The organism is Methylobacterium dankookense (assembly GCF_902141855.1).
In the GTDB taxonomy this organism is placed as follows: Bacteria; Pseudomonadota; Alphaproteobacteria; order Rhizobiales; family Beijerinckiaceae; genus Methylobacterium; species Methylobacterium dankookense.
This window is the reverse complement of the sequence record NZ_CABFVH010000006.1, coordinates 57,672-165,742: the sequence shown is the minus strand read 5'-3', so window position 1 is coordinate 165,742 and position 108,071 is coordinate 57,672. Positions and strand designations below refer to the sequence as shown.

General features: G+C 71.8%; 113 protein-coding genes and 1 riboswitch (2 of these 114 cut by a window edge). Of the genes, 60 read left to right on the top strand and 53 right to left on the bottom strand.

Annotation, left to right across the window (positions count from 1 at the left end; all coding sequences use genetic code 11):
- The 3 genes in view from MTDSW087_RS07715 to MTDSW087_RS07705 are tightly spaced (at most 7 nt apart) and all read right to left on the bottom strand, a layout consistent with a single transcriptional unit that may run on beyond the window.
- Positions 1-669, bottom strand: the start of a protein-coding gene (locus MTDSW087_RS07715) for a xanthine dehydrogenase family protein molybdopterin-binding subunit (protein ID WP_144762558.1). 1,587 nt of this gene lie to the left of the window's left edge; only the first 669 of its 2,256 coding nucleotides appear in the window; it begins with the start codon at positions 667-669; its stop codon lies beyond the left edge, outside the window.
- A gap of 7 nt (positions 670-676) precedes the next feature.
- The gene (locus MTDSW087_RS07710; protein ID WP_144762555.1) at positions 677-1,699 is read right to left on the bottom strand and encodes an FAD binding domain-containing protein; all 1,023 of its coding nucleotides are present in this window, start codon (positions 1,697-1,699) and stop codon (positions 677-679) included.
- On the bottom strand, positions 1,696-2,220 hold the full coding sequence (locus tag MTDSW087_RS07705; RefSeq protein WP_144762552.1) for a (2Fe-2S)-binding protein: 525 nt from the start codon (positions 2,218-2,220) through the stop codon (positions 1,696-1,698). Before MTDSW087_RS07705 ends, MTDSW087_RS07710 begins: the two co-directional genes overlap by 4 nt.
- A 213-nt stretch (positions 2,221-2,433) precedes the next feature.
- On the opposite strand from MTDSW087_RS07705, the gene MTDSW087_RS07700 reads away from it, so the two are divergent.
- Positions 2,434-3,828 (top strand): M20/M25/M40 family metallo-hydrolase, encoded by a 1,395-nt coding sequence (locus tag MTDSW087_RS07700; RefSeq protein ID WP_144762549.1) that lies wholly within the window; start codon positions 2,434-2,436, stop codon positions 3,826-3,828.
- Positions 3,829-3,834: 6 nt separating this feature from the next.
- Here the strand turns inward: MTDSW087_RS07700 and MTDSW087_RS07695 are convergent, their stop codons facing one another.
- Positions 3,835-4,512: a nucleotide-binding protein gene (locus MTDSW087_RS07695; RefSeq protein ID WP_238179513.1), complete on the bottom strand. Its 678-nt coding sequence runs from the start codon at positions 4,510-4,512 to the stop codon at positions 3,835-3,837.
- A gap of 267 nt (positions 4,513-4,779) precedes the next feature.
- Here MTDSW087_RS07695 and MTDSW087_RS07690 point away from each other — a divergent pair, with 267 nt between their 5' ends.
- Entirely contained in the window at positions 4,780-5,718 is a 939-nt protein-coding gene (locus MTDSW087_RS07690; protein WP_144762491.1) for an SMP-30/gluconolactonase/LRE family protein, read from the top strand.
- Positions 5,719-5,759: 41 nt separating this feature from the next.
- The gene (locus MTDSW087_RS07685) at positions 5,760-6,941 is read left to right on the top strand and encodes an SMP-30/gluconolactonase/LRE family protein (protein ID WP_144762488.1); all 1,182 of its coding nucleotides are present in this window, start codon (positions 5,760-5,762) and stop codon (positions 6,939-6,941) included.
- A 75-nt stretch (positions 6,942-7,016) separates the two neighbouring features.
- Here MTDSW087_RS07685 and tsf read toward each other — a convergent pair whose 3' ends face one another.
- Positions 7,017-7,943: a translation elongation factor Ts gene (gene tsf, locus MTDSW087_RS07680; RefSeq protein ID WP_144762485.1), complete on the bottom strand. Its 927-nt coding sequence runs from the start codon at positions 7,941-7,943 to the stop codon at positions 7,017-7,019.
- A gap of 125 nt (positions 7,944-8,068) precedes the next feature.
- Positions 8,069-9,130, bottom strand: coding sequence for a 30S ribosomal protein S2 (locus MTDSW087_RS07675; RefSeq protein WP_144762482.1), 1,062 nt, complete (start codon positions 9,128-9,130; stop codon positions 8,069-8,071).
- Positions 9,131-9,539: 409 nt separating this feature from the next.
- On the opposite strand from MTDSW087_RS07675, the gene MTDSW087_RS07670 reads away from it, so the two are divergent.
- On the top strand, positions 9,540-9,974 hold the full coding sequence (locus MTDSW087_RS07670) for a DUF1631 domain-containing protein (protein ID WP_144762479.1): 435 nt from the start codon (positions 9,540-9,542) through the stop codon (positions 9,972-9,974).
- A gap of 113 nt (positions 9,975-10,087) precedes the next feature.
- Here the strand turns inward: MTDSW087_RS07670 and MTDSW087_RS07665 are convergent, their stop codons facing one another.
- The 7 genes from MTDSW087_RS07665 to MTDSW087_RS07635 form a co-directional block, all read right to left on the bottom strand.
- Complete coding sequence (locus tag MTDSW087_RS07665) at positions 10,088-10,816, bottom strand: pseudouridine synthase (RefSeq protein WP_144762474.1); 729 nt, start codon at positions 10,814-10,816, stop codon at positions 10,088-10,090.
- Complete coding sequence (locus tag MTDSW087_RS07660) at positions 10,813-11,724, bottom strand: class I SAM-dependent methyltransferase (protein ID WP_144762471.1); 912 nt, start codon at positions 11,722-11,724, stop codon at positions 10,813-10,815. The genes MTDSW087_RS07665 and MTDSW087_RS07660 overlap by 4 nt, the downstream gene beginning before the upstream one ends.
- Before the next feature lie 56 nt (positions 11,725-11,780).
- Complete coding sequence (gene era, locus MTDSW087_RS07655) at positions 11,781-12,767, bottom strand: GTPase Era (protein WP_144762468.1); 987 nt, start codon at positions 12,765-12,767, stop codon at positions 11,781-11,783.
- Positions 12,760-13,521 (bottom strand): ribonuclease III, encoded by a 762-nt coding sequence (gene rnc / locus MTDSW087_RS07650; RefSeq protein WP_238179510.1) that lies wholly within the window; start codon positions 13,519-13,521, stop codon positions 12,760-12,762. The genes era and rnc overlap by 8 nt, the downstream gene beginning before the upstream one ends.
- A gap of 13 nt (positions 13,522-13,534) precedes the next feature.
- Entirely contained in the window at positions 13,535-14,335 is an 801-nt protein-coding gene (gene lepB, locus MTDSW087_RS07645; RefSeq protein WP_144762462.1) for a signal peptidase I, read from the bottom strand.
- 195 nt (positions 14,336-14,530) lie between these two features.
- Complete coding sequence (gene acpS, locus MTDSW087_RS07640; RefSeq protein ID WP_144762459.1) at positions 14,531-14,938, bottom strand: holo-ACP synthase; 408 nt, start codon at positions 14,936-14,938, stop codon at positions 14,531-14,533.
- Positions 14,935-15,684, bottom strand: coding sequence for a pyridoxine 5'-phosphate synthase (locus MTDSW087_RS07635; RefSeq protein ID WP_144762456.1), 750 nt, complete (start codon positions 15,682-15,684; stop codon positions 14,935-14,937). Before MTDSW087_RS07635 ends, acpS begins: the two co-directional genes overlap by 4 nt.
- A 105-nt stretch (positions 15,685-15,789) precedes the next feature.
- On the opposite strand from MTDSW087_RS07635, the gene MTDSW087_RS07630 reads away from it, so the two are divergent.
- From MTDSW087_RS07630 to MTDSW087_RS07620, 3 genes are all read left to right on the top strand, one after another.
- The gene (locus tag MTDSW087_RS07630) at positions 15,790-16,164 is read left to right on the top strand and encodes a PH domain-containing protein (RefSeq protein ID WP_144762454.1); all 375 of its coding nucleotides are present in this window, start codon (positions 15,790-15,792) and stop codon (positions 16,162-16,164) included.
- Positions 16,165-16,391: 227 nt separating this feature from the next.
- Positions 16,392-16,628, top strand: coding sequence for a hypothetical protein (locus MTDSW087_RS07625; RefSeq protein WP_144762451.1), 237 nt, complete (start codon positions 16,392-16,394; stop codon positions 16,626-16,628).
- 189 nt (positions 16,629-16,817) lie between these two features.
- A complete protein-coding gene (locus MTDSW087_RS07620) occupies positions 16,818-17,273 on the top strand; it encodes a hypothetical protein (protein WP_144762448.1) in 456 nt (151 codons plus the stop codon).
- Between the two features lie 12 nt (positions 17,274-17,285).
- Here MTDSW087_RS07620 and MTDSW087_RS07615 read toward each other — a convergent pair whose 3' ends face one another.
- The 3 genes from MTDSW087_RS07615 to MTDSW087_RS07605 all read right to left on the bottom strand — a co-directional run bounded on the left by MTDSW087_RS07615 (position 17,286) and on the right by MTDSW087_RS07605 (position 19,837).
- A complete protein-coding gene (locus MTDSW087_RS07615) occupies positions 17,286-17,840 on the bottom strand; it encodes an NAD(P)H-dependent oxidoreductase (protein WP_144762655.1) in 555 nt (184 codons plus the stop codon).
- A gap of 144 nt (positions 17,841-17,984) precedes the next feature.
- Positions 17,985-18,704 (bottom strand): class I SAM-dependent methyltransferase, encoded by a 720-nt coding sequence (locus tag MTDSW087_RS07610; RefSeq protein WP_144762445.1) that lies wholly within the window; start codon positions 18,702-18,704, stop codon positions 17,985-17,987.
- Positions 18,701-19,837 (bottom strand): glycosyltransferase, encoded by a 1,137-nt coding sequence (locus tag MTDSW087_RS07605; protein ID WP_144762442.1) that lies wholly within the window; start codon positions 19,835-19,837, stop codon positions 18,701-18,703. Before MTDSW087_RS07605 ends, MTDSW087_RS07610 begins: the two co-directional genes overlap by 4 nt.
- Positions 19,838-19,990: 153 nt before the next feature.
- Between MTDSW087_RS07605 and MTDSW087_RS07600 the strand changes: the two genes are divergently transcribed.
- Complete coding sequence (locus MTDSW087_RS07600) at positions 19,991-21,184, top strand: DNA topoisomerase IB (protein ID WP_144762439.1); 1,194 nt, start codon at positions 19,991-19,993, stop codon at positions 21,182-21,184.
- A 48-nt stretch (positions 21,185-21,232) separates the two neighbouring features.
- Here MTDSW087_RS07600 and MTDSW087_RS07595 read toward each other — a convergent pair whose 3' ends face one another.
- Positions 21,233-21,871, bottom strand: coding sequence for a LuxR C-terminal-related transcriptional regulator (locus MTDSW087_RS07595; RefSeq protein WP_144762436.1), 639 nt, complete (start codon positions 21,869-21,871; stop codon positions 21,233-21,235).
- Between the two features lie 370 nt (positions 21,872-22,241).
- Positions 22,242-23,138, bottom strand: coding sequence for a diguanylate cyclase domain-containing protein (locus tag MTDSW087_RS07590; protein WP_144762433.1), 897 nt, complete (start codon positions 23,136-23,138; stop codon positions 22,242-22,244).
- An 86-nt stretch (positions 23,139-23,224) separates the two neighbouring features.
- On the opposite strand from MTDSW087_RS07590, the gene MTDSW087_RS07585 reads away from it, so the two are divergent.
- A complete protein-coding gene (locus MTDSW087_RS07585) occupies positions 23,225-23,581 on the top strand; it encodes a hypothetical protein (RefSeq protein WP_186383771.1) in 357 nt (118 codons plus the stop codon).
- Between the two features lie 2 nt (positions 23,582-23,583).
- Here MTDSW087_RS07585 and MTDSW087_RS07580 read toward each other — a convergent pair whose 3' ends face one another.
- The 4 genes from MTDSW087_RS07580 to MTDSW087_RS07565 form a co-directional block, all read right to left on the bottom strand.
- Positions 23,584-24,138, bottom strand: a complete 555-nt coding sequence (locus MTDSW087_RS07580) for a glutathione peroxidase (RefSeq protein ID WP_144762430.1) — start codon at positions 24,136-24,138, stop codon at positions 23,584-23,586.
- A gap of 118 nt (positions 24,139-24,256) precedes the next feature.
- A complete protein-coding gene (gene der / locus MTDSW087_RS07575; protein ID WP_144762427.1) occupies positions 24,257-25,600 on the bottom strand; it encodes a ribosome biogenesis GTPase Der in 1,344 nt (447 codons plus the stop codon).
- Positions 25,601-25,713: 113 nt separating this feature from the next.
- Complete coding sequence (locus MTDSW087_RS07570; RefSeq protein WP_144762425.1) at positions 25,714-26,421, bottom strand: tetratricopeptide repeat protein; 708 nt, start codon at positions 26,419-26,421, stop codon at positions 25,714-25,716.
- Positions 26,422-26,570: 149 nt separating this feature from the next.
- A complete protein-coding gene (locus tag MTDSW087_RS07565; RefSeq protein ID WP_144762422.1) occupies positions 26,571-27,758 on the bottom strand; it encodes a complex I NDUFA9 subunit family protein in 1,188 nt (395 codons plus the stop codon).
- A 365-nt stretch (positions 27,759-28,123) separates the two neighbouring features.
- Here MTDSW087_RS07565 and rpsD point away from each other — a divergent pair, with 365 nt between their 5' ends.
- The 8 genes from rpsD (at position 28,124) to MTDSW087_RS07525 (ending at position 36,309) form a co-directional block, all read left to right on the top strand.
- A complete protein-coding gene (gene rpsD, locus MTDSW087_RS07560; protein WP_142584887.1) occupies positions 28,124-28,741 on the top strand; it encodes a 30S ribosomal protein S4 in 618 nt (205 codons plus the stop codon).
- A gap of 189 nt (positions 28,742-28,930) precedes the next feature.
- Entirely contained in the window at positions 28,931-29,395 is a 465-nt protein-coding gene (locus MTDSW087_RS07555; RefSeq protein ID WP_144762419.1) for a MerR family transcriptional regulator, read from the top strand.
- An 80-nt stretch (positions 29,396-29,475) separates the two neighbouring features.
- Complete coding sequence (locus tag MTDSW087_RS07550; RefSeq protein ID WP_144762416.1) at positions 29,476-29,895, top strand: hypothetical protein; 420 nt, start codon at positions 29,476-29,478, stop codon at positions 29,893-29,895.
- 104 nt (positions 29,896-29,999) lie between these two features.
- Entirely contained in the window at positions 30,000-30,473 is a 474-nt protein-coding gene (locus tag MTDSW087_RS07545) for an Ig-like domain-containing protein (RefSeq protein WP_144762413.1), read from the top strand.
- 293 nt (positions 30,474-30,766) lie between these two features.
- Positions 30,767-32,719, top strand: coding sequence for a PrkA family serine protein kinase (locus MTDSW087_RS07540; protein ID WP_144762410.1), 1,953 nt, complete (start codon positions 30,767-30,769; stop codon positions 32,717-32,719).
- 102 nt (positions 32,720-32,821) lie between these two features.
- Positions 32,822-34,117, top strand: a complete 1,296-nt coding sequence (locus MTDSW087_RS07535) for a YeaH/YhbH family protein (protein ID WP_144762407.1) — start codon at positions 32,822-32,824, stop codon at positions 34,115-34,117.
- Between the two features lie 137 nt (positions 34,118-34,254).
- Complete coding sequence (locus tag MTDSW087_RS07530; protein WP_144762404.1) at positions 34,255-35,826, top strand: SpoVR family protein; 1,572 nt, start codon at positions 34,255-34,257, stop codon at positions 35,824-35,826.
- Positions 35,827-35,880: 54 nt separating this feature from the next.
- Positions 35,881-36,309, top strand: coding sequence for a PaaI family thioesterase (locus tag MTDSW087_RS07525; protein ID WP_144762401.1), 429 nt, complete (start codon positions 35,881-35,883; stop codon positions 36,307-36,309).
- A 7-nt stretch (positions 36,310-36,316) separates the two neighbouring features.
- Here MTDSW087_RS07525 and MTDSW087_RS07520 read toward each other — a convergent pair whose 3' ends face one another.
- The 6 genes from MTDSW087_RS07520 to MTDSW087_RS07495 all read right to left on the bottom strand — a co-directional run bounded on the left by MTDSW087_RS07520 (position 36,317) and on the right by MTDSW087_RS07495 (position 41,777).
- Positions 36,317-36,952: a riboflavin synthase gene (locus MTDSW087_RS07520; protein WP_144762398.1), complete on the bottom strand. Its 636-nt coding sequence runs from the start codon at positions 36,950-36,952 to the stop codon at positions 36,317-36,319.
- Positions 36,953-38,044 carry a bifunctional diaminohydroxyphosphoribosylaminopyrimidine deaminase/5-amino-6-(5-phosphoribosylamino)uracil reductase RibD gene (gene ribD, locus MTDSW087_RS07515; RefSeq protein ID WP_144762649.1) on the bottom strand — a complete coding sequence of 364 codons (1,092 nt, stop codon included), beginning with the start codon at positions 38,042-38,044 and terminating at the stop codon, positions 36,953-36,955.
- A 14-nt stretch (positions 38,045-38,058) separates the two neighbouring features.
- Positions 38,059-38,589, bottom strand: a complete 531-nt coding sequence (gene nrdR / locus MTDSW087_RS07510) for a transcriptional regulator NrdR (protein WP_144762396.1) — start codon at positions 38,587-38,589, stop codon at positions 38,059-38,061.
- Between the two features lie 111 nt (positions 38,590-38,700).
- A complete protein-coding gene (glyA, locus tag MTDSW087_RS07505) occupies positions 38,701-40,005 on the bottom strand; it encodes a serine hydroxymethyltransferase (protein ID WP_144762392.1) in 1,305 nt (434 codons plus the stop codon).
- 167 nt (positions 40,006-40,172) lie between these two features.
- Entirely contained in the window at positions 40,173-40,484 is a 312-nt protein-coding gene (locus tag MTDSW087_RS07500; RefSeq protein ID WP_144762389.1) for a cupin domain-containing protein, read from the bottom strand.
- Between the two features lie 108 nt (positions 40,485-40,592).
- Entirely contained in the window at positions 40,593-41,777 is a 1,185-nt protein-coding gene (locus MTDSW087_RS07495; protein ID WP_144762386.1) for a hypothetical protein, read from the bottom strand.
- 220 nt (positions 41,778-41,997) lie between these two features.
- Here MTDSW087_RS07495 and MTDSW087_RS07490 point away from each other — a divergent pair, with 220 nt between their 5' ends.
- Positions 41,998-42,603: an NnrU family protein gene (locus MTDSW087_RS07490; protein ID WP_144762383.1), complete on the top strand. Its 606-nt coding sequence runs from the start codon at positions 41,998-42,000 to the stop codon at positions 42,601-42,603.
- 17 nt (positions 42,604-42,620) lie between these two features.
- On the opposite strand, the gene MTDSW087_RS07485 is transcribed toward MTDSW087_RS07490, so the two are convergent.
- Entirely contained in the window at positions 42,621-43,331 is a 711-nt protein-coding gene (locus MTDSW087_RS07485; RefSeq protein ID WP_144762380.1) for a sulfate transporter family protein, read from the bottom strand.
- A 149-nt stretch (positions 43,332-43,480) separates the two neighbouring features.
- Between MTDSW087_RS07485 and MTDSW087_RS07480 the strand changes: the two genes are divergently transcribed.
- The 3 genes from MTDSW087_RS07480 (at position 43,481) to MTDSW087_RS07470 (ending at position 46,491) form a co-directional block, all read left to right on the top strand.
- The gene (locus MTDSW087_RS07480) at positions 43,481-44,416 is read left to right on the top strand and encodes a Kelch repeat-containing protein (protein WP_144762377.1); all 936 of its coding nucleotides are present in this window, start codon (positions 43,481-43,483) and stop codon (positions 44,414-44,416) included.
- Positions 44,417-44,443: 27 nt separating this feature from the next.
- Positions 44,444-45,769 carry a flavin monoamine oxidase family protein gene (locus tag MTDSW087_RS07475; RefSeq protein ID WP_144762374.1) on the top strand — a complete coding sequence of 442 codons (1,326 nt, stop codon included), beginning with the start codon at positions 44,444-44,446 and terminating at the stop codon, positions 45,767-45,769.
- Between the two features lie 89 nt (positions 45,770-45,858).
- Positions 45,859-46,491, top strand: coding sequence for a Crp/Fnr family transcriptional regulator (locus MTDSW087_RS07470; RefSeq protein WP_144762371.1), 633 nt, complete (start codon positions 45,859-45,861; stop codon positions 46,489-46,491).
- Positions 46,492-46,547: 56 nt separating this feature from the next.
- Here the strand turns inward: MTDSW087_RS07470 and MTDSW087_RS07465 are convergent, their stop codons facing one another.
- Positions 46,548-47,051: a hypothetical protein gene (locus MTDSW087_RS07465; RefSeq protein ID WP_144762368.1), complete on the bottom strand. Its 504-nt coding sequence runs from the start codon at positions 47,049-47,051 to the stop codon at positions 46,548-46,550.
- A 172-nt stretch (positions 47,052-47,223) separates the two neighbouring features.
- Between MTDSW087_RS07465 and MTDSW087_RS07460 the strand changes: the two genes are divergently transcribed.
- Positions 47,224-47,892 (top strand): hypothetical protein, encoded by a 669-nt coding sequence (locus MTDSW087_RS07460; RefSeq protein WP_144762365.1) that lies wholly within the window; start codon positions 47,224-47,226, stop codon positions 47,890-47,892.
- 180 nt (positions 47,893-48,072) lie between these two features.
- Here the strand turns inward: MTDSW087_RS07460 and MTDSW087_RS07455 are convergent, their stop codons facing one another.
- Both MTDSW087_RS07455 and MTDSW087_RS07450 read right to left on the bottom strand, forming a co-directional pair.
- The gene (locus MTDSW087_RS07455; protein WP_144762362.1) at positions 48,073-49,482 is read right to left on the bottom strand and encodes a malonyl-CoA decarboxylase; all 1,410 of its coding nucleotides are present in this window, start codon (positions 49,480-49,482) and stop codon (positions 48,073-48,075) included.
- A gap of 125 nt (positions 49,483-49,607) precedes the next feature.
- Positions 49,608-49,811, bottom strand: a complete 204-nt coding sequence (locus tag MTDSW087_RS07450) for a hypothetical protein (protein WP_144762359.1) — start codon at positions 49,809-49,811, stop codon at positions 49,608-49,610.
- 265 nt (positions 49,812-50,076) lie between these two features.
- On the opposite strand from MTDSW087_RS07450, the gene MTDSW087_RS07445 reads away from it, so the two are divergent.
- Complete coding sequence (locus tag MTDSW087_RS07445) at positions 50,077-51,228, top strand: MFS transporter (protein WP_144762356.1); 1,152 nt, start codon at positions 50,077-50,079, stop codon at positions 51,226-51,228.
- On the opposite strand, the gene cobD is transcribed toward MTDSW087_RS07445, so the two are convergent.
- The gene (cobD, locus tag MTDSW087_RS07440) at positions 51,187-52,260 is read right to left on the bottom strand and encodes a threonine-phosphate decarboxylase CobD (protein ID WP_144762353.1); all 1,074 of its coding nucleotides are present in this window, start codon (positions 52,258-52,260) and stop codon (positions 51,187-51,189) included. The genes MTDSW087_RS07445 and cobD overlap by 42 nt on opposite strands.
- On the opposite strand from cobD, the gene cbiB reads away from it, so the two are divergent.
- Positions 52,237-53,253, top strand: coding sequence for an adenosylcobinamide-phosphate synthase CbiB (cbiB, locus tag MTDSW087_RS07435; protein ID WP_144762350.1), 1,017 nt, complete (start codon positions 52,237-52,239; stop codon positions 53,251-53,253). The genes cobD and cbiB overlap by 24 nt on opposite strands.
- Positions 53,254-53,257: 4 nt before the next feature.
- Here cbiB and MTDSW087_RS07430 read toward each other — a convergent pair whose 3' ends face one another.
- The 4 genes from MTDSW087_RS07430 to cobU form a co-directional block, all read right to left on the bottom strand.
- Positions 53,258-54,601 carry an MFS transporter gene (locus tag MTDSW087_RS07430; RefSeq protein WP_144762347.1) on the bottom strand — a complete coding sequence of 448 codons (1,344 nt, stop codon included), beginning with the start codon at positions 54,599-54,601 and terminating at the stop codon, positions 53,258-53,260.
- 68 nt (positions 54,602-54,669) lie between these two features.
- On the bottom strand, positions 54,670-56,127 hold the full coding sequence (locus MTDSW087_RS07425) for a cobyric acid synthase (protein WP_186383770.1): 1,458 nt from the start codon (positions 56,125-56,127) through the stop codon (positions 54,670-54,672).
- Between the two features lie 13 nt (positions 56,128-56,140).
- Complete coding sequence (gene cobO / locus MTDSW087_RS07420) at positions 56,141-56,755, bottom strand: cob(I)yrinic acid a,c-diamide adenosyltransferase (protein ID WP_144762344.1); 615 nt, start codon at positions 56,753-56,755, stop codon at positions 56,141-56,143.
- Positions 56,752-57,252 carry a bifunctional adenosylcobinamide kinase/adenosylcobinamide-phosphate guanylyltransferase gene (cobU, locus tag MTDSW087_RS07415; protein ID WP_144762341.1) on the bottom strand — a complete coding sequence of 167 codons (501 nt, stop codon included), beginning with the start codon at positions 57,250-57,252 and terminating at the stop codon, positions 56,752-56,754. The genes cobO and cobU overlap by 4 nt, the downstream gene beginning before the upstream one ends.
- Before the next feature lie 112 nt (positions 57,253-57,364).
- A riboswitch (cobalamin riboswitch) is annotated at positions 57,365-57,552 on the top strand.
- 37 nt (positions 57,553-57,589) lie between these two features.
- Between cobU and MTDSW087_RS07410 the strand changes: the two genes are divergently transcribed.
- From MTDSW087_RS07410 to cobJ, 9 genes are read left to right on the top strand one after another with little or no spacing between them, the layout of a single operon-like run.
- Positions 57,590-57,766: a CbtB domain-containing protein gene (locus tag MTDSW087_RS07410; protein WP_144762338.1), complete on the top strand. Its 177-nt coding sequence runs from the start codon at positions 57,590-57,592 to the stop codon at positions 57,764-57,766.
- Positions 57,767-57,787: 21 nt separating this feature from the next.
- On the top strand, positions 57,788-58,552 hold the full coding sequence (locus MTDSW087_RS07405) for a CbtA family protein (RefSeq protein ID WP_144762335.1): 765 nt from the start codon (positions 57,788-57,790) through the stop codon (positions 58,550-58,552).
- Positions 58,545-58,937, top strand: a complete 393-nt coding sequence (locus MTDSW087_RS07400) for a DUF1636 family protein (protein ID WP_144762332.1) — start codon at positions 58,545-58,547, stop codon at positions 58,935-58,937. Before MTDSW087_RS07405 ends, MTDSW087_RS07400 begins: the two co-directional genes overlap by 8 nt.
- A 12-nt stretch (positions 58,938-58,949) precedes the next feature.
- Complete coding sequence (gene cobW, locus MTDSW087_RS07395; RefSeq protein ID WP_144762329.1) at positions 58,950-59,984, top strand: cobalamin biosynthesis protein CobW; 1,035 nt, start codon at positions 58,950-58,952, stop codon at positions 59,982-59,984.
- A gap of 32 nt (positions 59,985-60,016) precedes the next feature.
- Positions 60,017-63,547, top strand: coding sequence for a cobaltochelatase subunit CobN (gene cobN / locus MTDSW087_RS07390; protein ID WP_144762327.1), 3,531 nt, complete (start codon positions 60,017-60,019; stop codon positions 63,545-63,547).
- The gene (gene cobG, locus MTDSW087_RS07385; protein ID WP_144762324.1) at positions 63,544-65,004 is read left to right on the top strand and encodes a precorrin-3B synthase; all 1,461 of its coding nucleotides are present in this window, start codon (positions 63,544-63,546) and stop codon (positions 65,002-65,004) included. The genes cobN and cobG overlap by 4 nt, the downstream gene beginning before the upstream one ends.
- Positions 65,001-65,633: a precorrin-8X methylmutase gene (locus MTDSW087_RS07380; protein WP_144762321.1), complete on the top strand. Its 633-nt coding sequence runs from the start codon at positions 65,001-65,003 to the stop codon at positions 65,631-65,633. The genes cobG and MTDSW087_RS07380 overlap by 4 nt, the downstream gene beginning before the upstream one ends.
- Positions 65,633-66,415: a precorrin-2 C(20)-methyltransferase gene (locus MTDSW087_RS07375; RefSeq protein WP_144762318.1), complete on the top strand. Its 783-nt coding sequence runs from the start codon at positions 65,633-65,635 to the stop codon at positions 66,413-66,415. The genes MTDSW087_RS07380 and MTDSW087_RS07375 overlap by 1 nt, the downstream gene beginning before the upstream one ends.
- Positions 66,412-67,173: a precorrin-3B C(17)-methyltransferase gene (cobJ, locus tag MTDSW087_RS07370; RefSeq protein WP_144762315.1), complete on the top strand. Its 762-nt coding sequence runs from the start codon at positions 66,412-66,414 to the stop codon at positions 67,171-67,173. Before MTDSW087_RS07375 ends, cobJ begins: the two co-directional genes overlap by 4 nt.
- 257 nt (positions 67,174-67,430) lie before the next feature.
- On the opposite strand, the gene MTDSW087_RS07360 is transcribed toward cobJ, so the two are convergent.
- Positions 67,431-68,174 carry a cobalt-precorrin-6A reductase gene (locus MTDSW087_RS07360; protein WP_144762309.1) on the bottom strand — a complete coding sequence of 248 codons (744 nt, stop codon included), beginning with the start codon at positions 68,172-68,174 and terminating at the stop codon, positions 67,431-67,433.
- Here MTDSW087_RS07360 and cbiE point away from each other — a divergent pair.
- The 4 genes from cbiE to MTDSW087_RS07340 are packed head-to-tail and all read left to right on the top strand — an operon-like array spanning position 68,173 to position 71,916.
- Positions 68,173-69,411 carry a precorrin-6y C5,15-methyltransferase (decarboxylating) subunit CbiE gene (cbiE, locus tag MTDSW087_RS07355; protein ID WP_144762306.1) on the top strand — a complete coding sequence of 413 codons (1,239 nt, stop codon included), beginning with the start codon at positions 68,173-68,175 and terminating at the stop codon, positions 69,409-69,411. The two genes, MTDSW087_RS07360 and cbiE, sit on opposite strands and share 2 nt — an antisense overlap.
- Positions 69,390-69,818: a cobalamin biosynthesis protein gene (locus tag MTDSW087_RS07350; RefSeq protein WP_144762303.1), complete on the top strand. Its 429-nt coding sequence runs from the start codon at positions 69,390-69,392 to the stop codon at positions 69,816-69,818. Before cbiE ends, MTDSW087_RS07350 begins: the two co-directional genes overlap by 22 nt.
- Positions 69,815-70,597: a precorrin-4 C(11)-methyltransferase gene (gene cobM, locus MTDSW087_RS07345; RefSeq protein WP_144762300.1), complete on the top strand. Its 783-nt coding sequence runs from the start codon at positions 69,815-69,817 to the stop codon at positions 70,595-70,597. The genes MTDSW087_RS07350 and cobM overlap by 4 nt, the downstream gene beginning before the upstream one ends.
- Positions 70,594-71,916: a cobyrinic acid a,c-diamide synthase CobB gene (locus MTDSW087_RS07340; protein WP_144762297.1), complete on the top strand. Its 1,323-nt coding sequence runs from the start codon at positions 70,594-70,596 to the stop codon at positions 71,914-71,916. The genes cobM and MTDSW087_RS07340 overlap by 4 nt, the downstream gene beginning before the upstream one ends.
- Positions 71,917-71,919: 3 nt before the next feature.
- Here the strand turns inward: MTDSW087_RS07340 and MTDSW087_RS07335 are convergent, their stop codons facing one another.
- A complete protein-coding gene (locus tag MTDSW087_RS07335; protein WP_144762293.1) occupies positions 71,920-72,336 on the bottom strand; it encodes a helix-turn-helix domain-containing protein in 417 nt (138 codons plus the stop codon).
- A 394-nt stretch (positions 72,337-72,730) separates the two neighbouring features.
- Between MTDSW087_RS07335 and hmuQ the strand changes: the two genes are divergently transcribed.
- Positions 72,731-73,057: a heme-degrading protein HmuQ gene (gene hmuQ, locus MTDSW087_RS07330; RefSeq protein ID WP_144762290.1), complete on the top strand. Its 327-nt coding sequence runs from the start codon at positions 72,731-72,733 to the stop codon at positions 73,055-73,057.
- A gap of 311 nt (positions 73,058-73,368) precedes the next feature.
- Positions 73,369-74,868 (top strand): undecaprenyl-phosphate glucose phosphotransferase, encoded by a 1,500-nt coding sequence (locus tag MTDSW087_RS07325; RefSeq protein ID WP_144762287.1) that lies wholly within the window; start codon positions 73,369-73,371, stop codon positions 74,866-74,868.
- 112 nt (positions 74,869-74,980) lie between these two features.
- Here the strand turns inward: MTDSW087_RS07325 and MTDSW087_RS07320 are convergent, their stop codons facing one another.
- Positions 74,981-75,535: a Fur family transcriptional regulator gene (locus MTDSW087_RS07320; RefSeq protein WP_144762284.1), complete on the bottom strand. Its 555-nt coding sequence runs from the start codon at positions 75,533-75,535 to the stop codon at positions 74,981-74,983.
- 182 nt (positions 75,536-75,717) lie between these two features.
- On the opposite strand from MTDSW087_RS07320, the gene MTDSW087_RS31200 reads away from it, so the two are divergent.
- The 4 genes from MTDSW087_RS31200 to MTDSW087_RS07305 all read left to right on the top strand — a co-directional run bounded on the left by MTDSW087_RS31200 (position 75,718) and on the right by MTDSW087_RS07305 (position 78,932).
- The gene (locus MTDSW087_RS31200; RefSeq protein ID WP_280525256.1) at positions 75,718-75,849 is read left to right on the top strand and encodes a hypothetical protein; all 132 of its coding nucleotides are present in this window, start codon (positions 75,718-75,720) and stop codon (positions 75,847-75,849) included.
- Entirely contained in the window at positions 75,846-76,745 is a 900-nt protein-coding gene (locus MTDSW087_RS07315; RefSeq protein WP_238178939.1) for a metal ABC transporter ATP-binding protein, read from the top strand. Before MTDSW087_RS31200 ends, MTDSW087_RS07315 begins: the two co-directional genes overlap by 4 nt.
- A 44-nt stretch (positions 76,746-76,789) precedes the next feature.
- Positions 76,790-77,614, top strand: a complete 825-nt coding sequence (locus MTDSW087_RS07310) for a metal ABC transporter permease (RefSeq protein ID WP_144762643.1) — start codon at positions 76,790-76,792, stop codon at positions 77,612-77,614.
- A 127-nt stretch (positions 77,615-77,741) separates the two neighbouring features.
- Positions 77,742-78,932: an App1 family protein phosphatidate phosphatase gene (locus MTDSW087_RS07305; protein ID WP_144762279.1), complete on the top strand. Its 1,191-nt coding sequence runs from the start codon at positions 77,742-77,744 to the stop codon at positions 78,930-78,932.
- Between the two features lie 7 nt (positions 78,933-78,939).
- Here MTDSW087_RS07305 and MTDSW087_RS07300 read toward each other — a convergent pair whose 3' ends face one another.
- Positions 78,940-80,205, bottom strand: a complete 1,266-nt coding sequence (locus MTDSW087_RS07300) for an SfnB family sulfur acquisition oxidoreductase (RefSeq protein WP_144762276.1) — start codon at positions 80,203-80,205, stop codon at positions 78,940-78,942.
- Positions 80,206-80,308: 103 nt separating this feature from the next.
- Positions 80,309-81,415: a dimethylsulfone monooxygenase SfnG gene (gene sfnG, locus MTDSW087_RS07295; protein WP_144762273.1), complete on the bottom strand. Its 1,107-nt coding sequence runs from the start codon at positions 81,413-81,415 to the stop codon at positions 80,309-80,311.
- A 507-nt stretch (positions 81,416-81,922) separates the two neighbouring features.
- Here sfnG and msuE point away from each other — a divergent pair.
- From msuE to ssuD, 6 genes are read left to right on the top strand one after another with little or no spacing between them, the layout of a single operon-like run.
- A complete protein-coding gene (msuE, locus tag MTDSW087_RS07290; protein ID WP_144762270.1) occupies positions 81,923-82,513 on the top strand; it encodes an FMN reductase in 591 nt (196 codons plus the stop codon).
- Positions 82,510-83,484 carry an aliphatic sulfonate ABC transporter substrate-binding protein gene (locus MTDSW087_RS07285; protein ID WP_186383768.1) on the top strand — a complete coding sequence of 325 codons (975 nt, stop codon included), beginning with the start codon at positions 82,510-82,512 and terminating at the stop codon, positions 83,482-83,484. The genes msuE and MTDSW087_RS07285 overlap by 4 nt, the downstream gene beginning before the upstream one ends.
- Positions 83,485-83,490: 6 nt before the next feature.
- Complete coding sequence (locus MTDSW087_RS07280) at positions 83,491-84,492, top strand: sulfonate ABC transporter substrate-binding protein (RefSeq protein WP_144762267.1); 1,002 nt, start codon at positions 83,491-83,493, stop codon at positions 84,490-84,492.
- Positions 84,493-84,522: 30 nt separating this feature from the next.
- Complete coding sequence (gene ssuC / locus MTDSW087_RS07275) at positions 84,523-85,281, top strand: aliphatic sulfonate ABC transporter permease SsuC (RefSeq protein ID WP_238178937.1); 759 nt, start codon at positions 84,523-84,525, stop codon at positions 85,279-85,281.
- Between the two features lie 2 nt (positions 85,282-85,283).
- Entirely contained in the window at positions 85,284-86,153 is an 870-nt protein-coding gene (locus tag MTDSW087_RS07270; RefSeq protein WP_144762262.1) for an ATP-binding cassette domain-containing protein, read from the top strand.
- A 16-nt stretch (positions 86,154-86,169) separates the two neighbouring features.
- The gene (gene ssuD / locus MTDSW087_RS07265; protein WP_144762259.1) at positions 86,170-87,348 is read left to right on the top strand and encodes an FMNH2-dependent alkanesulfonate monooxygenase; all 1,179 of its coding nucleotides are present in this window, start codon (positions 86,170-86,172) and stop codon (positions 87,346-87,348) included.
- 124 nt (positions 87,349-87,472) lie between these two features.
- Here ssuD and MTDSW087_RS07260 read toward each other — a convergent pair whose 3' ends face one another.
- From MTDSW087_RS07260 to MTDSW087_RS07250, 4 genes are all read right to left on the bottom strand, one after another.
- Positions 87,473-87,991: a hypothetical protein gene (locus MTDSW087_RS07260; RefSeq protein ID WP_144762257.1), complete on the bottom strand. Its 519-nt coding sequence runs from the start codon at positions 87,989-87,991 to the stop codon at positions 87,473-87,475.
- Positions 87,992-88,022: 31 nt separating this feature from the next.
- On the bottom strand, positions 88,023-89,054 hold the full coding sequence (locus MTDSW087_RS07255; RefSeq protein ID WP_144762254.1) for a glycoside hydrolase family 19 protein: 1,032 nt from the start codon (positions 89,052-89,054) through the stop codon (positions 88,023-88,025).
- Positions 89,055-89,430: 376 nt separating this feature from the next.
- Positions 89,431-89,607 (bottom strand): hypothetical protein, encoded by a 177-nt coding sequence (locus MTDSW087_RS30040; protein ID WP_186383767.1) that lies wholly within the window; start codon positions 89,605-89,607, stop codon positions 89,431-89,433.
- A 216-nt stretch (positions 89,608-89,823) separates the two neighbouring features.
- Complete coding sequence (locus MTDSW087_RS07250; RefSeq protein ID WP_144762251.1) at positions 89,824-90,588, bottom strand: alpha/beta fold hydrolase; 765 nt, start codon at positions 90,586-90,588, stop codon at positions 89,824-89,826.
- A gap of 142 nt (positions 90,589-90,730) precedes the next feature.
- On the opposite strand from MTDSW087_RS07250, the gene MTDSW087_RS07245 reads away from it, so the two are divergent.
- Positions 90,731-91,558 carry an FkbM family methyltransferase gene (locus MTDSW087_RS07245; protein ID WP_144762248.1) on the top strand — a complete coding sequence of 276 codons (828 nt, stop codon included), beginning with the start codon at positions 90,731-90,733 and terminating at the stop codon, positions 91,556-91,558.
- Positions 91,559-91,565: 7 nt separating this feature from the next.
- Here the strand turns inward: MTDSW087_RS07245 and sfsA are convergent, their stop codons facing one another.
- Positions 91,566-92,282, bottom strand: coding sequence for a DNA/RNA nuclease SfsA (gene sfsA, locus MTDSW087_RS07240; protein ID WP_144762245.1), 717 nt, complete (start codon positions 92,280-92,282; stop codon positions 91,566-91,568).
- Positions 92,283-92,378: 96 nt separating this feature from the next.
- On the opposite strand from sfsA, the gene MTDSW087_RS07235 reads away from it, so the two are divergent.
- From MTDSW087_RS07235 to MTDSW087_RS07225, 3 genes are all read left to right on the top strand, one after another.
- Complete coding sequence (locus tag MTDSW087_RS07235) at positions 92,379-93,122, top strand: competence/damage-inducible protein A (RefSeq protein WP_144762242.1); 744 nt, start codon at positions 92,379-92,381, stop codon at positions 93,120-93,122.
- 9 nt (positions 93,123-93,131) lie between these two features.
- Positions 93,132-93,983 (top strand): formate/nitrite transporter family protein, encoded by an 852-nt coding sequence (locus MTDSW087_RS07230; protein ID WP_144762239.1) that lies wholly within the window; start codon positions 93,132-93,134, stop codon positions 93,981-93,983.
- A 1,103-nt stretch (positions 93,984-95,086) separates the two neighbouring features.
- A complete protein-coding gene (locus MTDSW087_RS07225; RefSeq protein ID WP_144762236.1) occupies positions 95,087-95,431 on the top strand; it encodes a hypothetical protein in 345 nt (114 codons plus the stop codon).
- Between the two features lie 281 nt (positions 95,432-95,712).
- Here the strand turns inward: MTDSW087_RS07225 and MTDSW087_RS30035 are convergent, their stop codons facing one another.
- On the bottom strand, positions 95,713-95,880 hold the full coding sequence (locus MTDSW087_RS30035; protein ID WP_186383766.1) for a hypothetical protein: 168 nt from the start codon (positions 95,878-95,880) through the stop codon (positions 95,713-95,715).
- A gap of 287 nt (positions 95,881-96,167) precedes the next feature.
- Here MTDSW087_RS30035 and MTDSW087_RS07220 point away from each other — a divergent pair, with 287 nt between their 5' ends.
- Together MTDSW087_RS07220 and MTDSW087_RS07215 are read left to right on the top strand one after the other, a co-directional pair.
- Positions 96,168-96,650, top strand: coding sequence for a hypothetical protein (locus MTDSW087_RS07220; protein WP_186383765.1), 483 nt, complete (start codon positions 96,168-96,170; stop codon positions 96,648-96,650).
- Complete coding sequence (locus MTDSW087_RS07215; RefSeq protein WP_144762230.1) at positions 96,643-96,972, top strand: hypothetical protein; 330 nt, start codon at positions 96,643-96,645, stop codon at positions 96,970-96,972. Before MTDSW087_RS07220 ends, MTDSW087_RS07215 begins: the two co-directional genes overlap by 8 nt.
- Here the strand turns inward: MTDSW087_RS07215 and MTDSW087_RS07210 are convergent.
- Positions 96,909-97,298, bottom strand: coding sequence for a class I SAM-dependent methyltransferase (locus MTDSW087_RS07210; RefSeq protein ID WP_342353833.1), 390 nt, complete (start codon positions 97,296-97,298; stop codon positions 96,909-96,911). The two genes, MTDSW087_RS07215 and MTDSW087_RS07210, sit on opposite strands and share 64 nt — an antisense overlap.
- Before the next feature lie 214 nt (positions 97,299-97,512).
- Here MTDSW087_RS07210 and MTDSW087_RS07205 point away from each other — a divergent pair, with 214 nt between their 5' ends.
- The 3 genes from MTDSW087_RS07205 to MTDSW087_RS07195 all read left to right on the top strand — a co-directional run bounded on the left by MTDSW087_RS07205 (position 97,513) and on the right by MTDSW087_RS07195 (position 100,630).
- On the top strand, positions 97,513-98,271 hold the full coding sequence (locus tag MTDSW087_RS07205; protein WP_144762224.1) for a hypothetical protein: 759 nt from the start codon (positions 97,513-97,515) through the stop codon (positions 98,269-98,271).
- A gap of 732 nt (positions 98,272-99,003) precedes the next feature.
- Positions 99,004-99,492: a hypothetical protein gene (locus tag MTDSW087_RS07200; RefSeq protein ID WP_144762221.1), complete on the top strand. Its 489-nt coding sequence runs from the start codon at positions 99,004-99,006 to the stop codon at positions 99,490-99,492.
- 43 nt (positions 99,493-99,535) lie between these two features.
- On the top strand, positions 99,536-100,630 hold the full coding sequence (locus tag MTDSW087_RS07195; protein ID WP_144762218.1) for a glycosyltransferase: 1,095 nt from the start codon (positions 99,536-99,538) through the stop codon (positions 100,628-100,630).
- Here the strand turns inward: MTDSW087_RS07195 and MTDSW087_RS07190 are convergent.
- Positions 100,513-100,911, bottom strand: a complete 399-nt coding sequence (locus tag MTDSW087_RS07190; protein ID WP_144762215.1) for a hypothetical protein — start codon at positions 100,909-100,911, stop codon at positions 100,513-100,515. The genes MTDSW087_RS07195 and MTDSW087_RS07190 overlap by 118 nt on opposite strands.
- Positions 100,912-101,007: 96 nt before the next feature.
- Positions 101,008-104,040: a glycosyltransferase gene (locus MTDSW087_RS07185; protein WP_144762213.1), complete on the bottom strand. Its 3,033-nt coding sequence runs from the start codon at positions 104,038-104,040 to the stop codon at positions 101,008-101,010.
- Positions 104,041-104,401: 361 nt separating this feature from the next.
- On the opposite strand from MTDSW087_RS07185, the gene MTDSW087_RS07180 reads away from it, so the two are divergent.
- Positions 104,402-105,160: a hypothetical protein gene (locus tag MTDSW087_RS07180; RefSeq protein ID WP_144762210.1), complete on the top strand. Its 759-nt coding sequence runs from the start codon at positions 104,402-104,404 to the stop codon at positions 105,158-105,160.
- Positions 105,161-105,221: 61 nt separating this feature from the next.
- Here MTDSW087_RS07180 and MTDSW087_RS07175 read toward each other — a convergent pair whose 3' ends face one another.
- Positions 105,222-105,713: a phospholipase A2 family protein gene (locus tag MTDSW087_RS07175; RefSeq protein WP_144762207.1), complete on the bottom strand. Its 492-nt coding sequence runs from the start codon at positions 105,711-105,713 to the stop codon at positions 105,222-105,224.
- 295 nt (positions 105,714-106,008) lie between these two features.
- On the opposite strand from MTDSW087_RS07175, the gene MTDSW087_RS07170 reads away from it, so the two are divergent.
- Complete coding sequence (locus MTDSW087_RS07170; RefSeq protein WP_144762205.1) at positions 106,009-106,863, top strand: hypothetical protein; 855 nt, start codon at positions 106,009-106,011, stop codon at positions 106,861-106,863.
- 138 nt (positions 106,864-107,001) lie between these two features.
- On the opposite strand, the gene MTDSW087_RS07165 is transcribed toward MTDSW087_RS07170, so the two are convergent.
- Positions 107,002-108,071: the 3' portion of a caspase family protein gene (locus MTDSW087_RS07165; RefSeq protein ID WP_186383764.1), read on the bottom strand. 934 nt of this gene lie beyond the right edge of the window; 1,070 of the gene's 2,004 nt are visible here — the last part of the coding sequence; the start codon falls outside the window, past its right edge; the stop codon is at positions 107,002-107,004.

Below are 108,071 nucleotides of genomic sequence, written 5' to 3'. Positions count from 1 at the left end.
GACGCCCTGGATCTTGTCGTAGACCGTGTAGCTGCCGTCCTCCTCCACGACGACGGTGGAGGCGTGCGGCTCCATCGGGTTGTGGTGCTCGACGGCGAGCGTGTATTCGTGCCGGAGCTTGACCGCGGAGGTGTCGAACACCGCCTCCGCGTCGCCCCAGGGCTTCGGCGGCGGCTTGATGCCGTTGCGCTTCTTCGGCGGGTCGTAGGCGCTGCCGGCGGCCGCGGCGAGGTCGGTCTCGGGCGTCTCCGCCTCGTACTCCACCCGCACCAGGGTCGCGGCGTAGCGGGCCGTCTCGAAATCCTCGGCCACCACCAGGGCGACCGGCTGGCCGCTATAGTGGATCTTGTCGTCGTAGAGCGCGCGGAAGGGCGAGCCGGGCGGCGCCACCGCGTCCTGGTAATTGTAGTCGAGCCAGGCGGTGCGCGGCCGGTTCGCATGGGTCAGCACCTTGGCGACGCCGGGCACGGCCTCCGCCGCGGCGCTGTCGATGGCGGCGATCCGGCCCCGGGCGATGGCGCTCGAGACCACGCTGCCGTGGAGCAGGCCGGGCGCGGTGAACTCGCCCGCATATTTCGCGAGGCCCGTCACCTTGGCCGGGCCGTCCACGCGGCTGCGCGGGGTGCCGACGAAACGGTCGCGCCCCGTGGAGGAGAAGGTCTGGGTCATCGGGCCCTCACTGGATGCGCTTGTCGGAGATGGACTGGGGCGTGCCCGCGGCGGCCTGCTCCAGGCCGCGCACGATGGCGCGCCGCGCCAGCTCCACCTTGAAGGCGTTGCCCTGGGGCCCGCCCTGGGTCTTCGCCTCGGCCACGATGAGGTCCGCCGCCGCCTGGAAGCTCTCGCGATTCGCCGGCTTGCCTTGGAGAAGCGCCTCGGCCTTCCGGTTGCGCCAGGGCTTGTGCGCGACGCCGCCGAGCGCGAGGCGGGCGGTCTTCACCTGATCGCCGTCGAGCTCCAGGCCCGCGGCCACCGAGACCAGGGCGAAGGCGTAGGAGAGCCGGTCGCGCAGCTTCAGGTAGGTGTAGTGGCTCCCGAAATCGCGCGCGGGCAGGTCCACCGCCACCACGATCTCCCCGGGCTTCAGGTTCGTGTCCTGCTCCGGCGTGTTGCCCGGCAGGCGGTGGAAATCGGCGATGGGGATGCTGCGCTCGCCCTTCGGCCCGCTCACCTGCACCACGGCCTCCAGCGCGGCCAGCGCCACGCACATGTCGGAGGGGTGGGTGGCGATGCAGTGCGCGCTGGTGCCGAAGATCGCGTGGATGCGGGCGATGCCGCCGATCGCCGAGCAGCCGGAGCCGGGCTCGCGTTTGTTGCAGGGCGTGGCCGTGTCGTAGAAGTAGTAGCAGCGCGTGCGCTGCAGGAGGTTGCCGCCGGTCGAGGCGGCGTTGCGGAGCTGCGCCGAGGCCCCGGCCAGGATCGCGTTCGCCAGAAGCGGGTAGCGGCTCTGCACCCGCGCGTCGTAGGCGACCGCGGCATTGGTCGCGAGAGCCCCGAGCCGGAGCCCGCCGTCACGCTCCTCGATCCGGTCGAGCGGCAGCCGGGTGATGTCGACGAGGCGCCCCGGGCGCTCCACGTCGTACTTCATCAGGTCGATCAGGTTGGTGCCGCCCGCGATGAAGCGCGATCCTTCCGCGCCGGCGAAGGCCTGGACCGCCTCGGCGACGGTGCCGGCTCGCACGTATTCGAAGCGGTTCATCGGCCGCCTCCCTGGCTCATCACGTCCTCGATCGCGTCGACGATGTTGGTGTAGGCGCCGCAGCGGCAGATGTTGCCGCTCATCGCCTCGCGGATCTCGTCGCGGGACCTGGCGTGACCCTCGTTGATCAGGCCGACCGAGGAGCAGAGCTGGCCCGGCGTGCAATAGCCGCACTGGAAGGCGTCGTGCTCGATGAAGGCCTCCTGGATCGGGTGCAGGCTGTTGCTGCCCGTGCCCGCGAGGCCGGCCAGCCCCTCGACGGTGGTGATCTCGGCCCCGTCCTTCATCACCGCGAGGGTCAGGCAGGAATTCACGCGGGTGCCGTTCACCAGCACCGTGCAGGCGCCGCACTGGCCGTGGTCGCAGCCCTTCTTGGTCCCGGTGAGGTCGAGATGCTCGCGCAGGAGGTCGAGCAGCGTGGTCCAGGGCGCGACCTGCAGGTCGCGCCGATGGCCGTTGATCGTCAGGCTGATGCCGATCCGGGTGTCCGCCGCGACGGGCGAACCGCTTTCGATGAGCATGGGACCTTCCCAGAAATGCGGTCGGGCCGCGACGCGGCCCGCGAGAATGGGGCGCCATCCCGCGGCTAGCGCGGCGCACCCGGTCTCACCTCACAACCGTTCCAAGGTGCCGCCGTTCCCGGATCGGGCTCGGCCCCCGATCCGGGGTCGTTCCGTTCGGCCGGCGCATGGGCTAACCCTGTCAGCAGACCCCGCTCTCCGGAGACCTGTGCGATGGCCGCGCTCGACGCGATCCTGAACGACATCGACCGAGACCTCGACGGCGCCCTGGAGCGCCTGTTCGCGTTCCTCAGGATCGAATCGATCTCGACCGACCCGGCCTATGCCGGCGCCTGCCGCGAGGCCGCCGGCTGGCTCGCCAGGGACCTCACGGCGCTCGGCTTCGAGACCGGCATCCACGAGACGAGCCTCTACCCGGTGGTGCTGGCGCACAGGCCGAAGCCCGGCACGCCGCACGTGCTGTTCTACGGCCATTACGACGTGCAGCCGGTGGACCCGCTGGACTTGTGGGAGACGAAGCCCTTCGAGCCGCGCATCGCGGAGGGGCCGGACGGGCAGAAGCGCATCGTCGGGCGCGGCGCCTCCGACGACAAGGGCCAGGTGATGACCTTCGTCGAGGCCTGCCGCGCCCACATCGCCATGAGCGGGGAGCTGCCCTGCGGCGTCACCATCCTGGTCGAGGGCGCCGAAGAGAACGGCTCGCAAGGGCTCCCCGAATGGGTCGCCGAGAACAAGGACAAGCTCGGCTGCGACGTGGTCCTCGTCTGCGACACCTCGATGTGGGACGCCAGGACGCCTGCCATCACCACCTCGCTGCGCGGCCTGTGCTATTTCGAGGTCAAGGTCACCTGCGCCGACCGCGATCTGCATTCGGGCTTCTTCGGCGGCGCGGCGCGCAACCCGATCCACGTCCTGTCCAAGATCGTCGCCGACCTGCACGACGCGGACGGGCGCGTGACGATCCCGGGCTTCTACGACGGCGTGCACGAGCGCCCGCCGGAGGTTCTGGAACAGTGGCGCGGCCTCGGCCTCACCCCGGAGAAGTTCCTCGGGCCGATCGGCCTCAAGGAGCCGGCCGGCGAACGCGGGCGCATGCCGATCGAGCTGATCCAGTCGCGGCCCGCCTGCGACGTCAACGGCATCATCGGCGGCTATACCGGCGAGGGCACCAAGACGGTGATCGCGAGCACGGCCTCGGCCAAGGTCTCGTTCCGCCTCGTGGACGATCAGGACCCGCAGGCGCTGGCCCGCTCCTTCGAGGCCTTCGTGCGGGCGCGCGTGCCCGCCGACTGCTCCGTCGAGGTGATCACCTACAAGGGCTCGCGCGCGGTGAGCCTGCCCTTCGACATGCCGGAGCTGGCGCTCGCCAAGCGGGCGCTCGCCGAGGAATGGGGCGCGGAGGCCGTGACGGTGGGCGCGGGCGGCTCGATCCCGATCGTCGGCGACTTCAAGCGCATCCTCGACCGCAACACGCTGCTGATCGGCTTCGGCCTCGACGACGACCGCATCCACTCGCCGAACGAGAAGTACGACCTGCGCAGCTTCCACAAGGGCACGCGCTCCTGGGCGCGGATCCTCGCCGCCTTCGGCGAGGCCGGCCGGGGCTGAAAGCCCTCAGCCCCGGCCGATCCGCCGCGCCACCCAGGCCCAGAGCGCCCGCACCTCCTCCGCCGCGGGTGCGCCCGGGGCCTGCTCGGTGACGCCGAAGCCGAGGGCCAGGGCGTCCTGGTGGTCGACGCGCTGGACCAGGGCCGGCTCGGCGAGCACGCCCAGCGCACGCAATTGCTGGGCGTAGAGGCCGGTGCGCGGCGAGGGCGCGGGCGGGCACTGGTTCAGCACCAGGGCGACGCGCTCGCGCAGGCCCTGGCGGACCATGGCGTGGATGGTCGGCTGCGCCGCCATCAGGTCGAGCCGCGAGGGCCGGATCGGGATCAGCACGAGGTCGGCGAGCTTGAGCGCGAGGCCGAGGCCGGCCGCCGCCGTGCCCGCCGTGTCGAGGATCGCGAGGGTGCGCCCCTGCGCGGCGTGCTGCTCCAGGATCTCGGCCAGCTGCGCCGTCTCCCAGGGCTGGATCCGGTCGACCAGGGGATCGGGGCCGCCCCGCAGCGCGGCCCAGCCCGCGAGCGAGCCCTGCGGATCGAGATCGAGGGCGCAGACCTGCTCGCCGGCCTCGGCCGCCGCTACGGCCAGGGAGGCGGCGAGCGTGGTCTTGCCGGTGCCGCCCTTCTGGACCGCCAGCGCGACGATCCGCATGCGGCCGGGCGGCCGGCCGGGATGCGAGCCCGTCGCCATGACGGCGCTCAGGCCGCGGGCCGCAGGGGCGGCCCGGCTTCGGAGAATCGGGGAACCATCGGCGCCGTCGCTGGGAATTGCGTCTCGCATCCGGGCGCAGGAACCCGGACGGCCGCTGCTTAAGCCACGCCGGTCCAGGCCGCTACGGGGGCCGGACGAGATTCCGCGGCCCGCGTGAGCCCGCACCCCCCGCGCGGGATCGCGGCCCGCCCCCACGCGTTGGCCCGGCGAGCCCTCCCCCTGTGCCGTCCCTCTGCCAGGAGCCGCATGCCAGAGCCGAACCGACGCGCCGTCCTCGGAGCCGCGCTCGCCCTCGCCGCCGCCCCGCCCGCCTTCGCCGCGACGGTCCGCGCGGACGATCCCCGCCTCGAGGCGATCATCGATCCGCAGGCGCGGCTCACCACCCTCTACGCGGACGGGCGCTGGTGCGAGGGGCCGTGCTGGGCGCCCGCGCTCGGCGGCCTGATCTTCAGCGACGTGAAGGCGAACCGCATCCTCGTGCTCGGGGAGGACGGCGTCCGGACCTTCCGCGCGCCCTCGGACAACGCCAACGGCAACACCCTCGACGCGCAGGGGCGCCTCGTCACCTGCGAGCACCGCACCCGGCGCGTGGTGCGGCGGGAGGCCGACGGCGCCCTGACGGTGCTGGCCGACGGTTTCGCGGGCAAGCGGCTGAATTCCCCGAACGACGCGGTCGCCGGGCCGGACGGGGCGATCTGGTTCACCGATCCGGTCTTCGGCATCACCGAGCCGGAGGAGGGCATCCAGGCCGTGCCCGAGCAGGCGGCGCGCCGCGTCTACCGCATCCCCGAGCCCGGCCGCGTCGAGGCGATGACGGACGCCCTCGACCAGCCGAACGGGCTCGCCTTCTCGCCGGACGGGCGCATCCTCTATGTCAGCGAGGCCGGCGCCTCCCTGAACCCCGAGGGCGGCCGGGCGATCCACGCCTTCCCCGTGGAGGAGGGGCGGCTCGGCCGGCCGCGCCTCTTCGCCGAGATCGAGGACGGCGTGCCGGACGGGCTCAAGGTCGATGCCGGAGGCCGCGTCTTCGCCGCCTGCATCGACGGCGTGCGGATCTACGCCCCGGACGGCACCCGGCTCGGGCGCATCGCCACGCCGAATGTGGCGGGCAACCTGGCCCTCGCGCCGGGGCGCCTCTTCATCGCCGCCTCCCACGCGATCCACGCGATTCCCCTGCGCGCCTGATGGGCCGTGCTGAATCCGAGCGAGCCGAATCCGAGCGAGCCATGACCGACCGACGCACTCTCCTGACCGGCGCACTCCTTCTGGCAGGCAGCCCCACCCTCGCCGCCTCTGAGGCGGGTTCGGGGGCGAGTTCGGGGGCGAGCGAGAGCCGACCGGTGGGCGGCCTCGAACTGGCGCTTGCCGCCGCCGCCCCCTCGACGCCGACGGGGCTCGCCATCTCCCGCAGCGGCCGCGTCTTCGTGATGATGCCCCGCTTCACCGCCGACGTGCCGATCACGGTCGGCGAGGTGATGCCGGACGGCTCCGTGAAGCCCTATCCGGACGCGCAGGCGAACCGGCCGGATCCGGGCCGGCCCCAGGCCAGCCTGTTCCACGTGCCGAACGGCGTGTTCGACCGCGACGACACCCTCTGGCTCCTCGATGCCGGCCTGCCCGAGGGCAAGGGCGCGCCGGTGCCGGGCGGGGCGAAGCTGGTCCAGATCGATCTCGGGCAGAACCGCGTCCTGCGGGTGGTGCCGCTCGATTCCGGCATCACCCCGACCTCCTCGCTGAACGACCTGCGCGTCGGCAGCCGCGACGGCCGACCGGTCGCCTACATCACCGACCAGGGCCAGGGCGAGGAGGGCGCGATCCTCGCCGTCGACCTGCGGAGCGGCCTGGTGATGCGCCGCCTCGACGGCCATGCCAGCACCAAGTCGCAGAAGGGCATCGTCAAGTTCGTCGAGGACCGCCCGGTGATGCAGACCAAGGGCGACGGGCCGCCCCAACACCCGAAGGGCGGCGCCAACGGTATCGCGCTGAGCCCGGACGGCGCGCGGCTCTACTACGCGCCGCTGATGGGCCGGCGGCTCTACGCGGTGGAGACGGCCGGCCTCCTCGATCCGAAAGCGAGCGACGCGGAGGTGGCCGCCACCGTGCGGGACCTCGGCGAGAAGGGCATGACCGGCGGCCTCACCACCGATTCGCAGGACCGGATCTATCTCAGCCTGCAGGAGCACAACGCGGTCGGCCGGCGCGATCCGGACGGGCGCATCAGCGTGGTCGCCGCCGACCCGCGCCTGGTCTGGGCCGACACCTTCTGGATCACGCCCGACCGCTGGCTCTACATCTCGGCGGCGCAGGTGAACCGGCGGCCGGAATTCAACGGCGGCCGGGACCTGCAGCAGCCGCCCTACGCGATCCTGCGGATGCGCATCGACGCGGACCCGGTGGACGGGCGCTGAGGCCAGAGACGAGAAAAGCCCCGGCCTTGCGGCCGGGGCTCATCTTTCACGTCGCGTGACCTGTCCGAAGACGGATCAGGCGCGGCCGGCCTGCTGGGCGACCTCGGTCGCGAAGTCCGGGCCCTCTTCCTTCTCGATGCCCTCGCCGAGGGCGTAGCGCACGAAGGCCGTGAGGGTGACCGGCGCGCCGACCTTGCCGGCGGCCTCCTTCAGCACCTGGGTGACGGTCTTCGAGCCGTCATGCACGAAGGGCTGATCCAGGAGGGTGACCTCCTTGTAGTAGCTCTTCAGGCCGCTCTCGATGATCTTGGCGAGCACGTGGTCCGGCTTGCCGGCGTTCTTCTCGCGCAGGATGTTCGACTCGCGCTCGACCGTGGCGGCATCGACGCCCGAGGCATCCAGCGCCACCGGGTTCGTCGCGGCCACGTGCATGGCGATCTGGCGGCCGAGCGCCGAGAGCGCGTCCACGTCGCCCTCGGACTCGAGCGCGATGAGCACGCCGATCTTGCCGAGGCCGTCCGAGATCTGGTTGTGCACGTAGGAGGCGATCACGCCCTTGCCCACTTCGAGCTTGGCGACGCGGCGCAGGGTCATGTTCTCGCCGATGGTGGCGATGAGGCTCTGCAGCTTGTCGCCGACCGTCTCGGTGGCGCCCGGGAAGTGCGCGGCCTGCAGGCCCTCGAGGGTGCCGTCGGTGTTGAGGGCGATCTTGGCCGCCTCGCGCGCGAAGGCCTGGAAGGCGTCGTTGCGGGCGACGAAGTCGGTCTCGGAGTTCACCTCGACGATCGCGGCGTGACGGCCGGCGGACTCGACGGCGACCAGGCCCTCGGCGGCGACGCGGCCGGCCTTCTTGGCGGCCTTGGCGAGGCCCTTCTTGCGCAGCCAGTCGACGGCGGCCTCGAGGTCGCCCTGGGTCTCGTTCAGCGCGCCCTTGCAATCCATCATGCCCGCGCCGGTCTTCTCGCGGAGCTCCTTCACCATCGCGGCGGTGATGTTGGCCATGGCCGGTCCTTTCAGAGGGGTCTCAGATAAGAGGGGCCCGACGCTCTGCGGGAGCGCCGGGCCCGGCGTGTTTCTTCAGACTGTGCGGCGACGACGCGGCGACATCGCCGCGGCTCGCGTGCCGATCAGGCGGCGGCGGCGGCCTCGACGAAGCCGCGGGCCTGGTCGACCCAGCCGTCGCGGGCGATGCGGCCGTTGAGCTTCAGGTCGGCATCGACCTTGGCGACGTCGTCGGCGGTCATCGCGGCGATCTGCCAGTAATGGTAGATGCCGGCGTCGTTGAGCTTCTGCACGATCTGCGGGCCGGCGCCGTTGAGCTTGGTCAGGTCGTCCGGCGCGCCGCGCGGGGCGGCGAGCAGCTCGAAATGCTCGGTCGACTCGGCGAGCATGGCGACGTCCGCCGGGTCGAGGGCGTCGGAGGAGACGGCCAGGTCGTCGTTGGCCGGCAGTTCCTCGGCCATCGGCTCCTCGGAGGCGCCGAGGTCGACGCCCGACGAGCCCTGGGCGCGGGAGATGCCGTCGATCGCGGCGCGGGCGACGAGGTCGCAGTACAGCGCGATGGCGCGGCCGGCGTCGTCGTTGGCGGGCACGATGTGGGCGATGCCGTCAGGGTTGCAGTTGGTGTCGACGATGGCGGCGACCGGGATGCCGAGGCGGTTCGCCTCCTTGATCGCCAGCTGCTCCTTGTTGGTGTCGATCACGAACAGGAGGTCGGGCACGCCGCCCATGTCCTTGATGCCGCCGAGCGCCTTCTCGAGCTTGTCCTTCTCGCGGGACAGCATCAGGCGCTCCTTCTTGGTCAGGCCCTGGGCGCCGGTCTCCAGCGTCTCCGTGACCTTGCGCAGGCGGGAGATCGAGCCCGAGATGGTCTTCCAGTTGGTCAGCATGCCGCCGAGCCAGCGGGAGTTGACGTAGTACTGGGCCGAGCGCTTGGCCGCCTCGGCGATGGCGTCCGCCGCCTGGCGCTTGGTGCCGACGAACAGCACGCGGCCGCCGCGGGCCACCGTGTCGCTCACCGCCTGCAGGGCGTGGTGCATCGCCGGCACGGTCTGGGCCAGGTCGATGATGTGGATGTTGTTGCGGGTACCGAAGATGTAGGGCTGCATCTTCGGGTTCCAGCGGTGCGACTGGTGACCGAAATGGGCGCCAGCCTCGAGGAGCTGACGCATGCTGAAATCGACGGCCATGATTCGTATCTCTCCGGTTGTACCGCCGCGGAGGAAGCGACCGGCCCGTTCGGCCAGCCACCGGAAACGCCTCATTCAGTCATGAGGCCAGCCCCGCGTGTGGAATGGGCGGCGCCATAGCAGAGCGGGCCGTCCGACGCAACCGGCCGCACCCGGCCTCCCGGACGTGCGGCGCAGACAAAGCCATTGCCGGCGCGCGTCTCGCCCCTGCGCGATCAGGTTGCGCATCAGAATAATTCAGGATTCGTTCGCAGCAGCGATTTTCATCCACCCACAAAGCAGAAATTTTGTTACCGGAAATCAGTTTCAATTGCCGGCTGTTATTAATATTTGTGATCGCGCGGCCGGCTCCTACCTGCGATCTCCTTTGCCTGCCGGAAGCCCTTGCTGAAGCCGAGGAGGGAGCGCCATGGTTGCAGCCCGGAAGAACGACTGGTCGCGCGATCCGGTCGTCCGCACGGTCGAGACGACCGACTGGATCGTTCCCGAGGGCGGCGGGAACCCGGCTCTGGCGGGCCTGCATCCCTGGCTCGCCTTCCTGCTGGAGCCCTGGCTCGACGCGATCCTGCGCGCCGGGACGGGCTCGACCGACTGGCTGCGCGAGGCCTCGGCGGCGATGAGCGACTGCCTGCTCGACTGGGTCGATCCGCACCCGGCGATCGCGCGGGCGCTTGAATCGGCCCGCGCGGCCTCGGACCTCCTCGCCGCCTCGATCGACCGCGCGCCCTGGGCCGATATCGAGACGCAGCGGCGCCTCGCCACCGAAGCCATGTCGGATCTGATCGACGCGCTCCGGCGCGCCGAGGCGAGCGCGGCGAAATCGGTCCTCGGCCTGAGCTGGTAGAGGCTTCATGCCAAATCCGACCAATCCCTTCGGGATGGCGGATCTGGACTTCGCTCGGGCGCCGCGCGGGCTCGCCGAGCCGATCGCCGCTTGGGTATCAAGCGGCGATCGGATCAGCCCGCGAACAGCACCGCGATCGCAGCCGCATCCAGGATGCGGTAGCCGCCGGGCTCGAGGTCGGCCGGCAGGTCGAGGCCGCCGACCCGGTCGCGGTGGAGCGCCGCGACGTGGTTGCCCATGCCTGCGAACATGCGCCGGACCTGATGGTAGCGCCCTTCCGTGAGCGTCACGGCGCAATGCGTCGCGTCGTGCCCCTCGAAGGCGACCGGCAGGAGCGGACGGTCCTCGCCCTCCAGCATCAGCGTCCCGGAGGCCAGGATGTCGCCCTCATCGCCCTTGAGCGGCCGGTCGAGGGTGACCTGATAGCGCTTGGCGACGTTCGCCTTGGGGGCGATGATCCGGTGCAGCAGCGCGCCGTCGTCGGTGACGAGGAGAAGGCCGGAGGTCTCCTTGTCGAGGCGGCCGACCGTCGAGAGCGGCGGGTCGCGGCGGCGCCCGCGCCCGGGGGACAGGCTATAGACGAGCGGGCCAGCCTCCTTGTGCGAGCAGGTGACGCCGAGCGGCTTGTGCAGCATCAGGCAGAGGCCCGGCAGCGGATCGAGGGCCTCGCCGTCCACGCTCAGCCGTCCGGGCAGGTCGGGCGCGAGCGGGATGCGCGCGCCGGCATCATCGATCTCGTCCCCGTCGAGGCGGATCGCGCCGGCGCGGGCCAGCGCCTGGATCTCGCGGCGCGAGCCGTAGCCGAGATTGGCGAGCAGCTTGTCGAGGCGCGTCGCCTTCATCGCCGCGCCTCGTAGACCTTGTAGCCGCCCTCAGCCGCCCGCGGCGTCACCGCCGAGAACAGCTCGGCGAGCACGCGCTCATAGGGCAGGTGAGCGTTCGCCGTGAGCCAGAGCGTGCCGCCCGGGCGCAGGGCGTCCGCGGCGCGGGCCACGAAGCCCTGGCCGAGCGCCCGGTCCTCGGCGCCGCCGTCGTGGAAGGGCGGGTTCATCACCACGAAGTCGAGCCGGGCGAGGTCCGTCTGCGGCGCGCGGAGATCGGCCCAGACGATGCTGGCGCGGGCATCGGCGACGTTGCGCCGGGCCATCTCCACGGCGCGCCGGTCGATGTCGATCAGGGTGAGGCCGGTCACCGAAGGCGAGGCCAGCACGGCGCGGGCCAGGATGCCGAGGCCGCAGCCGAGATCGGCGCCGCGCCCGGCGAGGCGCGGCAGCACCGAGAGCAGCAGCGCGCTGCCCGGATCGAGCCGGTCCCAGGCGAAGATACCGGGCTGCGTGCACAGGGCGAGGTTGTCGACGTGGCGCGGGGCGCCCTCGGCGAGCGCCGCGGCGATTCCGGCGAGGCCCTCCGGCCGGGTCGCGGTGCAGATGCGGTGGTGGCGCCGCGCCTCGTCGGCCGGCGCGCAGCCGAAGCCGGCGAGTTCCTTGGCGAGGCGGCTGCCGCCGCGGTCCTTCGGCGCCAGCGCGACGAGGCGGCCGCCCGGGCGCAGGGCCTGGAGGGCGAGGGCGAGCGCGTAGCGCCGCTCGAGCGTGCCGGGCGGCGCGAGCAGGATCGCCGCGTCGAGGCTCTCCGGCACCGCGTCCTCCAGGCGCGCGGAGCCCGGGATCAGGGGCGAGACCTGGACGGCGGCGGCCGGCACGTCGGCGAGTTCGGCCGGGGGCAGGCCGTAGAGGATGGCGTTGGCGGGCATGGGAAGCGGAGGAGGGGCGGGAGGATGGAGATAGGGCGCATCCCGCGCCCCGACCGTCAGCCTCTGGGGAATTCCAGCCCCATCTCGCGGTAGCGGGCGGGGTCGTCGGCCCAGTTCTCGCGCACCTTCACGTGCAGGAAGAGGTGGACCTTGGCGTCGGCCGCCTCCGCGATACCGATGCGGGCGGCCTGGCCGATGGCCTTGATGGTCTGGCCGCCCTTGCCGAGCACGATGGAGCGCTGGCTCTCGCGCTCCACGAAGATGGTCTGCTCGATGCGCACCGAGCCGTCCGGCCGGACCTGCCACTGGTCGGTCTCGACGGTGGAGCGGTAGGGCAGCTCCTCGTGCAGGCGGTCGTAGATCTTCTCGCGGGTGATCTCGGCGGCGAGCATCCGGAGCGGCGCGTCCGAGACCTGATCCTCGGGATAGAGCCAGGGCCCCTCCGGCATCAGGGCGGCGAGCTGTCGGCGCAGGGTGTCGACCCCGTCCCCGTTCAGCGCCGAGACCATGAAGGTCTGGTCGAAGGGCAGCAGCCCGTTGAGGCGGGCGGCGAGCTCCAGCAGGCGCTCGCGCAGGATCAGGTCGATCTTGTTGAGGATCAGGATGCGCGGCCGGCGCACGTCCTTGAGGCGGGCGATCACCGCCTCGACCTCCTCGTCCACGCCTTTGCGCGCATCGACCAGCAGGCAGACCGCATCGGCATCGGCCGCGCCGCTCCAGGCGGAATGGACCATCGCCCGGTCCAGGCGGCGCTTGGGCGCGAAGATGCCGGGGGTGTCCACCAGCACGATCTGCGCCTTGCCCTCGATGACGATGCCGCGGATCAGCGCCCGCGTGGTCTGCACCTTGCGCGAGACGATGGAGACCTTGGTGCCGACGAGGTTGTTGAGCAGCGTCGACTTGCCGGCATTCGGCGCGCCGATCAGCGCGACGAAGCCGGCGCGCGCGCCCTCGGGCGTGCCTGGCAGCGTCGAGGGTGTCGTCGCGGGCGCGGCCGGGACGGCGCTCTCCTCGGGGGTGTGGTCGTCGTGCTCGTCAATCATCTGTCGTCCCGTCGGGGGCGGCGCCCTCCGCGATGCCCTCGCGCTCCATCAGGGCGCGGGCGGCCTCCTGCTCGGCGACCCGTTTCGAGGGGCCGATGCCGATGCCCGGCTCCAGCCCCTGCACCTGCACGGCGATGCTGTAGCGCGGGGCGTGGTCGGGCCCCGAACGGTCGAGCACCGTGTAGGCCGGCAGCGACAGGCTGCGCGCCATCGCCCATTCCTGCAAGGCGGATTTCGCGTCGCGCCCGCGCGGGGCGTCGGTGATCTCGGCCGGGCGGAAGGCCGCCTCGACGACCTCGCGCGCCTTGGCGAAGCCCGCATCGATATAGACCGCGCCGAGGATCGCCTCGCAGACATCGGCCAGGATGGTCTGGTTGCGCCGCGCGCCGCCGCTGACCTCGCCGGTGCCGAGGACGAGGTGGGGGCCGACCTCCCAGGTCCGCGCGACGGCGGCGCAGGTCTCGCGCCGCACCAGCCCCGCGAGGCGGCGGGAGAGCTCGCCCTCGTCGCCCCCGGGCAGGGATTCGTAGAGGATGTCGGCCACCGCGAGCCCAAGCACCCGGTCGCCGAGGAATTCGAGGCGCTGGTAGCTGCCGGCGCGCCCGCCCGCCTTGCTGACATGGGTGAGCGCCCGCTCCAGGAGCGAGCGGTCGGCGAAGCTGTGCCCGATCCGGGCCTCGAGCAGGCCCAGGGGCGGCTTGGTGCGGCGGCCGCGCCGCGCGGCGGCGGCCGGGGGACCCGCGGCGTCGCTCACGGCGTCAGGCCCCTCAATGGATCGTGCTGAACAGGCGGCCCCAGCGCACCTTGGCCGGCCAGCTCCAGACCTGCCAGGCGGGCGTGCCCTCGTCGATCGAGAAGAAGATCATCTCGGCCCGGCCGACGAAGTTCTCGAAGGGCACGTAGCCGACATTGGCGAGGTCGCGCGAATCGGTGGAGTTGTCGCGGTTGTCGCCCATCATGAAGAAGTGCCCGGCCGGCACGGTGTAGAGCTCGGTCTTGTCCCAGAAACCGTTGTCGCCGTCGCGCTCGATCACCCGGTGCACGACACCGTTGGGCAGCGTCTCGTTGTACTGGGGCACCTTGGTGGCCTGGCCGTAGGGGTCGATGGTCTCGTAATCGGCGATGCGCTCGCGCTTGACCGGCTTGCCGTTGATGTTGAGCACGCCGTCGATCATCTGGATCTTGTCGCCGGGCAGGCCGATCACGCGCTTGATGTAGTCCGTCGCGTTGTCCTTCGGCAGCTTGAACACCGCGATGTCGCCGCGCTTCGGCTCGGCCGCCCAGATCCGGCCTTCGGCCTTGCCGGGAATGTATTCACTCAGCGGGAGCGAGAACTTGGAGTAGCCGTAGGAATATTTCGACACGAACAGGTAGTCGCCGATCAGCAGCGTCGGCACCAGCGAGCCCGAGGGGATGTTGAACGGCTGGAACAGCAGCGTGCGCACCACGAGGGCGATGAGGAGCGCCTGGATGCCGACCTTCAGCGTCTCGCGGGTGCTCGCCCAGGCGCCGCCCTCGGCGCTCTTGATCTCGTGCTTGCCGTCCTGGTTCACGCGCGCCTGTTCCATAAGCTCGATCCCGTCGCCGCATCCCTGCCCGGCAAGGACCGGTCAAGGGGCCCGACACGCCGGCTCAGCGCCCGTGGAATGCCGGCCTGAAAGACAGGCTTGGCATCAGGAATGCGCCGCAATCGTGTCCGCTGGAAGCGGGGGTCTAGACCAAGCGCCGCCTCCCCGCAACGCGGCTCTCCCCTCAAGCTCCCGTCACGATGTGCCGGAGGGCACCGCCTCGATGATCACGAAGGCTTGCGCGAGCGGCGGATCGTCGGTCAGCGAGACGTGGATGCGCGCCGCGTGCCCCGCCGGGATCAGGGTCTGCAGATGCGCGAGCGCCCCGCCGGTCAGCCGCAGGGTCGGCTTGCCGCCGGGGAGGTTCACCACCTCCATGTCGCGCCAGAACACGCCCCGGCTCATGCCGGTGCCGAGCGCCTTGGCGCAGGCCTCCTTGGCGGCGAAGCGCCGGGCGTAGGAGGGGGCGCGGGCGGCGCGCCGGTCGGATTTCAGGCGCTCGCCCTCGGTGAAGACCCGCTGCGTGAAGCGCTCGCCGAAGCGCGCCAGGGACTTCTCGATGCGGCGGATGTCGCAGAGGTCGGAGCCGATGCCGACGATCATGGCGCCCGCGCCCGGTCCATCGCGGCGCGCATGTCGCGCACCGCCTGGGGCAGGCCCACGAAGATCGCCTCCGCGATCAGGGCGTGGCCGATATTGAGCTCGCGGATCTCGGGCAAAGCCGCCACCGGGCCGACGCTGTCGAGCGTCAGGCCGTGGCCGGCATGGATCTCCAGGCCGAGTCCCGCCCCATGCCGGGCGGCGCGGGTGATGCGGGCGAGTTCGTGGGCGATGCGGGCCTCGTCGCCCGCCACCACCGCCTCGCAATAGCTGCCGGTATGCAGCTCCACCACCGGGGCGTTCAGGGCGGAGGCGGCCTCCATCACCTCCGGCTCCGGCTCCACGAAGAGCGAGACGCGGATGCCGGCCTCGGCGAGGCGGGCGATGCGGGGGGCGAGGTGCCCGCGCCCGCCGACGATGTCGAGCCCGCCCTCCGTGGTGCGCTCCTCGCGCTTCTCGGGGACCAAGCAGGCGGCGTGGGGGCGCAGCGCCACCGCGAGGCCGACCATCTCGTCGGTGGCCGCCATCTCGAAGTTGAGGGGCACGGAGAGCCGCTCCTTGAGCGCCCGCATGTCGGCGTCGCGGATGTGGCGCCGGTCCTCGCGCAGATGCGCGGTGATGCCGTCGGCGCCCGCCTCCGCCGCGACGAGCGCAGCGCGCACCGGGTCCGGATAGGCCTCGCCGCGGGCGTTCCGCACGGTGGCGACGTGGTCGATATTGACGCCGAGGCGCAGCTTCGGGGCGGTCATGGTCGGTCCGGCGGGCCCTGGGTCGAAGGATCGTCCCTCACCTGACGATTGCGGCGGCCTGCCGCAAGTCCCACATCCCCTCAAGCTTTCCGCTGGAGGTCTATGATGGGGTTCCTCGACGGCCTGCTCGGCCACGGCAGCGATCTCGGCCCCCGCGAGGTGGACGAGCAGATGGCCGGCCTCCTCGTGGAGGGCGAGGCGGTGCGCGTCGCCTTCAAGGTGATCCGCGATCTCTTCGTCTTCACCGACCGCCGCCTGATCCTGGTGGACCGCCAGGGACTGACCGGCCGCAAGGTCTCCTACCTCACCGTGCCCTACCGGGCGATCACGAGCTTCGCGGTGGAGACGGCGGGCACCTTCGACCTCGATTCGGAGCTGAAGATCTGGGTCTCGGGCCGGCCCGACCCGATCGAGCGCACGCTCGGCCGCGGGGCCAACGTGCTCGGCATCCAGCAGGCGATCGCGGCCTCGCTGAAGTAGGGCTGGAGACCTCGCCGGGCCGTGTGGCCGGGCCGTGTGCGCCCGCGCACGCGCGGCCCCGAGCGGCTGGGGACAGCCGAGCGATTTCTGTGGCGCAAGTGTGGCGATTCGGTGCAACCGAACGGCCGAGCCGTGCATTGATGGGGCGAGCACGACACTGCCGCGGGCCGGCGCCCCACGCCCCTGCCGGACCCTACGCCGCCTCCCCCCGAACGGGCCAGATCGCCATGCTGAAGATCCTCGCCGCGACTGCGCTCGCCGCGCCCCTCCTTGCCGCCGGCCTCGGCGCCGCCTCCGCCGCGCCGGCCTCCGACCGCGGCGTGGCCAAGGTGGCCGAGGCGACCTCGAACGTGCGGCCCGTGGCGGCCGAGCCCGAGGAGGAGGCCAATTGCAGCCGCGCGCGCAAGCGCCTCTGGATCGAGGGCGAGGGCTGGGTCGTCCGCCGCATCACCACCTGCCGCTGAGGTCGTTTCGCGACCCGCGAGGAGCCCCGGCCCGTCCGGGGCTTTTTCATGTGCACGGGTCCGCGTGACCGTCCGGCGGCGGGCCGCTTACGCAGTCTGCGCGGCTGGCGGGGCGGCCTCGCGCGGAACGACATCGTGGCCGGGCCGGTTCCCGGCGAGATCCTTTTGAAGAATCCGGAGGAAGGACCGATGTTCGCGCAGATCCTGCGGCCCGCCCTGGCCGTCCTCGCGCTCGGCGCCGGCCTCGGCCAGGCGGCGGCCGGCGAGTACGGCCGCGTCCAGTCCTACGGCACGGTCTACGCGCCGAGCTACGCCTATGGCTCCGGCGGCTACGGCTTCGCCGACGAGGCGGTGCGCGGGGCCTATATCGGCGCGCCGCTCACCCGCTTCCCGCGCCCGAGCGAGATCGTCCCGCCCGCCTGGAGCTACGGCACCTACGGCATCCCCACGGTGGCGGGCATCACCCGCGCGCCGGTCGGCCAGCCGACGCTGACCGTGATCGACACGCCGAGCCCGCCGCCGCGGCGCCGGGGCGGGGCGCGCATCCTGTCCCGCGGCGAGAGCGGCCGCTGGGCCCGGATGGACATGCCGGCGATGGAATCGACCGGCGCCCGCATCATCGCGGTGCGCGTGCCACGCCGCTGAGGCGGAGGCCCGTCACCTGAGGCCGACGCCCTCTCCTGCCTGGCCGATCCCGACGAGGTCGGACAGCTCCGCCGCCGCCGCGCGCACCCGGGCGGCCACGCCCGCATCGGCGATGACGAGGCCGTCCATCTCGGCGCTGCAGGCATAGACCGCCGTCGGCGCCACATGGGCGGCGAAGAAGCCGAAGAGCGGGCGCAGCGCGTGCTCCACCACCAGCGCATGGCGCAGACCCCCGCCGGTGGCGGTGAGCGCGACGGGCTTGGCGAGCATCGCCTCCGGCTGCACGAAGTCGAAGACGTGCTTGAACAGGCCGGCATAGGAGCCCTGGTAGACCGGCGTGCCGACGATCAGCCCGTCCGCGCCCTCGATCGCCTCGATGAGGGCGCGCGCGGCGGGCGGCAGGTCCTCGCGGGCGGCGACGCAGAGATCCGGCCCGGCATCGAGCAGGTCGTAGACCGACAGCTCCACCCGGCGCAGGCGGCCGAGCTCCTCCGCCACCGCCTCCACCAGGGCGCGGGTGCGCGAGGGCCGGCCGGCGCTGGCCGAGAAGGCGACGATACGGGGCAGGGACACCTGGTTCGATCTCCGGTCTGGTCCGGTGTGGGGTTCCAGCCCCGGCCCCGCAAGGCTTGGCCCACCCGAAGTCCGGGTGTCGAGAGGGCTCATACGACATCCGGGTGATCCCTTCGGAATGGCGGTTGTCGCCTTCGCTCAAGCGCCGCGCGGGCTGGCTGAGACCGCGCGCGGGTCCGGGGCGGGCACCTCGGGATCGCGGAAGCGCCAGACGTGGCTCGCCTTGATCTCGGCATCCTCCAGGGAGCGGGTCACCGGCACGCGGTAGCTCGCGACCTGCGTCAGACGGTCCCGGGGCAGGTAGGTGCGGCCCGGATCGCCGACGAGGACCGTGGTGCCCCGCGCCTGCAGGCGGCCGAGCCAGTCCCCGACCCGGGCGCCGAGGTCGCGCTCGTAGAAGATGTCGGCGGCGAGCACGAGGTCGGCCGCGACGTCCCGGCCGATCAGGTCCTCCTGCGCCGGGCGGATGCGGTCGGCGACGCCGTTGGCGGCGGCGTTGAGGCGGATCGCGGGGATCGCGAAGGGGTCGAGGTCGCTCGCCACCACGTCGACCGCGCCGGCCTTGGCGGCGGCGATGGCGGCGAGCCCCGAGCCGGAGGCGAAGTCGAGCACCCGCGCCCCCGCGCAGAGGCCCGGATTGTCGAGGAGGTAGCGGGCGAGCGCCTGCCCCCCGGCCCAGGCGAAGGCCCAGAAGGGCGGCGGCAGGCCGATCGCCTCCAGCTCCTCCTCGGTGCGCTGCCACAGCTCGGTCGCCTCGTCGGCGACGTGCAGGACGATCTCGGGCGCGTGCGGCACCGGCAGCAGCCGGGTATTGGTGCGGATGAACGCCTCCGCGGTCTCGGGCGTGATCCGGATCATGCCGGCATGAGTTCGCGGTAGAGGTTGCACACCGCCTCGGCCACCGCCGCCTCGGTGAAGCCCCCCGCGAGGATCCGCGCGCGGGCGCCCTCCCCCAGGCCGGCGACGAGGGCGGGATCGGCGGCGAGCCGGGCCAGCGCCCGGGCGAGCGCCTCCGCATCGTCGGGGGGCACGACCAGCCCCTCGACGCCGTCGCGCACCAGGGTCCGGCAGCCCGGCACGTCGGTGGTGAGGAGGGCCCGGCCACAGGCCGCCCCTTCGAGCAGCGTGCGCGGCAGCCCCTCGCCGCCACGCGAGGGCAGGCAGGCGACGTGGTGCGCGCCGTAGACCTGGGCCACGTCCCGCGTCGGCCCGTGCCAGGCGACGCCGTCGCGGGACCAGCCGCGCAGGGTCTCCTCGGGGATCGCCCGGCGGTTCGAGGGGTCGGGCGCGCCGTAGAGCGAGAGCTCCACCGGCACGCCGCGGGCGCGGGCGAGGCGCACGGCCTCCACCGCCACGTCGACGCCCTTCGACCAGAGCATGCGCGCGACGAGGGCGACGCGGAGCGGCGGCAGCGGCGGCAGGGGCGCGGGCCGGAACGCCTCCGGGTCGACGCCCGCGCCGCCGACGATCGTCACCGCGGTGTCGGCGGGGTCGAGCCCGAGCGCCCGGGCATCATCCGGGTTCTCCAGGAGGAAGCGCGTCCGGCGCGAGGCCAGCGCCCCACGGATCAGGTGGCGCAGGGCCGTGCGCGCCATGCGGCCGGCCGCGTCCTGGCGGGCGCCGATCAGGCCGAGGCCGGTCAGCGCGTAGACCCGGGCCGGCACGCCCGCCATCGTGGCCGCGGTGCCGCCGACGAGGATGCCGCGCAGCGCGATGCAGTGGACGATGTCGGCCTTGAGCGCCTTCAGGATCGCCGCGAGCTGGCCCGCCGCGTAGCCCGCCGCCATCGGGTTGAGGCTGGAGCGCTCGGCCTCCAGCGGCACCACGCGCGCGCCCGTCGCCTCGATCGCGGCGCGGTGGTCGCGCACCCGGGTGACCACCGTGACCGACAGCCCCATCGCCACCGCCGCGCGGGCGAAGGGCAGGAAATGCGAGGCGAAGAACCAGTCCTCGGTCACCACGTAGACGAGGCGGGCCATCGGTTCGGCCATCTGTGCGGGCAGCGGGGCGTCCATGCGGCGGCTGTAGCACGGGCGGCTCCGCCACGCGCGGGCCCTGCGGCGGATCGGACCGCCCGGAACGCGGATGCGCGCCCCGCGGTTGTCCGCCGGTGACGCGGAGAGCGGACGAGGAGAGTGCGTGCCATGCCCGAGCCGGCCGAGACCAGCGTCGTCGATCCGCGCGAGGCCGCGGCCGAGGCCGGGCTCGTCTACATGGATGACGGCCGCCCCGGCCTGACCCGCCGGAAGAGCGGCAAGGGTTTCCGCTACCTCGACGCGAAGGGCGAGCCGGTGCGCGACGCGGGCACGCTCGCGCGCATCCGCAAGCTCGCGATCCCGCCCGCCTATACCGATGTCTGGATCTGCCCGAGGAAGAACGGCCACATCCAGGCCACCGGCCGCGACGCCAAGGGGCGCAAGCAGTACCGCTACCACCCCGATTTCCGCGAGGCGCGGGAATCGACCAAGTTCAGCCGGATCATGGCCTTCGCCGACGCGCTGCCCGGCATCCGCGCGCGGGTCGATGCCGACATGGCGCTGCGCGGCCTGAAGCGGGAGAAGGTGCTCGCCACCGTGGTGCACCTTCTGGAGACCACGCTGATCCGCGTCGGCAACGACGACTACGCCCGCACCAACAAGAGCTACGGCCTCACCACCCTGCGCGACCCGCACGTCACGGTCGAGGGCGCGGCGATGACGTTCCGCTTCAAGGGCAAGAGCGGCAAGACCTGGGACATCTCGCTGAAGGACCGGCGCGTCGCGCGGATCGTGAAGGCCTGCCAGGACCTGCCGGGCCAGGAGCTGTTCCAGTATCTCGACGAGGCCGGCGAGCGGCGCGACGTGACCTCGTCGGACGTGAACGCGTATCTGCGCGAGATCGCGGGCGAGGATTTCACGGCCAAGGATTTCCGCACCTGGGCCGGCACGGTGCTCGCCGCCCTGGCGCTGCAGGAATTCGAGGCCTTCGACAGCCAGGCCAAGGCCAAGACCAACGTGCGTGCCGCGATCGAGGGCGTGGCGGCCCGGCTCGGCAACACGCCGACCATCTGCCGCAAGTGCTACATCCACCCGCAGGTGCTCGACTGCTACCTCGAGGGCAGCCTGCTCCTGCAGATCAAGGAGGCGGTGGACGACGAGCTGCGCGGGCTCGCGACGCTCCGGCCCGAGGAGGCGGCGGTGCTGACCCTGCTGCGAAAGCGGCTGGAGGGGGGACAGGATGCGGTGACGGCGAAGCCCACCCGCCGGACGGCGAAGAAGGCGGCTGAGGCGAAGGGCCGGAGATCCGGGAAGCCCGCCGCGCGCCGGCCCGCGCAGGCGGCGCTGCACGCCGCGCCCTGAGGGTGCCCCCGGCGGTCCCGCCGGAGCGGGACCGGTGCCGATCGCCCGTCAGTGGCGCGAGCTGCGGCCGCGCTCGCCCTCCACCACCGGCGCGAGGCCGAGCTGGCGGGCCAGGGTGACGAGATCCTTGAGCCGGCCGGTCTGGGTCTTGCGGCGCAGGTTGAGCCGGTGCGTCTCCACCGTGCGGACGCTCAGGGCGAGGCGGCGGGCCACCTCCTTGTTGCTGAAGCCGGCGCTGAGGAAGCGCAGCACCTCGGCCTCGCGCGGGGTCAGGCCGAGGGCCTCGCCGGATTCGGGCTGCACCTCCGTCTCCGCCACGAGGCAGGCAGCGCCCTCCGCCAGCGCCAGCACCGCGGTGCAGATCTCGCGCGGGGCGGCGGAGCGCGCCATCACCGCGTCTGCGCCGGCCGTGAGCAGCGCCTTGAGATCCTGGCTCGTCAGCGCCTGGAAGGCCGCAAGGATGCGCAAGGCCGGCAGGCGGTCGCGCAGGGAGACGATGCGGGCGAGGCCGTCGCCGAGGCGGCCCTCGTCGAGGAAGACCACGGCGACCGCGGGCCCCGTCCAGCCCGCCGCAAGATCGGCCTCCGTCACCGTCTGGAGCGCCGGCAGGTGCTCCAGGGTCGCGCGGAAGGTCGGGCACAGGTCCTGTGGCTCATCCAGGATCAGAACGCCAACCGCATCACTCATGACCCCGCACCCTCTATTCCCGGTTTGAAACGTCTTCACCGGCTGCGGGTATGAGGTTCCAAAGTTCGTTCCAGTCCCGATCGGGCTCGATTAAGGTTTATGCAGGCTCCGCGCCAAGGCGGACCCGGAATGAACGGCTCGGACCTGTGCCAGTACGGCACGAAGTGATTCAGTTTGTTTCTTCATCCCTGTGCCGATCTTGGCCCGGACCATGCAAGTGCCGGCACGGGATTTCGCCGGGACCATCCCTGCGGGCAGTCCCGGGGGCATGACGATAGGTGCGAACGCGCATCCCCTCCCCCGCAGGTGGGGAGAGGGGATGCGCGTCGGATCGGACAGGTGTTTCGAAGGGCGCGGCCGAGCGCCGCCCTCAGCCCGCGCGGGCGAGGATCAGGTCGGTGGCGGCCGAGACCACGCGGTCGCGGCCGCCGGACTTGGCCTCGTAGAGCGCGATGTCGGCGCGCTTCATCAGCGCCTCGACCGAGTCGCCCTCGACCCAGGTGCTGACGCCGAAGCTGCAGGTGAGGGTGACGGGCCCGCGGGCGCCGCGGATGCGCAGGTCGCGCACGCGCAGGCACAGGCGGCGCGCCACCGCCTCGGCCGCCTCCAGCCCCGTCTCGGGCAGGACCACCGCGAATTCCTCGCCGCCGAGGCGGCCGGCCTTGCCCTCCGTGGCGATCAGCTTCGCCACCGCCTGGATGGCGAGGTCGCCGACATCGTGGCCGTGCTCGTCGTTGATCCGCTTGAAGTGGTCGATATCGGCCAGCACCATCGAGAGGCGGCCGTGGTTGCCGGCCCGGTCGGCGCTGGTGCTCGCCTGCGCGAAGAAGGCGCGGCGGTTGAAGATGCCGCTCAGGGGATCCGTCTCGGCGAGCCGGATCAGGTTCTCCTGCAGCGTGGTCAGGCGCTCGGCGGCGCGCAGGCGGGCGTGCAACTCCTCGGCGCCCGGCGGCTTGTCGATGAAGTCGTCGGCGCCGCTATCCAGCGCCTCGGCGAGGTTCCGCTCGTTGCGGGCCGAGGACATGGTGATGACGTAGAGGGGCCGGCGCTCCTCGGCCAGCAGGCGGGCCGACCAGCACAGTTCCAGGCCGCTCAGGGGGCGCACCTGGAGGCTGGTGATCAGCACCCGCACCTCGGGCTGGTTGGAGAGGAAGGCCAGGGCCTCGGCGGAATCTGTGAAGCTGTGAACCACGTGCCCGCGCGGTTCGAGGAGCCCGGAGACGATCTTGAGGACGACCCGGCTGGAATCGACGATGACGATGTGCATGAAGCTTCTCGGGCCGCGGCGGACTCGGACGCGCACTATCGGACCCCAGTGCTTAACACTCCCTCTCGGGCATTCTCCGCTCGCGGATGCGTGACCGCACGCAGGACGGGCCGCCGGTGACGCCGGATGGGCGCTACATCGTGGTGCGCGGGCGGCTCTGGCGCCGGGCCGACCCGAATCTCGGTGCGGCGCAGCGGGAGGCGGCGGTCTCGGCGCTGATGACGGCCCGCCGCGCCGTCGGGGCGGCCCTGAAGGCGGAGCGGGCCGGACGGCCGGATGCGGCCACGGCGCTCGCCGCGGCGCGGAAGGAGGTCCAGGCGGCCAAGGAGGCGCTCGGCGAGCGCGGGCCGGTCTGGTGGGACGACGGCGCGCCGGACGAGACCCGCCGCCTCGCCCGCAACACCCGCTACGCGGCGTGGTTCGCGGGCCTCGAAGAAGGCTAGCCTCAGGCCGGCCGGTCGAGCTCGGCCGCGATCGCCGCGATCATCCGCGGATCGGTCGGCTCCACCTGCGTGGCGAAGGCGGCGGCGAGGCTGCCGTCGCGCGCGACGAGGTATTTGTGGAAGTTCCAGCGCGGGGTCTCGCCCGGCTTCCGCTCCGCCGCCCAGGCGTAGAACGGGTGGGCATGGGGCATCTTCACGCGGGTCTTGGCGGTGAGCGGGAAGGTGACGCCGTGGTTCTTCCGCGCCGCCTCGGCGATGGCCGGGCCGTCGAGGGGCTCCTGGTTGCCGAAATCGGGCGAGGGCACGCCGATCACGGCGAGGCCCCGGTCCTGAAAGCGCGTCCACAAGGTCTGGAGCCCGGCGAGCTGACCGGCATAGCCGCAGGCGGTGGCGGTGTTGACGACGAGGATCGGCCGGCCCGCATAGGGCCCGAGCGGCAGCGGCCCGCCCTCGGGCGTCTCGAAGGCGAAGCTCGTGGCCCGCGTCTCCGCGGCACGGGCCGGCAGGCTGAGCGCTGCGGCGATCACGGCGAGGGCCTCGCGGCGATGCAGGGTCATGGCGTCGCTCCCGGAACTTCGGGCCTCGCGGCCCCGAAGGATCAGTCTAGCGCGGGCGCGCCGCCCGTCCACGCAGGCTTACGGATCCGATGTCCGGCCGGAGCGTCGGGACGCCGTATCAGCCCTTGTCGAACGGGTTCTGCGAGGTGCGCAAGGACAGCCGGATCGGCGTGCCGGGCAGGTCGAAGGCCTCGCGCAGGCCGTTGACGAGGTAGCGGGTATAGGATTTCGGCAGGGCGTTGAGCTGGTTGCCGAACAGCGCGAAATGCGGCGGCCGGCTCTTCACCTGCGTGGCGTAGCGGATCTTGATGCGCCGGCCCGAGACGGCGGGCGGCGGGTTGCGGCTGGTGGCCTCGGAGAGCCAGTCGTTGATGCGCGAGGTCGAGACGCGCCGGTCCCAGACCTCGGCCGCCTGGACCACCGCCTGCATCAGCCGGTCGACGCCGTCGCCGGCGAGCCCTGAGAGCGGCACCACCGAGACGCCGCGCACCTGGGGCAGCAGGCGGGTGCAGTCCTCGCGCAGGGTCTTGAGCAGGCCCGGCTGGTCGGCGACGAGGTCCCACTTGTTGAGGCCGATGACGAGCGCCCGGCCCTCGCTCTCCACGAGGTCGACGATGGTCAGGTCCTGCTTCTCGAAGGGGATCGTGGCGTCGAGGAGCACCACCACCACCTCGGCGAAGCGCACGGCGCGCAAGCCGTCCGAGACCGCGAGCTTCTCCAGCTTGTCGTCGATGCGGGCCCGGCGGCGCATGCCGGCGGTGTCGTGCAGCTTGATCCGGCGGCCGCGCCACGCCCAGTCGAGGGAGATCGAGTCGCGCGTGATGCCGGCCTCGGGGCCGACGAGCAGCCGCTCTTCGCCCAACATGCGGTTGATAAGCGTCGACTTCCCGGCATTCGGCCGCCCGACGATCGCCACCCGCAACGGCCGCCCCTCGGGGCCGTCCTCGTCCTCGGCGTCGGGATCCGGCTCGGGCAGGGTGGTCTTCAGCGCCTCGTGCAGCTCGCCCAGGCCCTCCCCGTGCTCGGCGGAGAACGGGATCGGATCGCCGAGGCCGAGGGAGAAGGCCTCGTAGGCGCCGGCGATGGCGCCGCCCTCCGCCTTGTTGGCGATGAGGATGACGGGCACCCCTGAGCGCCGCACCAGCTCGGCGAAGGGCTGGTCGGCCGGCAGCACGCCGGCGCGGGCGTCGATCACGAACAGCACGACGTCGGCCGCGAGGATCGCGGCCTCGGTCTGCATGCGCATGCGGCCGGTCAGCGTGTCGTCGTCGGCCTCCTCCAGCCCCGCCGTGTCGATGACGCGGAAGGAGAGCCCGCCGAACTGCACGTCGCCCTCGCGCCGGTCGCGCGTGACGCCGGGCCGGTCGTCGACGAGGGCGAGCTTGCGCCCGACCAAGCGGTTGAACAGGGTCGACTTGCCGACGTTCGGCCGGCCGACGATGGCGACGGTCGGCAGATCCATGATGTCTCTCAGAATGCGTGTGCGGTCCGCGCGCAGGCCTGCCCGCCCCGGCCGGGCGCGGCGCGCCCGGAACCGGTTCCTTACACCAAGTCGCGCAGGGACCTCGAAAAAATCTAGCGGGTGATCGGCGGCGGGGCGGCGGGCTCGGCCTTGGCCTCGGTCACCGTGACGGGGCCGCCCGCGACGATGGCCGCGTAGACCTCGATGCGCTGGCGCAGGCCCTGGGGCGTGTCCGGATCGGCGCTGATCTGGTCGAACCAGCGGCCGGCCTCGTCGTACTGGCCGCGCTTCAGCGCCGCGAGGCCGAGCATCTCGCGGGCGGTGTGGCGGAACGGCGTGCCGGCGGCGAGGCTCTGCAGGCTCGCCAGCGCCGGGGCCGGATTGGCCGCGTCGAGGCGCAGCAGCGCGGCGCGCAGGCGGGCGAGGTCGCGCAGGCCGTCCCCGGCATTGGCGTCGCCCGCCAGCGCGTCGAACTCCGCCGCGCCCTTGGCGGCATCGGTCTTGGCGGCTTCCGCGGCCGAGCGGAAGCGGGCGAGCAGCCGGTAGCCGGCCGGCCCCTGCGCCTCCAGGCCGTCGAAGATCTTGTCGGCCTCCGCGACCTTGCCGTCGCGGGCGAGGCGGTTGGCCGTGTCGAACTGCTCGGAGGCCGTCTCCGCGGCGGCGCGCTGGGCGTTCTGCCAGTAGCGCCAGCCGCCGACGCCGGCGACGAGCAGGACAGCGAGCGCGATGATCACGCCGCCGTAGCGGCGCCAGATCTGCGCGACCTGATCCCGGCGATAGTCCTCGTTGACCTCGCGGAAGAACTCGTTGTTCTCAGCCATGCGTCCCCGGCCCGCCGTCCCCGGCGGGCCACCTCGCGTCTCTCGATTGCGCCGCGCCTAGCACAGGCTCCGGGGATTTGCGACCGTCGGGATTCCAGGGCTTTGCCCTGGACCCACGAAAGGGATCACCCCTTTCGAAACCCGAAACCTTAGCGGCGCGAACCCCAGCGGGTGCCCATGCGGCCGGGAGGGCCGCCGGGATCGGCGGCGAGCGCCGGGCCCGAGGCCCGCTGCGGCCGGTGCTGCGAGCCCGGATCGAGCGGCTCGGCCGTCAGCAGGTCGGGCACCTCCTCCAGGGCCTCGGAGCCGCGGCCCGTCGCGAACTGGCCGGCCTTGCGGTAGACCCAGAGATAGCCCGGCACCACGGCCTCGGCCGCGGTCGGATGGATGCCGAGCGCCTCGATGGTGCGCCCCTCCGCCTTGGCGGCCTCGGAGACCACGTTGTCCTGCTGGAGCAGGGTCACCTGGTCGCGGGTGAGCTTCAGCTCGTTCGGCAGCAGGCCGAAGGTGAGCGCGTCGGCGATCTCCAGGACCCGGGCCTGGATCCGCGCCACCGGCAGCGGCAGGTCGACCACGGCGCGGCGGCGCTGCACCGTCTCCAGCATGTAGCGGACGTAGTGCTCCAGCGTGCCGACCTCGGGGCCGCCGAGCTCGTAGACCGTGCCGCCGGGCACCCGGCCCTCGACGGCGCGGGCGATCGCCTCGGCCACGTCGCCGACGAAGACCGGCTGGAAGCGCGACTGCCCGCCCGCCAGCGGCAGCACCGGCAGGGCGCGGGCGAGGCTGGCGAAGCGGTTGAAGAAGCTGTCGCCGGGCCCGAAGATCAGCGAGGGCCGGAACACGATCGCGTCCGGGCAGGCCTGGAACACCGCCGCCTCGCCCGCCGCCTTGGTGCGGGCATAGGCCGATTCGGAGTCCGGGTCGGCGCCGATCGCCGAGACCTGGATCATCGCCGCGCCGGTCTTCGCCGCCTCGCGGGCGATCAGGCCCGCACCCTCGGCCTGGAGGCGGGAGAAGCTCTGCGAGCCCGTCTCCTGCAGGATGCCGACGAGGTTGATCACCACGTCCGATTCCCTGACCGCGCGGGCCACCGACTCGGGGTAGCGCAAGTTCGCCTGCACGGCCACGATCTGGCCGACCTTGCCGAGCGGCTGCAGGAACAGGGCGAGGTCGGGCCGGCGCACGGCGACGCGGATGCGGTAGCCGCGCTTGGCGAGCGCGCGCACCACGTGGCGACCGAGGAAGCCCGAGCCGCCGAAGATCGTCACGAGCTGCGAGGTGGGCCGGATCAGGCCGAGGCCGGCCGTGGGGGAGCTGGACGTGCTGTCGCCGGTCATCGCCTTGCGTCTCTTCATCCTCGCGGCGCAGGCCGGCGCGTGCCGGCCCGGAGTTCGAGCGCTACTTATCCCAATTCTTGTTCGAGGGGAGCCGGTGTCGTGCACCAATCGTGACGGCGGCACATGAGCGTTCGGCATGGCCCTGGCTTGCCCCGGGCGGGGTGCCGCCGGCCGCGAGCGTTGACCGGCGCGGCCGCCTGCTCTAAGGACGCCCGGTCAACGGGGCTCCGATGCGGGGCCCCGTCGCATTTTCATACGCACCCGTGGGCGGCCTCAACCCCGCCCTGTCGTCCCTGAGGGCTTTTCAGCCCGGCGGGAAGAGGAGGGCGCGTTCCTCGCAGGTAGAACAGGACAGAGGACACGCGATGTCGAAGCGCGTTCAGGCGAAGCACAAGCTCGATCGCCGCATGGGCCAGAACATCTGGGGCCGCCCGAAGAGCCCCGTGAACCGCCGCGAGTACGGCCCCGGCCAGCACGGCCAGCGCCGCAAGGGCAAGATGAGCGACTTCGGCACGCAGCTGCGCGCCAAGCAGAAGCTCAAGGGCTACTACGGCAACATCACCGAGAAGCAGTTCCGCCGCTACTACGCCGAGGCGATCCGCCTGCGCGGCGATTCGGGCGAGAACCTGATCGGCCTGCTCGAGCGCCGCCTCGACGCGGTCGTGTACCGCTCGAAGTTCGTCGCGACCCCCTTCGCCGCCCGCCAGTTCATCAACCACGGCCACATCAAGGTGAACGGCCAGCGCGTGAACATCCCGAGCTACCTCGTGAAGCCCGGCGACGTGATCGAGGTGAAGGAGGCGGCCCGCCAGTTCGAGGTCGTGATCGTCGCGACCCAGCTCGCCGAGCGCGACGTGCCGGACTACATCGAGGTCGACCACCAGAAGATGACCGCCCGCGTCACCCGCGTGCCGGGCCTCTCCGAGGTGCCCTACCCGGTGCAGATGGAGCCGAACCTCGTCATCGAGTTCTACTCGCGCTGATCGATCCATCTGGATCGCCAAGGTTTCGAGGGCCCGCGCCACCCGCGCGGGCCCTTTTCGTTTGCGCGCCGCCATCGCGCAGGGTTCTGGCCGCCCGGCGTGCCGCGCAGCTTCGGTTCGGCCGCGCCCCGTCCTATGATCGCCCGGGCCGGTGATTCCGGCCCCGAGCCCTCGCACAGGATCGCCCCGATGCCGGCCCCCTCGCTCGCCGCAATCTCCGATTCCGCCGGGTCCGGGGCCAAGCAGGCGGGCGCCTTCCGGACGATCAGCGAAGTGGCCGAGGATCTCGACGTGCCCCAGCACGTCCTGCGTTTCTGGGAGACGCGCTTCGCGCAGGTGCGGCCGCTGAAGCGGGCGGGCGGGCGGCGCTACTACCGGCCGGAGGACGTCGACCTCATCGCCGGCATCCGCCACCTGCTCCACGTGCAGCGCTACACCATCAAGGGCGCCCAGCGGGTGCTGAAGGAGAACGGGGTGCGCTTCGTGCAGGCGGTCGGCCGCGGCGAGGCCGTGGCTGCCGCGCCGCCGCTGCAGGAGCGCGAGGCGGGCCAGGAGGTCGGGCCCGACGACAGGACGGTCCTGCGGGCGGCCCTGCGCGAGCTCCATGCCTGCCGGGACGCGCTCGCGGCCCTGCGCAGCCCGCCCGAGGCCTGACGGGCCCTCCGCAAGCCGTTGCCCGGACGGGGCGTTTCGGCGCGCCGAACCAGCCGGGCACCGCTCGCGTTTACGCCCGCATGCCCAAAGCCACCCGTTCGCTCACGCCGACCCAGGAACTGACGAGCCGCCTCATGCGGATCGTCCGCACCTGTCCGGCGGCGGCGGGCGAGGTGCTGGAACTGGTCTTCCTGGCAAGCCGGATCGAGGCCGCGACCCTGGCCGACCCGGAATACCGGGATGCCCGCCGGGTGATCAGCCGCCTGCGCAACCCCCTCTGGGAGATGGGCCCGGCCGACCGCGAGGCCCTGCTCCAGGCGGCCGAGACCATCCGCCGGGTCTGCCGCCTCAAGGAGGAGCAGATCCCGGTCACTCCCCTCGCCGATGCGGGCGAGCGCGCCCGGATCGAGGTCCGCCTCGCCGCCGCGCTCGCGGGCGAGTTGCCCCCCGAGCAGATCGCCCGGGTGGCCGGCGTGGTGGCGGCGGCGCTGCAGGAATAGGCGCGCCCTCCCCGCGCCGGTCCCCTCGACGGGTCGCGGCGGCCTCCCCACATGCCGGTCTCCGGCGCGAGGCAGCGCCGGCCATGACAGGGGAGAGCCGATCCATGACCTTCGCCAGCCCGATCGCCGCGCGCGTCGCCGCGGGCCTCGTGGCCGCCAGCCTCGCTGCGGCCCCTGCGCTCGCGCAGACGACGATCACGAAGAGCGAGACGGTCGCCGCCGGCAAGACCGTTCGGCTCGCCATCGCCCCGAACCTGAAGAAGGATTGCTCCACCGGCCCGATGCCGGAGTTCAAGGTCTCGGGCGCGCCGAAGAACGGCGCCCTGATCACCAAGACCGGCAAGCAGAAGACGCCCGCGAGCTACCGCTGCCCGAACAAGGATGCTGGCGTCCAGGCGCTGTTCTACCAGCCCAGGGCCGGCTTCACGGGGGCCGACGAGGTGACCTTCGAGATCAAGAACGCCGACGGGCAGGTGCAGACGCAGAACATCAAGATCACCGTCGAGGCTGCCTCGAAGGATGCCGGCAAGGATGCCGGGAAGAGCGGCGACGCGAAGAAGGAGGGGACGGACCTCTAGGGCGGTCCTGCCGCACTGCCGGCCATGCATCGTGCGGCGCAGCGCGGGCCGTTTGCAGCGCACAGGCCGCGAGGCGGGATGCGCAGGGAGGCCGCCCGGGAACGGGCGACCTCGGTAGAAATGTCCGGTGCGGGCCGGGCAGGCGCCTGTTGATTGTGCCTGCCGAAAGGCCGAGTGTTGCAACGACCACACGCGACAGACGCACGTTCGTCGCACTGCGACAAATGCGGGCCTGTCAGTTGCATCCGAGCCGGGACAGGATGAAGCTACGTGTGGTCTGAGAGGGTTATCGAATGCCGATGCATGCGACGAACGACCTTTTCCAGAGCTTCGCCAGAGGCTACGAGGCGCGCCGCGACACGGAGATGACGCTCTCCGAGTATCTGGAGGCCTGCCGCGACGAGCCGCTGATGTACGCTTCCGCGGCCGAGCGCATCCTGGAGGCCATCGGCAAGCCCGAGTTCATCGACACCGCCAAGGATTCGCGCCTCGGCCGGATCTTCATGAACCGGACGATCCGCACCTACCCCGCCTTCGCCGAGTTCTACGGCATGGAGGAGACGATCGAGCGGATCGTCTCGTTCTTCCGCCACGCGGCGCAGGGGCTGGAGGAGCGCAAGCAGATCCTCTACCTCCTCGGCCCCGTGGGCGGCGGCAAGTCCTCCCTCGCCGAGCGGCTGAAGGCCCTGATGGAGGTCCACCCCATCTACGTGCTCAAGGCCGGCAACGAGGTCTCGCCGGTCTTCGAGAGCCCGCTCGGCCTGTTCGACCCCGAGACCATGGGCGCCGAGATCCACAGCCGCTACGGCATCCCGCGCCGGCGCCTGACCGGCCTGATGAGCCCCTGGGCCCTCAAGCGCCTGGACGAGTTCAACGGCGACATCTCGCAGTTCAAGGTGATCAAGGTGCGGCCCTCGCGCCTGCGCCAGATCGCCATCGCCAAGACCGAGCCCGGCGACGAGAACAACCAGGACATCTCCTCGCTCGTCGGCAAGGTCGACATCCGCCGCCTTGAGACCCTCTCCCAGGCCGATCCGGACGCCTACTCTTATTCGGGCGGCCTGAACCGGGCGAACCAGGGCATTCTCGAATTCGTCGAGATGTTCAAGGCGCCGATCAAGATGCTGCACCCCCTGCTCACCGCGACGCAGGAGGGCAACTATGTCGGCACCGAGAATATCGGCGCGATCCCCTTCACGGGCGTGATCCTCGCCCACTCGAACGAGGCCGAGTGGCAGTCGTTCAAGACCAACAAGAACAACGAAGCCTTCATCGACCGCATCTACGTGATCAAGGTGCCCTACTGCCTCCGGGTCGCGGAGGAACAGCGCATCTACGACAAGCTGATCCTCGGCTCGGAGCTCTCGACCGCAGCCTGCGCGCCGGGGACCCTCGAGATGCTGGCTCGCTTCTCGGTGCTCTCGCGCCTGCGCGAACACGCCAACTCGAACCTCTTCTCGAAGATGCGGGTCTACGACGGCGAGTCCCTGCGCGAGGTCGATCCCCGCGCCCGCTCGATGCAGGAGTACAAGGACACGGCCGGCGTGGACGAGGGCATGGACGGGATCTCGACCCGCTTCGCCTTCAAAGTGCTGGCCGCGACCTTCAACCACGACACCACGGAGGTCTCCGCCGACCCCGTGCACCTGATGTACGTGCTGGAGCAGGCGCTGCGCCGCGAGCAGCTGCCGCCTGAAACCGAGAAGCGGTATCTGGAGTTCATCAAGACGGAGCTCGCGCCGCGCTACGCCGAGTTCATCGGCCACGAGATCCAGAAGGCCTACCTCGAATCGTACCACGATTACGGGCAAAACCTGTTCGACCGCTACATCGACTACGCCGACGCCTGGATCGAGGACCAGGACTTCAAGGATGCCGAGACCGGCCAGCTCCTCAACCGCGAGCTCCTCAACCAGGAGCTGACCAAGATCGAGAAGCCGGCCGGCATCGCCAACCCGAAGGACTTCCGCAACGAGGTCGTGAAGTTCGCCCTGCGCTCGCGGGCGCAGCACGGCGGGCGCAACCCGAACTGGACGAGCTACGAGAAGCTCCGCGAGGTCATCGAGCGGCGCATGTTCTCCCAGGTCGAGGAGCTGCTGCCGGTCATCTCCTTCGGCTCCAAGAAGGACGGCGAGACCGAGAAGAAGCACGGCGAGTTCGTGGATCGCATGGTCGACCGGGGCTACACCGAACGGCAGGTCCGCCGCCTGGTGGAGTGGTACATGCGGGTGAAGCAGGCAGGGTGAGGCGGCCCCGCCCGGGGCACACCCTCACGCCGCCACAGTTTCGAGCGGCCGGCCGGCGATGATGGCCGGCCTCATGAAGCGGGACGAGGGTTCAGGCACCGGATGCACATCGTCGACCGTCGGCTCAATCCCGGGGGCAAGAGCCTCCCCAACCGGCAGCGCTTCCTGCGGCGGGTCAAGGATGTGGCCCAGCGCGCGGTGCGCGAATCCGCCCGCGAGCGCGACATCAAGGACCTCGGCAAGGACGGCCGCGTCACCGTGCCGGCCGACGGCGTGCGCGAGCCCCGGTTCAGCCGCCAGCCCGGCACCGGCCTCCAGGACCACATCCTGCCCGGCAACAAGACCTACGTGGAGGGCGACACGATCGAGCGCCCGCCGGGCGGCGGCGGGGGCCGCGGCTCCGGCGAGGGGGGCGAGGGCGGCGAGAACAGCGAGGACGCCTTCCGCTTCGTGCTGACCCGCGAGGAGTTCCTCGAACTCTTCCTCGAGGACCTCGAACTGCCCGACCTCGCGAAGAGGCGCCTCGCCGTGGTGGAGACGGAAGGGCTGCGCCGGGCCGGCTACACGGTGACGGGCTCGCCCGCCAACCTCGCCCTCGGGCGCACGCTGCGCAATTCCATGTCCCGCCGCATCGCCCTGAAGCGGCCTAAGCCCGATGAGCTGGCGGCGCTGGAGGCCCGGATCGAGACGCTCCCCGAGGACGCGCCCGAGCGGCCGGACCTCCTGGCCTCGCTCGAATTGCTGCGCGAGCGCTCGAAGCGCATCCCCTATGTCGATCCGATCGACCTGCGCTTCCGCCGCTTCGAGCCCTATCCCCGCCCGATCGCCCAGGCCGTGATGTTCTGCCTGATGGACGTCTCGGGCTCGATGACCGAGCACATGAAGGACCTCGCCAAGAGGTTCTACATCCTGCTCCACATCTTCCTCACGCGCCGCTACCGCCACGTGGAGATCGTCTTCATCCGCCACACCGACCGGGCGACCGAGGTGGACGAGGAGACCTTCTTCGGCTCGCGCGAGACCGGCGGCACGCTGGTCTCCTCGGCGCTCGTCGAGATGAAGCGCATCATCTCCGAGCGCTACTCGCCCGACGACTGGAACATCTATGCGGCGCAGGCCTCGGATGGCGACAACGTCTCCTCGGATGGCCCGACCTCGACGGAATTGCTGCGCACCCACATCCTGCCGGCCTGCCAGCACTTCGCCTATCTCGAGGTCGGCGACGAGAACGGGCCGCGCGCCGGCTTCGTGGAGCACCGCACCACCCTGTGGCGCACCTACGAGGCCATCGCCAAGGCGGGCGGGCCGATCGCCATGCGCAAGGTGAACCACCGCCGCGAGATCTACCCCGTCTTCCGCGAGCTGTTCGGCCGCAAGGACGCGAAAGCGGAGGCGTGAGCCTGTCTCTCCTCCCCCTTGCGGGGAGGAGCCGGAAGTGGGGGTGGCACCGGACGAGGCTCATCGGTGCCTTCTGCACCACCCCCACCCTACCTCTCCCCGCAAGGGGGAGGGTGCTGCGTTGAGGAGGAGGTTTCGTGGTGACCAGCCTGAGCCGCCCGAGGATCCAGCCGGTCAAGGCCGGCGAACTCCTGTTCACGGGCAACGACTGGGACTTCGACACGATCCGGCGCATCCACGACGCCTGCGAGGCCATCGCCGGGCCCGAGCTCGGCCTGTCCTGGTACCCGAACCAGATCGAGATCATCACGGCCGAGCAGATGCTCGACGCCTACGCCTCGATCGGCATGCCGCTGTTCTACAAGCACTGGTCCTTCGGCAAGCACTTCGCCCAGCACGAGGCGAGCTACCGCCGCGGCCTGATGGGCCTCGCCTACGAGATCGTCATCAACTCGGACCCGTGCATCTCCTACGTGATGGAGGAGAACACGGCGACGATGCAGACGCTCGTGATCGCGCACGCTGCCTTCGGCCATAACCACTTCTTCAAGAACAACTATCTATTCAAGCAGTGGACCGACGCGGAGGGCATCCTCGACTATCTCGACTTCGCCAAGGGTTTCATCGCGCGCTGCGAGGAGCGCCATGGCCAGCAGGCGGTGGAGCAGGTGCTCGACGCCGCCCACGCTCTGATGAGCCAGGGCGTGCACCGCTACCCCCGCAAGAAGCGGCCCGACCTCGCCTCCGAGCAGCGGCGCGAGCGCGAGCGGATCGAGCACGGCGAGCAGATCTATAACGACCTCTGGCGCACCCTGCCGAACAAGCCCGGCGCGGCGCGCACGGACGCGGCGGCCGACCGGCGCCGGGCGTTGCTCGAACTGCCCCAGGAGAACATCCTCTACTTCCTGGAGAAGGTCGCCCCGCGCCTGCGGCCCTGGCAGCGCGAGATCCTGCGCATCGTGCGGCTCGTGGCGCAGTACTTCTACCCGCAGCGCCAGACCAAGGTGATGAACGAGGGCTGCGCCACCTACGTCCACTACCGCATCATGAACGCGCTCTCCGAGAAGGGGCAGATCGGCGAGGCGGCCTATCTGGAGTTCCTGCAGTCGCACACCAACGTGATCCGGCAGCCGAACTACGACGACCGCTCCTATGGCGGCCACAACCCGTACGCGATCGGCTTCGCGATGATGCAGGACATCCAGCGCATCGTGAAGCAGCCGACGCAGGAGGACCGTGCGTGGTTCCCCGAGATCGCGGGCACGGGCGACGCCATGGCGGTGCTGCGCGACGTCTGGGAGAACTACCGCGACGAGAGCTTCATCGCGCAGTTCCTCTCGCCGAAGCTGATGCGGGACCTGCGCCTGTTCCACGTGGTGGACGATCCGGACGAGCCGGAGCTGCGCGTCGAGGCGATCCACGACGAGCGCGGCTACCGCAAGATGCGCCGCTCCTTCGCCCGCCAGTACGACGTGGCCTGGCTCGACCCGGATATCGAAGTGGTGGATGTCGACCTCGAAGGCGACCGCCGGCTGATCCTGCACCACAAGGCGCTCAACCGCATCACCCTGCAGAAGGAGGATGCGGGCCGCGTGCTGCAGCACCTCGCCGACCTCTGGGGCTACGACGCAGTGCTCAAGGAGATCGACCCGGCCACCGGCACGGTGCTCGCCGAGCACGTGGCGAGCGCGCGGCCAATCTTCTTCTGAGCGGATCGCCGATCCCGCCTTGTCCCCCGCCTAAGGCCGTGCTGCATGGGCTCCATGAGCAGCACGGCCCTGACCCTCGCGGAGACGCAGGATTTCCTCGACCGCGAGTTCCCGCAGATGCAGGCGGGGGGCCGCGCCTACCATCTGGAGGCGGTGGGCCCGCTCTCGGCGCGGATGCGGCTCGAGGCGCATGAGCGCTTCCTGAGGCCCGGCGCCACGGTCTCGGGCCCGGCCATGATGGCGCTCGCCGATTACGCGCTCTACGCGGCGATCCTCGCCAATATCGGCCCCGTGGCCCTCGCCGTGACCACGAGCCTGAATTTCAACTTCCTGCGGAAGCCCGCAACCGGCGATCTCCTGGCGGAATGCCGGCTGCTCAAGCTCGGCCGCCGGCTCGCGGTGGGCGAGGTGCTGATCACGGCCGCGGGCAGCGACGATCTCGTCTGCCACGCGACGGGGACCTACTCGATCCCGCCGCGCTGAAGATCCATCAGCCGGCCTGCGCCCGCGCCTCGGTGAGCCGCGCGGCGTAGCGGGCGATCAGGTCCACTTCGAGATTCAGGCGGTCGCCCTCGCGGCGCTCGCCCCAGGTGGTGACCTCCAGCGTGTGCGGGATCAGCAGCACCGAGAACAGGTCGCCCTCGACCGTGTTGACGGTGAGCGAGGTGCCGTCGAGGCAGACCGAGCCCTTGGCCGCGATGAAGGGCGACAGGTGGCTCGGCGCCCGCAGGGTGAAGCGCTCGCTCGCCCCCCAGGAGGATTCGGTATCGGTGATGGTCTCGCGCGAGACGATCTCGGCGAGCCCGTCCACATGGCCGGTGACGAGGTGTCCGCCGAGCTCGTCGCCGATCCTCAGCGAGCGTTCGAGATTGATCCGCGTGCCGGCCCGCCAGAGCCCGACCGTGGTGCGGGCCAGCGTCTCGGCCGCCGCATCCACCGCGAAGACGGCGCCGCCCTCGGCCGGCTCCGCCGAGACCGCGGTGAGGCAGGGGCCGGAACAGGCGATAGAGGCGCCGAGCGCGATGCCGGCCGGATCATAGCCGCAGCGGATGGTGAGGCGGCGCAGGGACTCGTCGCCCTCGACGGAGAGCACGGTTCCGATATCGCTGACGAGGCCGGTGAACATCTAAGGTACCCGCTCGTAGGTGACGGCCCGATCGGGCCCGAGGTCGCGCGCCGCGACCGGCTGCAAGTGACCGCCCTCGATCAGTTCGCCGAGATGCGGACCCATGGCCGGCAGGCCGCCCGCCGGGCCGAGCGCGTCGGGCCCGGTGATCAGGGTGCACAGGTCGATGAGATCGGCCCGTGCCAGGGCGTCCGCAAGGTGCGGCCCGCCCTCGCTGCAGACCCGCGTCAGGCCGCGCTCGGCCAGCGCCGCGAGCGCCGCAGCGAGGTCGACCTGCCCGCGCCCATCCTCGGCGACCCGCGTCACCTCGACGCCGAGACTCTCCAGCATGCGCTTGGCATGGGCCGGAGCGCCGCGGGTGGTGAGGACCAGGGTCGGGACGTCGTGCGCGGTCCGCACCAGCACGCTCGACGGCTGCAGGATGAGGCGGGAATCGAGCACCACCCGCTGCGGCGAGCGGCTCGCCAGCCCCGGCAGGCGCACGGTGAGCGAGGGGTCGTCAGCCCGCGCCGTGCCGATCCCGACGAGGATCGCGTCGGCATGGGCGCGCCAGAGATGCACGGCCCCGTCCGCGACCGCCCCGGTGATGCGCAGGCGCTCGGGGCCCGAGGCGGCGGCGAATCCGTCGCGGGTCCGGGCGAGCTTGAGATGGACCGCCGGGCGCCCCTTCGTGATGCGGGTGACGTGGCCGAGATGGTCGCGTCGCGCCTCCTCGGCGAGCAACCCGGTCTCGACCGCGATGCCGGCCGCGCGGAGCTGGGCATGGCCGCGGCCGGCGACCCGCGGATCCGGATCCTCGATCGCGCTGACGACGCGGGCGATGCCGGCGGCGACGATCGCGTCGGTGCAGGGCGGGGTGCGGCCGTGATGGGAGCAGGGCTCCAGCGTCACGTAGAGGGTGGCGCCGCGCGCCGCCGCGCCGGCCTCGGCGAGCGCCAGCGGCTCCCCGTGCGGGCGCCCGCCCGGCGCGGTGATGCCCTGGCCGACGATGCGCTCCGCGCCCGGCGGCCCGGCCACGACCACGGCGCCGACCGAGGGGTTCGGCCAGGTCCGGCCGAGATGGCGCAGGCCGAGCGCCAGGGCCAGGCGCATGAAGCGGGCGTCGCTCACGGCTGCGTCCGACGGGACGGGCGCCGTGCGGGCGGGTCGGAATCAGGCGCCTCGGCCGTCTCGGACTCCGTCTCGGCCACGGCGCCGAGTGTCCCGAGCAGGTCCTTGAAGTCCTGCGCCTCGCGGAAATTCTTGTAGACGGAGGCGAAGCGGACATAGGCCACGTCGTCGAGGCCCTTCAGCGCCTGCATCACCAATTCGCCGATCGCCTCGGAGCTGACCTCGGCCTCGCCGCTGCTCTCCAGCTGCCGCGTGATGCCGCTGACGAGGCGCTCGACCCGCTCCGGGTCGACCGCGCGCTTTCGAAGCGCCACGTCGATCGAGCGCTGGAGCTTGTCCCGATCGAAGGGCACGCGCTTGCCCGAGCGCTTCAGCACCGTGACCTCGCGCAGCTGTACCCGCTCGAAGGTGGTGAAGCGGCCGGCGCAGTCCGGGCAGACCCGGCGGCGGCGGATCGCCGCCCCGTCCTCGCTGGGCCGCGAATCCTTCACCTGGGTATCCGAGCCGCCGCAATAGGGGCACCGCATGGGCGGTCCTTCGTGCCGTGAAACGAGAGAGGCCGCGGATCCGTGGATCCGCGGCCTCGTGTCCTAGCCTCTCGGGCCGACCGCCGGAAGGGCGGCGGCCATGCCTGAGCCTCAGCCGTAGATCGGGAAGCGGTCGGTGAGCGCGTGGACGCGGCTCTTGACGCTGGCCTCGATCTCGCTGTCGCCGGCCTCGCCCTTCGCCGCGACGCCGTCCAGCACCTCGACGATGAAGCCGCCGATCTGCTTGAACTCGGCGACGCCGAAGCCGCGCGAGGTGCCGGCCGGGGTGCCGAGGCGGATGCCCGAGGTCACGGTCGGCTTCTGCGGGTCGAAGGGCACGCCGTTCTTGTTGCAGGTGATGTCGGCGCGCGACAGCGCGGCTTCCGCCGCCTTGCCGGTGAGGCCCTTCCGCTGCAGGTCGACCAGCATCAGGTGGTTGTCGGTGCCGCCCGAGGTGATGTCGTAGCCGCCCGAGATCAGGGTGTCGGCGAGCGCCTTGGCGTTCTCGATGACCTGGCGGGCGTAGATCTTGAACTCGGGCTTCAGCGCCTCGCCGAAGGCCACCGCCTTGCCGGCGATGACGTGCATCAGCGGGCCGCCCTGCAGGCCGGGGAAGATCGCCGAGTTGAACTTCTTGGCGAGCGCCTCGTCGTTCGTCAGGATCATGCCGCCGCGGGGGCCGCGCAGGGTCTTGTGCGTCGTGGTGGTCGCGACATGCGCGTGGGGGAACGGCGACGGGTGCACGCCGGCCGCCACGAGGCCCGCGAAATGGGCCATGTCCACGAAGAAGTAGGCGCCGACCGCATCGGCGATCTCACGGAACTTGGCGAAGTCCCAGTGGCGCGGATAGCCCGAGCCGCCGGCGATGATCACCTTGGGCTTGTGCTCGTGGGCGAGGCGCTCGACCTGCTCCATGTCGATGCGCTGGTCGTCGCGGCGCACGGTGTAGGAGACGGGCTTGAACCACTTGCCCGAGACGTTCGGGGGCGCGCCGTGGGTGAGGTGGCCGCCGGCGGCGAGGTCGAGGCCCATGAAGGTGTCGCCGGGCTGCATCAGGGCCATGAACACGCCCTGGTTGGCCTGGGAGCCGGAATTGGGCTGCACGTTGGCGAAGCCGCAATCGAACAGGCGCTTGGCGCGCTCGATGGCGAGGTTCTCGGCGATGTCCACGAACTGGCAGCCACCGTAGTAGCGGCGGCCCGGATAGCCCTCCGCGTACTTGTTGGTCAGCACCGAGCCCTGGGCCTCGAGCACCGCGCGCGAGACGATGTTCTCGGAGGCGATCAGCTCGATCTCATGCTGCTGCCGGCCGAGCTCCTGCTCGACGGCGCGGGCGATCTCGGGGTCCGCCTCCGACAGGGGCGCGGAGAAGAAGGTGCTCGAGAAGTGCTTGTCGGCGGCGGTACCGGCGCTCATGGGAATGCCTCTGTTCTTGAAAGTCCGGGCAGGTGACCCCGTCGTCCGTCGGCGTACACGGGCGGGCGTTCAAACGCGAGAGTACTACACGCCCCCCCGCAGGAGGCCAAGCACAGGCATTTTTCGGCTGCCGTCAAAAAAATTGACGGCCGGCTACCAAGAACGCGTCAGCCCGGGAGGTTGGTCTCGATCAGCACCGTCTCGGTCTCGAAGGTCGCGGCGTGCCAGGCGCCGGCCGGGAAGTGGAAGACGTGGCCGGCCGCGAAGGGCTGCCGGCCCTGCTCGGTCTCCAGCATGCCCGAACCCGAGACCACCTGCACGAACTGCTCGTGCGGGTGGCTGTGTCGCGCCGCCTCGGTGCCGGCGGGGATGGTGATGTGGACGAGGCTCGCACCGGCCCCGGCGATGCTGCGCCTGGCGACGCCGCTCGGCGCCACGGTCTCGTCGCGCTCGCTCCAGGCGATCAGGTGGTCGGTCATGGCGTCGCGCCTCGGATCGGGTTGTCCGAGCGGGAGAGATGCAGGCGGTCGCCCTACCGTCAACGGAGGCCGGCGACAGCCGTGCCGGTTTGCCGCGCGGTCCCCCCTTCAGGGCCAGACCGTGATCGCCACCGGGCGGCGCACGAGGTCGCGATCGGAGGTGACGGTGCAGCCCTCGGTCCGCAGCGTCGCGTAGGTGAGGAGCGCCCGCTCGCCGGCATCGTCGAAATTGCGGCCGGCCGCGCCGGGATCGAGGAGCGCGGGATAGGCGATGAGGCCGCCCGGCGCCGCGCAGGGGTCGTCGTAGAGCGTCGCCCCTTCCATGAGCAGGCGCGGCCTGTCCCAGGCGAAGAGGTCGCGCGAGGTCGTCCAGTAGAAGCCGGAGCGCGGGAAGTCGCCCGGCGCGCCGGTCCCGGCCTTGGCCATGAACACCGCGATGAAGACGCCGGTGCCGCGGTGGCGCACCACCGCCCCGACCGGGCCGGGGAAGGGGCCGACCGGGCGGCAGGTCGCGGGCTTGCCGCCCTTCAGGTAAGGGTCGGGGAAGGCGGCGGTGAAGCCGGCACCTGTCCAGGCGCGCCAGCTCGCCGGGTCGGCCGGCCGGTCGCTGCGGAACAGGCAGATCCCGGCCTCCTGATCGCTGCCCGGGCGCTGCCAGCCGGTGGTCGAGGCCAGGAAGTAGCGCCAGGGCCCTTCGCCGACGATGTTCGAGGGGTTGAAGAAGCCCCGGTGCCGGCCCTGGTCCACCTCCTGGGTGAAGGGCGGCCCCGCCACCACGCGGGGCGGGCTCGCGCGGGTGAAGCTGCGCCCACCATCCGCCGAGGCGGCGGCGGTGATCGTGTTGTACCAGCACTCCATGTAGACCGCCGAGCGGCAGCGGCCCGGATGCTCGTTGGCCTGGTACTCGTGGTGGACGAGGGCCGCGACGGCGCGCCCGTCCTCGGTCCAGGTGGCGGTGATCCAGGAGCGGTCGTCGTAGAGGGCGGGATCCGCCTTCTCGCCGGACTCGAGGACCACCGCGCAGTCGAGCTTCAGGTGCTCCAGGTCCGGCCCCCGCAGGGCGCGGTTGCGGTAGTGCATGCCGAACAGGGCGACCGCGCCCGAGGCGTCGCGGAAGGCGCGGGCCGGGGCGTCGGGCACGTCCGCGCCGTCGCAGGCGTCGCGGCCCGCCTTGAACACCAGGGTCGGCGGCCCGACCAGGGTGAGGCTCGAGAGCGGCGGCTCCTGCGCGGCCGCGGCCGGGAACGCGGCGCCCGCGAGGGCGAGGCCGAGGCGGACGGCGCGCAGACGCATCGGAAATCCTTCTTTGCCGTGGATCACGCGGGGAATCACGCGCCTGCGGCGAGCGGCTGCCTTCGATCTTTCGCGCTCCCTGACGCCGAACCGGCATCCACTTCGGCGGGGCGCGCTCTGGACACGCCCGACAGACTCTGTTCAGAACCGTTACAGGGAGCTTGAGCGGGCCCTGTCCGGCGCCGCCTCTCCACAGGCGCGCGCCCGGAGTCGGGTTTCCATGCTCATCATGATCCTCGGCCTCGTGCTGTTCCTCGGCACGCATTCCTTCTCCATGGCGCGCGAGCGGCGCGCGGCCGTGATCGGGCAGGTCGGCGAGGCGAAGTACAAGCTCGGCTACACGCTGGCCTCGGTGCTCGGCCTCGTGCTGATCGTGGTCGGCTACGGGCATTACCGGGCCACGGGCTACGTCCCGGTCTGGGATCCGCCGGTCTTCACGAAGCACCTCGCCCTCCTCCTCGTGCTCCTCGCCTTCATCGTGATGGCCTCGGCCTACCTGCCGGGCCGGATCCGGGCCTTCGCCAAGCACCCGATGCTGCTCGCGGTGAAGATCTGGGCGACCGCGCATCTCCTGGCGAACGGCGATCTCGGCTCGATCGTCCTGTTCGCCGCCTTCCTCGCCTGGGCGGTGGTGGACCGCATCAGCGTGAAGCGCCGGGCCGTGCCGGCGGGCGCCGTGGCGCAGCAGCACGGCGGTCAGGCCGCGCCGTCCGGCGGGCGCAACGACATCCTGGCCGTGGTGATCGGCCTCGCCGCATGGTTCGTCTTCGCGCGCTACCTGCACCCGCTGCTGATCGGCGTGCCCGTCTGGCCGGGACAGGCCTGAGGGCTGGGCCCGCTCGCTCAGCGCAGGCAGGGCAGCGGCGCGGGCGCCGGGAGGCGGCCGGCGAGCCGCTTGTGCAGGTGCACCATCAGGGCGATGCCGAAGAGCGGCGTGACGAGGTTGAGCACCGGCACCACCATCATCCCGGCGAGCAGGCAGCCGGCCGCCAGCGTCGTCGACGAATGCGTGCGCCGCATCTCGGCCGCCTCGGCCAGGGGCCGGTAGCGGGCGGCGGCCATCTCGAAATACTCCCGCGACAGGAGATAGGCGTTGGCCGCGAAGAAGGCGGCGATGCCGATCACCGGCACGAAGAAGATGATCAGCGCGCCGATATTCACGAGCAGCGTCAGCCCGGCGAAGCGCAGGGCGTAGAGCAGCGCCGTGCCCCAGGGCAGCGCCCGGCCGACCGGCTCGGCCGGGAAGTCGGTGCGCTCCACGATCTCGGCCGCGTCGTCGAGGAAGAAGCCCGCCACCAGGATCGAGACCGCGGGCATCACGTAGGCGAGCGCCACGACAAGCCCGAACCCCGCCAAGAAGAAGGCCAGGCTGTCGAGGAACGGGTACTGGTCCGAGATGTGGTGGCTCGCCTGGAACCACTGGATCAGGCGGGTGAGCCCGAACCAGACCAGCACGAGCAGCCCGAAGGTGAGGCCGAGCGACTTCCACAGAATGGCGCGCAGAGGCGGCGAGAAGGTCTGCCGCAGGGCCGAGAAGGCGGACTGGATCAGCATCGGGTGGCTCCTCGCGCCGCGGCGCCCGGCGGATGTGTGGCGTCGGCGGCGGGCCGCCGCAAGGTTCTGGACGGCGCGGGCCCGCGCAAATCCCCGCGCACTTTCCGCCCCCTGCCGCGTTCCCCGCGAGGCCTCCCCGGACCGGACGCATGCCGAACCGCCTCTCGAACCGTCTCGCCGCCCTTGCCGCGGCCTGCCTCCTCGCCGCGCCCGTCCTGGCCCACGAGCCCCTGCGCTGGCGGCCGGCCGCGACCGCGCCGGCCCCGCGCTCGGAGGTGACGGTAGCCGCCCTCGATGGGCGCGCCTACGTGATCGGCGACTACAACGGCGCCACCGAACTCCTCGTCTACGACCTCGCAGGCGACCGCTGGAGCCGGGCAGCGCCCCTGCCCCACCCCATCCACCACGCGATGGCCGCGGCGCAGGGCGGCCGGATCTACGTGTTCGGCGGCTACGTGAAGGGCTGGACCGCGAGCGGCGAGGTCCTCGCCTACGATCCCGCCACCGATGCCTGGACGCCGCGCGCGCCGATGCCGACGCCGCGCGCGGCGGGCGGCGCGGCCCTGCTCGACGGGCGCATCCACGTGGTCGGCGGCAGCACCAGCGGCGGCGCCAACGACCCGGCCCACGAGGTCTACGACCCCGCGCGCGACAGCTGGGCCACGGCCGCCAAGCTGCCGACCCCGCGCGACCACCTCGCGGTGCAGGCGATGGCGGGCCGCATCGTCGCGATCGGCGGCCGGCGCGACGGCGATCCGGACCGCAACCTCGCCGCCACCGAGATCTACGATCCCGCCACGGATCGCTGGCAGGCGGGCGCGCCCCTACCGACCGCCCGCAGCGGCGCCGCCTCGGCCGTGCTCGGGGACGCGGTGCTGGTGATCGGCGGAGAATCCGGCAGCAGGACCTTCGCCGAGGTCGAGTCGTACGATCCCCGGACGGATTCCTGGCGCACCCTTGCCAAGCTGCCGACGCCGCGCCACGGCTTCGACGCGGTCGCCTGGGAGGGCCGGATCTACACCCTGACCGGGAGCCCGCGCCCCGGCGGCGACAGGTCCGGCACCGTCGAGGTACTCGCGCCCTGAACCTGGGATAGGGACATCGCCTCGCGCATGGATTCGCGGATCAGCCAGGGCCGGCCCGAGCATGCCCGCCACCGCCCGAGCCATGTTCCCCGCCTCGCGCCACTGCCGGAGCAGCCGGAGGTGATCGTGGTCGGCGCGGGTGCGGCCGGCATCGCGGCGGCCCGTGCGCTCCGCGAGCAGGGCGTGGCCGTCGCCGTGCTGGAGGCGCGCGACCGGGTCGGCGGCCGCACCGTCACCACGCGGATCCGCGGCCACGCGGTCGATCTCGGCGCGCACTGGCTGCATGCCGGCCCGATCAATCCCCTCGTCCAGCTCGGCCTCGCCCGCGGCGAGCGCCTGCGCCGGTCGCCCCAGCTCGGCCATGTCTGGGTCGGGCGCCGCCGCGGGACGCCGGCCGAGATCCGCGCCTCGGCCCAAGCCTTCGACCTCGCCGACCGCGCCATGACCGCGGGTGCGGCGGAGGCGGGGCCGGACCGGCCGGCCGCGAGCGCCCTGCCGCCAGGCCTCGGCCCCTGGGGCCAACGCGTCGTGCAGGTGCACGGCCTCGTCTCGGGCCGCCCCTTGCGCGAGGTGTCGCTGCACGATTTCCCGAGCATGGAGTACGGCGACAACTTCTTCCTGGCCGGTGGCTACGGCGCCTATCTCGCCCGGCTGGCCGAGGATCTGCCGATCGCCCTGTCGCGGCCAGTGACCGGCATCGACTGGTCGGGCGAGGGCGTCACCGTCGCGACCGAGTCCGGCCCCTTGCGGGCGCGGGCGGTCGTCGTGACCGTGCCGACGATGGTGCTGCGGCGGACGCTGCCCTTCACCCCCGCCCTGCCGCCGGAGACCCGCGCGGCCATCGACGGGTTCAGCACCGGCATCTACGAGCACGCGGTGCTGCACTGGCCGGAAAGCCCGTTCCGAGGGCCGGACCGCCTCGTCAGCATGGCCGGCGGGCGGCAGGCACCCCCGGGCCTGCTCTCGCGGATCGACGGCAGCGCCTTCCACTTCTACGAACTCGACACGATGGGCGCCGCCGCGGTCGACGCGACCGGGGGCGATGCCGACGCGGCGCGCCGGCACGTGCGGCAGGTGCTGCGCGAGCACTTCCCGGCCTCCGCCTTGCGCGGCCTGACCATTCCGGCGGTCAGCGCGTGGCGGCACGATCCCTGGTCGCGCGGCTCCTGGGCCGTGGTGCCGCCGGGCCATGCGGGCGCACGCCGCACCCTCCAGGCGCCGGTCTCCGGGCGGATCTGGTTCGCGGGCGAGGCCCTGTCCCGCCTGCAATGGGGGACGGCGGGGGGCGCCTTCGAGGAAGGCACGCGGGCGGGGCTCGCGGCGGCCGAGCGTATCCGCGCGGGCACAGGGTAGCCGCCGCGAGCGGGCGGGAGGGTCCGCCCGCCTTGCCGGGGCGGCGCGAACATGCATCCCGTTCCAGGCAGGATGTGTGGGAGCCCCGGATGAACTGGGTCGAGGCGATCGGCTATCTCGGCACGGCGCTGACCATCTCGGCCTCGGCCATGAGCACGATGATCCCGCTCAGGATCATCGCGCTGCTGGCGAGCTGCGCCGTCATCACCTACGGGTTCCTGATCGACAGCATGCCCGTCGTGCTGACCGAGATGATCCAGATCCCGTTCAACGCCTTCCGGCTCTGGCAGATGCTGCGCCTCGTGCGCGACGTGGAGAAGGCGGCCGACGGCGACCTCTCCCTCGACTGGCTGCGCCCCTTCGGCTCGGATCGGTCCTTCGGCGTCGACGAGGTGCTGTTCCAGAAGGGCGACCCGGCCACGGAGATGTACTACGTCGAGAGCGGCGTCTTCAAAATCCCCGAATACGGGCTCGAGGTGCGCAAGGGCGGCATCGTGGGCGAGCTCGGCCTGCTCTCGCCGGGCAACACCCGCACCGCCTCCCTCGTCTGCGTCGAGGCGGGGCGCGCCCTGTGCGTCTCCTACTCGGACGTCAAGCAGCTCTACTACCAGAACCCGGAATTCGGCTTCTACTTCCTGAAGCTCACGAGCGAGCGCCTGTTCCAGAGCGCCCAGCTCGACAAGGCGAAGAAGCCAGCCCCGGCCGAGGGCGACGTGCTCTAGCGACGTGCTCCGAGGGGCCCGGCCCAGCGCGTCCGCCTCCGACCCCGGTCACGGCTTCACCGGCGGCGGGTGGCCCCGCGCACCGACCCCGTCGCCTCGCCGCGCGGGCTCGGGACCGTGCCGGCGCGGTCCGCGAGCCAGGTCCGCCGCCTCTCGATCAGCGTCTTGAGCCGGGCCGCCCGCTTCTCCCGCTGCCCGCACGCGCAGGGCCAGTCGCAGTTCGGGCTGAGATCGTGCGCGGAGGCGTTTCCCTCGAACAGGCCGACGATCAGGAGGACGACCGAGAGCACGAGCCAGACGACGCCGAGCACGGCGAGCGCCGTGATCGGCCAGGCGAGGCCGAGCCCGACCAGCCCCGCCAGCGCGAGCTTGAGCGCGAGCGAGCCGGCGAGCTTCAGCTTGATCAGGGTGAGGAACGTCGCGCCGGCCCCGAGGGCGCCGCGCAGGCCCCGCAGCATCCGAACGCGCAGCCGCCTGCGATCGGCGAGCGCCTCCAGCCGCCCCAGCTCCCGCGCGACGCGGACCGCATCGTCCCGAACGACATATCCCCCTGCCGCCACCCGTCCCCTCCCCGTCTCTCGCAGCCGCCGGCATTCGAGCATCCCGGGGGCTCGCGCGGCGTGAGGCTGCACACCCCGGGCGGCGGGGCAATACGGGCGGGCTTCGGCCGCCACGATTCCGTCCATCCCCTGGCCCAGCCTCGGCCGCGATCGACGGAGGAGAGGAGACGATATGGCGGCGATGCGGTGGATGGGCTTCGCGGCCGGGTTCGTGGCGCTTCTCGGGAGCCCCGGCATGGCCGCGCCGCGGCTCGTACTCGATTACCGCAACCCGCAGGTGCGGACGCAGTGGCCGAGCTACGCGCCGGCCGAGCGCGCGGCGGTCGCCCGCGCCCTGGAGGGGGCGCCAGAGGCGATCCGGACCGATATGGGCCGGAGCTTCGCGATCATCGGCGATGCGCGGGGCGCCTATACGACGACAGGAACCCGGGAGCGGATCTACCTGATCCAGCAGAAGGCGCCGGTGGCGATCGATCCCTTCCCGAACGCGCCCGCGCCCGTGCTCCTCGTCCTCGCCGAGGGCGCGGCGCCCCGCTTCTACCGGCTGACGACGAAGGCCCAGTTCCAGCGCCTCGTCGCCAGCGCCGATGCCGACCGGGACGGCCGCGACGAGGTGCTGCTCGAATCGACCGTCATGAACATGGGCCAGAGCATCTCGGCGGTGACGGTCCTCCGCCTCGATCCGGCGACGGAGACGGCGCCAGAGGTCCAGACCCTGCCCGAGGTGGTGAGCGAGAGCTGCGATGCGGGGCGCGGGCCGCGCACCCGCACGGTCGCGGCCATCACGGTCGCCGAGGGCGGCGGCTTCCAGGCGCAACGCTTCCCCCTGCCCTGCGGGTAAAGAATCATCTTCGACAGGCTTTGGACAGAGTCCCCGCGGGTGCTCGGAGCACGCCCGCCGGCGAAGCACGACAATCGCGGAGCAGGCTCACCGCGCCCCCTCTCCCGTTCAGGAGAGGGGACCCGCGCCTCGCTCGGGCAGCGAACCGAACGCCTCTAGGGACAGGGCCTCGACGGGAATTCACGCCTCGGCGAGCGCCACCGCACGTGGCGGCGGCAGGTTGGCGCGCAACTCCCGCGAGACGCCCGGGGAGGCTGAGATCGTGCCGAGATTGGCGTAGGTCTCGTGGTTCTTCTCGATCGCCGAGAGGTCGTAGAGGTAGTTCACCATCAGGCCGTGGGACTGCCGGAGCCCCTTTCGCGAGACGTCGCCGAGGAAGTTGATCCGCTCCAGCCGCGCCCCATTGCCGAGATGGAATCGGGCCACTGGGTCGAGGGGCCGGCCGCGGGGGTTCTTGGCGCGCAGGAAATAGGCCGCCGCCGCCGGAATCAGCGCCTTGCGCACCGCATCCGCCTTGGTCTTGTCCGTGGACCAGTCGGGCTCGTCGAGGAGGCGCAGGGCCTCCACGTCCTCACGGGTGAGGCCCTGGGGCACGTCGGCCCGGCGCTCGCGCTCGAGCCAGGCGGAGAAGCCCGGCACCGGCGAGAGGGTGACGAAGGTCTTGAGGCTCGGGATCTCGCGGGCGAGGTCCTCCACCACCTGCTTGATCAGGAAGTTGCCGAAGGTGACCCCCGCGAGGCCCTTCTGGCAGTTCGAGATCGAGTAGAAGATCGCGGTGTTGAAGGCCCGGGGCGAGAGCGGCGTGCGCTCCTGGCTGAGGATCGGCGCGATGGCCGGGGCGATGGCGTCGGTGAGCGCCACCTCCACGAAGATCAGAGGCTCGTCGGCGAGCGCCGGGTGGAAGAAGGCGAAGCAGCGCCGGTCCTTCGGCTCGATGCGGCGGCGCAGATCCGCCCAGTCGGCGATCTCGTGCACCGCCTCGTAGCGGATGATCTTCTCCAGGATATGGGCCGGCGTGGTCCAGTCGATGTGGCGCAGCACCAGGAAGCCGCGGTTGAACCACGAGGCGAAGAGGTGCTCGAAATCGCGGTCGAGGCTCGCCACCGCGTCGACCAGGTCCGGTATGCTGGCCGGATCCTCCTGCAGGGACTTCCGCAGGTCGAACAGGTCCTCGCGCATGCGCACCAGGGCGAGGGTGCCGTCGCGGGCGAGGTTGAGGCGGCGGATCAGCTCCTGGCTGCGCGGCTCGGCCGCCTCGTGCAGCAGGCCGAGGCGGGCCCGGGTCGGATCGGTGCGGTAGGCCGCGATGGCCGCGTTCACGGCCGCGTGATCGGCGTCGAAATCGATGGCGATGTGGCGCAGGAAGTCGAGGCGCTCCGCCTTCGACAGGGTGGCGTAGCGGTCGAGGATCGCCCGGGCGAGCGCCACGCCCGAGGCCTCGCCGCGCCGCGAGATCAGGTCCTCGCAGAGCCGGACCAACTCGGACGGGTCGGCCCGGGCGGCGATGTCGCCGCGGGCGATGCCGATCAGGTCGCGGCCGCGGTCGCTGATCGTCTGCAGGAGATCGCCGAAGAATGAGATCGCCGCCATGCTCCGCCCGACCTGTGACTTCGCCCCGGATCGGACGCGCCTCGCGACGATCTCGCCGCCGGCAACGCCGTTTTAAGGCGGCGGTGGCGGCCCGGCCAGTGCGGGCCGGCGCGCCGGAGGCCGCGTCAGGGGCGGATCGCCCCGTCGTCCGCGATCACGGCGCGGTCGGCGCGCTCACGCCAGTCGCCGACGCCGTGCTGGCGGGCGAAGCGCAATTCGGCCGCGCGGAGCGCGCGATCCGGACCGCGGGCGCGCTGGATGTCCACCGTGCCCACGGTGAACGGGACGCCCAGGATCTCCTTCGAGAAATCGATGCGGTAGTTCGCCACACGGAACTCCCATGTCGTCTTGACTTGAGGCCGCCTCCGTCGCGAATCACACGGATCCGAGATGGATTACCCATATGTGAGACGATAATCGCGCGTTCGCCAAGGGCGCGCGGCGCCGATGCGGACGGCGCATGCCTCGACGGCGGATTCGGCCGTGGATGGACCTATATGGGAGCGCGGCCGCCGGTTCGAAAGACCGCCGGCCGCACGGGGCGCCCCTGCCGCCCTCGACCTCGCCTCTCTCCCCCGCCTGACGGACGATTCGATGCCACCACTCACCGCGCGTGCGCGCCTCGGGCTGACGCTGATCGCCGGCGGGGCGGTGGCCAACATCTACTACAACCAGCCGCTGCTCGCGCTGCTGGTGGCCGAGTTCGGCGACGGCGCGGCACTCTGGGTGCCGACCGGCTGCCTCGTCGGCTACGGCCTCGGCATCGTCGGCCTCGTGCCGCTGGGCGACAGCCTGCCGCGGCGCCGGCTGATCGTGGCCCAGCTCCTGGCGCTGGCGCTCGCGCTGGTGGCCGCGGGCCTCAGCCCGAATCTGGCGCTTCTCGCCCTGTCGAGCCTGTTCATCGGCATCCTCGCCTCGGCGGCGCAGCAGGCCGTGCCCTTCGCCGCCGAGCTCGCGCCGGATGCGAGTCGCGGGCGCATCGTCGGGCAGGTGATGACGGGGCTGCTCTCCGGCATCCTGCTCGCCCGCACGGTGAGCGGCTTCGTCGGCGCGCATCTCGGCTGGCGGGCGGTCTTCGTGGCGGCGGCCGGCGTGTCGCTCGCCATGGCCGCCATCGCCGCGGCCACGCTGCCGCACACGCCGCAGACCAAGCCCCTGCGTTACCGGGCGCTGATGCTCTCGATTCTCTATCTCGCGCGCACCCAGCCGATCCTGCGGCGCTCCAGTCTCGTCCAGGCGCTGCTGTTCGCAAGCTTCAACGCCTTCTGGGTGACGCTGGCGCTGTTGGTCGAGGCGGAGCCGTTCAATCTCACGGCGGCCGGCGCCGGACTGTTCGGGGTGATCGGCGTGGCCGGCGCCCTAGTGGCGCCGATGTCCGGCCGCTTCGCCGACACGCGCGGGGCGCGGCCGGTGGTGATCGCCGGGGCGCTCTTCGTGATCGCGGCCTTCGCGGTGCTGTGGACGGGCGGGCAATGGTCGCTCCTGGCCGTGGCGCTCGGCGTGCTGCTCATCGACATCGGCATCAACGGCGCGCTCATCGCCAACCAGACCCGGGTCTACGCCCTGGTGCCCGGTGCGCGCGGCCGGCTCAACACCGTGCTGTTCGCCACGATGTTCGTGTTCGGGGCGCTCGGAGCCTATGCCGGCTCGCGGGCCTTCCTGCTGGCCGGATGGCTGGGCGTCTGCGCCGTCGGCCTCATCCTCTCAGGCGCAGCCCTCGTCCTCGCCCTGACCGAGCGGCGCTGACGCCGCCGGCTTGAGGATCCGCGAGAGCCGGCACCACTGGTCCTTGCCCGCGGGCAGGCCGAAGCGGAGCAGGTCCGGCCGCTCGGCGAAGCGGCGCACGAAGATCCCGGCCTCGCCGAGGCGGCGGAACAGGGCGGGCGCGTCGGGGCAGCGCGCGAGGCGGAACAGGCTGGTCCCCCCGACGAGCGTGCAGCCGGCCCGCCCCAGCATCCGGTCGAGGCGGCCGGCATCGGCCGCCCGCTCCGCAGCGGTCCGGCTCAGCCAGTCGCGGTCGGCGAGCGCGGCCCGGCCGATGGCGAGCGCCGGTCCCGACACCGCCCAGGGCCCGAGCGCCGCGGCGATGGCCCGCGCCGCCTCCGGCAGCGCCAGCGCGAAGCCGAGGCGGAGTCCGGCGAGTCCGTAGGTCTTGCCGAAGGAGCGCAGCACCACGAGCCCCGGCACGAGATGGGCCCCAAGGCTCTCCGCCGGCTCCAGGTCGCAGAAGGCCTCGTCCACCACGAGGAAGCCCCCGCGCCCGGCAAGGTCCCGCGCCAGGGCGAGGAGGTCGCCGGTCGCGTGGACAGACCCGTCCGGGTTGTTCGGGTTGACGACCACCGCGACCATCGCCCCGGCGGCCTCGGCGAGACCGGCCACGGCGCGCACCGCGTGGCCGCCGCGGATCCAGGCGGCCGCGTGCTCGGCATAGGTCGGCCCGACCACGGCGACGCTTGTCGGGGCCAGGAGCCGCGGCAGGGTCTCGATCAGGATCTGCGTGCCGGGCGCGGGTACCACGCAGGCCGGATCGGCGACGCCGTAGGCCGCGGCCGCCGCGGCGCGCAGCGCCCGCTCGTCGGCTGCGGAGGGCAGGCGCTGCCACAGGCTGGCGTCCGGCGCCGGCCAGGGATAGGGAACCGGATTGATCCCCGTCGAGAGGTCGATCCAGGGCTCGGGCGCGCCCGGGAACAGCGCGCGCGCGGCTTCGAGGTCGCCGCCATGCGCCACGGGCGCGGCCTCGGAAGTGCCGAACAGATGTCCTGGCTTGCGCTCGCTCATCCGCCCCTGACGTTCGCCGTCCTCGCCCTCGCCCTCGCGATCGAGGCGGCTGCCGGCTATCCGGACGCGCTCTACAGGGCGCTCGGCCACCCTGTCACCTGGATCGGCCGGCTGATCGCGGCCCTCGACGCCGCGCTGAACCGGGGCTCCTTCGCCCGCCGACGCGCGGGCGGCGTGCTGGCGGTACTCGTCCTCCTCGCCGTGGTCGGGGCCGCGGCGCTGACGCTGACGGCGCTCGCCGGGCTCGCGGGCCCCTTTGCCGGGCTCGTCCCCCTCGCCCTCCTCTGCGCCAGCCTGCCGGCGCAGCGCAGCCTGCACGACCACGTCGCCCGGGTCGCCACGGCTCTGCGCGGCGAGGGGCTGGAGGGGGGACGCCGGACGGTCTCGATGATCGTCGGGCGCGACCCCGGGACCCTCGACGAGGCGGCCGTCTGCCGCGCCGCCATCGAGAGCCTCGCCGAGAACTTCTCGGACGGGATCGTCGCGCCGGCCGTCTGGATCGGGATCGGCGGCCTGCCCGGGGGCGCGCTCTACAAGGCGGTCAACACCGCCGACAGCATGATCGGCCACCGCACCCCGCGCCACGCGGCCTTCGGCTGGGCGGCGGCCCGCCTCGACGACCTCGTGAACCTGCCGGCCTCGCGGCTCACCGCCGGGCTGATCGTGGCAGCGGCAGCGCTTCAGGCCTTCCCCTCCCCCCGCGATGGGGCGGGGAGCCCGCGCGAGGCCCTCGCCGCGATCCGCCGCGACGCGGCCAAGCACCGCTCGCCCAATGCCGGCTGGCCCGAGGCGGCCATGGCCGGGGCGCTCGGGCTCGCGCTCGCGGGCCCGAGGGTCTACGGCGGCAGCGTGGTCGAGGATGCCTGGATGGGCGACGGGCGGCCCGAGGCCGGCCCCGCCGATATCGAGCGGGCGCTCGCCCTCTACCGCACCGCCTGCATCCTGCTCTGGGGCCTCGCCGCGGGCGCGGCGGCGCTGGGCTTCCTGATCTGACGGCTCACGCCGTGCGCGGGAGGACCGGCTCCACCGGGGCGCCGCGGCGGGCGGCGTCGCGGCGGAGCGCGGTGAGGACGACGAACATCAGGCAGGCCCCGAGCGCCAGCGCTGCGGCAAGGAAGTACATCGGCGCGAGGTTGCTGCCCGTCTTGTCGCGGATGAAGGGCACCGCGTTCTGCGCGATGAAGCCGCCGAGATTGCCCACCGAGTTGATCGCCGCGATGCCGGCCGCCGCGCTCGCGCCCTTCAGGAAGGTCGGCGGCAGGGACCAGAATACGGGCTGGGCAGAGAAGACGCCGGCCGCCGCCACGCAGAGGCAGGCGAACTTCACCGCCGAGCCCGGCAGCACCACGCTGAGCACCAGGGCGATGGCCGCGACGAGCCCCGGCACCACCACGTGCCAGATCTGGTCGCCCGTGCGCGCGGCACGGCGGGGCACCCACCACAGGGCGAGCGCGGTGACGATCCAGGGGATGATGTTGATGAAGCCGTTGGCGGTGTTCGAGGCCCCGAAGCTCTTCACCACGGTGGGCAGCCAGTAGCTCAAGCCATAGGCCGCGAGCGGGAAGGCGATGTAGACCGAGGCGAGCATCCAGACGCGCCGGTCGAGCAGCGCGGCGAAGGGGTTGTGGTGCTCCACCTGGCCCCCGCTCTCGCGCTCGTTGGCGAGCTGCCGGGCGAGCCACGCCTTCCCCTCGGGTGTCAGCCAGGGCGCCCGCTCTGGGCCGTCCGGCAAGATGCGCAGGACCACGACCGTGAGGATCAGAGCCGGCAGCCCGGTCGCCACGAAGACCCATTGCCAGCCCTTCAGACCGAGGACGCCGTCGAGGTCGAGCAGCGCCCCGCCGATCGCCGCGCCGACCGCGTTGGCGAAGGCGCTCGCGATCATGAACCAGCCGATCATCCGGGCCCGGTGCGATTGCGGGAACCACAGGGTGAGCGCGAACAGCACGCCGGGGAAGAAGCCGGCCTCGGCCACGCCGAGGAGGAAGCGCAGCACGTAGAACATCGTGGTGTTCTGGGTGAAACCCAGGAGCACGGTGATCAGGCCCCAGGTGAACATGATGCGGGCGAACCAGCGCCGCGCGCCGACCCGCTCCAGGATCACGTTGGCGGGCACCTCGAACAGGAAATAGCCGAGGAAGAACAGCGACGCGCCGAGCCCGTAGACGCTCTCGCTCAAGCCCAGATCGCCGACCATCTGGAGCTTGGCGTAGGAGATGTTCTGCCGGTCGATATAGGCGATGAGGTACATCAGCCCGAGGAGCGGCATCAACCGCAGGGTCACCGTGCGGACCGTGTCGTGCGCGAGGCGCGCGTCGACCTGCGGCGGGGGTGGCGTCATCGGGCTCCTCCTTCCGGCTCCCGCCCCTTCATGCGGGGGCGTGGAGGGACAGACTTAGACCGGATGCGCTAGCGCGCCAGCGCGAGCAGCCTGTCGCAGTCGACATGAACCTCAAGGTGTCGCGCGAGCGCGTCGAGCGCCGCATCGACGCCGGCCTCGTAGGAGGCCCCGTCCGAGGCCGCGCCGAGCCGGGCGAGCCAAGCGGCGCGCTGGCCATCGTCGGCGAAGAGCCCGTGCAGGTAGGTGCCGCAGACCCGCCCGTCCGCCGAGACCGCCCCGTCGAGGCGGCCATCGGCGAGCCGCAGCAGCGGGCGGGCGACATCGGGCCCCGCGGTCTCGCCGATATGCATCTCGTAGCCCGTGAACGGCAGGCCGTCGGCGAGGCTGGTGCCGGTGACGGCGACGAGCCGCTTCTCCGGCGTCATCACGGTCTCGACGTCGAGGAGGCCGAGCCCAGGCACGGTGCAGGGCGCGCCCTCGATCCCGTGCGGGTCCGAGAGCGTCCGCCCGAGCATCTGGTAGCCGCCGCAGAGCCCGAGCACCCGGCCGCCGCGGCGCAGATGGGCCTGGATGTCGATGTCCCAGCCCTCCGCGCGAAGCGCCGCGAGGTCGGGGATCGTGGTCTTCGAGCCCGGCAGCAGGACGAGCGCGGCGTCCCCCGGGATCGCCTCGCCGGAGCGTACCAGCACCACCTCGACGCCGGGCTCGGCCCGCAGCGGGTCGAGGTCGTCGAAATTGGCGATGCGCGGCAGCACCGGCACGGCGATCCGCACGCGGGCACCGCCGCCGGGGGCGGAGCCGGCAAGCCCGAGCACGTCCTCGGCCGGGAGTCGCGCGGCCTCGGGCAGATGCGGGATCAGCCCGAGCGCCGGCCAGCCGGTGGCCTCCGCGATGCGGCGCATGCCGTCCGCGAACAGGCTCGGATCGCCGCGGAAGCGGTTGACGAGGAAGCCGCGGATCATCGCGGCATCCTCCGGATCGATCACGGCCCTGGTGCCGACGAGGCTCGCGATGACGCCGCCGCGGTCGATGTCGCCGACGAGCACCACCGGCGTGTCGGTGGCGCGGGCGAAGCCCATATTCGCGATGTCGCCGGCGCGCAGGTTCACCTCGGAGGCCGAGCCCGCGCCCTCGACCAGAACGAGGTCGGCCTCCGAGCGCAGGCGCACGAAGCTGTCGAGCACCGCCTGCATCAGCCGCGGCTTCCAGGCCTGGTAGTCGCGCGCCTTCACGGTGGCGAGCATGCGGCCCTGCACCACGACCTGGGCGCCGACCTCGCTCTGCGGCTTCAGCAGGACCGGGTTCATGTGGACCGAGGGTGCGACCCCTGCCGCCCGCGCCTGGAGCGCCTGGGCGCGGCCGATCTCGCCGCCATCCGCGGTGACGGCGGCGTTGTTCGACATGTTCTGCGGCTTGAACGGGCGCACCCGCAGCCCGCGGCCGGCGAAGAGCCGGGCGAGGCCCGCGACGATCAGCGACTTGCCGACATCCGAGCCTGTGCCCTGGATCATCAGGGCGCGGGTCATGCGCGGGCGCCCATCAGAACTCGATCCCCTCCTGCGCCTTCACGCCGGCGGCGAAGTGGTGCTTCACGCTGCCCATCTCGGTGACGAGGTCGGCGGCCTCGATCAACTCTGGCTTGGCGTTGCGCCCGGTGACGACGACATGGAGGTCTGGCCGGCGCGCCCGGAGCGCGTCCACCACCGCCGCGAGGTCGAGATAGTCGTAGCGGAGCGCGATGTTGAGCTCGTCGAGGACGATCAGGCGGATCGTCGGATCGGCCATCAGGGCCTCCGCCCGCTCCCAGGCGTGGCGGCAGGCGGCGATGTCGCGCGCCTTGTCCTGGGTCTCCCAGGTGAAGCCCTCGCCGAGCGTGTGCCAGGAGATGCGTTCGCCGAACACCTCGACGGCGCGGCGCTCGCCCGTGTCCCAGCCGCCCTTGATGAACTGCACGCAGGCGACGCGCCAGCCGCGCCCGAGCCCGCGCAGCATCAGGCCGAGCGCCGCCGTGGTCTTGCCCTTGCCGGGGCCGGTATGGACGATGAGCAGGCCCTTCTCGATGGTCTTGCCCGCCACCTCGGCGTCCTGCACCGCCTTGCGCTTGGCCATCTTGTCGCGGTGGCGCGCGGCCTCGTTGTCGGACTCCTCGATCATGCCTGTCCTTTCACGATCATGGGCAGCCCCGCCACCATGAAGACGACGCGGTCGCAATCCTGCGCGAGCTGCTGGTGCAGGCGCCCGGCCGCATCGCGGAAGCGGCGAGCGAGCGCGTTCTCCGGCACGATGCCGAGGCCGACCTCGTTGCCGACGAGCACCACCGGCCCCGGCGCCGCGCGGCAGGCCGCGCGCAAGGCCTCGGCGGCGGCCCCCACATCCGCCTCGGCCAGGATCAGGTTGGTGAGCCACAGGGTCAGGCAGTCGACGAGCACCGGGCCGGGCGCGGCGGCGACCGCCTCGGGCAGGGCCATCGGCACGTCCCGCGTCACCCAGCCCTCCGGGCGCCGCGCCCGGTGGAGCGCGATGCGCTCGACCATCTCGTCGTCGAAGGCCTGGGCGGTGGCGCAATAGGTCCAGGGCGCGGGCGCGGCCTCGATCAGCGCCTCGGCATAGGCGCTCTTGCCCGAGCGCGCGCCGCCGAGCACCAAGGTCATCCGGGATCCGGCCTGAAGCATGGGTTCCCTTTGCCTCCGGTTTCCCCGGGCGTCAAAGCCCAGCCGGCCGAAAGTCCCGCTGGCGACGCGTTGTGCGCCCGCCCGCGACAGGCTATGAGCGATCCTGGACGGTGCCCCTTCGGGGGTGAAAAGGGAATGCGGTGAGGGGAGACCCGACTCCGCGGCTGCCCCCGCAACTGTGAGCGGCGAGTTCCTGCCACCAGCCACCGGCACGATCCGGGAAGGCGGCAGGCGCGAGGATCCGCGAGCCAGGAGACCTGCCGTCCACCGGGAAGACCCTCGCAACGCCGCCGGTGGGGCGGCCGGAGATTTGGCCATGACGACCGCGATCCAGACCCTGTCCGGCACCCGCACGAACGAGCGCCTCTCGGCGATCGTGCTCGCGGCCTTCCTCGGCCTCGGCCTCGTGTTCTGCGCCGGCTTCGCGCCCGCCGCGGCCCTGCACAACGCGGCGCACGACTTCCGCCACACCCAGAACTTCCCCTGCCACTGACCGCCTGAAGCCACCCGCTTCATGATCAGCCGGCTCCTGTCGGCGGCGCTCGCCGCCGGCTTCCTCGCGGCCGTCGTCACGACCGGCCTCCAGCTCTCGCTGACCTCGCCGCTCATCCTCGAAGCCGAGCGCTACGAGACCCGCGACGCGCAGGCGGCCGAGAGTCGATCGCCTGCCCTGCCGATCGTCCACGCGCATCTCCAGCGCGTCCATGGCGGCCACGACCACGGCGCCGCCCCGGACGCACCGCGCGAATGGCAGCCCGGCGAGGGCCTGCCGCGCATGGCCTTCACCGGGCTCGCGACGCTGATCGGCGGCGTGGGCTACGCGCTGCTGCTCGGCGCGGTGATGCTGGCGCTCGGCCGGGAGCCGACGCCGGAGCGCGCGCTCGGCTTCGCGATCGCCGGATTCCTCAGCGTGGCGCTCGCGCCCGGCCTCGGCCTGCCGCCGGAACTGCCCGGCAGCGAGGCGGCGCCGCTCGCCGCGCGTCAGGCCTGGTGGCTGATGACCGCCGTGGCGACCGGGATGGGGCTCTATCTCATCGCGATCCGCCGCGCCGCGATCAGCATCGTCGGCGGCCTCGTCCTGATCGTCGCGCCGCATGTCGTCGGTGCGCCGGAGGTGGCGGCCACGAAATCCGAATTGCCGGCCGGCCTCGCGGCCCAGTTCGCCGCCCGCTCGCTGGCGGTCGGCTTCGTGTTCTGGGCGGTGATCGGGCTGGCCTATGGCTGGGCCTGGCAGGTCTTCGGACGCGGGCGGGCAGCGAATGGGCCGGCCCGTGCCTGAGACCGTCCTCTATGTCTGCACCACCTGCCGGGCGGCAGAGGATGCTCCGGACGCGCCCCGCGCCGGGGCGCGCCTGCTGGACGCCCTGCGTGCCGAGATCGCCGGGCGCCCGGAGACGGATGCGGCGGCGGGCCTCCGGATCGAGGGCGTCGAGTGCCTCTCGGTCTGCAAGCGGCCCTGCACGGTGGCGGTGGCGAGCCCCGACCGCTGGACCTACGTCTACGGCGATCTCGACCCCGCTTCCTCCGCCCGCACCATTCTCGACGGCCTCGGCCGCTACGCCGCGACCGCGGACGGCATCGTGCCCTGGCGCGAGCGGCCGGAGGCCTTCCGCAAGGGCGTCGTCGCCCGCATCCCCCCGTTTCCCGCACCCAGCGCGGGCTGAGAGGCTCGATCCATGAGCATCGTCCAGAAGGTCCCCTGCACCATCGTCACCGGCTTCCTCGGGGCCGGCAAGACGACGCTGGTGCGCCACGTGGTCGAGAATGCCGGCGGGCGCCGCCTCGCCATCCTGGTCAACGAGTTCGGCGATGTCGGCTTCGACAAGTCGTTCCTGGCCGCCTGCGGCGTCGAGGGCTGCACCGAGGACTCCATCGTCGAGCTGCCGAACGGCTGCATCTGCTGCACGGTCGCCGACGATTTCGTGCCGGCCCTGACCACGCTGCTGGAGCGGCCCGAGCCGCCGGAGCACATCCTGATCGAGACCTCGGGCCTCGCGCTGCCCAAGCCCCTGGTCCAGGCCTTCCAGTGGCCGGCGATCCGCGGTCGCGTCACGGTGGACGGCGTGGTGGCGGTGGTGGACGGCCCGGCCGTCGCGTCCGGCGTCTTCGCCGAGGACCCGGAGGCCCTGGCGGCGCAACGCGCCGCCGACCAAGCGGTCGACCACGACAACCCGCTGGAAGAGGTATTCGAGGACCAGCTCCTCTGCGCCGACCTCGTGGTGCTCAACAAGGCCGACCTGATCGACGCGGAGACCCGCGCCCGGGTGCGCGCCGAGGTGGAGGGGCACCTGCCCCGCGCCGTGAAGGTGGTGGAGACCGAGAACGGCGCCATCGACCCGCGCGTGCTGCTCGGCCTCGGCGCGGCGGCCGAGGACGACCTCGACGCCCGCCCCTCGCATCACGGCGAGGGCGAGGACCACGATCACGACGACTTCGAGACGGTCGCCCTGTCCGTGCGCCCGGCGGTGACCCCCGCCGACCTCGCCGCCCGGGTCGAGAAGGCCGCCGAGACGGACGGCGTGCTGCGCATCAAGGGCTTCGCCGAGGTCGAGGGCAAGCCGATGCGCCTCGTGGTGCAAGGGGTGGGCCGGCGCGTCAGCCACCATTTCGACCGGCCCTGGCGTGCCGGCGAGCCCCGCGACGGCACCCTCGTGGTGATCGGCCTCAAGGGCTTCGACAGGGACGCGGTCGCCGCCGCGCTCGCCGGTTAGGCGCAGAGCGGCCCCGGGTTTAGGCTCGCGGCATGCACCTCGTCCGCATCGATACGGTCTCCCTCGACGAAGGCGAGGCGGCGGTGGATCTGGGCCAGGAGCCCGGGGACATCGTCGTCCTGTCCTTCACCGATTCCGACCTCGCCGGCATCGCCGAGGCCGCGGCGGCCGAGGGAGCGTCCCTGCCCGCTCTGCGCCTCGCCAGGCTGGCGCGGCTGCGCCACCCGCTCTCGGTCGATCTCTACGTCGAGAAGGTGATCGCGCGGGCGAAGCTGGTGGTGATCCGCTGCCTCGGCGGGCTCGATTACTGGCGCTACGGCATCGAGCGCTGCGCCGAGGCCGCGCGGGCGAACGGCGTGCGCCTCGTCGTCCTTCCGGGCGACGACCGGCCGGACCCGCGGCTCTCCGCCTATGCCACGGCGCCGGAGCTCGCCTCCGTCCTCGACGCCTATTTCCGCGCGGGAGGCCGTGAGAACCTGAGGCAGATGCTGCGCCGGCTCGCGGCCGAGATCGGCCACGACCTCGCCTATACCGAGCCCCGGCCGCTGCCGCGCGGCTTCCCGTGCTGCCCCGGCTGCGGGCCGGTGCCGCTGGAACAGGCGCTCGCCGCCGGCGCCGCCACCGGAGAGGGGCACGCCCTCGTCCTGATCTACCGCTCGGCGGCGCTCGGCGGCGACCTCGCCCCGGCCGCGGCGCTGACGGCGGCGCTCGCCGCCCGCGGGATCGGCACGCTGGTGGTGGCCGTCTCCAGCCTGAAGGACCCGGAGGCGGTGGAGGCCGTGCGGGCCGCGATCGCGGCGCGCCGGCCCGACCTGATCGTGGCCGCCACCGCCTTCGCCGCCCGCGAGGATGCGGGCTTCGTCCTCGACGCGGCCGATTGCCCGGTCCTGCAGGCCTATACGGTGGGCGCGGCCCGGGAGGCCTGGGAGGCCTCCGCCCGAGGCCTCGGCGCCGCCGACCTCGCCATGCAGGTGGCGCTGCCCGAATTCGACGGGCGGCTCGCCGGCTTCCCGATCTCCTTCAAGGCGGAGGCACCGGAGGTCGCGGGCTTCGCCGAGCGCCGGGGCGTGCCCGACGCCCCCGGCATCGCGGCGCTCGCCGACCGCGCCGCCGCCTGGATCCGCCTCGCCCGCAAGAGCCGGGCCGCGCGGCGTCTGGCGCTGGTGCTCTCCGACTATCCCGCCCGCGGCGGCCGGGCCGGGTTCGCGGTCGGCCTCGACACGCCGGAAAGCGCCCGGGCCATCGCCGCGGACCTCACCGCCGCCGGCTATTGCGTGGGCGCGCTGCCGGACGGGCCGGACCTGATGCAGGCGCTGACCACGGGCGAGCCGGACTTCACGGTGAGCCTCGCGGACTACGCCGCGTGGCTCGGCCGCCTGCCGGAGACGGCGCGTACGGCGCTCGCCGAGCGCTGGGGCGCGCCGGAGGACGACCCTGCCTGCCGGGACAGCGCCTTCCGGTTCAGGGCAGTCGAGGCTGCCGGGGCGCGTGGCGCAACGCTGCCGGCTGAGGCGCGGGTCCCCTCTCCCGTTCGGGAGAGGGACAGGGTGAGGGATGAGAAATATCCGGATCGAACTGAGCCGGAGCCGCTTCACCGTCGCGACCACTCCGTAGAGCTCTCGCCCCTCACCCCAACCCTCTCCCGAACGGGAGAGGGGGCCTGTTGCGAGTCCCGCGCGCTTCCGGAATCCGGGGCCCGCGCAAGGGGCGGCCTCACCGTCTTCCTCCAGCCCGATCGCGGCCGGGCCGGCGACCGCAAGGCCGGCTACCACGATCCCGACGAGCCGCCGACCCACGCCTATCTCGCCTTCCATCTCGGCTTGCAGGGCGGCTTCGACGCGCTGATCCATCTCGGCACGCACGGCACCACCGAGTGGCTGCCGGGCAAGGCGGTGGCCCTGTCCCCGACCTGCTGGCCGGCGCTGGCGGTCGGCCCGCTCCCCGTCATCTACCCCTTCATCGTGGACGATCCCGGCGAGGCCGCCCCCCTGAAGCGCCGGCTCGGCGGCATCGCGCTCGGCCACCTGACGCCCGAGATCCAGCGCGGCGGGCGCGAGCCCGAGACCATGCGCCTGCGCGAGCAGGTGGAGGAATATGCCGCCGCCAGTCTCCTCGACCCGCGCCGGGCCGCGCTGATCGCGCGGGCGATCCTCGACGAGGCCGAGGCGCTCGGCCACCTTTCGGGAGCCGGCATCGCGCCCGGCACGCCGATGCCGGAGGCGCTGGCCGCCCTCGACGCGCATCTCTGCGACCTCGGCGAGACCGCCTTCCGCGACGGGCTCCACGTCTTCGGCCGGGCGCCCGAGGACGCCTCGCCCCCGCGCCGCGCCAGCGCGGCGGCCGAGCGGGCGAGCCTAATCGCCGCCCTCGACGGGCGCTTCGTGGCGCCGGGCCCCTCCGGCTCCCCCACGCGCGGCCGGGCCGACGTGCTGCCCACGGGCCGCAACCTCACGACCCTCGACCCGCGCGCCATCCCGACCCGGGCCGCGGCCACGCTCGGCGCGAAGGCCGCCGAGGCGGTGGTGACGCGCTACCTGCAGGACGAGGGCGCCTATCCCGAGCGGGTCGTGATGGACCTCTGGGCCTCGCCGACGCTCCGTACCGGCGGCGAGGACGTGGCCCATGCCCTCCACCTCATGGGCGTGCGCCCGCTCTGGGACCATGCCTCGACCCGCGTGACCGGGTTCGAGGTGCTGCCTCCGGCCCTGCTCGGGCGCCCGCGCATCGACGTGACGGTGCGCATCTCGGGCGCCTTCCGCGACACCTTTCCCGACACGCTCGCCCTGATCGACCGGGCCGCCCGCGCCGTGGCTTTGCGCGAGGAGCCGGACGAGGAGAACCCGCTCGCCGCCGCGCGGCGGCGCGGCGAGGATCCGGCTCGGGTCTTCGGCGCCGCCCCCGGCCGCTACGGCGCGGGCGCGGCCGAGACCGCCCTCGACGGGGCCTGGGCGCGGCGGCAGGATCTCGGCGCGGCCTATCTCAACGCCACCACGCACGCCTACGGCGACGCGGCCGGCCCCTCGGGCAGCTTCGCGGAGCGGGTGGCGCGGGCGGACGCCTATCTCCACGCCTTCGACGTGGCCGAGCGCGACCTCCTCGACGGGGACGCCGCCGCCGACGCCCTCGGCGGCTTCCATGCCGCGGCCGAATCGCTCGGCGCCCGCCCTGCCCTGTTCAGCCTCGACGTGTCCGAGCCGGAGCGCCCGAAGGCCCGCACCGCGCGGGAGGACGTGGCCCGGCTGGTGCGCGCCCGGCTCTCGGCCCCGGCCTGGATCGCGGCCCAGCTCGCCCACGGCCATCGCGGCGCGCAGGAGCTGGCGCAGGGCATCGACGCCGTCTTCGTGCTCGCCGCCACCACCGACGCCGTGTCCCATGCCGATCTCGACCGGCTCTACGGCGCCTGGATCGCCGACGCCGCCGTGTTCGAGCGCCTGCGAGTCGCGAATCCCGAGGCCGCCCGTGCCATCCTCGCGCGCTTCGAGGAATTGCGGGCTCGCGGACTCTGGCAGACCCGCCGCAACGCCATGCCGGCCGACGCCCTGATGCCGGAGGCGGCCGAATGAGCGGCCGCCGCGTCCTCCCGACGGCGCCTGCCCGCCGCGGCTGGTGCCCCGGCCTCGCCCGGCCGATGCCGACCGGGGACGGGCTCCTCGCCCGCATCCACCCGCCCCTCGGCTTGCTCAACCCGGAGCAGATGCGGGCCGTCGCCAAGGCCGCGGGCGCCTTCGGCAACGGCCATCTCGACGTGACGGCTCGGGCGAATCTCCAGGTCCGCGGCGTGCGGCCGGAGACGCAAGGGGCGTTGGCCGAGGCGCTCACCGTGATCGGCCTCGGCGATAGCCGCGGCGACGGCGGCCCGCAGCGCCTGACCCTCACGAGCCCCCTCTGCGGTCTCGACGCGGGCGCCCTCATCGACGGCCACGCCGTGGCGGCCGGCATCGAGGCGCTCGGCCGCGCGGTGGCGCCGCTGCCGGCCAAGACCCTGGTCGCGGTGGAGGCCGGCGGCGCCTGCGACCTCGCCGGGATCGAGGCCGACATCCATGTCCGCGCGCGCGCGCTCGGCCGCGCCGCGATCGGGCTGGCGACCGGGGCGGAGCCGGTCTGGCTCGGTGCCTGGCCCGAGGGCGCGCTTCCGGAGGCGGTCGCCGACCTTCTGAGAGCCTTCGCCCGAACCGGCGCGCGCCGGATGCGCGACCTGACCGATGCCGAGCGCGCCGCGCTCGCCTCTCCCAGAAACGGAGAGAGCCGAGCCGAGGAAGCGACGCTGCAGGACAAGGCGCGGGTCCCCTCTCCCGTTCGGGAGAGGGACAGGGTGAGGGTCGAGAATGTTCCGGAAAGGGCGGAGCCACCGCACCGTCGCGATCTCTCCGTAGAATTCTCATCCCTCACCCCAGCCCGCTCCCGAACGGGAGAGGGGGCCTGTCGCGGTTCGCACCCATGTTCTGACGCCAGGCCCTCCCCCGCAGAGGGGGGACGGCAACGCCAGCCCTTCGCGATCCTCGCCGTCGACGCCCCCTTCGGGCGCTGCACCGCGGATATGCTCGCTCGCCTCGCCGACGCGGCCGACGAAGCCGGCGCCTCCGACATCCGCCTGAGCCCCAGCCGCGGCTTCGTCCTCGCCGTCGATCCGGCCCGCGCCGAGACGGCGCGTGCCCGCCTCGCGGCGGAGTTCGTCACCGACCCGGAGGACCCCCGCCGCGCGGTCGCCGCCTGCCCCGGCGCGCCCGCCTGCGCCTCCGGCTCGACGCCGACGCTCCGCGATGCCGCCCGTCTCGCCGAGGCCTTCCGGCCCTTCGCGGCGCGGGGGCTCAGCGCCCACGTCTCCGGCTGCGCCAAGGGCTGCGCCGAGCCGCGGCGGAGCGCCCTCACCCTCGTCGCCGCGGACGGTCTCTACGGCGCCGTGCCGGGCGGCACGGCCGGCGATCCTCCGGTCGAATGGCTGACTATCGAGGCGGCTCTCGAACGCGTAAGAGGGGCGCAAACGGCCAACCTCGAAGACCTGTTCAGGACAAGACCATGAGCGCGCGCCTCGACTACCTGCGCGACGGGGGCGCGATCTACGCCCGATCCTTCGCGATGATCCGCGCGGAATCCGACCTCGCGCGCTGGTCGGGCGCCGCCGAGCGCGTCGTGGTGCGCATGATCCACGCCTGCGGCATGACCGACCTGCCGGCCGACGTGGAGATGTCCGACGATTTCGCCGCCAAGGGCGAGGCGGCGCTGAAGGCCGGCGCGCCGATCCTCTGCGACGTGCGCATGGTGGCCGACGGCGTCACGCGCACGCGGCTGCCGGCGAAGAACGACGTCATCTGCACGCTGGGCGACCCGCGCGTGCCGGCGCTCGCCGCCGAGATGGGCACCACCCGCTCCGCCGCGGCCATGGAGCTGTGGCGCGAGCACCTGCCCGGCAGCGTGGTCGCGGTGGGCAACGCGCCGACCGCCCTGTTCCGCCTGCTCGAACTCCTCGACCAGGGCGTGGGCGCCCCGGCGGCGGTGATCGGCATCCCCGTGGGCTTCGTCGGCGCGGCGGAATCCAAGGAGGCGCTGGCGCGCGACGGCCGCGTGCCCTTCGTCGTGGTACATGGGCGCCGCGGCGGCAGCGCCATGACGGCAGCGGCCGTCAACGCGCTGGCGAACGAGGTCGAGTGATGGAAGCCGGCCTCGTGACGGAGAGCCTCGAGACGGTCGAGACCCCGGCCCCGGTCACCACCGGCACGCTCTACGGCGTCGGCATGGGCCCGGGCGATCCGGACTACCTGACCCTGAAGGCGCTGCGCGTGCTGGAGCGGGCGCCCGTCCTCGTCCATTTCTGCAAGCGCGGCCGGCGCGGCAACGCCCGCACCATCGCCGACGCGGTGGTGCGCGACCCGACCCGCGAGATGGCGCTCGCCTATCCCTACACCACCGAATTGCACCCGGAGGACCCGGCCTACGTGGCCGCGCTCGCCGCCTTCTACGACGATGCGGCCGGCCGCCTCGCCGACCATCTCGGCGCGGGCCGGGACGTGGCGATCCTGTCGGAGGGCGACCCCTTCTTCTACGGCTCCTTCATGCATCTCTGGCGCCGCCTGAAGGACCGCTTCCCCGTCGAGGTGGTGCCCGGCGTCACCGGCATGTCCGGCTGCTGGACCCGGGCGGCCACGCCGATCACGTGGGGCGACGACGTGCTCACCGTCCTGCCCGCGACCCTATCGGCCGCCGTGCTGGCCGAGCGCCTGCGCGGCACCGACGCCGCCGTGGTGATGAAGCTCGGCCGCCACCTGCCGAAGGTGCGTGCGGCCCTGCGCGAGGCCGGCCTTCTGGAGCGCGCGGTCTATGTGGAGCGCGGCACCATGGCGGGCGAGCGCGTGGTGCCGCTCGCCGAGAAGGCGGACGACGAGGCGCCCTATTTCTCGATGGTGCTGGTGCCGGGCCAGGGGCGGCGCCCGTGACGGGCAGCCTGACGGTCGTCGGCCTCGGGCCCGGCGACCCGGACCTGATGACCGACTCCGCCCGCGCCGCCCTCGACAGGGCGCAGGACCTGATCGGCTACATCCCCTACGTCGCCCGCGTGCCGGAGCGGCCCGGCCTCGTGCGCCATGCCAGCGACAACCGCGTCGAGATCGACCGCGCCCGCCACGCGCTGGAGCTCGCCGCCGCGGGCCGCCACGTGGTGGTGGTCTCAGGCGGCGATCCCGGCATCTTCGCCATGGCCGCGGCGGTGTTCGAGGCGGTGGATCACGGCGACCCGGCCTGGCGGCAACTCGCGATCACCGTGGAGCCCGGCATCACCGCGATGCTCGCCGCCGCCGCCCGCCTCGGCGCGCCGCTCGGCGGCGATTTCTGCGCGCTCTCGCTCTCCGACAACCTGAAGCCCTGGGAGGTCGTCACCGCCCGGCTGGAGGCCGTGCTGCGGGCCGATCTCGTTGTGGCACTCTATAACCCGATCTCGAAGGCGCGCCCCTGGCAGCTCGGCGCGGCGCTGGAGATCGCGGCTGGGATCCGGGCGGCCGAGACCCCGGTGGCCTTCGCCCGCGCGGTCCGCCGGCCGGACGAGGCGATCCGGGTGATGACGCTGGCCGAGGCCCGCGAAGCCCCGGCCGACATGGCGACCCTGGTGCTGATCGGCGCCTCGACCACGCGGCTGATTCCGCGCGGCTTGGGGCAGCGCCCCTTCGTCTACACGGCGCGGAGCGTCGCCGCGCGATGAGACCGTTTCCGGATGGTCTCTTCGGAAGCCGTGGCCTCCCCTCTCCCCGCGTGCGGGGAGAGGGCCACGTCTCCTCCTCGGTGGGGAGCGTGGCGAGGCGGCAGCCGACGGTGAGGGGGCGATTCCGGATGAGCCCCCTCCTGAGCCACCCCCTCACCGCCGCTCCGGCTCCGCCTGCGCTTCCTGTCTGCACGACGAGGTGCAGACAGGCCTCTCCCCGCACGCGGGGAGAGGGGGATGCGCGGACCTCGAAGCGCTCAGCCGGAAGCCGCGATCCCCAGCCAGCGCAGCGCCCCGGCCGCATCCGCCACCGCCTCGACCGCCGGCTTCTCCGGCCGGCGCACCATCACCACGGGCAGCCCGAGGCGGCGCGCGGCGGCGATCTTGCCGTGGGTGGCCGCGCCCCCGGCATTCTTGCTCACCAGAACCTCCACGCCGTGCCGGGCCATGAGGTCTTCCTCGGCCGCCGCGTCGTAGGGTCCGCGCGCCCGGATCTCCACGAGGTTCGGGACGGGAAGCGCGCCGTCCACCGGCTCGATCGTACGCACGAGATAGCGGTGCTGCGGCGCCGCCGCGAAGGCCGCGACCTCGTTGCGGCCGACCGTGACGAAGACCGTGCGGGGCACGGCGCCCAAGGCCCCAGCGGCCTCGGCGACGCTGCCGACCTCGGTCCAGGCATCGCCCGGCTCTTGAGCCCAGGGCGTCCGGCGGATGGCGAGCAGCCTGACCCCGGCGGCCTCGGCGGCCGAGGCGGCGTTGCGCGAGATCCGCGCCGCGAAGGGATGCGTGGCATCGATCAGCCGGTCGATGCACTCCGCCCGCAGATGGGCGGCCAAGCCCTCGGCGCCGCCGAATCCGCCGATGCGGACGGGAAGCGCCTGCGGCTTCGGCTCGGCCGTGCGGCCGGCGAGCGAGAGGGTGGCGTCGAGGCTGGGATAGCGGCCGAGGGCGCGGGCGAGCTCGGCCGCCTCGCCGGTTCCGCCGAGGATGAGGATGCGCATGGCCGCCTTCTCGCCTCCGCTTGAGCCCCCGTCGAGCCCCTGGCTCTCGATCGTCGGCATCGGCGAGGACGGGCGCGCGGGCCTGAGCCCGGCCGCGGCCGCGGCGCTCGACGCCGCGGAGGTGGTCTGGGGCGGGCGCCGCCACCTCGCGCTCGCCGCGCCGCTCGCCGCCGAGACGCGGGCCTGGCCGAGCCCGATCCACCAGGCCTATCCCGAGATCCTGGCCCGGCGCGGCCGGCCGACCTGCATCCTCGCCACGGGCGACCCGTTCCATTACGGCATCGGCGCCGAGATCGCCCGGCTCGTGAAGCCGGCGGAGTTCCGCGCCTACCCGCAGCCCTCGGCCTTCAGCCTCGCCTGCGCCAGGCTCGGCTGGTCGCTCCCCGACTGCGGCTGCCTGACCCTGCACGGGCGGGCGCTCCCGCTGATCCTGCCCCATCTCCAGCCGGGCGCGCAGCTCCTCGTCCTGTCCTGGGACGGGACCACGCCGGGTCAGGTGGCGCGGCTCCTCACGGAGCGCGGCTTCGGCGCCTCGCACCTGACCGTTCTGGAGGCGATGGGCGGCCCGCGCGAGCGGATCCGCGAATCCGTGGCCGACCGGTTCGACCTCGACGGGATCGACCCGCTCAATACGCTTGCCGTCGCGGTGGCCGGCGGACCCGAGGCGCGCATCCTGACGCTCGCCCCCGGCCTGCCCGACGCCCTGTTCGAGAGCGATGGGCAGCTCACCAAGGCCGAGATCCGCGCAGTGACGCTCGCCGCGCTGGAGCCGCGCCGGGGTGAGCTCCTGTGGGATATCGGCGGGGGCTCCGGCTCGATCTCCATCGAGTGGATGCTGCGCCATCCGGCCATGCGGGCGGTGGCGGTGGAGGCGAAGCCCGAGCGCGCCGCGCGGATCGCCCGCAACGCGCAAAGCTTCGGCGTGCCGGGTCTCGCGGTGGTCGACGGCACGGCACCCGCCGCCCTCGCCGGATTGCCGGCACCGGGCGCGGTCTTCATCGGCGGCGGCGTCTCGGAGCCGGGCGTGATCGAGGCGGCCTGTGCGGCGCTCGGCCCCGGCGGGCGCTGCGTCGCCAACGCGGTGACGCTGGAGGGCGAGGCCGCCCTGCTCGCCGCCTTCGCCACGCGGGGCGGAAGCCTGCGCCGCCTCTCGGTGGCGCGGGCCGACCCTGTTGGCGGGATGCATGGCTGGCGCGCCGCGATGCCGGTCACGCAATGGGCCTGGACCCGCTCGTGACGATCGTCGCGGGCGTCGGCTTCCGCCGCGGCACGCAAGCCCCCGAGATCGAGGCCCTGATCCGCCGGGCGCTGGCCGAGGCGGGGCTGGAGCCGGGCGCGCTGGCCGGCATCGCCACCGCCGCCGACAGGGCGGGGGCTATGGCGCTCGCCGAGGCCGCCGCCCGGTTCGGCCTCGCCCCGCGGGGAATCACGGCGGAGGCGCTGGCGGAGGCCGACACCCGCGTCGTCACCCGCTCGGCCCGGATCGAGACGACGCGCGGGATCGGTTCGGTGGCGGAGGCCGCCGCGCTCGCGGCAGGCGGGCCCGAGGCACGGCTCGTCCTGGCTCGGATCGCGAGTTCCGGCGCCACCTGCGCCCTCGCCGCCGTTGCGGACGGCGCGGCGCCCGTCCAAGAGGGGCCATGACCGTCCACTTCATCGGCGCCGGCCCGGGCGCCCCCGACCTGATCACCGTGCGCGGGCGCGACCTCATCGCCGCCTGCCCGGTCTGCCTCTATGCCGGCTCGCTGGTGGCGCCCGAGATCCTCGGCTGGTGCCCATCGGGCGCGCGCATCGTCGACACCGCCCCCCTCGACCTCGACGCCATCGTCGCCGAGATTGAGGCCGCCCATGCCCGGGGCCAGGACGTGGCGCGCCTGCATTCGGGCGACCTCGCGATCTGGAGCGCGCTCGCCGAGCAGATGCGCCGGCTCGACCGGCTCGGCATCCCCTACACGGTGACGCCGGGCGTCCCCGCCTTCTCGGCCGCCGCCGCCGTGCTGCGCCGGGAGCTGACCGTGCCCGGCCTCGCGCAATCGGTGGTGCTCACCCGTTCTTCGGGCCGGGCCAGCGCCATGCCGGAGCGCGAGCGGCTCGCGAGTTTCGCGCAGACCGGCGCAACGCTCGCCCTCCACCTCTCGATCCACGTGGTGGAGGCGCTCGCCGCCGAGCTCCTGCCCTTCTACGGCGCGGATTGCCCGGCCGCGGCGGTGTTCCGCGCCACCTGGCCCGACGAGCGCGTGATCCGCGGCACGCTGGCGACCCTGGCGGACCAGGTGAAGGAGGCCGGGCTGGAGCGCACGGCGCTGATCCTCGTCGGCCCGGCCCTCGACCCGGGCGCCTTCCGCGAGAGCGCCCTCTACGCCCCCGACTACGACCGGCGCTTCCGCCCCGGCGGCGCCGTCTCGGCGGAGGGGACGCGGTGAGCGCGGCCGGGATCCTCGTCGCCGCGCCCCGGTCGAGCTCCGGCAAGACCACGGTGACGCTCGCCCTGATGCGGGCGCTCGCCCGGCGCGGCCTCGCCGTGCGCGGCGCCAAATGCGGGCCGGACTACATCGACCCCGCCTTCCACCGCGCCGCCACGGGCTTCCCGAGCTTCAACCTCGACAGCTTCGCCATGGGCCCGCCCCTCCTCGACGCGGTGGCGGGGCTGGTGGGGGCCGAGGCCGACATCGTCGTGGCCGAGGGCTCCATGGGCCTGTTCGACGGGGTCCGGGCGGCCGAGAGCCGCACGGGCGCCAATGCCGACATCGCCGCCCGCTACGGCTGGCCGGTGGTGCTGGTGCTCGACGTCTCGGGCGCGGCGCAGACCGCCGCCGCCGTGGCGCTCGGCTGCGCCGCCTACGATCCGCGCCTGCGCTTCGCCGGCGTGGTGCTGAACAAGGTCGCGAGCCCCCGCCACCGCCGCCTCGTCGAGGCCGGGCTCGCCCGGACCGGCCTGCCGGTGCTCGGGGCGCTGTCGCGCGATGCCGGCCTCGTCCTGCCGGAGCGGCATCTCGGCCTGGTCCAGGCCCGCGAGACCACCGACCTCGAAGCCCGCCTCGACCGTCTGGCGGATCTCGCCGAGGCGGGGCTCGACCTCGACGCGATCCTCGCCGCGGCGGGCGGCGGCACGCGGGCCGGGACGCCCGGCGCCCTGCCCGCGCCGCCGGGGCAGCGCATCGCGGTGGCCTCGGACGCGGCCTTCAGCTTCCTCTATCCCCATCAGGAGGCGGGCTGGCGGGCGGCGGGCGCCGAGATCGTGCCGTTCTCACCGCTGGCCGACGAGGCGCCGCCGGCCGATTGCGACGTCTGCTGGCTGCCCGGCGGCTATCCGGAGCTGCATGCGGGGCGGCTCGCCGCGGCGGAACGCTTCCGCGCGGTGCTCCGCGCCTTCGCCGAGGCGAAGCCGGTCCACGGGGAGTGCGGCGGCTACATGGTGCTCGGCGAGAGCCTGGAGGATGCGGACGGGGTCACGCATCCGATGGCCGGGCTGCTGCCGGTGGCGACGAGCTACGCGAAGCGGCGCCTGCATCTCGGCTACCGCGTGGCCCGCCTCGTCGCGGACGGGGTGCTGGGCCCGCGCGGCTCACGGCTCGTCGGCCACGAGTTCCACTATGCGGGCGAGCTGACGGAAGCCCCGGCCGAGGTCGAGGCGCTCGCCCGGGTGAGCGACGCGGAGGGCAGCGATCTCGGCTTCGCGGGCCACCGGCGCGGATGCGTCACCGGCAGCTTCTTCCACCTGATCGCGAGCGAGCCGGCCTGATCCTTATCCCTCGGTTGCCGTGCCATCCTCGGCGGCCGCCTTGGCCTGCGAGAGCCGCGCGGCGGAGCGGACGATCGAGAGCACGTCGCGGCGGACCTGATCGTCCTGGATCGAGGCGTAGGCGCGCAGGAGTTCGATCGCGCCGTGCGCGCTGAGGAAGCTGAACACGTCCTCCTGCGGCCCGTCGGACGGCTTGTCCTCCTCGAAGAAGGCCGAGACCGGCACCTCGAGGAGGCGGGCGATCTCGCGCAGGCGCCCGGCGCCGACGCGATTCTGGCCCTTCTCGTACTTCTGGACCTGCTGGAAGGTCACACCCACCGCGTTGCCCAGCGCGGTCTGGCTCATGCCACGCGCCTTGCGCAGCGCTTTGATGCGAATGCCGACGAGGCGATCCACGTCGGTCGTCTGTTTCGGCATCATCGGACTAGTCATATTCTCTTCGTGCCAGCGCTTGCGTCGATCTGCCACGAGAAGACTGCCCCTCCGACCTGCCCCCGCTGATCCGAGACCGGCAGTCCCTCGTACCCAACAACATTGCGGCCCTCCGGGGCCGCCCACGCGAGATTTGGGCCGATCATTCGCGCCGAGTTTCGTTCTTATGCTCAAGATGGCCGCAAAGTCCATGTCCGGCGCGGCCACGCCTGCGCCGAATTCGAAACGAGGAGTGCGGATCTTGCCGCCGGAAGCGGTTGACACCGGGGATCCGCGCCCCAAACCCTGAGCGATCGACTTGGGAGCGCTCTTCGCCGAAGCGGATGCCGGTTCGGCGCGATCGGGAGCGGCTCCGGGGATCCACCGGACAGGGAGCAAGCGCGTGTTCATCGCCATGAACCGATTCAAGGTCGTGAAGGACGCGACGGGGGAGTTCGAGCAGGTCTGGCTCGGGCGCGACAGCCATCTGGGGGAGATGGAGGGCTTCGTGGAGTTCCACCTGCTGCGCGGCCCGGAGGCGGAGGACCACGTTCTGTATGCCTCGCACACGGTCTGGCGCTCGCGCGCCGATTTCGAGGCCTGGACGCGCTCCGAGCAGTTCCGCAAGGCCCATGGCCGCGTCCCCGGCACCCGCCCTCTCTATCTCGGACACCCCCAGTTCGAGGGTTTCGAGACGATCCAGACAGTCGCCCGCAGCGACGCCGCCTGAGCATGCCGGGATGAGCGCGCTCGGTCGATGACCGGGCCGTGGTCTCCCTCATCCTGAAACCGGCTGATCACCTCGGGTAGCCGAGGATCTCCCTCTCCCCGCCGGGCGGGGCGAGGGAATCTGCGGCCGCTCGCGCCGATCAAAGGGAGACCGTTTCAGGCTGTCCGGAGCGCCTTCATCGGCGCCCACGCGATCCCGGGACGCCGCCGGCGGGTCCGCCGCTTGCTCGAACGGAGCCGGGATACGGGGCGGATGCGAGATCCGTCCCGGCCCGGGACAGTTTCGAGCCTTCGCGGATCATGGCCCTTCAGATGCTACAAGGTCGCCTTCCCGAATCGTACCAGGCTGCGGCCGGGCGGTCGCGCCGCCGCGTCTGGTCGGCGCTGCTGCCGCAGCGCGGGCGGGCGGTGCTGCGCGTCGGCATCTCCCTCGGGGTGGCGCTCGCCGACCTCGCCGCCATCTTCGGCACGGCCCTGCCGATCGAGCTCGGCTACCACGCCGTCGCCTATCACAGCGCGCTCTCCCCGGCGGACCTGCAATCCTGGCGGATGGCAGGCCTGCTCGCCCTGGTCGTGCTGATGACCAACGCGCTGCGCGGCGAGTACACCTTCGAGAGCCTGCTCGCCGCCAAGCGCCGCTTCCAGCCGACCGCCAGCCTCTGGCTCGCGGCCTGGGGGGCGCTCCTCGTCGTCAGCTTCGCCACCAAGACGACCACCGACCTGTCCCGCGCCGTCACCGTCCTCGTCTTCGCACTGGGCCTGCCGGCCCTGCTCGTCGCGCGGGCGGCGGCGGTGTCGGTGGTGCGCTGGCACGTGCGCCCGGCCTTGCCCTCGGCCAGCCGCGTCCACCTCGTCGGCTTCGAGGAGGACATCGCCCGCTTCTACGCCAACAACGAGGCCGACGCCCTCGGCATCCGGGTGGTCGGCACGAGCTACCTGCGCCGCGTCCCCCACGATGCGGGGGGGGAGGCGCGCCACGCGCAGATGGCGGAGGATCTCGACCTCGCCGTCTCCGTGGTCCGCTTCCTGCGGCCGGACGACGTGTTCATCCTGATCCCCTGGGCCGACACCGCCGAGGTCGAGCGCTGCATCGACGCCTTCCTGCGCGTGCCGGCCGCGCTGCACCTGCGCCCCGGCACCGTGCTCGACCGCTTCCCCGAGATGTCGGTCGCCCGCGTGGGCCGGCTCTCGGGCATCAATATCGGCCGGCGCCCGCTGAACCTCGCCGAGATCGTGCTGAAACGCGTGTTCGACCTCGCCGCCGCCTCGGTCGCCCTGGTGCTGCTCGCCCCGCTCTTCGCGGTGCTCGCCGTGCTGATCAAGCTCGACAGCCCGGGGCCGGCCCTGTTCCGGCAGAAGCGCTACGGCTTCAACCAGGAGCCGTTCGCCGTCTACAAGTTCCGCAGCATGCGGACGGAGGAGAACGCGGCCTTCCGGCAGGCCACCCGGAACGATTCGCGCATCACCCGCATCGGCGCCTTCCTGCGCAAGACCAATCTCGACGAGCTGCCCCAGCTCCTCAACGTGATGAAGGGCGAGATGTCCCTGGTCGGCCCCCGCCCGCACGCGCTCGCCCATGACCGCAGCTTCGAGCGGCGCATCGCCCTCTACGCCCGCCGCCACAACGTACGCCCCGGCATCACCGGCTGGGCCCAGGTGAACGGCCTGCGCGGCGAGACGCTCACCGACCTCGACATGGAGCGGCGCGTCGCACACGACCTGCACTACATCGACAATTGGTCGATCTGGTTCGACATCCAGATCATCGTCCGGACGGTGTTCTCCCGCCGCGCCTACCGGAACGCGTTCTGAGCATTCTTTGGTGCGGCAGGCCCGGTTCCCGGGCCTGCCGCGACTCGCCGCACGGGCGGCGGCGCGCGGTCGCGCTTGCGCTGCCGCGACCGATCCGGTCGTTCGAGGCCGCTCAGGACGCCAGGCCCGTATCGCCCTGCGCACGGCCGCGGCAGGCGCCGCACTCGCCCTCGACCTCCAGGATCCGGCTCGCGGGCCGGAAGCCCGCGCGGGCCAGCGCCCGGTGGAGGCCGGCCTCGACCTCGGGCGCGGTGGTCTCGTCGATGCTCCCGCAGGAGCGGCAGATCAGGAAGACCAGCCCCTCGCCCACCCCGTGCTCGTGCGCGCAGGAGACGAAGGCGTTGCGGCTGGCGATGCGGTGGACGAGGCCGAGCTCGGTCAAGAAGTCGAGGGCGCGGTAGACCGAGACCGCGGCCACGCGCCGCCCGGGCAGGCTCAGCCGCTCGGCGATGTCGTAGGCGCCGAGCGGGCCGTGGGCGGCCGCCACGGTCTCCAGCACGTCCCGGCGCAGCCGCGTGAACTGCAGGTCGCGCTCCCGGCACAGGCGCTCGGCGCGGGCGAGCATGTCGGTGCAGGTCCCGCACGCCGCCCCGTGGCCGTGACCGTGCTCATGGCCATGATCGTGGCCATGATCGTGCCCGTGCCGCGCGGGGCCGTCCTCCTGCATGCCCGTCTCCCGGAACAAGCGAGCCGGCGGCCCGGATTGAACCCGCCGGCTGTTACAGTGTATCAGGCCCGACTATATAGGTGGCCCCGGATCGGGCGGCAAACCGCGGGGCGGCCCGCATTCCGACGATGCGGGACGACGGTCCCCGAACTTCCCAAAGCCCCTCCCGAAGACGCCATCCCGTGTCCCGAACCGACCCGCACGCGGCCGAGCGCCGCCCCTCCCTGTTCCGCAGCGGGCTCGCCTTACGCCTCGTCCTGGCGGCGGGGCTCGCCGCGCCGCTCTGGCTCGCCATCCTGTGGGCGACGGCGTGAGCCCGCTTCAGGTCACCCCCGGCGCCGTGCGCCTCGCCGGACTGACGCTCGGCTACGATCGCCATCCGGCCGTGCACCATCTCGACGGCACGATCCCGCCGGGCGACCTCCTCGCCCTGGTCGGGCCGAACGGGGCCGGCAAGTCGACCCTGCTCAAGGGCCTCGTCGGCGAGATCCCCTGCCTCGACGGGCAGATCCTGCGCGGCGTGCCGCGCGAGGCCCTCGCCTACCTGCCGCAGGCGGACGAGATCGACCGCAGCTTCCCCCTCTCCGTGCTCGACCTCGCCGGGATGGGCCTGTGGCACAGCTCCGGCCCCTGGCGCAGCCTGCGCGGCGAGCGCGCCCGCATCCTCGACGCGCTGCGGGCGGTCGGCCTCTCGGGGTTCGAGGAGCGCCAAATCGGGACGCTCTCCGGCGGGCAGTTCCAGCGGGCCCTGTTCGCCCGGCTGATCCTGCAGGACGCCGCGGTAATCCTCCTCGACGAGCCCTTCACCGGCATCGACGCGCGCACCGTTGAGGACCTGCTCGGCCTGATCGGCCACTGGCACCGACAGGGGCGCACCGTGGTGGCCGCGCTCCACGACCTCGCGCAGGTGCGGGCGCATTTCCCCTCGACGCTGCTCATCGCCCGCGAGCCGGTGGCCTGGGGGCCGACCGCCGCGGTGCTGACGCCGGAGAACCTCGACCGCGCCGCCCGCCTGTCGGAGGCCTGGGACGAGGACGCGGCGGTCTGCGCGCGGGACCACGCCCACGGCTCCGCGGCCCCGGACCCGGCGCACGACCATGCCCACGGCTCGGCGCAGGACGGCGCCGCGCATGATCACGGGCACGACCACGCACACACGCATGGCGGCCACCGCCACGCCCACCACCACCGGCACGGGGACGCCGCGTGACCGACTGGCTCGCCCCCCTCCTCGATCCCTTCGCCTTCGGCTTCATGCGCCGGGCCCTCGTCGGCTGCCTCGCGCTCTCGCTCTCGGCCCCGCCGATCGGCGTCTTCCTGATGCTGCGGCGGATGAGCCTGATGAGCGAGGCCATGAGCCACGCCATCCTGCCCGGCGCTGCGGCGGGCTTCCTGGTGGCGGGGCTGTCGCTGCCCGCGATGACGCTCGGCGGCCTGGTCGCCGGCCTCGTCGTCGCCCTGCTCGCCGGCCTCGTCACGCGCACCACGGCTTTGCGCGAGGATGCGAGCCTCGCCGCCTTCTACCTGATCTCGCTGGCGGCCGGCGTGCTGCTGGTGTCGCTGCGCGGCTCGCAGATCGATCTCCTGCACATCCTGTTCGGCACGGTGCTGGCGCTCGACGACGGGGCACTCCTGCTCCTCGGCGCCATCAGCACGCTGACCCTGTTCGCGCTCGCCGTGCTCTACCGGCCGCTGGTGATGGAGTGCGTCGATCCGCTCTTCCTGCGCACGGTCAGCCGGGCCGGCGGCCGCGCCCACTACGCCTTCCTCGGCCTCGTGGTGGTCAACCTCGTCGCGGGCTTCCAGGCGCTCGGCACCTTGCTCGCCGTGGGGCTGATGCTGCTCCCCGCCATCACCGCCCGGTTCTGGGCGCGCGGCCTCGGCGGCCTCATCGCGAGCGCGATGCTGATCGGGGTGATGGCGAGCGTCGGCGGCCTCGTCCTGTCCTACCATCTCGGCCTGCCGAGCGGCCCGGCCATCGTGCTGGTGGCGGGCCTCCTCTACCTCGTCTCGATGCTCGCCGGCCCGCAGGGCGGCCTGCTCCGCCGCCTCGTGCGCACGCGGCATCTCGAGGCCTGATCCGGTCTTCGCTTGTTTCAAGCGGAGACCGGATCCGGCATCCCGTAGGGATCGATCGGATCCGGTCTGATCAGAACTTTCCGGCGCCTCGGATCATATGCATCCGAGCGGGTGTCCGGAGAGCGTGATGGTGCGGTCGAGCCTGTACCGGGTGACGAAGGGGACGCTGCGCCTCCTCTCGCGGCCGGTGCGGCGGGCGCAGGGGCGGGGCGGCCTCGTGCTCGAGCCCTATCGCGGCTACGGCTCCTGCGAGGCGATCTTCCTGATCGGCCGGGTCTTCCGGCAGCGCCATGCCGACCACGAGACCGACCGGGACAGCCTCGCCGACCTCTGGCGGGACATGCGGCGGCGCATCGCGCGGCGCACCGTGCCGGGGGCCGCCGTCACCGCCACCTTCTGCGGCACCGCGCAGCGGGTCGCGACCGACCGGGACGGCTATTTCCGCATCCATCTGGAGCCGCGCCACCCGCCCGAGGGGGCGGGCCCCTGGCACGGCGTCGACCTCGTGCTCGATGCCGACCCGCCCGTCGCGGCGCGGGCCGAGGTGTTCGTCCCGCCGCGGCGGGCGCGCTGCGCCGTGATCAGCGACATCGACGACACGGTGATGCACACCGGCGTCGCCAACAAGCTCGTGATGCTGTGGCGCCTCTTCGTGGAGGATGCCGAGAGCCGGGTCGCCTTCCCCGGCGTCGCCACCCTCTACCGGGCCCTGCACGAGGGCGGCACCGGGGCGGAGGGCAACCCGATGCTCTACGTCTCGCGCGCGCCCTGGGGCCTCTACGAGGTGCTGGGCGAGTTCTTCCGCCGGCACGCGATTCCCGAGGGGCCGATCCTGTTCCTGCGCGAATGGGGCCTGTCCTGGACGCACCCGCTGCCGCGGCGGGCCGAGGACCACAAGCGGGTGCTCATCGCCCACATGCTGGAGCTCTACCGCGACCTGCCGATCGTGCTGATCGGCGACAGCGGCCAGCACGATCCGGAGGTCTATGCGCGGGTGGTGGCCGAGCATCCGGGACGTGTCCGGGCGATCTACATCCGCAACGTCTCGGCGGATGCGGGCCGCATCGCCGAGATCGAGCGCATCGCGGAAAGCGTGACGCGGGCGGGTGCCAGCTTCGTGCTCGCCGCCGACAGCGTCGCCATGGCCGAGCACGCGGCCCGGCTCGGCCTGATCGCGCCGGCGGCGGTGGAGGCCGTGGCGGGCGAGCGCGCCGCCGCCCCGCCCGAGCCCGCGATCGGCCCGCTCCAGGCGGTGCTGCGCCCGTCCGAGCCGCCGCCCACCCTGGTGGCCGAGCCGGAGGCGGGCAAGCGGGTGTGAGGCCCGCTCAGCTCCAGGCGTGGAAGGGCGGGGCGACCCCGTTCAGCGCGTGGTTGCCGACGATGGCGTATTTCCAGCGCACCGGATCGTGCAGGGTGTGGGTGCGGGCGTTGCGCCAGTGCCGGTCGAGATTGTGCTCGGCGAGGGTCGAGCGGGTGCCGGCGAGTTCGAACAGCTTGTTGGTGCTAGCGAGCGCGGCCTCCGTCGTCAGCACCTTGGCCTCCGCCGTGGCGAGCTGGGCCGCGGCGACGCTTGCGGCGTCGGGCGCCGCCACCGCCGCGTCGATGGCGCGGCCCGCCCGCTCCAGCAGCGCCTCGGCGGCGTGCAGGCGGATGGTGAGGTCGCCCACCGCCTGGATCGTGTAGGGATCGTCGGAGGCGCGGTCCTGCCCGCTGTCGATCCAGGGCCGCGACTTCGTGCGCACGAAGTCGATCGTGTCGTCGAGGGCCGCCCGCGCGATGCCGGCATCGACCGCGGCCTGGATGATCTGGAAGATCGCTCCGTCCGCACTCGGGCGCTCGTAGCCCTTCCAGGCCGGCACGAGATGGGTCTTCGGAACGCGCACATCCGCGATCAGCACCGTGCCGCTCGCGGTGCCGCGCTGGCCGAAGCTCGACCAGTCGTCGATCACCGAGAGGCCGGGCGCGTCGCGCTCGGCGATGGCGTACCAGGCGCGCCCCGCGCCATCCGTCGCCACGATCGGCACGAGATGAGCGAGCAGCGCCCCCGTGGCGTAGAATTTCTGCCCGCGCACCACGACGTGGTCGCCGTCCGCCGTGAAGCGCGTCTCGAAATCGGCCGCCCGCTTGGTGCCGCGCTCGGAGAAGGCGTTGCCGAAGCGGGTGCCGCGCAGGACCTCGCCGAACAGGAGCGTCTTCTGCTCGGGCGACGACACCGTGTCGATCGCCGCGACGATGCCGAGATGGTTCTGCGCGATCTGCCCGATCGACGGGTCCGCGGCCGAGACGATGGCGATCACCTTCGCCAGCGTCGCGTAGGAGACGCCGGGGCCGCCATGGGCCTTCGGCACGTTGATCGACCAGAGCCCGCTCTGCGAGAAGGCATCGAGCTCCGCGGCCGGGCGCGCGCCGCTGCGGTCGCGCCCGGAGGCGCCGATGCGGAAGGCCTCGGCCAGCGCCTCCGCCACGCGGATCGCCTCGGCATCGTCGCGGATGATATGGGCGGGCTCGCTCGGTCGCGGCGGCCCCGGAACGGGCTGCGGCACGGGCTGTGGCTCGCCGGCGAGCGTGCCGGCATTCACGGCGATGTTCATGGATCGGGCTCCCGGGAAGATCTGACGATCGCGGCGCCTCAGCGAGGGGCGCGGGTCCCCGCTCCCGTTCGGGAGCGGGGGTCTGTCGCGGTTCCGCGCTCCGTCAGGCGGCCTCGGCCCGCCGCTCGCGGGCGGCTTCGAGGGCGCGGACGCGCGGGATCACCGCCGCGCCGAAATATTTCACCTCCTCCTGGAAGTGCAGGAAGCCGAGCAGCGCGAGATCCACACCGACATCCTTCAGCGCCACGATGCGCTCGGCGATCTGGTCGGGCGTTCCGATGAGGTTCGTCTTGAAGCCGTCGTTGTACTGGACGAGATCCTCGAAGCTCGACTTCGCCCAGTTGCCCTCCCCCTCGGGCGAGGCCTTGCCGGCGTTCTTCACCTCGTGGCCGAAGGCCTTCACCGCGTCCGGGTCGGCCTGGTCGATGATCTGCTGGAGCACCGCCCGGGCCTCCTCCTCCGTGTCGCGGGCGATGACGAAGGCGTTGACGCCGACCTTCACGGAATGGCCGTTCTCGCGGGCCTTGGCCCGGATGTCGTCGACCTGGGCCCGGATGTTCTCCGGCGTGTTGCCGTTGGTGAAGTACCAGTCGGAGACGCGCGCGGCCATGTCCCGCGCCGCCCGGGAGGAGCCGCCCTGGAAGATCTCGGGCAGGGCGTCCGCCGGCTTCGGCTTCAGGGTGTAGTTCGTGTAGCGGTAGAAATCGCCGCGGAAGTTGAAATTGTCCTGCGTCCAGATCCCGCGCAGGGAGCGGATGAACTCCTCCGAGCGGCGGTAGCGCTCGTCGTGGTCGAGCCAGGGCTCGCCGATCGCCCGGAACTCGCCCGAGAACCAGCCCGAGACGATGTTCACCGCGATCCGCCCCTCGGTGAGCTGCGAGATCGTCGCCACCTGCTTGGCGGCAAGCGTCGGGTTCCAGGGCCCCGGCAGGATCGCGGCGATCACCTTGATCCGCGAGGTCGCCGCCAGCAGCGCGTGGCTGAAGGCCACCGATTCATGCTGGTACTCGGCGCCGTAGCCCGCGGTGAAGCGGATCTGCGTCAGCGCGTAGTCGAAGCCCGCCTCCTCCGCGATCTGCGCGAGGCGGCGGTTATAGGCCGCGTCCCAGCTCGTGCGCTGCTCGATCTTGCTGATGACGAGGCCGCCCGAGACGTTGGGCACCCAGTAGGCGAAGCGGATGGGCTCGGGCGCGGTCGTGGCGACGGCCATGGCGGGACTCCTCCGGGATCGTTTTGGGGTTTCGATGCGGCGGGCACCGGCAGGGGCGGCCCGAATCCGTCGAGGCAAGTATTCCGAAGGCCAGCCCGCCCGTCAAAGGAAGAGGAACATCTTCTTCTACCGACTCCGGCAAGATCGTTCCCCCGCGGATGTGGCGGCGCGGCAAAACTCTCCCCACGGCGCTGTCCGGGCGGCCCGGCGGCAGATGATTCTGCCCCGCAGGACAGCATTCGCGGCGCGCGTTCCGTAAATCGAACGCGTGCACCGCGTCGCGCTCCGGCAGAAGAGGCCGTCGCAGCGGCCTGATCGGTCATTCGCAGAGATCTTCTCCTCCCGCCCCGCGGGAAGGACACGATCATCTCTGCGGTCGAGTCCTTTTATAAGAACGTTTCATTGACCGCGCGCGGCCTCTCCCGCAGCCTTTAGCCATCGAGACCGCGTCGCGGCGATGACCTGCGCGGTCCGCCTCCTCGCGCCAACAACCGGAACGGACACGCGATGACACGACCGAGACTCGTCGCCTTCAGCGCCAACCTGCAGCGCCCCTCCAAGACCCGGGTCCTGGTCGAGGCGGTGGCGGAGGCGGCGGCGGCGCGCGCGCCCCTCGACCTGCGCCTCTACGACCTCGTCGATGTCGGCACCGGCCTCGGCGCCGCCTGGAGCCGGGACGCGCTGCCGCTGCCCGCCCGCCGGGTGATCGAGGCGATCGAGGAGGCCGACGCGCTGATCGTCGGCTCGCCGGTCTACAAGGGCAGCTATACCGGCCTGTTCAAGCACCTGTTCGACCTGATCCCGCCGACGGCGCTCGCCAACAAGCCCGTGGCGATCGCGGCGACCGGGGGCGGCCCCCGCCACGCCCTGGTGGTGGAGCATGCGTTCCGCCCGCTCTTCGGCTTCTTCAACGCGCTGCAGGTGCCGACCACCGTCTACGGCTCGGATTCCGACTTCACCGACTACGCGGTGAGCGATGCCGCCCTGCGCGAGCGCGCCGCCCAGGCCGGCGCCGAGCTCGCGGCGCTCGCCACCCGCGGGAGCCTGCCCGGCATCCGCCACGAGCCGACGGCGCGCGTCGCGGCGGGCTCGCGGTGACGGGCAGGTTCCACCGGCGCGCGCTCCTCGCGGGCGCCCTCGCCGCGGGCCTGCCCTTCGGCCTCGCGGCGATCCGGCCGGCCCGCGCCGCCGAGCCGGGCGTCCTGCGCATCGGCTACCAGAAGAACGGCATCCTGGTCATCGCCAAGCAGCAGGGCGTGATCGAGGCGCGGCTGAAGGCCCTCGGCCACACCGTGAAATGGGTGGAGTTCTCACTCGGACCGCCGCTCCTCGAGGCGCTCGGCCTCGGCGGGATCGATCTCGGCCAGACCGGCGACGCGCCGCCGGTCTTCGCCCAGGCCGCGGGCGCCAGCCTCGTCTACGCCGCCGCCCAGGAAGGGGCCGGCACGGGCTCGGGCATCCTGCTGCCCAAGGGCTCGCCGATCCGGACCATCGCCGAGCTCAAGGGCAAGCGCGTCGCCTTCGCCAAGGGGACGAGCGCGCACAACCTCCTGGTGGCGACCCTGGAGAAGGCCGGGCTCACCTACGGCGACATCGATCCGGTGATCCTGGCGCCCGCCGACGCGGCCGCCGCCTTCGCCCGCGGCAGCTTCGACGCCTGGTCGATCTGGGATCCCTACCTCGCCATCGCGGAAGGCGGCGAGGGCGTGCGGGTCCTCAGCTCGGCCACCGACATCGCGCGCCCGAACACCTTCTTCCTGGCCCATCGCGGCTTCGCGGAGGCGCGGCCCGAGGTGCTCGCCGCCGCCCTCGACGTGCTCGACGGCGTCGCGCGCTGGGCCGAGGCCAACCGCGGCGAGGTCGCGGCGATCCTCTCGAAGGGCACCGGCGTGCCGCTCGCCGCGACGCGCCGCGCCGTCGACCGCGCCAATTACCGGATCGGTCCGCTGACGCCGCAGGTGATCGCCGAGCAGCAGAGCGTCGCCGACCGCTTCCACGCCCTCAAGCTCATCCCGAAGCCCATCCGCATCGCCGATGCGGTCTGGGCGGCTCCCGCACGCAACGGCTGACGATCGATGACGACCCGCTTGCCCTCTCGCGCCGCCGCGCGCGCCGCCTCCGCCCCCACGAGCCGCCGCACCCTGCTCGCCGCGGGCCTCGGCCTCGCGACCTGGCTCGGCACCAGGCCCGTGCGGGCGGCCCCGAAGACGCTGCGCATCGGCTACCAGAAATACGGCACCCTGGTGCTCCTGAAGAGCCGCGGCAGCCTGGAGAAGGCGCTCGCCGGCCAGGGCGTCGCGGTGACGTGGTCGGAATTCCCCTCCGGGCCGCCGCTGCTCGAGGCGCTGAATGCGGGCGCCATCGATTTCGGCTCGGCCGGCGAGGCGCCGCCGATCTTCGCCCAGGCCGCGAGCCCCGAGCTGCGCTACGTCGCGGCCGAGCCGCCCGCGCCCCGGGGCGAGGCGATCCTGGTGCCGAAGGACAGCCCGATCCGCACCGTGGCGGATCTGAGGGGCAAGACGATCGCGCTCAACAAGGGCTCGAACGTGCACGCCCTGCTGCTGCGGGCCCTCGAGAAGGCGGGCGTGCCCTACGAGGCCGTCACCACCGCCTTCCTGGCCCCCGCCGACGCCAACGCCGCCTTCCTGCGCGGCTCGGTCGATGCCTGGGTGATCTGGGACCCCTACCAAGCCGCCGCCGAGCGGGCGACGGGCGCGCGCACGCTCACCACCGCCGAGGGCCTGGCCCCGAACCGGCAGTTCTACCTCGCGAGCCGCACCCTCACCGAGACCGCACCCGGCCTCGTCGTCGCGGTCCTCGACGCGATCGCCGGCATCGACGCCTGGGCGAAGGACAACACGGCAGCGGTGGCGGCCGAGCTCGCCCCCTCGGTCGGCATCCCCGCTCCCGTCCTCGCGGTGGCGCTGGAGCGGCAATCCTACGGCGTCGCGCCCCTCGACGCCGAGGCGGTGGCCGAGCAGCAGCGCATCGCCGACAGCTTCCACGCCCTCAAGCTCATCCCGAGGCCCATCCGCGTCTCCGACGCGGTCTGGACGCCTCCCGCACGCAACGGCTGAACCGCGATCGCACATCCCCTTCTCGACCAGGTGAACCGGCGCCTCACCCCCTGGCTGCTGCCGGTGGCGCTGCTCGCCGGCTGGCAGGCCGCGGTCACCGCCGGGCTCGTCTCCAACCGCTTCATGCCAGCGCCCCTCGACGTGGCGCGGGCCGGCCTCGCCGCGGCCAGCACCGGCGAGCTCTGGACCAATCTCGGGGTGAGCGCGCTGCGGGCGCTGGCGGGCTTCGCCATCGGCGGCGGCATCGGCTTCACGCTCGGCCTCGCCAACGGGCTCTCGCGGATCTCCGAGCGGCTCACCGACACCAGCGTGCAGATGATCCGCAACATCCCGCACCTCTCGCTGATCCCGCTGGTGATCCTGTGGTTCGGCATCGGCGAGGAGGCGAAGCTCTTCCTCGTGGCGCTCGGCGTGTTCTTCCCGATCTACGCCAACACGCTGCACGGCATCCGCTCGGTCGATCCCGGCCTCGTCGAGATGGGCCGCGTCTACGGCATGTCGCGCTTCGAGCTGTTCCGCCGCGTGGTTCTGCCGGGCGCCCTGCCCTCGATCTTCGTCGGCCTCCGCTACGGCCTCGGCATCATGTGGCTGACCCTGATCGTCGCCGAGACGATCTCGGCCTCATCCGGCCTCGGCTACATGGCCATGCAGGCGCGCGAGTTCATGCTGGTCGACGTCGTGGTGCTGGCGATCCTGATCTACGCGCTGCTGGGCAAGCTTGCCGACGCCCTGACGCGCCAGCTCGAGCGCGTCACCCTCTCCTGGAACCCCGCCTACAGGACCGCGTGACGATGCTGCTCGACGCCCTCCGCCCCGATCTCCCGGGACTCGACCGCGCCCGGCACGCGGATGCCGATAGCAAATCCGAGCCCGTGCGGGACCGTGCCGGGGCCGCCACCCGCCCGAAGGGCGCGGCGCGCGGCATCGCCGTCACCGTGCGCGACCTGCGCAAGGATTTCGACGGCCACAGCGTGATCGACGGGCTCGACCTGCACATCCCGGCGGGCCAGTTCACCGCGGTGGTCGGGCGCTCGGGCTGCGGCAAGAGCACCCTGCTGCGGCTCATCCTCGGCCTGGAGACGCCGTCGGGCGGACGCATCGGGCTGGAGGCGCCGGAGGCTGCCAGCCGGCGGAACGCGCCCTCGAAGCGCATCATGTTCCAGGACCCGCGCCTGCTGCCCTGGGCGCGCGTCGTCGACAACGTCGCGGTAGGCCTGACCGGCCTCGGCTCGCGGGCCGAGCGGCGGGACCGCGCCCTGGCGGCCCTCGCCGAGGTGGGCCTCGCCGACAAGGCCGGGCAATGGCCGGCGACGCTCTCGGGCGGCCAGCGCCAGCGTGTGGCGCTGGCCCGCGCCCTCGTCAGCGGCCCGGGGCTCCTCGCCCTCGACGAGCCGCTCGGCGCGCTCGATGCGCTGACCCGCATCGGCATGCAGGGGCTGATCGAGCGGATCTGGCAGCAGCAGGGCTTCACCGCGCTCCTCGTCACCCACGACGTGGCGGAGGCGGTGGCGCTCGCCGACCGCATCCTCGTGGTCGATCACGGCCGCGTCGCCCTCGACGTGCGGGTCGACGTGCCCCGGCCGCGCCGCCGCGGCGACCCCGACCTCGCGGCCCTCGAAGGCCGCATCCTCGAACACCTGCTCGGCGAGCAGACCGCCTGAGCCTCGGAGCCGATCCATGACCCAACAGACCGACGGGCGCACCGACGTCCTCTGGTTCCTGCCGACCCACGGCGACGGCCGCTATCTCGGCGCCGCGGAGGGCGCGCGGGCCGTCTCCCTCGACTATCTCCGCCAGATCGCCCAAGCCTCGGACGATCTCGGCTATTACGGCGTGCTGCTGCCGACCGGGCGCTCCTGCGAGGATTCCTGGATCGTCGCCTCGGCGCTGGCACCCCTGACCAAGCGCCTGCGCTTCCTCGTCGCCGTGCGCCCCGGCCTGATGGAGCCCTCGGCCGCCGCCCGCATGGCCTCGACCCTCGACCGGATCTCCGGCGGGCGCCTCCTCATCAACGTGGTCACCGGGGGCGACCCCGTCGAGCTGCGCGGCGACGGCGTCTTCCTCGACCACGACGCGCGCTACGCCGTCACCGACGAGTTCCTGACGATCTGGCGCGGCCTGCTCGCCGGCGACACGGTGAGCTACGAGGGGGCCCATCTGCGCGCCGAGAACGGCCGCCTGATCTTCCCGCCGGTGCAGTCGCCCTACCCGCCGCTCTATTTCGGCGGCTCCTCGCCCGCGGGGATCGCGGTCGCGGCCGAGCATTGCGACGTCTACCTCACCTGGGGCGAGCCGCCGGCCGGCGTCGCCGAGAAGATCGCCCTCGCCCGGGAGGCGGCCGAGAAGAAGGGCAAGACCTTCTCCTACGGCATCCGCCTGCACGTCATCGTGCGCGAGACCGAATCCGAGGCCTGGGAGGCGGCCGAGCGCCTGATCTCGCGCCTCGACGACGCCACCATCGCCCAGGCCCAGGCGACCCTGAAGCGCCAGGACTCGGTCGGCCAGAACCGGATGATGGCGCTGCATGGCGGACGCCGCGACAAGCTCGTCGTCTCGCCGAACCTCTGGGCCGGGGTCGGCCTGGTGCGCGGCGGCGCGGGCACCGCCCTCGTCGGCTCGGCGGATCAGGTCGCCGACCGGATGAAGGAGTATATCGACCTCGGCATCGACCGCTTCATCCTCTCCGGCTACCCGCACCTGGAGGAGGCCTACCGCTTCGCCGAGCTCGTCTTCCCGAAGCTGCCCTTGCGCGCCACCACCGGCAACGGCGACGCGCCTACCGCCCGCAACAACGGCCCCTTCGGCGAGGTCATCGCCAACGACATCGTGCCGACCCGGCGCGTCGTGGCGCATTGAGGCTCTCCGCCGAAGTGGAGGTCGGATCGGCGAACGGGCCGGTCCGTCCGCGGATTCCCCCTCTCCTCCCCGCAAGGGGGAGGGGACGCCCCGGGGCAACCGATCCGATCGATCGGGAAGCCGGTCAGTAGAGCTTCTCCGGCATGTTGTCCGCGTCCTCGATCACCAGCAGCTCAGTCTTCGACCGGCTGTCGGCGACGGCGGACTTGAAGTCGACCAGCTTGTCGGAGAACCACGCACGGTCGTTCCCCGGCCCGGTGCAGCCGCCGTTCTTCACGACCCTGTCGCCGCGCAGCACGGCCAGTCCGGCGGGCCGCACGCAATCGCCGCCGAGGCATTCGGTCAGCAGGTAGCGGAACGGGCCGCGATCGAACCAGACCTGCCGGATCAGGGCGCGCGGGCTGGCCGGGGCGACGGTGCCCTTGAAGCGGTTTCCGTTGCCGCTCTCGGCCGCATAGCTGATCTCGATGCGCGCCCTGGTGCCGTAGCGGTAGGTGATCCGCTCGATCGTCTCCTGCTTCAGCGTGGCGCAGAGCGACGCCACCCGGCCGCCGAGCGCGCACGAGAACAGGACGTCCTCGTCGCCCTGGCAGAGGGAGCCCGCCGCACCGCCTTCCGCGGCGGAAGCGGCCGCGGCGGACAAAAGGAGCAGGGCCGCGGCGGCGAGGATCGTCCTACCCGAAGGCGCTGTAGGCCGCCTTGAAGTGCTCGCAGCGCGCCTTGTAGCTCTTGGTGGCGCTGTTGATGACACGCGTGATCCGGTCGACGTCATCATCGGCATGGCCCTTGTCCGCCAGAAGATGAAGCTTGTGCTGCGTCCAATAGCAGACCGCCGACCGCAGGCTGTAGGGGAACTCGCAGACCAGATCCGGCTTGGCCACGAAGCTGATGTAGTGCGCGGTGTTTCCGGACTCCTCGACATACAGCACCGCGTATTGCCGCGTGATCTGCGCGTAGTTTCCCCGCCCCGTGACCTGGATCAGGCCCCGGCCCCGGAAGGTCCAGCCATCCTCGCTCTCGATGCTGCCGTTGCCGTTCCGCCCGGCATAGGCCTTGTTGGCGATCTCCTCCTGATCGGCGGCGCGGGTGATCCGGCGCGTCTTGGGATCGCGCTCGTAGCCGTCCTCGACGGCCTCGTCCTTGTGGATCTTGTAGTAGTGGAACAGCTTCAGCCCCTCGGGACTGTAGGACAGGTTCTCGACCGTCGCCTCGAGCCCCGGCCCGCTTTCCTCCCGGAGCTGCGCGAAGAAATGGGCCCGCCGCAACCGGCTGTCGAGCTTGTAGCGCGGCAGGTCCCTGTTGAGGTCGCGCGCCACCCGGTCGAGATAATCGTCGGCCGCCCTGGGGAAGATCTGCTTGAGCTGCTTCTGCGTGATCGCGTCCTTCGCGGCCGGATGCTGCGCGGCGTGGCTCGCCACGGCATGATGCTGCGCGGCCTGGGCCGGCAGCCTGGCATGGAAGGCGCTCGGCGCGCCGAAGCCCTCGAACCCGGCGAAGGGGCGCGTGCCGTCCTGCAGCTTGAGGTAGTACGCGACGAGCTGGTGGTCCGACAGGAGATCGACCCGCAGGGCATCGGCGCAGGCGAGGCGGATCCTGCGCATGAGGTCGGGGTCGCAGATCGCGAATCGGAGCGCCTGATCCGTCGCCGCGACGGCCTGCGCGCGGCTCCCCTGGCCGAGCCGGGACGCGATCTCAGGCCTTCTCATGCGGCGCCTCCCCTGCCGTACCGGCTCCACCGCGCGACGGCATCCAGCGGGATCCTAGAGCCGTTCCCGATCGCGTTGCAATCGAGATCGGCTCTAAGTCTTTGTTTTGACGCGCTCTCTTTCGTCGAACCGGTGTCCACTTCGGCGGAGCGCGCTCTAGAGCCGCCTCCGATCGCGTTGCAATCGGGCAGCTCCGGTGCGGCGTCCGGGCCCGGCCTCGTCCCGAGTCCTGGAATCCGCGTCCGCCCCGCGGTCGAGGGGCGCGGGCCCCGGCGGCAGGGCGACCTCGCGGAATTTCGGGCGGACGCGCACGGCGAAGGCCGGAGCGGCCTCTTGCGTGGGCGGCGGGCGCTCCGGCTCGTCGGCCACGCCCGCCTCAGCTCGAGAACGAGCCGAAGCCCTCGAAACTGTCGGCGGAGATCCGGATCTCCGGCGCGGCCTCGTCCCGGGACGGCGCCTCGTTCGTGTCCGGCTCGTCCTGCGCCACCTCGCGCGGCGCCTCGGCCGGGACGACCGGCCAGATCGGACGATCCTCAAGGACGGGCTTCGGCATCGCATCCCTCCATCCAGGCATCGCAAACAGCGACGCTTGGTGTATGGCATGCCAAAACTTTTTCAAGAGGGCGGGACGGCCCTCTACGACCAATGTGCCTCGATCCCGCCCCTTGGCCGGGACAAGGCGCCCGGCGGACGACCGCCGCCGTGCAGTCGCACGGGCTGACGGCGATGAGCGCCTTCATCGCCGTCTGGTCTCATGCGCCCCGCGCGGTCAGGGCCGGGCGGCGAGGAAGGCGAGCACGCCCTCGCGGTGCTCCCGGGCGCCGACCGCCGTGCTGTGGTCGCGGCCCGGGATCTCGAGGGCGCGGGCGTTCGGCATCAGGGCGGCGAGCTGCGGGCCGGACCCCGCCACCGTGTCGAGGGTGCCGACCGTGACGAGGACCGGCAGCTCGATCTGGGCGATCTCGCCCCGCGACAGGGTCTGGCGCGAGCCGCGCATGCAGGCGGCGAGCGCGCGCAGGTCGCTGCGGGTCTGCTCGGCGAAGGTGCGGAAAGCGGCCGCCGTCGGGTTGGGCGCGGGCGTTCCGGCGGGCGCCTCCAGGGCCTCGGCGATGCCGGCGGGCAGGCCGCGGCCCTCGACGAGATGCATGCCGAGCCCGCCGATCAACGCCGAGCGCAGGCGGTCGCGGTGGTCGAGGGCGAGGTGGGCGGTGATGCGGCCGCCCATCGAGTAGCCCATCACGTCGGCCCGCGCGATGCCGAGATGGTCGAGGAGGCGCACCGCGTCGCCCGCCATCGCTTCCGAGCTGTAGAGGGCGGGGTCGTAGAGCTTCTCGCTCTCGCCGTGGCCGCGGTTGTCGAGGGCGATCACCCGGTAGCCGGCCTGGGCCAGGGTGCGGACCCAGAGCGTGTTGACCCAGTTCACCGCGTGGTTCGAGGCGAAACCGTGGATGAGCAGGATCGGATCGCCCGAGCCGCCCTGGGGGGCGACGTCGATATAGGCGATCCGCACGCCGTCCGAATCGAAGCTCTGCATCCTGGCCGCGTCTCCTCGCTCCCACCCTCCGCTTAGACCGCGCAAGCACCGCCAAGCAATGGCGAGCCATGCCGCCGAGCATGCCGCCGGGCAATGCCCGCGCTTGCAGGCGGCGGGTCCGGCTGTCATCACGCGGCCCGCAATGACAGATGTTCCGCCCTACGGCACCTTCGCCCCCGCCGGCCTCGTCGCGGCGATCACCCGGCGCACCGGCAGCATCCCGGCCGAATCCTGGCACGGGCGCCGCCTCGCCCTGTTCCTGCGCCGCCTCGGCATCTCGCTCCTGCGCGGCCGGCCCCTCGACGTGGAGCGCTACGGCGCCCGCATGCGGCTCCACCCCTACAACAACAACTGCGAGAAGAAGGTACTCTTCACCCCGCAGTTCTTCGATCCCATCGAGCGCGCGATCCTGAAGGAGCGGCTTGCGCCCGGCTGCACCTTCATCGATATCGGCGCGAATATCGGCGCCTATTCCCTGTTCGTGGCGGCCTTCGCCGGGCCCTCCGCCCGCATCGTCGCGGTGGAGCCGCAGCCCGACGTGTTCGACCGGCTGAGCTACAACATCGCCCTCAACCCGTTCCACACGGTGAAGGCGGTGGCCTGCGCGGTGGCCGACAAGGCGGGCGAGCTGACCCTGTTCGTGGACCCGCGCAACCGCGGCGAATCGAGCCTGAAGATCGTGGGCACCAACGAGGGCGCGCAGATCCGGGTGCCGGCGGTGACGCTGCTCGATCTCGTGCGCAGCGAGGGCCTGACCCGCATCGACGCGGTCAAGCTCGACGTGGAGGGCGCCGAGGACCTGATCCTGGAGCCCTTCTTCCGCGAGGCGCCCGAGAGCCTGCGGCCCGGCCTGATCCTGGTGGAGAACGGCGTCGACCAGTGGCAGCTCGACCTGCCGAAGCTGCTGGAGAGCCACGGCTACCGCGAGCGCACCCGCACCCGGCTGAACCTCATCTTCGAGCGGGCCTGAGCCGATATCAGGGCGGCGTGACCACCGGGATTTCCTGCGCGATCCGCACGCCCCCGGGGCCGACCGCGCAGCGATAGGCATGCGCCTCGACGCCGCGGGCGCGGGCCTCGCGGAAGGCGGCGTCGAAGGCCGGATCGAGGTCGCGGGCGACGTCGAAGGCGTCCGCGTCCATCTGCACCACCACGATCACCACGGCCCGCCCGCCCGCCTCCACCACCGCGGCGAGCTCGCGCATGTGGCGGGCGCTGCGGGCGGCGACGCAGTCCGGGAACTCGGCGAGGCGAGGCTGCCGCATCAGGTGGCAGTTCTTCACCTCCACGTGGCAGGGCGGCAGGCCGGGGCCGCTGGCCAGGAAGTCGACCCGGCTCGCCGCGCCGTAGCGCACCTCGGGCCGCAGCGCGTCATAGCCGGAGAGCGGCGCCAGGATGCCGCCGCGGAAGGCCTCGGCCACGAGGGCGTTCGGCCGCAGCGTGTTGATGCCGACCCATTGCGGGCCGCCGGGCAGCGCGGCCTCCACCAGCTCCCAGGAATGGCGCAGCTTGCGCGCCGGGTTGTCCGAGACGGAGAGCAGCACGCGGGCGCCGGGCGCGGCGAGCCCGAGCATCGCGCCGGGATTGGCGCAATGGGCCGTGATCTCGGAGCCGTCGGGCAGGGCGATGTCGGCGAGGAAGCGCTTGTAGCGCCGCAGCAGGCGGCCCTCGACCAGGGGATGTGGAAACTCCATGGCTCCCGGCTTACGGAGAGAGCGGCGCCCGCGGAAGGCGTGGCGCCGCATCGGCCCCGCGCTATCTGCGCCCGAGCACCTCCGGACAGGCCCCGCATGAGCACCGACACGACCGCCGACGTCACCGCCGCCATCCTCGTCATCGGCGACGAGATCCTGTCCGGGCGGACCAAGGACAAGAACATCGGCACCATCGCCGACTACCTCACCGCCATCGGCATCGGCTTGCGCGAGGTGCGCATCGTGCCGGACGTGGAGGCGGCGATCGTCGAGGCGGTGAACAGCTTGCGCGCCCGCCACACCTACCTGTTCACCACCGGCGGCATCGGCCCGACCCACGACGACATCACGGCCGATTGCGTGGCCAAGGCCTTCGGCGTCGGCATCGACGTGGACCCGCGCGCCAAGGCCATGCTGCTGGAGCGGCACAAGCCCGAGGATCTCAACGCGGCGCGGCTGCGCATGGCCCGCATCCCGGACGGGGCGGCGCTGATCCCCAACCCGATCTCGAAGGCGCCGGGCTTCCACATCGGCAACGTCTTCGTCATGGCGGGCGTGCCCGCGATCATGCAGGCGATGCTCGACCAGATCGGCCCCGGCCTCGCCCGCGGCGCGCCGATCCTGTCCGAGACGATCCTCGCCCGGAACCTGCCAGAGGGCACCTACGCCACCCCGCTCGCGGAGATCGCGAAGCGCCATCCCGCCCTCTCGATCGGCTCCTACCCCTCGATGACGCAATCGGGCTTCGAGAACCGCATCGTGGTCCGCGGCCAGGACGCGGCGGCCCTCGCCGGCGCCCGGGCCGAGATCGAGGCGCTGGTCGCCGAACTCTCCGCCTGAGGTCCGGCCATGGCGGAGCGGCAGGACGACGACGAGGAGCGCGAGGAGCTCGAAGCGATCGTCCGCTCGATCGGGCGGCCGGACGCCTTCGTGCTGCACGAGGTCATCCGCCGCACCGGCAATGAGGAGTTGCGCCGGCACGGGGCCGCCCTGTTCCTCTCCGCCTTCGCGGCGGGGCTCAGCATCGCCCTGTCGCTGATCGTGCCGGGCGTCCTCAAGCGCTACCTGCCGGCCGAGGAATGGGCCGAGGTGCTGGTGCGGATGGGCTACGCGGTGGGCTTCCTCGTGGTGGTGCTCGGGCGCCAGCAATTGTTCACCGAGAACACCATCACGCCGGTCCTGCCGCTCCTGCACGACCGGACCCTGAAGGCGGCGTGGCGCCTCGCCCGGCTCTGGGCCATCGTGCTCGCCGGGAACATCCTGGCGACCGCGGCCATCGCCGCGGTGATCGCCCATTCCGGCGCCTTCCCGCCGGAGATCCAGCGCGCCTTCGCCGAGATCAGCCACCAGACCATCGCCTTCGGCTTCTGGGCGACGGTGGTGAAGGCGGTCTTCGCGGGCTGGATCATCGCCCTGATGGTCTGGATCCTGCCGGCGACCGGCGCGGCGGCGACCTTCGTCATCCTGCTGATGACCTGGCTGGTGGCCCTGTGCGGCCTCGCCCATGTGGTGGCCGGCTCGGTCGAGGCCTTCTACCTCGTGGTGACGGGGGCGGCCTCGCTCCACGACTATCTCTGGCGCTTCTTCCTGCCGACGCTCCTCGGCAACGTCTTCGGCGGGGTGGCGCTGGTGGCCGCGCTCAATTTCGGCCAGGTCGCGCCGGAGGTCGAGGAGAAGAAGGAAGCCGACGCGGCGGGCTGAGGCCGCGGGGCCGGCGCGCCCTGCCCCACGGGATGCAGGCCTGCCCGGGATCCGTTCCCGCTCCCCTGTGCGGGAGATGGAGCGACGGTGCAGGACGAGGCGCGGGTTCCCTCTCCACCCAAGTCGGGCCTGCCCGACTTGGGCATCGGGGTGCGGATCTCGGGCAGGCCCGAGATCCGTCGGGAGAGGGACAGGGTGAGGGTCGAGAATTGTCAGGATGAGGCGTTGATCGATCCGCTTCACCGTCGCGCCCCCTCCGTCGAGTTCTCATCCCTCACCTCAACCCTCTCCCGAACGGGAGCGGGGGCCTGTCGCGGGTCCTACGCGTATCCAGAAGTCGGGGTCCCGTATCGGAGATGCGCACGCGCCTTCGGCCCCGCGCGGATTGTCCGCCGGGGGCATGGCTGGCGCGGTCGGGGTGACGCGGGACGCCGCGGAGCCCTGAACGCAACGTTGCAAAGCCGGCTCCCCGGCGTCCCGCGGATGAGGGCCGATCGCTCGGTGTCCCATCCGTCTTGTCGTCGCGGTGTCTGTCCCGGCGTGATCCGACCTCGCTGACTGCCGCTGGCCGGGTCCGGGTCCTGGATCAGGACTGAGCCCCGTGCACGCTGACATACGCCCGTTCGGCGCGAGGCCCGCCTCGTAGTGGGTCGGGCCGGCGAGACTCTGGCGGTCGCCCAGGCCGGGGTCGGGGCGGGAGCATTTCCTCAGCCCGCCGCTCGCCCCTGTCCGAGCCGACCTTGCGTCGGCACGCCGCCCGGGGCGCCGGCCGGATCCGAGGCCGGCGACGCGGGCACCGCCCCGCCGTCCGCGCCCGCTCCGGTCGGTCCCCGGTGCAGGCCCCCGTGAGACACCGTTCGGTGCCGGGCGGCAGGTGCGGGCACATGAGCACAAAACAGGAACATTGTCAAGCGAGACGGACACGTCCGGTCCTTCGCCAGGATGGTCGGCGCTCATGGGAGGACCGCGGCGGTCGCAGCTTCGTGACCGCCAGGGCGCGGAAATGCGGAGAAACTTGACGTCAATCAGAAGTGGGAGCGCAGCCCTGCGCTCAGATTGCGCGAGGCCAGCATGGCCGGAAGGCTCTAAGGAGGGCGGGCCGCATGCCGACACGCGATGAAGTCGCCCGGGCGATCTGCGATGCCTGGGGTTTTGCCTGGGAGCCGGGCCTGCAGGGCGGCGACCGGTACGCGGCCGACGACTGTGCCGAGACCGGCGAGCGGCCGACGCGCCAGCACTTCTACGCGGCGGCCGATGCCGCGATGGCGCTCTTCACGCCGCCGGGCGTCGCCGAGACCCAGGGCGGCCGGCGTCATCGCTTCCAGGCGCATCACCGGTTCGCGTGGTTCTGCACGGTGTGCGGCTACGGGCCGGGCGAGACGCTGCGGCACCTGCCGGAGATGCGCGCGCTCTCGTCCCACGGCCCGATCTTCGACGGCGATTCGTAGCGCGCCCGCCGCCAGGCCGAGGCCGACGCCGGTCCGGAAGCCGAGCGCGGCGGGCTTGCAGCCCCCGGATTTGCAGCCGCCCTACCGCAACCTTCACGGCATGCGTCACCGCGTCGTCGAGACGGACCCAGATCGGAAGGGCTTCCTCGTGCTGGAGCGGCGCCGGGTCGCTGAGCAGACCTTCGGCTGGCTCATACGACATCCGGGTGATCCCTTCGGGATGGCGGATGTCGCCTTCGCTCAAGCGCCGCGCGGGCTTGCTGATACCGCGTCCGGTCCGATCAACCGGACGCGGTATCATACGACATCCGGGTGATCCCTTCGGGATGGCGGATGTCGCCTTCGCTCAGGCGCCGCGCGGGCTTGGCCGAGACCGCGAGCGCGCCGGTCGCCTCGCCTGCGGTGCCAGCCTCATGGTCGCCAACGCCCTCGACAACCCGGCCTGACATCAGGCGCTCGAGCAGGCTCCGAGCGTCGATATCGAAGTCGACAATCGTCGAGAGACTATTGCCACCCCCGGTCCCGGATGCCCGCAGGAGTGGCGCGGAGCGAAGAATCCGGACAAGATTTACAGCCCGCGCAGAAGATCGCTGCGATTGGAAGAGCTTGTCATCTCCGCTGCAAAGACAGTCGGCGTGTCGCCGCTTGTGCGACGACGCACCAAAGTTTAGAAATCCCCGCAGTAGTTTCCGAATCGGAGATGCGCAAAGCCTGCGCAACTCAAGGGAGGCTGCCCATGACCATGGACGAGCAGACCATCAAAGCTTTTCCGAAGCTGCATTACTACGTGCGCATCAACATGCCGGAAGTCGCGAACGTCAACGCGATCGTCAGCGCCGTTCAGAAACTGTCCGGGAAGACATCGGGCGCGACAATCAAGAAAGCGCTGAAATGGGGCAATCAACCGACCATCCAGGTCGTCGACAACCTGATATGCGCCGGCAAGAAGTCCTTTGGCTGCTACAGTTGGGGAAGCAACGTTCTGCGCGTCGACAAGGCCTTGGTGGAGCAGTTCGAGGCCGGCGGGGGCCTCGTGAAGACGACCAAAGGCAAGCGCGTCTATCTGTTGGGCGTGACGCTCCTGCATGAGCTGACGCATTGGGCGGACGCGCAGGACGGTGTCGACGACGCGGTCAGCGGCGATCCCTCGAACGAAGAAGGCAATGCCTACGAGAAGGCTGTCTATGGCAAGGTCCTGGATCACAGCGACGATGCGTGACGGGCGCTGCCGCTGGGCATTGGCCGCGCTGGCTCTGCTCCCTGCGTTGCCGGCGCTGGCTCAGAGCGCCGGCAGCCAGATCGGCTATTCGGGCGACGGTCTGAGCTGCGCCACGGCCTTGGTCGTCAGGGGTGCGAGGACCGCATCCGAATCCGCCCGCGCGCAGCGCGACTGGATGGCCAGACACTTTCCCGGCGCGCGCCCGATCGAGAAGGGGTTCACGCGCGAGCGTGGCCGCTCTTACGAGCTCGCCCGAATTCAGCCCCAGCAAGGCGGGCCGATCAACCTGTGCTTCGACGTGACCGAATTCGACGCGCGGTAGGCGTGGTCCGCTGAGATCACCCGCGTGGCCTCGGGGGACGTTCGTCGGCAGAAGCGCCCGACGCCGGCGCGGCGGTGCCGCCCTGGCAGGTGCGACAACCTGAGGGTGGAAATGCGGTAGCCACCCTGGCCGAACAGGGCTCGCTGCATCGCGCGGCTGCTGTGCTGGCCGGGCAGTCGATCATCGTGGATCTCGATGATGATCGCGAACGCCTTGTCGACCCATTCCGTGTTGGACGCGAACAGCTCGCTCTCGAAGCCCTCGATGTCGATTTTGACGAGGAGCAAGGAGGCGTTCGGTCCCTTCTCCTGCAGGATCTCGTTGATCGTGACGACGGACGTATCGCCGGCCGGTGCGACCGCTGGCAGGCTCTGAGCCGGCTATTCCTTCCGGGCTCGGGCCATTGCTTCGGCGCCCTCTGCACAACGTCGGCCGGATGAATCCGGGCGGGTTGTTGTCATCTTCCGGCTTCGCTATTATCGAGGCGGAGTGGCGCCGAAATCAATGAGGTAGGCAAATTTTCGTATGCGGGAGTCGGGGATGTTCTTTAAGAAACAAAATAGATTTCAATTGTTTGATGAAAAATACTATACCGACTCCTATCCAGATGTCAAGGAAAGCGGTCTCGATCCGCACGGACATTTTCTTCGCATCGGCGCTGGAGAAAAGAGAAACCCCTGTGCAGTCTTCGATACGGAATATTACCTGAGCCAGGTCGGATCCGTGCCGGGTGACCCGACGGAGCATTATCAGACTCACGGCATTGCAATGGGAGCGGAGCCGCACCCGTCCTTTGATCGGGCTTGGTATCTGGAGAACAACCCGGATGTCGTCGCGGATGGAGCAGATCCGTTATGGCATTACTTCCGCTATGGCCGAGCTGAGGGACGAAAGCCCGGCCCCGTATGGCGCCTGCACTTCGCCGGGGCCAAGCGGCCGCTCTGGCGCCTGGCCAACCAAAGGCTGGCGCGCCGCGCGCTGCGCTTGCGGTTCGGCCACGGCGACATCGCTCAGCCCACGGAGCACCATGCCGTGTATGGCTTCGCCGTCTACATGACCCCTGCGCAAGTGTCCCGGTTCGGCAAGGAGCGGAACAGATATCAAGACGATCTGCGCGCCGAGGCCGAGCTGAGGCCGAACATTGTGATCATTCTGTCCAATGTGAGTCTTTCCTCTGCATCCGGCGATCGGGTGGAGGCGAAATACGATTCCGGGCATGTGTTTTCTCTGAAGCCGTCCGCTTCTTCCCAGGTGTGCGATCTCGGGGGCGGAAAAATCTCACTGGATCATCATTATTGAGCGAAGGCAAAATTTCAGCGCTCAAAAGCATAGTTCCAGAATTGCCGATTTCTGGAATCACACTTGATGCCATGCCTGCGCGCCGTAACGCCGATCCCGATGCTCGAGAAAGCTACGGGATCGATGCGACCATGGGAGCCGTTGCTCGGCCGTTCGCCCGGGAGCCTTCGCTGCGTTCCGGTTAGAACGGATCGACCTCTGCTGCGCTGAACGCTGCGCTCCCGACCGGCGCATACCAGCCCAGAACTGGACGCGATCCGGCATGCCTCGCGCGACTGGTGGCATTCCGCACCGACAGCGATTTAATCGGTGCTACAGGATCGGATATCGGGTCAAACTCTTGACATCGGATTTACATTCTGTCAATCGCAGGCCAGCTATCGGCTGCCGGATTAGGCATTTAAACGTTAAGTCAGTTATAAAATCCAACTGCCAATGCAGTTAAGATCTTTCAGAATTTCAATAGAAGACAGCGATCTCATGTATCCCATCCGAGAAAACCTGTCCCGGAAGCTGCATCATCGAGTCGGCACATCTCGAACGGCGCCGATCGCCGCTGTCTCGAAGGTGGGCTCGAGCGGGGGTGTGCCAAAGAAAAATTCCGTTACGACCTCCGATGCGATCAATTTTTGTCACCAGCTCTCGTTCGGCAGCAGCATCGATCGTCCGGATGATCTGAAGTAATGGGCCGGCATACTTCAGCGATACAATGACGACTTCTCCCTCCTCCTGATGGAGATGCGCCGGTCTCGCAAGGTGAGCCCGGAGGAGGTATTCTCCGCCCTGTTCGCGGGCATCAACATCAACTTCGCGGCGCGCTCTCGGCCGGCGGCCCTGATCGTCAGCCTGTTCATGCATGCATCGGGGCAGTTTCCGGCCATCGACGACGTCACGGATACGCTCTCGGCCTGTTCCGTCCAGCGGCTTCGGATCCGCGACGTCATCGGCTTGGTCGCGGAGCGCAGCGGCGCCGATCCGGAAACGCTGAAGAAGGCGATCGGGCCCTATCTGGAACTCGGCCAGGGGGTATTCGGTCGGCTCAAACTGTCCCTGACGAAGTTCAACGCGCCCGTCCAGAGTTCCGAGGCGCTGGCGGATCTGATGTCGATCAATCTCCTCGTGCGCAGCAACTCCCTGTCGCACGACATCGGGCAGATGCAATCGACCCTTGTCAGCCTCTCGCGCGTCGTGTCGACGGTCACGCCTCTGAAGCAAGTTTGATTCGGCGTCCATCCGGGCAAGTCAGGAAAGTCGTGCCGCCGGGTTGGGACAGGGTCCGGGGCAGGCTCGAGCAGAAGTGGGGAAAATGGACAAGCCGTTGAATATTTTGGCGCTTTCATTTTTCCCGTCCTTCCTGCCGAGCTCCAGCGGTGGCGAGCTCGGGCTCTACGGGCTTCTGAACGCGCTGAGCCGCGACCATAACGTCGTCCTCCTGTCGTCGGCGGAGGTGGCCGAGGCCGCGCCGGTGACCCACCGCCACAACCTGCGCTTCAAGGAGATCCGCGTCCCCAAGGAGGCGCGCTTCCACGCGATCTGGGCGAAGCACGCCGATGCCGCCGCCCATGCGGACATCTCGAATGTCTGCGTCGCGAAGCTCGGCGAGACCGTGACGGCGCTGCACGAGATCTACCTCGAGTATTATGACTGGGCCGATGTCATCATGCATGACTCGCCCTACGCGCTGACCTACGACCTGTTCCTCGGGATGGACAGCAAGGTCAGGTTCTATAATTCACAGAACGTCGAGCAATACTTCGTCAGGTCGCAGTATCCTGCCGAGGCCGAGGGCGGCCTCTACGACTACGTGGACGAGCTCGAGCGCAAGCTGCTGCGGAATGCCGACGTCGTCGGCGCCTGCTCGACGGAGGACATGACGGCCTTCGAGGCCGATCTGCGCCCCTCGGCGGAGCGGTGCATCGTGTACCGGGCCATCGATCAGGAGCGCGTCGAGAAGGAGCCGCGCTCGGGCGGCCCGCTGCGCGTGGTCTTCGGGGGCTCGAAGCACCCGCCGAACACGGAAGCCGCGCACTTCATCATCGAGACGCTTGCGCCGCAATTCCCGGACGTGCAGTTCGACATCTTCGGGAGCTGCCTCGCCGCCGGCACGTACGGGACGAACCTGACGGCGCACGGCTTCGTGTCCGACGAGAAGCGGCATGAACTGCTGCTGCACGCGCATGTTGCCCTGAACCCGATCCGGTCGGGCAGCGGCGTCAACCTGAAGATCCTGGAGAGCGCGGCCTACGGTCTGGCCATCATCTCGACCGCGTTCGGCTTGCGCGGGACGGCCCTGACGGCGAGCGTCGTATCGGCTGGCAGGCCGAGGACGTCCCGGGTCAGCGGGCCGCGGACGCCGTAGGTGACGATCCGCCGCCGGCTCTCCTCGCTCACCCCGGTTTCCGTGCGCGCGCCGCAGCACCAGAGCGCGATCGTCTCGTCGGGCCGGACCCCGGGCCGGGCGAGGTCCAGATTGATGTCCCAATCCGCGATCACGCTGCCGACGATCCTGTAGCTGCAATGCTCGCGCACCGGCCGGATGAAGATCGCCTCACCCAGGATATAGCCGAGATAATCGCCGAAATTCTGCTTGTCTTCGTCCTTGAGCCACCAATTGACTTTGCCGAAATCCTGCAGACTCATGCCGATCCCCGGATCGAGGCCTCAAAGCGGTTTGATCGATCCCGGTGCGTGGACCCCCCTCCGGCGCGCGAGCGGCCGAAGCGGCGGCCTCCCGGATCAGGCGTCCAACGGGCTCGCCACCGGCCTCCGCAGCGGCGGGCGGGCGGGCGCCACGTCCATGCCCGCCTCGCTCCTGGCGATCCCGCCGCCGGTCGGCTCGATCCGCCGCACGGCCGGCGGCTCGGCGCCGCGTCCGGCGGTCGTCCCCGCCCGCTCCGCGATGACCGTGTCGCAGATCGCCACGAACTCCGCGCCGACGGCGCTCCAGCGATATTTCTCGACCTCCCGGCGTCCCGCCGCCACCAGCTGCCCCGCCAGATCCTTCTCGGCGATCAGGCGCTCGAGCACCTGCGGGAGCTCGGCATCGTCCGCCAGCAGCCCGTTGACCTCGTCCTCGATGAGATCGCAGAAGGCGGCGCAGTTGCGGTTCGCGACGACGGGCGCGCCCGCGAGCCAAGCCTCGGCGACGATGATGCCGAAGCTCTCGCTGCGGCTCATGGTGACGAGGCCCAGGCAGGATTTCAGAGCGGCCGCGGCGACGCCGGTCGACTTCCAGCCGAGATACCGCACCCAGCTCTGCTGGACCGGGACCCCGTCCTCGTCGGCGCCGATCATCACCACGTTCACCCGGTGCCGCTTGTTGAGCACTCCGACGGCGTCGATGATGGAGCGGTAGTTCTTCGTCGGGTTCTTCCGGCCGAGCACCACGAAGAAGGGAACGGCGGAATCGTAGAGGCGCTCGAACTCGGCCACGGCCTCACGGTCGGGCTCGGCGAAGGCGGCGCCCGCCGGCAGGTGACGCACGTTGTGGACACCATGGGCGTTGAAGAGCCGGCACAGGCTGCTCGGCGACAGGAGCGACAGCGTCGCGTTCCGGGTCGCGTCCAGGATGTCCGGGAAGTGATAGTAATCGTCGTCGAGGTGCAGGTGCGGCACCAGGACCGAGGGGACGCCGGCCGCATTGGCGGCCGCGATGGTGTCGCTCACGTGCTTCAGCACCGGGTTGTGCGTCACGACCAGATCGTAGTCGCCGATGACGGCCTCGACCGAGAGCCTGAGGCTGTCGCAGAACGGTCCGCGCGAGGCGCCCAGATTGGCGCCGAAATCCGCCCGGATGTTCTGGCTGCCATAGTAGAAGTCGATCGCCTCGGTCGGATTGTCGAACGTCCAGGGATTCTCGACGAGATCGATCACCTGGTCGCCGATCTGCACGAAATCGACCGCATAGGCGCGGGGCCGCGGATCGCGGTCGATCGGGTCACGCTCGGTCGAGGCAACGATCTTGACCGCCTGGCTGCGGCTCGCATCCACCTTGACGTTGAACGATCCGCTCACCGTCACCTGCAGGATGAGATCGTCGTTCTCGTTCACGAACCGCAGATGCGTCCGCCGCGGCGCCGTTCCGTGCACGACGACCAGGCCGGCTTCGCGGGTCATCAGCATCGCCTGATAGCTCGCCCAGCGCACGGGCCGCCCGGACCACGATTCCGGATCGTGCCAGCCCCAGCCGAGGCCGACATGCGTCGAGCCGCGGGACAGGTACCGGATACGCGCCTCGTCGAGCAGCAGCTGCGCGTCCCAATTATGGGCCGCCATCGTGTAGGTGCGATCCTCGTCGGCCTTGGACCGCGCGTCGAGCGGGAAGCGCGCCCAATGCACGCGCTCCAGGCCGGTCGGCACGGAGGTCGTGCCGCCCTCGCCAAAGGTGGAGAGGAAGCGGGACTGGTCGGTGATCCGCGAGATGTCCGGCGTCACGACGTCGACGTGATAGCGCCCGTCCCGCGACAACGCCTTGAGGAATTCCAGCATGTGGACCTCGGCGCCGCCCAGCGGCGGGTCGTTGTAGCGGGTGAGGACCGCCAGGATCCGCTTCTTCGGCCGGCCCAGATCCTTCAGCGATTCGCCGAACTGCCGGGCCAGGTAGGTGAGGGACAGGGCCTCATGGAAATAGGCGATCGCGGCGTCGCGCTTCGCCGCATCGACCGGGCGGTCGATCAGCGTCCGGCAGCTGGCGGCGAACTCCTCCAGCGGCACGACCGTCACGAAGTCGCGCATCTGCGCATCGAAGCCGCGCGCGCCGAACGGCGTCGAGACGATCGGCACGCCGTGACCGAGATATTCAGCCAGCTTTACGTTCGAGCCGCTCCCTTCCATCATCGGATTGAGCGCGATCCCGGCTCCGTAGAGGAGGCGGGACTTCTCCTCGCGATCGACGACGCCGTGCAGGATGACGTTGGCACTGGCCGACGACAGGCAGTCGCAGACCGAGCCGATGAAGCGGAAATCGACCGCCGGAAGCTCCGGGGCGAGCCTGTCGACCACGAAGCGCGCGGCGTCGATATTGGGTGGGTGGGCCGATCCCAGGAAGACGATGTAGGGCCGTGCGAAGGCGATCTTGCCGAAGCGCTCACGCGGGACGGGATCCTCGCCGCCGTTCCGGATGACGATGCTGCCGGGTCCGGACAGGGCGCCGCGCGCGATGCTCGACCGCACGATGCCGGTCAGGTCGCTCTCTGCGACCGAGACGATCAGCTCGGACTGCGTGGCACAGAAGTCCTCGACCTGCGCCGCAACGTTCAGGATCTCGGTCCGCTCCGGGTGATACTGGAGCAGCTTCTCCTCCAGGTTGAATTCCCAGTTATGGGCGGCATAGACGAACTTCGTCTCGACGACTTCCGCGAGGGGCGCCATGTAGGGATGCTCGAAGACGACCCGCGCGGCGATGCGCGACAGGTGCCTGAACAGGGCCACCATCATCTTGTTCTCGGCCACGAACTGCGAGGCCGTGGTATCGTTGGCCGAGATGTGGAACATCGCGTTGATGCGGCTTTCCTCGGCGATGTGGGCTTCCGTCTTCGGAACGCGGCAGTAGAAGACCTCGTCCCGCCATTCGGAGGTCAGCGTGTCGTCGTTGGAGAAGGCCAGCACGATGGTCCGGTAGTCCGAGGCCAGCCGGGAATAGATCTGCTGGATGCGTGAGGCGCCGCCGCCGACCGAGCGGGCGACGTCGTAGTCGTTGACCGCCAGGATGATCTCGCGCCCCGGTCGCAGCTCGGCCGCGGCCTTGGCCCGGCGGAGCGCCTCTGCCACCGATTCGGCCGTGCTCGTCCAGCGATGGCTGCGCTCCACAGCCTGCCGCGCGGCGGCGCCGAGGGTCTGGCAGAGCTCTGCCGACCGCTTCAGGCGCGTCAGCGCGTCGGCGAACTGATCGTAATCGCCGACGAGGCAATCCGCCTCCGCCGATCCGGGCCTGATCGCGCCGATCGTCTACACGCCGGCCGTCCGGGAGGAGTACCGGGGCAAGACGGTTTGCGTCCCGCATTTCCTGGATGCACGCAGCGACCCGGACCTCCTGCACCGGACCGGCGCGGATCTGATCGTTCGCCCGGGCGTCGCGCGCAGCGAGCGTGCCGTCTTCGACTTCATCGATGCGATCACCTCCGCCTCCTTCGTGCTGGCGGGCTCGCTCCATGCGGCGATCGTGGCCTGCGCCTACGACGTCCCGTTCGGCTACCTGGATACGGGCTTCGTCGACATCCCGTTCAAGTGGCGGGATTTCTCGGCGCTCGTCGGAATCGGCACGAGCTTCTGCGACTGCGTCGCCGACGCCCGGGCCATCTACGAGCAGGTGAACCGGCCGCGCCTGCGCAAGCCGCCGCTCCTGCCGATGCTGGCGGTGGCACCCTTCAGCGTCCGGCTGGAGATGCTTCTGAAGGCCTATCACTACGACATGCAGAATCTCGGCCGGGCATCGGCCCCGTACGGCGCGCATCTGACCGCCGTCCTGGGCCGACGCGACTATACGCTGCTGGAGCCCGACCCGAAGCCGCCCGAGGCGCCGCAGGATCCCGTCGCTCCGGCGGAGGATCCGCTGCCGGAGCCGTCGCCCGCCCCCGACGAGCCGCGGACGTCGGAGGAGGAGACCCCGCCGGAGCAGGAGGTCGCTCCTTCCGCGGCCGAGCCGGAAGCCGCCGCGCCCCCTCCCGAGGCGGCCGAGCAGGCGCCGGAACAGCCCGCGCATCCGCCCGAGACGCAGGACCCCCTGTCCGAGGCGGAGCCCGAGACCGCGCATCCCATCCAGCCCGAGGCTCCGATGGAGGCGCCTGCGGAGCCGGAGAGGCCGGATCCGGAGCCCGCGCCCGAGGACGAGGCGTCCACTGCCGGTGAGCCGGCAAGGCCGACTTCGCCTCGTCCCGACACCGCAGGCTGAGGCCGGGGATCGGGCGTGCCCGCGGGGCAGGCCTCCACGGGCCCGTGGAAGGGACGCCGCCTCAGCGCCCGCGCATCAGCTCCCGCTGGATCGCCTGTTCGAGGGTGTTGGCCGATTGGCCCATATAGCCGACGATGCGGTCGCGCATGGCGTCGTATTGCTGCTTGGACATCTTGCCCAGATCGATCGTCTGCGACTCGATAAAGAAGATCGCGGCCATGATCGCCGCATCGGCCCTCTGCTGAGGGGTCGAATCCGCGGAGGTCACGACCTTGACCAGGTCCACGGTCAAGACGAGGTTGCATCCTTGGGTAAAATAGCCGTGCTCGGCATAGCATTCGTCATGCGCCTTGCAGGCGTTATCGATCGCGTCGACCGCCGCAGGCATGGTCTTGATCTTTCCGTCCAGAATATCCCGATAGGTATATCCCCAGCCCGGGCCGCAATAGACGCCCTTCTTGTATGTCGATACTCCGCCGTTCTCTTTCTTGTTGTACTCCAAATTCGTCGGCAAATTCATCAACATCGTCGCGGCAAAGGACAGCAAGGGCATGTCGCGTTTCTCAAAACCTGCTTGATAGGCTATTGGCCCATACTGCACGTTTCGTGACGTGTTGCCTACTGATCAAGATCAGGATGTTCGAGCGCGTTCCCGCCCGGTCTTTCGTGCCGGCGGTGACAGTGCGTCCCAGGCTCGACATTGTGACGCCGACGTTGCGCCGCGCCGGTATTCAGTTCGGGAACGTGTGCTCTAGGCAAGATCGCCGATCTTCGCGATGATGGCGCGCTACGGCGGCAGCGCAGGCGCGGCGATATCCCGCGCGATCTCGGGCTGGCGAGGTTGGGCCATGAACTGGAAGCGGGTCTCTGCCGTGGCCGGCAGCACCGCGGCCTTCGTCGCGGCGGTCGCGGTCGGCGCCCTGGCGATCGTCAGCCTGTCGCCGGGCGAGCGGCCGGTTCTGCCGGCCCAGCAGGGGCTCCTGATCGAGAACGCGACCGCGTTGAAGCCCTTCGAATCGCGCGCGAAGCCGGCCGTCCCGCAGGGCGCGCCGCGGCCGCAGGGCATCGTCGCCGAGGCAGAGGTCGCCGAGCTGCGCGAGCCGGCGCTGTCCCGCGCCGAGCCGCCGCCCGCGAGCGCGCCGGGCGAGGCCGCGCCGCGGCCGGCTGAGCCGAGGGGCGTCGCCCGGTCCCGGGCTCCGTTCCACGAGGTTCCGTCCGCGCGGGCCCCGGCCGCCGAGACGGATTCCGGTCCGGTGCAGGAGGCCGCGCCGCCGCCGCCGCCGCCGCGGCAGAGGGTGGCGGCCCTGCCCAAGGCCGAGCCCAGGACGGAGCCCAGGACGGAGCCCAGGCCCGAAGCCAGGCCGCCCCGGCCGCTCCAGGCGGCCCTTCCGAGCGCCCAGCCGCCTCCGGGCGGCGTGCTCACCCCCGCCGAGATCCGCCGCATGCGGCTGTCGCTGCGGCTCACCCGCGAGCAGGAGCCCTACTGGCCCCCCCTCGAACAGGCACTCCTGGAGATCAGCGCCCAGCAGAGCGCGATGGTCCGCGCCGGGCAGGATCCGAAGGAGGCCTTCGGCATCGGCACCGGGATGCGCATCTACTCGGTGGCGCGCCCGTTCCTCGACCAGCTGCGCGAGGATCAGAAGGCCCAGGTCCGCGCCCGCGCCCGGGCCATGGGCTTCGGCTCGATCGCCTCCCAGATCTGAGACCGCGTCCGGTTGATCGGACCGGACGCGGTCTCGGCCAAGCCCGCGCGGCGCTTGAGAAGGCGGCATCCGCCATCCCGAAGGGATCAACCCGATGTCGTACCAGACGGGCTCCGCGCGGATCGCGGGCCCGCCAGCTCACTGGAGATAGAGGGCCCCGGTCCGGCGCCACTGCTCCAGGGGCTGGCGCAGCTTCGGGCCGCCGCGCCCGTCGAGGGGGCCGCTGTAATAGCCGGCCCGCTGCAGCTTGCCCTGAAGCGCCCGCAGGGTGTCCTGCGACCACGTGCTGGCGCGCCGCACCACCTGCTCGATCACCTCGCCGGTATCCGAGGCGGCGCCGCGCAGGAGCATCTCGGCCGCATCGGTCGGGTTCTTGGAGACGGTCCGGCCCTCGTCGAGGAGAATGGCGGCCGAGAGGAAGCCGCGCGGGTCGCCGAGTTCCGTGGCCCGCACGAAATATTGCAGCGCCGAGCTGCCCTTGTAGACGCCGCGCTCGGCCAGCACGCCGAGATTGTAGGTCGCGATCGCCGAGCCCGCGGTCGAGGCCCGCTTGAGGAGCGTGATCGCGCGGTTCGAATCCCGGGCGATCGCGGTCCCCTCCATCAGGGCGACCGCGAGGTTGATGGCCCCGTCCGGGCTGCCGCGCTCGGCCGCGCGCGCGTAGAGGTCGTAGGCCGCCTTCGGGTCGCGGGGCGCGCCGTCGCCAGTCTCCAGAATGAGGCCGAGGCTCACCATCGCACGCAGGTCGCCCCGGTCCGCCGCGAGCCGGTACAGCTCCACCGCCTCGGCGCGCTGGCCCGTCGCGGCGAGCGCGCGCGCGAGCAGGGCCGCGTAGTGCGGCATTTCGGGATTGGCCTTCCAGGCCGCCCGGCAGGATGCCACCGCCGCGTCGCCGTTGCGGGCGAGCTCGGCGAGCGGCACGCCCGGCATGTTCGCCGTGGCGTCGCGCGGATGCGTGGCGCTGCGGTCGCAGACGACCTCGGGCTTCAGGTCCGATTCCTCGGCGCTCGGCAGGCTCTGGAGCAGCTCGCGGGCCGCGGGGACGTGCCGCCCATCCGGCCGGCGGTCGATGTAGAACTCGACGAGGGCCCGGATCCGCGAGCGCTGCGCGAGGTCCCAGAGCCGGTCGTCCGAGATGTTGTCGACGTCCGAGGTGCTGCGCGCCACGCTGGCGCTCGTCGCCGCCGGCTCGGCCGAGGCGACCTTCA

Coding starts and splice junctions, on each gene's coding strand:
- MTDSW087_RS07555 (WP_144762419.1), top strand. CDS start 28,931: ATGCCGGCCCCCTCGCTCGCCGCAATCTCCGATTCCGCCGGGTCCGGG.
- MTDSW087_RS07670 (WP_144762479.1), top strand. CDS start 9,540: ATGGTTGCAGCCCGGAAGAACGACTGGTCGCGCGATCCGGTCGTCCGC.
- MTDSW087_RS07320 (WP_144762284.1), bottom strand. CDS start 75,535: ATGCAGGAGGACGGCCCCGCGCGGCACGGGCACGATCATGGCCACGAT.
- MTDSW087_RS07270 (WP_144762262.1), top strand. CDS start 85,284: ATGCTGCTCGACGCCCTCCGCCCCGATCTCCCGGGACTCGACCGCGCC.
- nrdR (WP_144762396.1), bottom strand. CDS start 38,589: ATGCGGTGCCCCTATTGCGGCGGCTCGGATACCCAGGTGAAGGATTCG.
- MTDSW087_RS07570 (WP_144762425.1), bottom strand. CDS start 26,421: ATGGCTGAGAACAACGAGTTCTTCCGCGAGGTCAACGAGGACTATCGC.
- cobO (WP_144762344.1), bottom strand. CDS start 56,755: ATGATCGAGGAGTCCGACAACGAGGCCGCGCGCCACCGCGACAAGATG.
- cobG (WP_144762324.1), top strand. CDS start 63,544: ATGAGCGGCCGCCGCGTCCTCCCGACGGCGCCTGCCCGCCGCGGCTGG.
- cobW (WP_144762329.1), top strand. CDS start 58,950: ATGAGCATCGTCCAGAAGGTCCCCTGCACCATCGTCACCGGCTTCCTC.
- cobN (WP_144762327.1), top strand. CDS start 60,017: ATGCACCTCGTCCGCATCGATACGGTCTCCCTCGACGAAGGCGAGGCG.
- MTDSW087_RS07170 (WP_144762205.1), top strand. CDS start 106,009: ATGAACTGGAAGCGGGTCTCTGCCGTGGCCGGCAGCACCGCGGCCTTC.
- acpS (WP_144762459.1), bottom strand. CDS start 14,938: ATGATCGTCGGCATCGGCTCCGACCTCTGCGACATCCGCCGCATCGAG.
- MTDSW087_RS07585 (WP_186383771.1), top strand. CDS start 23,225: ATGCGTGACCGCACGCAGGACGGGCCGCCGGTGACGCCGGATGGGCGC.
- era (WP_144762468.1), bottom strand. CDS start 12,767: ATGATTGACGAGCACGACGACCACACCCCCGAGGAGAGCGCCGTCCCG.
- MTDSW087_RS07605 (WP_144762442.1), bottom strand. CDS start 19,837: ATGGCCGAACCGATGGCCCGCCTCGTCTACGTGGTGACCGAGGACTGG.
- MTDSW087_RS07235 (WP_144762242.1), top strand. CDS start 92,379: ATGAGCACCGACACGACCGCCGACGTCACCGCCGCCATCCTCGTCATC.
- MTDSW087_RS07705 (WP_144762552.1), bottom strand. CDS start 2,220: ATGCTCATCGAAAGCGGTTCGCCCGTCGCGGCGGACACCCGGATCGGC.
- MTDSW087_RS07350 (WP_144762303.1), top strand. CDS start 69,390: ATGGGCCTGGACCCGCTCGTGACGATCGTCGCGGGCGTCGGCTTCCGC.
- MTDSW087_RS07625 (WP_144762451.1), top strand. CDS start 16,392: ATGCTGAAGATCCTCGCCGCGACTGCGCTCGCCGCGCCCCTCCTTGCC.
- MTDSW087_RS07190 (WP_144762215.1), bottom strand. CDS start 100,911: ATGAGTCTGCAGGATTTCGGCAAAGTCAATTGGTGGCTCAAGGACGAA.
- rpsD (WP_142584887.1), top strand. CDS start 28,124: ATGTCGAAGCGCGTTCAGGCGAAGCACAAGCTCGATCGCCGCATGGGC.
- tsf (WP_144762485.1), bottom strand. CDS start 7,943: ATGGCCAACATCACCGCCGCGATGGTGAAGGAGCTCCGCGAGAAGACC.
- MTDSW087_RS07535 (WP_144762407.1), top strand. CDS start 32,822: ATGCACATCGTCGACCGTCGGCTCAATCCCGGGGGCAAGAGCCTCCCC.
- MTDSW087_RS07620 (WP_144762448.1), top strand. CDS start 16,818: ATGTTCGCGCAGATCCTGCGGCCCGCCCTGGCCGTCCTCGCGCTCGGC.
- cbiE (WP_144762306.1), top strand. CDS start 68,173: ATGGCCGCCTTCTCGCCTCCGCTTGAGCCCCCGTCGAGCCCCTGGCTC.
- MTDSW087_RS07230 (WP_144762239.1), top strand. CDS start 93,132: ATGGCGGAGCGGCAGGACGACGACGAGGAGCGCGAGGAGCTCGAAGCG.
- ssuD (WP_144762259.1), top strand. CDS start 86,170: ATGACCCAACAGACCGACGGGCGCACCGACGTCCTCTGGTTCCTGCCG.
- MTDSW087_RS07470 (WP_144762371.1), top strand. CDS start 45,859: ATGAACTGGGTCGAGGCGATCGGCTATCTCGGCACGGCGCTGACCATC.
- sfsA (WP_144762245.1), bottom strand. CDS start 92,282: ATGGAGTTTCCACATCCCCTGGTCGAGGGCCGCCTGCTGCGGCGCTAC.
- MTDSW087_RS30040 (WP_186383767.1), bottom strand. CDS start 89,607: ATGCCGAAGCCCGTCCTTGAGGATCGTCCGATCTGGCCGGTCGTCCCG.
- MTDSW087_RS07500 (WP_144762389.1), bottom strand. CDS start 40,484: ATGACCGACCACCTGATCGCCTGGAGCGAGCGCGACGAGACCGTGGCG.
- MTDSW087_RS07695 (WP_238179513.1), bottom strand. CDS start 4,512: ATGGCGACGGGCTCGCATCCCGGCCGGCCGCCCGGCCGCATGCGGATC.
- cbiB (WP_144762350.1), top strand. CDS start 52,237: ATGTCCTGGCTTGCGCTCGCTCATCCGCCCCTGACGTTCGCCGTCCTC.
- MTDSW087_RS07310 (WP_144762643.1), top strand. CDS start 76,790: ATGCGCCGGGCCCTCGTCGGCTGCCTCGCGCTCTCGCTCTCGGCCCCG.
- MTDSW087_RS07280 (WP_144762267.1), top strand. CDS start 83,491: ATGACGACCCGCTTGCCCTCTCGCGCCGCCGCGCGCGCCGCCTCCGCC.
- cobM (WP_144762300.1), top strand. CDS start 69,815: ATGACCGTCCACTTCATCGGCGCCGGCCCGGGCGCCCCCGACCTGATC.
- MTDSW087_RS07245 (WP_144762248.1), top strand. CDS start 90,731: ATGACAGATGTTCCGCCCTACGGCACCTTCGCCCCCGCCGGCCTCGTC.
- MTDSW087_RS07685 (WP_144762488.1), top strand. CDS start 5,760: ATGACCGACCGACGCACTCTCCTGACCGGCGCACTCCTTCTGGCAGGC.
- MTDSW087_RS07495 (WP_144762386.1), bottom strand. CDS start 41,777: ATGCGTCTGCGCGCCGTCCGCCTCGGCCTCGCCCTCGCGGGCGCCGCG.
- MTDSW087_RS07490 (WP_144762383.1), top strand. CDS start 41,998: ATGCTCATCATGATCCTCGGCCTCGTGCTGTTCCTCGGCACGCATTCC.
- MTDSW087_RS07375 (WP_144762318.1), top strand. CDS start 65,633: ATGGAAGCCGGCCTCGTGACGGAGAGCCTCGAGACGGTCGAGACCCCG.
- sfnG (WP_144762273.1), bottom strand. CDS start 81,415: ATGGCCGTCGCCACGACCGCGCCCGAGCCCATCCGCTTCGCCTACTGG.
- MTDSW087_RS07460 (WP_144762365.1), top strand. CDS start 47,224: ATGGCGGCGATGCGGTGGATGGGCTTCGCGGCCGGGTTCGTGGCGCTT.
- lepB (WP_144762462.1), bottom strand. CDS start 14,335: ATGGAACAGGCGCGCGTGAACCAGGACGGCAAGCACGAGATCAAGAGC.
- MTDSW087_RS07475 (WP_144762374.1), top strand. CDS start 44,444: ATGGATTCGCGGATCAGCCAGGGCCGGCCCGAGCATGCCCGCCACCGC.
- MTDSW087_RS07430 (WP_144762347.1), bottom strand. CDS start 54,601: ATGACGCCACCCCCGCCGCAGGTCGACGCGCGCCTCGCGCACGACACG.
- ribD (WP_144762649.1), bottom strand. CDS start 38,044: ATGCGCCTGGCCCTGGCGCTCGGCCTGCGCCATCTCGGCCGGACCTGG.
- MTDSW087_RS07455 (WP_144762362.1), bottom strand. CDS start 49,482: ATGGCGGCGATCTCATTCTTCGGCGATCTCCTGCAGACGATCAGCGAC.
- MTDSW087_RS07525 (WP_144762401.1), top strand. CDS start 35,881: ATGAGCAGCACGGCCCTGACCCTCGCGGAGACGCAGGATTTCCTCGAC.
- MTDSW087_RS07175 (WP_144762207.1), bottom strand. CDS start 105,713: ATGCCCTTGCTGTCCTTTGCCGCGACGATGTTGATGAATTTGCCGACG.
- MTDSW087_RS30035 (WP_186383766.1), bottom strand. CDS start 95,880: ATGTCAGGCCGGGTTGTCGAGGGCGTTGGCGACCATGAGGCTGGCACC.
- MTDSW087_RS07485 (WP_144762380.1), bottom strand. CDS start 43,331: ATGCTGATCCAGTCCGCCTTCTCGGCCCTGCGGCAGACCTTCTCGCCG.
- MTDSW087_RS07380 (WP_144762321.1), top strand. CDS start 65,001: ATGAGCGCGCGCCTCGACTACCTGCGCGACGGGGGCGCGATCTACGCC.
- MTDSW087_RS07580 (WP_144762430.1), bottom strand. CDS start 24,138: ATGACCCTGCATCGCCGCGAGGCCCTCGCCGTGATCGCCGCAGCGCTC.
- MTDSW087_RS07255 (WP_144762254.1), bottom strand. CDS start 89,054: ATGAGAAGGCCTGAGATCGCGTCCCGGCTCGGCCAGGGGAGCCGCGCG.
- MTDSW087_RS07405 (WP_144762335.1), top strand. CDS start 57,788: ATGATCAGCCGGCTCCTGTCGGCGGCGCTCGCCGCCGGCTTCCTCGCG.
- MTDSW087_RS07690 (WP_144762491.1), top strand. CDS start 4,780: ATGCCAGAGCCGAACCGACGCGCCGTCCTCGGAGCCGCGCTCGCCCTC.
- MTDSW087_RS07610 (WP_144762445.1), bottom strand. CDS start 18,704: ATGATCCGGATCACGCCCGAGACCGCGGAGGCGTTCATCCGCACCAAT.
- MTDSW087_RS07635 (WP_144762456.1), bottom strand. CDS start 15,684: ATGACCGCCCCGAAGCTGCGCCTCGGCGTCAATATCGACCACGTCGCC.
- MTDSW087_RS07410 (WP_144762338.1), top strand. CDS start 57,590: ATGACGACCGCGATCCAGACCCTGTCCGGCACCCGCACGAACGAGCGC.
- MTDSW087_RS07540 (WP_144762410.1), top strand. CDS start 30,767: ATGCCGATGCATGCGACGAACGACCTTTTCCAGAGCTTCGCCAGAGGC.
- MTDSW087_RS07335 (WP_144762293.1), bottom strand. CDS start 72,336: ATGATGCCGAAACAGACGACCGACGTGGATCGCCTCGTCGGCATTCGC.
- MTDSW087_RS07215 (WP_144762230.1), top strand. CDS start 96,643: ATGCGTGACGGGCGCTGCCGCTGGGCATTGGCCGCGCTGGCTCTGCTC.
- MTDSW087_RS07590 (WP_144762433.1), bottom strand. CDS start 23,138: ATGCACATCGTCATCGTCGATTCCAGCCGGGTCGTCCTCAAGATCGTC.
- MTDSW087_RS07200 (WP_144762221.1), top strand. CDS start 99,004: ATGGAGATGCGCCGGTCTCGCAAGGTGAGCCCGGAGGAGGTATTCTCC.
- MTDSW087_RS07445 (WP_144762356.1), top strand. CDS start 50,077: ATGCCACCACTCACCGCGCGTGCGCGCCTCGGGCTGACGCTGATCGCC.
- cobU (WP_144762341.1), bottom strand. CDS start 57,252: ATGACCTTGGTGCTCGGCGGCGCGCGCTCGGGCAAGAGCGCCTATGCC.
- der (WP_144762427.1), bottom strand. CDS start 25,600: ATGGATCTGCCGACCGTCGCCATCGTCGGCCGGCCGAACGTCGGCAAG.
- MTDSW087_RS07325 (WP_144762287.1), top strand. CDS start 73,369: ATGCTACAAGGTCGCCTTCCCGAATCGTACCAGGCTGCGGCCGGGCGG.
- MTDSW087_RS07675 (WP_144762482.1), bottom strand. CDS start 9,130: ATGGCCGTCGATTTCAGCATGCGTCAGCTCCTCGAGGCTGGCGCCCAT.
- MTDSW087_RS07600 (WP_144762439.1), top strand. CDS start 19,991: ATGCCCGAGCCGGCCGAGACCAGCGTCGTCGATCCGCGCGAGGCCGCG.
- MTDSW087_RS07565 (WP_144762422.1), bottom strand. CDS start 27,758: ATGACCGGCGACAGCACGTCCAGCTCCCCCACGGCCGGCCTCGGCCTG.
- MTDSW087_RS07550 (WP_144762416.1), top strand. CDS start 29,476: ATGCCCAAAGCCACCCGTTCGCTCACGCCGACCCAGGAACTGACGAGC.
- MTDSW087_RS07665 (WP_144762474.1), bottom strand. CDS start 10,816: ATGAAGGCGACGCGCCTCGACAAGCTGCTCGCCAATCTCGGCTACGGC.
- MTDSW087_RS07700 (WP_144762549.1), top strand. CDS start 2,434: ATGGCCGCGCTCGACGCGATCCTGAACGACATCGACCGAGACCTCGAC.
- MTDSW087_RS07425 (WP_186383770.1), bottom strand. CDS start 56,127: ATGACCCGCGCCCTGATGATCCAGGGCACAGGCTCGGATGTCGGCAAG.
- MTDSW087_RS07220 (WP_186383765.1), top strand. CDS start 96,168: ATGACCATGGACGAGCAGACCATCAAAGCTTTTCCGAAGCTGCATTAC.
- MTDSW087_RS07250 (WP_144762251.1), bottom strand. CDS start 90,588: ATGCAGAGCTTCGATTCGGACGGCGTGCGGATCGCCTATATCGACGTC.
- MTDSW087_RS07480 (WP_144762377.1), top strand. CDS start 43,481: ATGCCGAACCGCCTCTCGAACCGTCTCGCCGCCCTTGCCGCGGCCTGC.
- MTDSW087_RS07595 (WP_144762436.1), bottom strand. CDS start 21,871: ATGAGTGATGCGGTTGGCGTTCTGATCCTGGATGAGCCACAGGACCTG.
- glyA (WP_144762392.1), bottom strand. CDS start 40,005: ATGAGCGCCGGTACCGCCGCCGACAAGCACTTCTCGAGCACCTTCTTC.
- MTDSW087_RS07710 (WP_144762555.1), bottom strand. CDS start 1,699: ATGAACCGCTTCGAATACGTGCGAGCCGGCACCGTCGCCGAGGCGGTC.
- MTDSW087_RS07660 (WP_144762471.1), bottom strand. CDS start 11,724: ATGCCCGCCAACGCCATCCTCTACGGCCTGCCCCCGGCCGAACTCGCC.
- MTDSW087_RS07300 (WP_144762276.1), bottom strand. CDS start 80,205: ATGAACATCGCCGTGAATGCCGGCACGCTCGCCGGCGAGCCACAGCCC.
- MTDSW087_RS07630 (WP_144762454.1), top strand. CDS start 15,790: ATGGGGTTCCTCGACGGCCTGCTCGGCCACGGCAGCGATCTCGGCCCC.
- MTDSW087_RS07520 (WP_144762398.1), bottom strand. CDS start 36,952: ATGTTCACCGGCCTCGTCAGCGATATCGGAACCGTGCTCTCCGTCGAG.
- cobD (WP_144762353.1), bottom strand. CDS start 52,260: ATGAGCGAGCGCAAGCCAGGACATCTGTTCGGCACTTCCGAGGCCGCG.
- MTDSW087_RS07205 (WP_144762224.1), top strand. CDS start 97,513: ATGTTCTTTAAGAAACAAAATAGATTTCAATTGTTTGATGAAAAATAC.
- MTDSW087_RS07360 (WP_144762309.1), bottom strand. CDS start 68,174: ATGCGCATCCTCATCCTCGGCGGAACCGGCGAGGCGGCCGAGCTCGCC.
- MTDSW087_RS07225 (WP_144762236.1), top strand. CDS start 95,087: ATGCCGACACGCGATGAAGTCGCCCGGGCGATCTGCGATGCCTGGGGT.
- MTDSW087_RS07545 (WP_144762413.1), top strand. CDS start 30,000: ATGACCTTCGCCAGCCCGATCGCCGCGCGCGTCGCCGCGGGCCTCGTG.
- MTDSW087_RS07305 (WP_144762279.1), top strand. CDS start 77,742: ATGGTGCGGTCGAGCCTGTACCGGGTGACGAAGGGGACGCTGCGCCTC.
- msuE (WP_144762270.1), top strand. CDS start 81,923: ATGACACGACCGAGACTCGTCGCCTTCAGCGCCAACCTGCAGCGCCCC.